The sequence below is a fragment of the Rhizobium sp. P32RR-XVIII genome, assembly GCF_012641395.1.
Taxonomy (GTDB): domain Bacteria; phylum Pseudomonadota; class Alphaproteobacteria; order Rhizobiales; family Rhizobiaceae; genus Rhizobium.
This window is the reverse complement of record NZ_JABAIH010000006.1, coordinates 115,076-230,418: the sequence shown is the minus strand read 5'-3', so window position 1 is coordinate 230,418 and position 115,343 is coordinate 115,076. Positions and strand designations below refer to the sequence as shown.

The 115,343-nt window shown below is 60.3% G+C and carries 102 protein-coding genes, 1 tRNA gene and 1 pseudogene (2 of these 104 running past the window's edge); 56 read left to right on the top strand and 48 right to left on the bottom strand.

Translation table 11 applies throughout. From position 1 onward, the window contains the following. Positions 1–665: the 5' portion of a LysR substrate-binding domain-containing protein gene (locus tag HGP14_RS19355; protein ID WP_168831642.1), read on the bottom strand. It extends 253 nt beyond the left edge of the window; 665 of the gene's 918 nt are visible here — the first part of the coding sequence; its start codon is at positions 663–665; the stop codon falls past the left edge of the window. 108 nt (positions 666–773) lie between these two features. Here HGP14_RS19355 and HGP14_RS19350 point away from each other — a divergent pair, with 108 nt between their 5' ends. Together HGP14_RS19350 and HGP14_RS19345 are read left to right on the top strand one after the other, a co-directional pair. After that, positions 774–1,202 carry a tautomerase family protein gene (locus HGP14_RS19350; protein WP_168831506.1) on the top strand — a complete coding sequence of 143 codons (429 nt, stop codon included), beginning with the start codon at positions 774–776 and terminating at the stop codon, positions 1,200–1,202. After that, positions 1,199–1,750 carry a DUF4865 family protein gene (locus HGP14_RS19345; protein WP_168831505.1) on the top strand — a complete coding sequence of 184 codons (552 nt, stop codon included), beginning with the start codon at positions 1,199–1,201 and terminating at the stop codon, positions 1,748–1,750. Before HGP14_RS19350 ends, HGP14_RS19345 begins: the two co-directional genes overlap by 4 nt. Before the next feature lie 54 nt (positions 1,751–1,804). Here HGP14_RS19345 and HGP14_RS19340 read toward each other — a convergent pair whose 3' ends face one another. Continuing rightward, positions 1,805–2,602 (bottom strand): SDR family NAD(P)-dependent oxidoreductase, encoded by a 798-nt coding sequence (locus tag HGP14_RS19340; protein ID WP_168831504.1) that lies wholly within the window; start codon positions 2,600–2,602, stop codon positions 1,805–1,807. Positions 2,603–2,722: 120 nt separating this feature from the next. Between HGP14_RS19340 and HGP14_RS19335 the strand changes: the two genes are divergently transcribed. Then, a complete protein-coding gene (locus HGP14_RS19335; protein ID WP_168831503.1) occupies positions 2,723–3,667 on the top strand; it encodes a GlxA family transcriptional regulator in 945 nt (314 codons plus the stop codon). Positions 3,668–3,713: 46 nt separating this feature from the next. Here HGP14_RS19335 and HGP14_RS19330 read toward each other — a convergent pair whose 3' ends face one another. The 3 genes from HGP14_RS19330 to HGP14_RS19320 all read right to left on the bottom strand — a co-directional run bounded on the left by HGP14_RS19330 (position 3,714) and on the right by HGP14_RS19320 (position 6,377). Continuing rightward, complete coding sequence (locus HGP14_RS19330; protein WP_168831502.1) at positions 3,714–4,349, bottom strand: LysE family translocator; 636 nt, start codon at positions 4,347–4,349, stop codon at positions 3,714–3,716. Between the two features lie 118 nt (positions 4,350–4,467). Continuing rightward, positions 4,468–5,907, bottom strand: coding sequence for a pyruvate kinase (pyk, locus tag HGP14_RS19325; RefSeq protein ID WP_168831501.1), 1,440 nt, complete (start codon positions 5,905–5,907; stop codon positions 4,468–4,470). After that, entirely contained in the window at positions 5,907–6,377 is a 471-nt protein-coding gene (locus HGP14_RS19320) for a DUF1036 domain-containing protein (protein ID WP_205927236.1), read from the bottom strand. Before HGP14_RS19320 ends, pyk begins: the two co-directional genes overlap by 1 nt. Before the next feature lie 214 nt (positions 6,378–6,591). Between HGP14_RS19320 and HGP14_RS19315 the strand changes: the two genes are divergently transcribed. The 3 genes from HGP14_RS19315 to HGP14_RS19305 all read left to right on the top strand — a co-directional run bounded on the left by HGP14_RS19315 (position 6,592) and on the right by HGP14_RS19305 (position 8,053). Further along, on the top strand, positions 6,592–7,383 hold the full coding sequence (locus HGP14_RS19315; protein ID WP_168831499.1) for an N-formylglutamate amidohydrolase: 792 nt from the start codon (positions 6,592–6,594) through the stop codon (positions 7,381–7,383). An 11-nt stretch (positions 7,384–7,394) separates the two neighbouring features. After that, positions 7,395–7,700: a DUF1244 domain-containing protein gene (locus HGP14_RS19310; RefSeq protein ID WP_168831498.1), complete on the top strand. Its 306-nt coding sequence runs from the start codon at positions 7,395–7,397 to the stop codon at positions 7,698–7,700. A gap of 89 nt (positions 7,701–7,789) precedes the next feature. Continuing rightward, entirely contained in the window at positions 7,790–8,053 is a 264-nt protein-coding gene (locus tag HGP14_RS19305) for a DUF2312 domain-containing protein (RefSeq protein ID WP_168831497.1), read from the top strand. Between the two features lie 99 nt (positions 8,054–8,152). On the opposite strand, the gene HGP14_RS19300 is transcribed toward HGP14_RS19305, so the two are convergent. Next, entirely contained in the window at positions 8,153–8,584 is a 432-nt protein-coding gene (locus tag HGP14_RS19300; protein WP_168831496.1) for a MarR family winged helix-turn-helix transcriptional regulator, read from the bottom strand. A gap of 219 nt (positions 8,585–8,803) precedes the next feature. On the opposite strand from HGP14_RS19300, the gene HGP14_RS19295 reads away from it, so the two are divergent. Beyond that, complete coding sequence (locus HGP14_RS19295) at positions 8,804–10,621, top strand: chloride channel protein (protein WP_168831495.1); 1,818 nt, start codon at positions 8,804–8,806, stop codon at positions 10,619–10,621. Between the two features lie 96 nt (positions 10,622–10,717). Here the strand turns inward: HGP14_RS19295 and HGP14_RS19290 are convergent, their stop codons facing one another. Further along, entirely contained in the window at positions 10,718–12,505 is a 1,788-nt protein-coding gene (locus HGP14_RS19290; RefSeq protein WP_168831494.1) for a DUF882 domain-containing protein, read from the bottom strand. Positions 12,506–12,685: 180 nt separating this feature from the next. Further along, positions 12,686–14,242 (bottom strand): sigma-54 dependent transcriptional regulator, encoded by a 1,557-nt coding sequence (locus HGP14_RS19285; protein WP_168831493.1) that lies wholly within the window; start codon positions 14,240–14,242, stop codon positions 12,686–12,688. A gap of 209 nt (positions 14,243–14,451) precedes the next feature. On the opposite strand from HGP14_RS19285, the gene HGP14_RS19280 reads away from it, so the two are divergent. From HGP14_RS19280 to HGP14_RS19270, 3 genes are read left to right on the top strand one after another with little or no spacing between them, the layout of a single operon-like run. Next, complete coding sequence (locus tag HGP14_RS19280; RefSeq protein ID WP_168831492.1) at positions 14,452–16,305, top strand: M3 family oligoendopeptidase; 1,854 nt, start codon at positions 14,452–14,454, stop codon at positions 16,303–16,305. A gap of 21 nt (positions 16,306–16,326) precedes the next feature. After that, a complete protein-coding gene (locus HGP14_RS19275; RefSeq protein WP_168831491.1) occupies positions 16,327–17,487 on the top strand; it encodes an aminodeoxychorismate synthase component I in 1,161 nt (386 codons plus the stop codon). Next, complete coding sequence (locus HGP14_RS19270; RefSeq protein ID WP_168831490.1) at positions 17,484–18,110, top strand: aminotransferase class IV family protein; 627 nt, start codon at positions 17,484–17,486, stop codon at positions 18,108–18,110. Before HGP14_RS19275 ends, HGP14_RS19270 begins: the two co-directional genes overlap by 4 nt. Here HGP14_RS19270 and HGP14_RS19265 read toward each other — a convergent pair. Further along, entirely contained in the window at positions 18,107–19,012 is a 906-nt protein-coding gene (locus tag HGP14_RS19265) for a sensor domain-containing diguanylate cyclase (RefSeq protein ID WP_168831489.1), read from the bottom strand. The two genes, HGP14_RS19270 and HGP14_RS19265, sit on opposite strands and share 4 nt — an antisense overlap. Positions 19,013–19,140: 128 nt before the next feature. Here HGP14_RS19265 and HGP14_RS19260 point away from each other — a divergent pair, with 128 nt between their 5' ends. From HGP14_RS19260 to HGP14_RS19225, 8 genes are all read left to right on the top strand, one after another. Beyond that, on the top strand, positions 19,141–19,443 hold the full coding sequence (locus tag HGP14_RS19260) for a YciI family protein (protein ID WP_168831488.1): 303 nt from the start codon (positions 19,141–19,143) through the stop codon (positions 19,441–19,443). A 17-nt stretch (positions 19,444–19,460) separates the two neighbouring features. Next, on the top strand, positions 19,461–20,366 hold the full coding sequence (locus tag HGP14_RS19255; protein ID WP_168831487.1) for a heme-dependent oxidative N-demethylase family protein: 906 nt from the start codon (positions 19,461–19,463) through the stop codon (positions 20,364–20,366). Between the two features lie 130 nt (positions 20,367–20,496). Further along, positions 20,497–21,951: a homospermidine synthase gene (locus HGP14_RS19250; RefSeq protein ID WP_168831486.1), complete on the top strand. Its 1,455-nt coding sequence runs from the start codon at positions 20,497–20,499 to the stop codon at positions 21,949–21,951. A 167-nt stretch (positions 21,952–22,118) separates the two neighbouring features. Further along, entirely contained in the window at positions 22,119–22,487 is a 369-nt protein-coding gene (locus HGP14_RS19245; RefSeq protein ID WP_168831485.1) for a hypothetical protein, read from the top strand. A 205-nt stretch (positions 22,488–22,692) separates the two neighbouring features. Continuing rightward, positions 22,693–24,588 carry a 5'-nucleotidase C-terminal domain-containing protein gene (locus HGP14_RS19240; RefSeq protein WP_168831484.1) on the top strand — a complete coding sequence of 632 codons (1,896 nt, stop codon included), beginning with the start codon at positions 22,693–22,695 and terminating at the stop codon, positions 24,586–24,588. A 129-nt stretch (positions 24,589–24,717) separates the two neighbouring features. Then, entirely contained in the window at positions 24,718–25,752 is a 1,035-nt protein-coding gene (gene hemH, locus HGP14_RS19235) for a ferrochelatase (RefSeq protein ID WP_168831483.1), read from the top strand. 83 nt (positions 25,753–25,835) lie between these two features. Continuing rightward, entirely contained in the window at positions 25,836–26,843 is a 1,008-nt protein-coding gene (locus tag HGP14_RS19230; protein ID WP_168831482.1) for an SPFH domain-containing protein, read from the top strand. Positions 26,844–26,846: 3 nt separating this feature from the next. Further along, positions 26,847–27,302 (top strand): NfeD family protein, encoded by a 456-nt coding sequence (locus HGP14_RS19225; protein ID WP_168831481.1) that lies wholly within the window; start codon positions 26,847–26,849, stop codon positions 27,300–27,302. Here HGP14_RS19225 and HGP14_RS19220 read toward each other — a convergent pair whose 3' ends face one another. Next, a complete protein-coding gene (locus HGP14_RS19220; protein WP_168831480.1) occupies positions 27,303–28,298 on the bottom strand; it encodes an SIS domain-containing protein in 996 nt (331 codons plus the stop codon). Between the two features lie 140 nt (positions 28,299–28,438). Between HGP14_RS19220 and HGP14_RS19215 the strand changes: the two genes are divergently transcribed. Next, positions 28,439–30,007, top strand: a complete 1,569-nt coding sequence (locus HGP14_RS19215) for an outer membrane beta-barrel protein (protein ID WP_168831479.1) — start codon at positions 28,439–28,441, stop codon at positions 30,005–30,007. A 2-nt stretch (positions 30,008–30,009) separates the two neighbouring features. On the opposite strand, the gene galU is transcribed toward HGP14_RS19215, so the two are convergent. After that, positions 30,010–30,897: a UTP--glucose-1-phosphate uridylyltransferase GalU gene (gene galU / locus HGP14_RS19210; RefSeq protein WP_168831478.1), complete on the bottom strand. Its 888-nt coding sequence runs from the start codon at positions 30,895–30,897 to the stop codon at positions 30,010–30,012. 201 nt (positions 30,898–31,098) lie between these two features. Here galU and HGP14_RS19205 point away from each other — a divergent pair, with 201 nt between their 5' ends. Further along, entirely contained in the window at positions 31,099–32,322 is a 1,224-nt protein-coding gene (locus HGP14_RS19205; protein ID WP_168831477.1) for a lytic murein transglycosylase, read from the top strand. Between the two features lie 80 nt (positions 32,323–32,402). After that, the gene (locus HGP14_RS19200; protein ID WP_168831476.1) at positions 32,403–33,614 is read left to right on the top strand and encodes a DUF459 domain-containing protein; all 1,212 of its coding nucleotides are present in this window, start codon (positions 32,403–32,405) and stop codon (positions 33,612–33,614) included. A gap of 48 nt (positions 33,615–33,662) precedes the next feature. Here HGP14_RS19200 and HGP14_RS19195 read toward each other — a convergent pair whose 3' ends face one another. Further along, entirely contained in the window at positions 33,663–35,117 is a 1,455-nt protein-coding gene (locus tag HGP14_RS19195) for a glutamate synthase subunit beta (protein WP_168831475.1), read from the bottom strand. A 223-nt stretch (positions 35,118–35,340) separates the two neighbouring features. Further along, positions 35,341–40,062, bottom strand: coding sequence for a glutamate synthase large subunit (gene gltB, locus HGP14_RS19190; RefSeq protein WP_168831474.1), 4,722 nt, complete (start codon positions 40,060–40,062; stop codon positions 35,341–35,343). Between the two features lie 519 nt (positions 40,063–40,581). On the opposite strand from gltB, the gene HGP14_RS19185 reads away from it, so the two are divergent. Next, positions 40,582–41,634, top strand: a complete 1,053-nt coding sequence (locus HGP14_RS19185; protein ID WP_168831473.1) for a low specificity L-threonine aldolase — start codon at positions 40,582–40,584, stop codon at positions 41,632–41,634. Between the two features lie 275 nt (positions 41,635–41,909). Here the strand turns inward: HGP14_RS19185 and HGP14_RS19180 are convergent. Next, a pseudogene (locus HGP14_RS19180) lies at positions 41,910–44,393 on the bottom strand (arylsulfatase). A 418-nt stretch (positions 44,394–44,811) separates the two neighbouring features. Here HGP14_RS19180 and HGP14_RS19175 point away from each other — a divergent pair. Beyond that, the gene (locus HGP14_RS19175; RefSeq protein WP_168831472.1) at positions 44,812–45,318 is read left to right on the top strand and encodes a BA14K family protein; all 507 of its coding nucleotides are present in this window, start codon (positions 44,812–44,814) and stop codon (positions 45,316–45,318) included. A 33-nt stretch (positions 45,319–45,351) separates the two neighbouring features. Here HGP14_RS19175 and HGP14_RS19170 read toward each other — a convergent pair whose 3' ends face one another. Then, positions 45,352–46,215, bottom strand: a complete 864-nt coding sequence (locus HGP14_RS19170; RefSeq protein WP_168831471.1) for a LysR family transcriptional regulator — start codon at positions 46,213–46,215, stop codon at positions 45,352–45,354. Positions 46,216–46,307: 92 nt separating this feature from the next. Between HGP14_RS19170 and HGP14_RS19165 the strand changes: the two genes are divergently transcribed. Then, positions 46,308–47,312, top strand: a complete 1,005-nt coding sequence (locus tag HGP14_RS19165; protein WP_168831470.1) for a bile acid:sodium symporter family protein — start codon at positions 46,308–46,310, stop codon at positions 47,310–47,312. 31 nt (positions 47,313–47,343) lie between these two features. On the opposite strand, the gene HGP14_RS19160 is transcribed toward HGP14_RS19165, so the two are convergent. Beyond that, positions 47,344–48,555, bottom strand: a complete 1,212-nt coding sequence (locus HGP14_RS19160) for an MFS transporter (RefSeq protein WP_246704510.1) — start codon at positions 48,553–48,555, stop codon at positions 47,344–47,346. 106 nt (positions 48,556–48,661) lie between these two features. Here HGP14_RS19160 and HGP14_RS19155 point away from each other — a divergent pair, with 106 nt between their 5' ends. Further along, the gene (locus tag HGP14_RS19155) at positions 48,662–49,033 is read left to right on the top strand and encodes a helix-turn-helix transcriptional regulator (protein ID WP_168831469.1); all 372 of its coding nucleotides are present in this window, start codon (positions 48,662–48,664) and stop codon (positions 49,031–49,033) included. A 123-nt stretch (positions 49,034–49,156) separates the two neighbouring features. Here the strand turns inward: HGP14_RS19155 and HGP14_RS19150 are convergent, their stop codons facing one another. Next, positions 49,157–49,624 carry an Hsp20 family protein gene (locus tag HGP14_RS19150; RefSeq protein ID WP_168831468.1) on the bottom strand — a complete coding sequence of 156 codons (468 nt, stop codon included), beginning with the start codon at positions 49,622–49,624 and terminating at the stop codon, positions 49,157–49,159. Between the two features lie 398 nt (positions 49,625–50,022). On the opposite strand from HGP14_RS19150, the gene HGP14_RS19145 reads away from it, so the two are divergent. After that, on the top strand, positions 50,023–50,997 hold the full coding sequence (locus tag HGP14_RS19145) for an alpha/beta fold hydrolase (RefSeq protein ID WP_168831467.1): 975 nt from the start codon (positions 50,023–50,025) through the stop codon (positions 50,995–50,997). A 12-nt stretch (positions 50,998–51,009) separates the two neighbouring features. Here the strand turns inward: HGP14_RS19145 and hisN are convergent, their stop codons facing one another. After that, the gene (gene hisN / locus HGP14_RS19140) at positions 51,010–51,783 is read right to left on the bottom strand and encodes a histidinol-phosphatase (RefSeq protein ID WP_168831466.1); all 774 of its coding nucleotides are present in this window, start codon (positions 51,781–51,783) and stop codon (positions 51,010–51,012) included. A gap of 245 nt (positions 51,784–52,028) precedes the next feature. Continuing rightward, a complete protein-coding gene (locus HGP14_RS19135; RefSeq protein ID WP_168831465.1) occupies positions 52,029–52,910 on the bottom strand; it encodes an N-formylglutamate amidohydrolase in 882 nt (293 codons plus the stop codon). A gap of 188 nt (positions 52,911–53,098) precedes the next feature. Here HGP14_RS19135 and cpdR1 point away from each other — a divergent pair, with 188 nt between their 5' ends. The 3 genes from cpdR1 to HGP14_RS19120 all read left to right on the top strand — a co-directional run bounded on the left by cpdR1 (position 53,099) and on the right by HGP14_RS19120 (position 54,270). Then, positions 53,099–53,461: a response regulator CpdR1 gene (gene cpdR1 / locus HGP14_RS19130; protein ID WP_007527565.1), complete on the top strand. Its 363-nt coding sequence runs from the start codon at positions 53,099–53,101 to the stop codon at positions 53,459–53,461. An 84-nt stretch (positions 53,462–53,545) separates the two neighbouring features. Continuing rightward, positions 53,546–53,620: transfer RNA gene (locus tag HGP14_RS19125), tRNA-Val, on the top strand. A 431-nt stretch (positions 53,621–54,051) separates the two neighbouring features. Beyond that, positions 54,052–54,270, top strand: a complete 219-nt coding sequence (locus HGP14_RS19120) for a hypothetical protein (RefSeq protein ID WP_168831464.1) — start codon at positions 54,052–54,054, stop codon at positions 54,268–54,270. A 194-nt stretch (positions 54,271–54,464) separates the two neighbouring features. Here the strand turns inward: HGP14_RS19120 and HGP14_RS19115 are convergent, their stop codons facing one another. Both HGP14_RS19115 and HGP14_RS36250 read right to left on the bottom strand, forming a co-directional pair. Continuing rightward, on the bottom strand, positions 54,465–54,665 hold the full coding sequence (locus HGP14_RS19115; RefSeq protein ID WP_168831315.1) for a hypothetical protein: 201 nt from the start codon (positions 54,663–54,665) through the stop codon (positions 54,465–54,467). Positions 54,666–55,094: 429 nt separating this feature from the next. After that, on the bottom strand, positions 55,095–55,229 hold the full coding sequence (locus HGP14_RS36250; protein ID WP_281408103.1) for a hypothetical protein: 135 nt from the start codon (positions 55,227–55,229) through the stop codon (positions 55,095–55,097). Positions 55,230–55,517: 288 nt separating this feature from the next. On the opposite strand from HGP14_RS36250, the gene HGP14_RS19110 reads away from it, so the two are divergent. Together HGP14_RS19110 and HGP14_RS19105 are read left to right on the top strand one after the other, a co-directional pair. After that, positions 55,518–55,715 (top strand): CrpP-related protein, encoded by a 198-nt coding sequence (locus tag HGP14_RS19110; RefSeq protein WP_168831463.1) that lies wholly within the window; start codon positions 55,518–55,520, stop codon positions 55,713–55,715. A gap of 198 nt (positions 55,716–55,913) precedes the next feature. Continuing rightward, positions 55,914–56,390 (top strand): hypothetical protein, encoded by a 477-nt coding sequence (locus HGP14_RS19105; protein WP_168831462.1) that lies wholly within the window; start codon positions 55,914–55,916, stop codon positions 56,388–56,390. 19 nt (positions 56,391–56,409) lie between these two features. Here the strand turns inward: HGP14_RS19105 and HGP14_RS19100 are convergent, their stop codons facing one another. Next, positions 56,410–57,111, bottom strand: a complete 702-nt coding sequence (locus HGP14_RS19100) for a hypothetical protein (RefSeq protein ID WP_168831461.1) — start codon at positions 57,109–57,111, stop codon at positions 56,410–56,412. 204 nt (positions 57,112–57,315) lie between these two features. On the opposite strand from HGP14_RS19100, the gene HGP14_RS19095 reads away from it, so the two are divergent. After that, entirely contained in the window at positions 57,316–57,828 is a 513-nt protein-coding gene (locus HGP14_RS19095) for an MgtC/SapB family protein (RefSeq protein WP_168831460.1), read from the top strand. Between the two features lie 281 nt (positions 57,829–58,109). Here HGP14_RS19095 and HGP14_RS19090 read toward each other — a convergent pair whose 3' ends face one another. Then, entirely contained in the window at positions 58,110–58,337 is a 228-nt protein-coding gene (locus HGP14_RS19090; RefSeq protein WP_168831459.1) for a hypothetical protein, read from the bottom strand. 409 nt (positions 58,338–58,746) lie between these two features. Between HGP14_RS19090 and HGP14_RS19085 the strand changes: the two genes are divergently transcribed. Then, on the top strand, positions 58,747–59,856 hold the full coding sequence (locus HGP14_RS19085; RefSeq protein ID WP_168831458.1) for a DUF475 domain-containing protein: 1,110 nt from the start codon (positions 58,747–58,749) through the stop codon (positions 59,854–59,856). Between the two features lie 106 nt (positions 59,857–59,962). Here the strand turns inward: HGP14_RS19085 and HGP14_RS19080 are convergent, their stop codons facing one another. The 5 genes from HGP14_RS19080 to HGP14_RS19060 all read right to left on the bottom strand — a co-directional run bounded on the left by HGP14_RS19080 (position 59,963) and on the right by HGP14_RS19060 (position 64,538). After that, a complete protein-coding gene (locus tag HGP14_RS19080; protein ID WP_168831457.1) occupies positions 59,963–60,133 on the bottom strand; it encodes a hypothetical protein in 171 nt (56 codons plus the stop codon). Between the two features lie 154 nt (positions 60,134–60,287). Further along, positions 60,288–61,805: a tripartite tricarboxylate transporter permease gene (locus tag HGP14_RS19075; protein WP_168831456.1), complete on the bottom strand. Its 1,518-nt coding sequence runs from the start codon at positions 61,803–61,805 to the stop codon at positions 60,288–60,290. 11 nt (positions 61,806–61,816) lie between these two features. Next, the gene (locus HGP14_RS19070) at positions 61,817–62,308 is read right to left on the bottom strand and encodes a tripartite tricarboxylate transporter TctB family protein (protein WP_168831455.1); all 492 of its coding nucleotides are present in this window, start codon (positions 62,306–62,308) and stop codon (positions 61,817–61,819) included. After that, positions 62,305–63,249, bottom strand: a complete 945-nt coding sequence (locus tag HGP14_RS19065) for a tripartite tricarboxylate transporter substrate binding protein (protein ID WP_168831454.1) — start codon at positions 63,247–63,249, stop codon at positions 62,305–62,307. The genes HGP14_RS19070 and HGP14_RS19065 overlap by 4 nt, the downstream gene beginning before the upstream one ends. A 242-nt stretch (positions 63,250–63,491) precedes the next feature. Then, positions 63,492–64,538 carry an ABC transporter substrate-binding protein gene (locus HGP14_RS19060; protein WP_168831640.1) on the bottom strand — a complete coding sequence of 349 codons (1,047 nt, stop codon included), beginning with the start codon at positions 64,536–64,538 and terminating at the stop codon, positions 63,492–63,494. Between the two features lie 206 nt (positions 64,539–64,744). Here HGP14_RS19060 and HGP14_RS19055 point away from each other — a divergent pair, with 206 nt between their 5' ends. From HGP14_RS19055 to HGP14_RS19000, 12 genes are all read left to right on the top strand, one after another. Then, on the top strand, positions 64,745–65,422 hold the full coding sequence (locus HGP14_RS19055; protein WP_168831453.1) for a response regulator transcription factor: 678 nt from the start codon (positions 64,745–64,747) through the stop codon (positions 65,420–65,422). Then, complete coding sequence (locus HGP14_RS19050; protein WP_168831452.1) at positions 65,419–66,801, top strand: sensor histidine kinase; 1,383 nt, start codon at positions 65,419–65,421, stop codon at positions 66,799–66,801. Before HGP14_RS19055 ends, HGP14_RS19050 begins: the two co-directional genes overlap by 4 nt. Before the next feature lie 88 nt (positions 66,802–66,889). Next, positions 66,890–69,310, top strand: coding sequence for a circularly permuted type 2 ATP-grasp protein (locus HGP14_RS19045; RefSeq protein ID WP_168831451.1), 2,421 nt, complete (start codon positions 66,890–66,892; stop codon positions 69,308–69,310). Continuing rightward, complete coding sequence (locus HGP14_RS19040; RefSeq protein WP_168831450.1) at positions 69,307–70,194, top strand: transglutaminase family protein; 888 nt, start codon at positions 69,307–69,309, stop codon at positions 70,192–70,194. The genes HGP14_RS19045 and HGP14_RS19040 overlap by 4 nt, the downstream gene beginning before the upstream one ends. A gap of 269 nt (positions 70,195–70,463) precedes the next feature. Next, entirely contained in the window at positions 70,464–71,618 is a 1,155-nt protein-coding gene (locus HGP14_RS19035; protein WP_246704509.1) for a VWA domain-containing protein, read from the top strand. Between the two features lie 277 nt (positions 71,619–71,895). Continuing rightward, positions 71,896–74,358 (top strand): glycogen/starch/alpha-glucan phosphorylase, encoded by a 2,463-nt coding sequence (locus HGP14_RS19030; RefSeq protein ID WP_168831448.1) that lies wholly within the window; start codon positions 71,896–71,898, stop codon positions 74,356–74,358. Further along, a complete protein-coding gene (gene glgB / locus HGP14_RS19025; protein ID WP_168831447.1) occupies positions 74,355–76,562 on the top strand; it encodes a 1,4-alpha-glucan branching protein GlgB in 2,208 nt (735 codons plus the stop codon). The genes HGP14_RS19030 and glgB overlap by 4 nt, the downstream gene beginning before the upstream one ends. A 22-nt stretch (positions 76,563–76,584) precedes the next feature. Further along, positions 76,585–77,847, top strand: a complete 1,263-nt coding sequence (gene glgC / locus HGP14_RS19020; RefSeq protein WP_168831446.1) for a glucose-1-phosphate adenylyltransferase — start codon at positions 76,585–76,587, stop codon at positions 77,845–77,847. 4 nt (positions 77,848–77,851) lie between these two features. Then, positions 77,852–79,294: a glycogen synthase GlgA gene (gene glgA, locus HGP14_RS19015; RefSeq protein ID WP_168831445.1), complete on the top strand. Its 1,443-nt coding sequence runs from the start codon at positions 77,852–77,854 to the stop codon at positions 79,292–79,294. Positions 79,295–79,299: 5 nt separating this feature from the next. After that, on the top strand, positions 79,300–80,931 hold the full coding sequence (locus tag HGP14_RS19010; protein WP_168831444.1) for an alpha-D-glucose phosphate-specific phosphoglucomutase: 1,632 nt from the start codon (positions 79,300–79,302) through the stop codon (positions 80,929–80,931). A 5-nt stretch (positions 80,932–80,936) separates the two neighbouring features. Further along, the gene (gene glgX, locus HGP14_RS19005; RefSeq protein WP_168831443.1) at positions 80,937–82,907 is read left to right on the top strand and encodes a glycogen debranching protein GlgX; all 1,971 of its coding nucleotides are present in this window, start codon (positions 80,937–80,939) and stop codon (positions 82,905–82,907) included. Positions 82,908–82,994: 87 nt separating this feature from the next. Next, positions 82,995–83,480 (top strand): MaoC family dehydratase, encoded by a 486-nt coding sequence (locus HGP14_RS19000; protein ID WP_168831442.1) that lies wholly within the window; start codon positions 82,995–82,997, stop codon positions 83,478–83,480. A gap of 3 nt (positions 83,481–83,483) precedes the next feature. On the opposite strand, the gene HGP14_RS18995 is transcribed toward HGP14_RS19000, so the two are convergent. The 5 genes from HGP14_RS18995 to HGP14_RS18975 all read right to left on the bottom strand — a co-directional run bounded on the left by HGP14_RS18995 (position 83,484) and on the right by HGP14_RS18975 (position 89,814). Further along, on the bottom strand, positions 83,484–84,611 hold the full coding sequence (locus tag HGP14_RS18995) for a zinc-dependent alcohol dehydrogenase family protein (protein ID WP_168831441.1): 1,128 nt from the start codon (positions 84,609–84,611) through the stop codon (positions 83,484–83,486). Between the two features lie 63 nt (positions 84,612–84,674). Next, entirely contained in the window at positions 84,675–85,223 is a 549-nt protein-coding gene (locus HGP14_RS18990; protein WP_168831440.1) for a sarcosine oxidase subunit gamma, read from the bottom strand. Continuing rightward, positions 85,216–88,209, bottom strand: a complete 2,994-nt coding sequence (locus HGP14_RS18985) for a sarcosine oxidase subunit alpha (RefSeq protein WP_168831439.1) — start codon at positions 88,207–88,209, stop codon at positions 85,216–85,218. The genes HGP14_RS18990 and HGP14_RS18985 overlap by 8 nt, the downstream gene beginning before the upstream one ends. Continuing rightward, complete coding sequence (locus HGP14_RS18980) at positions 88,206–88,547, bottom strand: sarcosine oxidase subunit delta (protein ID WP_168831438.1); 342 nt, start codon at positions 88,545–88,547, stop codon at positions 88,206–88,208. Before HGP14_RS18980 ends, HGP14_RS18985 begins: the two co-directional genes overlap by 4 nt. A 13-nt stretch (positions 88,548–88,560) precedes the next feature. Continuing rightward, positions 88,561–89,814 (bottom strand): sarcosine oxidase subunit beta family protein, encoded by a 1,254-nt coding sequence (locus HGP14_RS18975; RefSeq protein WP_168831437.1) that lies wholly within the window; start codon positions 89,812–89,814, stop codon positions 88,561–88,563. A 239-nt stretch (positions 89,815–90,053) separates the two neighbouring features. Between HGP14_RS18975 and HGP14_RS18970 the strand changes: the two genes are divergently transcribed. Then, complete coding sequence (locus HGP14_RS18970; protein ID WP_168831436.1) at positions 90,054–90,992, top strand: FecR domain-containing protein; 939 nt, start codon at positions 90,054–90,056, stop codon at positions 90,990–90,992. 4 nt (positions 90,993–90,996) lie between these two features. Here the strand turns inward: HGP14_RS18970 and HGP14_RS18965 are convergent, their stop codons facing one another. From HGP14_RS18965 to HGP14_RS18945, 5 genes are all read right to left on the bottom strand, one after another. Next, positions 90,997–93,168, bottom strand: coding sequence for a CHASE2 domain-containing protein (locus HGP14_RS18965; protein WP_168831435.1), 2,172 nt, complete (start codon positions 93,166–93,168; stop codon positions 90,997–90,999). 193 nt (positions 93,169–93,361) lie between these two features. Continuing rightward, entirely contained in the window at positions 93,362–93,592 is a 231-nt protein-coding gene (locus tag HGP14_RS18960; RefSeq protein WP_168831434.1) for a hypothetical protein, read from the bottom strand. Between the two features lie 55 nt (positions 93,593–93,647). After that, positions 93,648–93,884, bottom strand: a complete 237-nt coding sequence (rpsU, locus tag HGP14_RS18955; protein ID WP_168831433.1) for a 30S ribosomal protein S21 — start codon at positions 93,882–93,884, stop codon at positions 93,648–93,650. 51 nt (positions 93,885–93,935) lie between these two features. Further along, positions 93,936–94,220: a cold-shock protein gene (locus HGP14_RS35555; protein ID WP_409527090.1), complete on the bottom strand. Its 285-nt coding sequence runs from the start codon at positions 94,218–94,220 to the stop codon at positions 93,936–93,938. Positions 94,221–94,347: 127 nt separating this feature from the next. Continuing rightward, complete coding sequence (locus tag HGP14_RS18945; protein WP_168831432.1) at positions 94,348–94,557, bottom strand: cold-shock protein; 210 nt, start codon at positions 94,555–94,557, stop codon at positions 94,348–94,350. A 372-nt stretch (positions 94,558–94,929) separates the two neighbouring features. Here HGP14_RS18945 and rpsU (HGP14_RS18940) point away from each other — a divergent pair, with 372 nt between their 5' ends. The 4 genes from rpsU (HGP14_RS18940) (at position 94,930) to HGP14_RS18925 (ending at position 99,124) form a co-directional block, all read left to right on the top strand. Next, a complete protein-coding gene (gene rpsU, locus HGP14_RS18940) occupies positions 94,930–95,142 on the top strand; it encodes a 30S ribosomal protein S21 (RefSeq protein WP_003585885.1) in 213 nt (70 codons plus the stop codon). A 138-nt stretch (positions 95,143–95,280) separates the two neighbouring features. Then, a complete protein-coding gene (locus HGP14_RS18935) occupies positions 95,281–96,150 on the top strand; it encodes a tetratricopeptide repeat protein (protein ID WP_168831431.1) in 870 nt (289 codons plus the stop codon). Between the two features lie 27 nt (positions 96,151–96,177). After that, positions 96,178–97,242 carry an FAD-binding oxidoreductase gene (locus tag HGP14_RS18930; RefSeq protein WP_168831430.1) on the top strand — a complete coding sequence of 355 codons (1,065 nt, stop codon included), beginning with the start codon at positions 96,178–96,180 and terminating at the stop codon, positions 97,240–97,242. 223 nt (positions 97,243–97,465) lie between these two features. Continuing rightward, positions 97,466–99,124, top strand: coding sequence for a sensor histidine kinase (locus tag HGP14_RS18925; RefSeq protein ID WP_168831429.1), 1,659 nt, complete (start codon positions 97,466–97,468; stop codon positions 99,122–99,124). Positions 99,125–99,254: 130 nt separating this feature from the next. Here HGP14_RS18925 and HGP14_RS18920 read toward each other — a convergent pair whose 3' ends face one another. The 6 genes from HGP14_RS18920 to HGP14_RS18895 all read right to left on the bottom strand — a co-directional run bounded on the left by HGP14_RS18920 (position 99,255) and on the right by HGP14_RS18895 (position 105,921). Beyond that, a complete protein-coding gene (locus HGP14_RS18920; RefSeq protein ID WP_168831428.1) occupies positions 99,255–100,649 on the bottom strand; it encodes an NAD(P)(+) transhydrogenase (Re/Si-specific) subunit beta in 1,395 nt (464 codons plus the stop codon). Between the two features lie 10 nt (positions 100,650–100,659). Further along, positions 100,660–101,058, bottom strand: coding sequence for a proton-translocating transhydrogenase family protein (locus HGP14_RS18915; protein WP_168831427.1), 399 nt, complete (start codon positions 101,056–101,058; stop codon positions 100,660–100,662). Continuing rightward, complete coding sequence (locus tag HGP14_RS18910) at positions 101,058–102,206, bottom strand: Re/Si-specific NAD(P)(+) transhydrogenase subunit alpha (protein ID WP_168831426.1); 1,149 nt, start codon at positions 102,204–102,206, stop codon at positions 101,058–101,060. The genes HGP14_RS18915 and HGP14_RS18910 overlap by 1 nt, the downstream gene beginning before the upstream one ends. A 91-nt stretch (positions 102,207–102,297) precedes the next feature. Then, complete coding sequence (locus tag HGP14_RS18905; protein ID WP_168831425.1) at positions 102,298–102,522, bottom strand: aa3-type cytochrome c oxidase subunit IV; 225 nt, start codon at positions 102,520–102,522, stop codon at positions 102,298–102,300. Positions 102,523–102,716: 194 nt separating this feature from the next. Then, complete coding sequence (locus HGP14_RS18900; protein ID WP_168831424.1) at positions 102,717–103,466, bottom strand: N-acyl amino acid synthase FeeM domain-containing protein; 750 nt, start codon at positions 103,464–103,466, stop codon at positions 102,717–102,719. A gap of 145 nt (positions 103,467–103,611) precedes the next feature. Continuing rightward, the gene (locus tag HGP14_RS18895) at positions 103,612–105,921 is read right to left on the bottom strand and encodes a bifunctional diguanylate cyclase/phosphodiesterase (RefSeq protein WP_168831423.1); all 2,310 of its coding nucleotides are present in this window, start codon (positions 105,919–105,921) and stop codon (positions 103,612–103,614) included. A 286-nt stretch (positions 105,922–106,207) separates the two neighbouring features. On the opposite strand from HGP14_RS18895, the gene HGP14_RS18890 reads away from it, so the two are divergent. Both HGP14_RS18890 and HGP14_RS18885 read left to right on the top strand, forming a co-directional pair. Next, positions 106,208–106,747, top strand: a complete 540-nt coding sequence (locus HGP14_RS18890) for a TRAP transporter small permease subunit (RefSeq protein WP_168831639.1) — start codon at positions 106,208–106,210, stop codon at positions 106,745–106,747. Between the two features lie 21 nt (positions 106,748–106,768). Continuing rightward, positions 106,769–108,337, top strand: a complete 1,569-nt coding sequence (locus HGP14_RS18885) for a TRAP transporter large permease subunit (protein ID WP_168831422.1) — start codon at positions 106,769–106,771, stop codon at positions 108,335–108,337. A gap of 93 nt (positions 108,338–108,430) precedes the next feature. On the opposite strand, the gene HGP14_RS18880 is transcribed toward HGP14_RS18885, so the two are convergent. Next, entirely contained in the window at positions 108,431–109,537 is a 1,107-nt protein-coding gene (locus HGP14_RS18880; RefSeq protein ID WP_168831421.1) for a TRAP transporter substrate-binding protein, read from the bottom strand. Between the two features lie 291 nt (positions 109,538–109,828). Here HGP14_RS18880 and HGP14_RS18875 point away from each other — a divergent pair, with 291 nt between their 5' ends. Further along, positions 109,829–110,614 (top strand): gamma-glutamyl-gamma-aminobutyrate hydrolase family protein, encoded by a 786-nt coding sequence (locus HGP14_RS18875; RefSeq protein ID WP_168831420.1) that lies wholly within the window; start codon positions 109,829–109,831, stop codon positions 110,612–110,614. Here HGP14_RS18875 and HGP14_RS18870 read toward each other — a convergent pair. The 3 genes from HGP14_RS18870 to HGP14_RS18860 all read right to left on the bottom strand — a co-directional run bounded on the left by HGP14_RS18870 (position 110,603) and on the right by HGP14_RS18860 (position 113,297). Next, positions 110,603–111,559 (bottom strand): 2-hydroxyacid dehydrogenase, encoded by a 957-nt coding sequence (locus tag HGP14_RS18870; RefSeq protein WP_168831419.1) that lies wholly within the window; start codon positions 111,557–111,559, stop codon positions 110,603–110,605. The two genes, HGP14_RS18875 and HGP14_RS18870, sit on opposite strands and share 12 nt — an antisense overlap. A gap of 15 nt (positions 111,560–111,574) precedes the next feature. Then, positions 111,575–112,597 (bottom strand): LacI family DNA-binding transcriptional regulator, encoded by a 1,023-nt coding sequence (locus HGP14_RS18865; protein WP_168831418.1) that lies wholly within the window; start codon positions 112,595–112,597, stop codon positions 111,575–111,577. 109 nt (positions 112,598–112,706) lie between these two features. Next, positions 112,707–113,297: a MarR family winged helix-turn-helix transcriptional regulator gene (locus HGP14_RS18860; RefSeq protein WP_168831417.1), complete on the bottom strand. Its 591-nt coding sequence runs from the start codon at positions 113,295–113,297 to the stop codon at positions 112,707–112,709. Positions 113,298–113,306: 9 nt separating this feature from the next. On the opposite strand from HGP14_RS18860, the gene HGP14_RS18855 reads away from it, so the two are divergent. The 3 genes from HGP14_RS18855 to HGP14_RS18845 form a co-directional block, all read left to right on the top strand. Next, the gene (locus HGP14_RS18855) at positions 113,307–114,098 is read left to right on the top strand and encodes a creatininase family protein (RefSeq protein ID WP_168831416.1); all 792 of its coding nucleotides are present in this window, start codon (positions 113,307–113,309) and stop codon (positions 114,096–114,098) included. A gap of 124 nt (positions 114,099–114,222) precedes the next feature. Next, the gene (locus HGP14_RS18850) at positions 114,223–115,323 is read left to right on the top strand and encodes a GTP-binding protein (protein ID WP_168831415.1); all 1,101 of its coding nucleotides are present in this window, start codon (positions 114,223–114,225) and stop codon (positions 115,321–115,323) included. Then, positions 115,323–115,343: the 5' portion of a WD40 repeat domain-containing protein gene (locus tag HGP14_RS18845; protein WP_168831414.1), read on the top strand. The gene runs 972 nt beyond the window's last position; only the first 21 of its 993 coding nucleotides appear in the window; its start codon is at positions 115,323–115,325; its stop codon lies beyond the right edge, outside the window. The genes HGP14_RS18850 and HGP14_RS18845 overlap by 1 nt, the downstream gene beginning before the upstream one ends.

The window sequence follows — 115,343 nt, the reverse complement described above, 5'->3', positions numbered from 1 at the left end:
AGACTGGGACTGACAAAGGCAAGCCGCCAGGGAATATGGGCCTTGTCCAATGCGTTCGTGGCAGCGGTTCGCAGGAGGCAAGGTGCCTCGAGTGCGGCAAGTGGCAGGGGTTCTTCGCTTGCGGCATGCCAGTCCAGCTTCCCTGAAGCAGACCCGATCCAGCGCAGGGGAAGATCGCCAATGCGCTCGCAATGCGCCGTCACAGTCCCATCACTCCAGGCCAGCGCCAGGTCGAGCTTCCCGCTCGTCACCCGCTCGAGCAGCTCCGTGTTGCGAGCAACGCGTGCCTCGATCCGCACCTTCGGATGTGCGCGAGCGAATCGGCCGAGAACATCCGGAAGCAGGTTTTCACCAAAATCCTCCTGCAGACCAAGCCGTACCCAGCCTTCCAGCTCGACGCCGTGGACCGCCGCGGCCGCTTCGTCATTGAGTTCGAGCAGCCTCCGTGCATAGGCGAGCATCGTCTCGCCGGCTTCCGTCAGCGCCAGGCCGCGACCAGCCTTGCGGAAAATCGGCGTGCCCGCCTGTTCTTCCAGCTTCTTGAGCTGCGCGCTGACTGCCGATGTAGAGCGCCCAAGCCGATCGGCCGCCTTGGCGAAATTGCCAAGTTCCATTCCGGTCGAGAAGGTTCGCAGCACGTCGAGATCGAAGATCGTTTTAGGCACCGCCATAATCCCGTTTTTCTGGATGGTTAGTTCATAAAATTCTGATTTTATGCACAATCGTGTCGTGCGATGCTCCTCCTGTCAAGAACTTGCGACTAGGAGGCAGCCATGCCCTTCGTTCGAATCTCACTCCTGAAAGGCAAATCGCCGGATTATCTCCGTGCGCTTTCCGACAGCATCCATCGCGCCATGGTCGAAACGTTCAATGTTCCGCCCAATGACCGTTTTCAGATCATTCATCAGCATGAGCCGGGTGAGTTGATCTTCGACCGACATTATCTCACCGGCCCTCGCTCGGATGATTTTACGCTCATCGCCATCACTGCGGGAAAGCCGCGTTCGACGGAAACCCGGCAGGCCTTCTTCAAACGCGCGGTGGATCTGCTTGAACAGTCGCCGGGACTCAGGCCCGAAGACGTCATGATCGTCGTGACGACCACGTCACCGGACGAATGGTCGTTCGGCGACGGCGAGGCGCAGATGACCGTACCGGGCTGGGAACGTCGCGCCTTCCAGTCTTTGGAGACGTCCCGATGATCGCGATGCAATACAGTTTCACGCTGCCCTTAGACTACGACATGGCGATCATCGATCGCCGGATTCGTGACAAGGGGCCAATGCTCGACGGCTTCCCGAACTTGCGGTTCAAGGCTTATCTCAGCGCCCGCAAGGGCGAGTTCGGCAGCCGGGAAAACCTCTATGCACCATTCTATGTTTGGGAGCAGCCGGACGGTGCCAGCGATTTCCTGACTGGCCCCGGCTTCGAGGCTCTGGCGCAGACGTTCGGCTGGCCCCAGGTAAGACACTGGATCGTGTGGAGTGCCGCAGTGACGGACATAAAGGCCGCGAGGTTTGCGAGCCGTAACGTCCTACCGATCCCGCCCTATGCACCGCTTGCCGAGATCCGCAAGGACGAAGTCGCGCGATCAAATGCAGAAGCAGCAGCCCGAGGCGGCGCGCTGGCGTCGATATCCGCCTTCGAGCCGTTCGGCTGGAGCCTTGTACGCTTCGCGCTCTATCGCGACATGCCGCTGATCGCCAACGACGATCAGATCTATCGCGTCGGCCACGTGTCCCTGCCATAGATCGGGAAGAGGCGCGCTTTCGCACACCTCGCCTTTCTAAGCTCGGGTCAGGACCTACGCAGCCTTGTAACGTGCCGCAGGTGCGGACCGTGACAGGTTCGGCATCAGCGCCTGGCGCGTATCCTCGTGGGCCTTCAGCAGCCCGGCGTCTTCGAGTGCCGGGATCGTTGCAAACTCGCCCTGGTCGAAACCGGCAAGAGCCGCGTCCACCATGTCTTCCGCCGGCATGACGATTTCGTTCGGCAGATGCTCGACCGGCGTGCCGGCAATACCCCAGAATTCGGTCGCGGTCGCTCCCGGCAGCACCGCCTGGACACGGATGTTCTTGTCCGCCAGTTCGTGCTTCAGCGATTGGCTGAAGGCGAAAACGAAGGCCTTGCTGGCTCCATAGACACCGTTCAGGACCTCCGGCGCGATCGCGACGATCGAAGCGATGTTGATGATCGCGCCGCCACCGCGCGCCACAAACCCGGGCACAGCGGCATAGGTCAGCCGCATCAGCGCCGTGACATTGAGATCGACCATCGCCTGCATCTTGTCGACATCGGAGGCAAGCAGCGGCGCGGTGCCACCGAAGCCTGCATTGTTGACGAGCATTGTAATGCTCTGGTCCGACTTCAGCACTTGCTCGACGCGTGCAAGATCGGCCTTGCTGCCGAGATCGGCGGGGAGCGTTTCGACCGTCCTGCCCGTTTCCCTGGTCAGTTTCGTCGCGAGTTCCGAAAGCCGTTCAGCGTTGCGGGCAACAAGAATGAGGTCGTAGCCACGCTTTGCGAGCCGATGGGCATAGATCGCGCCGATACCCGACGATGCGCCTGTAACGAGGGCCGTGCCCTTGTGCTGATCGGTCATTGTCTTTCTCCATGTTGAGCAACAGCACCCGCTGTTCGCTTGAAAGGAGTCATACGCTCGATTGCCAATGTCTTGAATGTCATATAAACCACCTTTTAGGACAAACGGAGTTTCGAAGCCATGCAGCGTATTGCCGCCCTGCTCTTCCCCGGCTTCCAGATGATGAGCCTGGCCGCGATCTCGGCCTTCGAGTTCACCAACCTTGAACTCGACGAACAGGTTTACGACATCGCCTACCTCTCGGAGACCGGAGGACCGGTGCAGGGCTCCTTTGGCGTCACGATCGAGACCAGCCGCTTCGGCGACCCGGCCTTCGATACGCTGCTGGTGTCCGGAGCCGTCGGCATCCAACTGCCGAGCCCAAAGGAAAGTGACTTCATCCGCAACGCCCTTGCCGCCTCCCGGCGCGTCGCCTCGATCTGCACCGGCGCGTTCCTGCTTGCCGAGGCAGGCGTTCTGGATGGTCGCCGCGCGACGACGCATTGGCTTCTCGCCCGCGAGCTGCAATCGCGCTACCCGAAGATCAAAATCGAAGAAGACCGCATCTTCATCATCGACGGTTCCGTGTGGAGTTCCGCAGGCATGACGGCCGGCGTCGATCTGGCGCTTGCCATGGTCGAGAAGGATCACGGCGCAGATGTCGCCCGCGCCGTTGCCCGCAAACTCGTCGTTTATCATCGCCGCGCCGGCGGCCAATCGCAGTTCTCAGCGCTGTTGGAGCTGGAGCCGAAATCGGACCGCATCCAGAAGGCGCTCGCCCATGCGCGCAGCAACCTGAAGAACACGCTTTCCGTCGAGGAGCTGGCCGAAGCGGCACATCTGAGCCCGCGCCAGTTCAGCCGGACGTTTCGGGCCGAGACGGGACAGTCGCCGGCAAAGGCGGTGGAGAACCTGCGCCTTGAGGCTGCGCGGCTGATGATGGAACAGGGGCGGCATCCGATCGATGTCGTCGCCGCCGAAACGGGCTTCGCCGACCGCGAGCGCATGCGCCGCGCCTTCCTGCGCGCCTTCGGCCAGCCACCGCAGGCAATCCGCCGCAATGCGCTACGGGAGCTCACCGCCTAACGCACACACTATTACCCCCGTTGCGGCATAAAATCCGCACCCTGGGTCAGGTGGCCGCGCGCCGATAGAGCGCCAGCGATCCGGCAAGGGCGAGCATCGCACCGCCGCTTATCCGGTCGAGCCACAGGGCGCCGGAACTCTTGAGCAGGCGGACGGCCTGAGACCCGAAAACCGCATATCCGAACATGATCACGAAATCGAGCGAGGCGAAGACGGCTGCGAGTACTGCATATTGCGTCGGCTGCGGCAGCGTTGGATCGATGAACTGCGGCAGGAAAGCCGAGAAGAAGAGATAACCCTTGGGGTTCGTCACCGCGACCATGAAACTTCTCGTCGCAATCGCGAGGGCAGAGGCAGTGCCGACGGCGCTCTCCGCTTGTTCCACCGTATCTACGCTTCCCTTCGAGCGCAGCATCATGATGCCCAGAAAGGCAAGATAGGCCGCACCCGCATATTTCAGCACGGAAAACCAGAATTCGGAGGCTGCGAGCAACGCGCCAAGACCGATCGCTACAGCGCCGATCAGCACGAAATCCGAAAGCACGGCGCCCGCCATGCCGGCGGTAGCCCGGCGCGTACCATAGCGGGAGCCATTGGTCAGCGCGAGAAGCACGGTCGGGCCCGGCGTCGCGATACCGACGAAGGAAACGGCAGCGAAAGCCAGAAGAGTAATGATATCCATGAGTGCATCCCAACGCTCGGATACCGAAGCTTGCATTTGCCGCGGCCGCGAGCAAGCGGAAAACAAAAGCCCGCCGCCTTCCCAGGCAGCGGGCCCTTGTTCACTCAATGGAGCCGGATCAGATGCCGCTGCGGCCATCCGAGCCGATATAGGCGATGCGGAGCATGTTCGTCGCACCCGGCGTTCCGAGCGGCACGCCGGCGGAAATGATGATGCGGTCGCCCGGCTTGCCGAAATCCTCGTCGGCAACGATGCGGCAGGCCCGGTTGACCATGTCGTCGAGATCCGTCGCGTCATGCGTGACGACGCAGTGCAGGCCCCAGACGATCGCCAGACGGCGAGCCGTCTTGATGATCGGCGAAAGGGCAAGGACCGGCACCTGCGGACGCTCGCGCGAGGCGCGCAGGCCGGTGGTACCAGACGAGGTGTAGCAAACGATCGCGGACAGCTTCAGCGTCTCGGCGATCTGGCGGGCGGCGAGCGAAATCGCATCGGCGCCGGTTGCCTCCGGCTGGGCGCGCTGGGCGTAGATGATGCCGGGATAATGCGGCTCGCGCTCAATGGCGCTGGCGATCGACGCCATCGTCGAAACGGCTTCGACCGGATAGTCGCCGGAGGCGGACTCAGCCGAAAGCATGACCGCGTCCGCACCTTCGAAGACGGCGGTCGCGACATCCGACACTTCGGCGCGTGTCGGCACCGGAGAAGAGATCATCGATTCCAGCATCTGGGTTGCGACGACGACCGGCTTGCCGGAACGGCGGCAGGCGCGGATCAACTGCTTCTGGATACCCGGAACGGACTCGAGCGGCATTTCGACGCCGAGATCGCCACGAGCGACCATCAATGCGTCTGAGAGTTCGATGATCTCTTCGATGCGCTCGATGGCCTGCGGCTTCTCGATCTTCGACATCAGGCCGACGCGGCCCCTGGCGATCTTGCGGACTTCCGCGAGGTCTTCCGGGCGCTGGACGAAGGAAAGCGCGACCCAGTCGACATCATCGGTCGCCAGAACGGCATCGAGATCGACGCGATCCTTATCCGTAAGAACACCGACGCCAAGCAGCGTGTCGGGAAGGCTGATGCCCTTGCGGTCCGAAATCTTGGTGCCGGAAATAACCGTCGTGACGATGCTCTTGCCGTCGCACTTTTCGGCGCGCAATGCGAGCTTGCCGTCGTCGATCAGCAGGCGATCGCCGGGCTTGACCGCTTCGAGGATTTCCGGATGCGGCAGAAAGACGCGGGTTGCGTCGCCGGGGGCGTCACTGTTGTCGAGGGTGAAGGTCTGGCCGGGCTTCAGATCGACCTTGGTATCGGCGAATTTGCCGACGCGAAGCTTCGGGCCCTGCAGGTCGGCCAGGATGCCGATCGGGCGGCCGGAGCGGGCCTCGACGGCGCGGATACGGCTGATCAGCATTCGCATCACATCATGGCTTGCATGGCTCATGTTGATGCGGAATACGTCAGCACCGGCCTGGTGGAGCTTTTCGATCACCGCTTCTTCACTGGACGCCGGGCCGAGCGTCGCCAGGATTTTTACTTTTCGATTACGCTTCATTAATTTGCGCTTTCCTGCGTACCGGGAGTGTCGGAGAGTTGGACCATCCAGCTGCCTTGGCGGCCGGTGTCATACTCCTTGAATCCCATCTTCTGATAACCGCGGGCATAGCAGTCCTGCACGCCCGTGATCTTAAACTCGTTCTCCGCTACGCACATCTGCACGTCGCCCGTCCATCGGCCTCCCCGGGCGGCGTCCTCTGCATAGAGATAGTAATAGCGTGACTGCAATTCTCCTTCGATCAGCGTCGCGCAAGTCGTTGCCGGGACCTGCCACCAGCCTTCCGTGACCCACCCGTCCTTGCCACGGTATCCGATCGCGACGCCCACCAGGTTCTGCGTGCCGTTGCATACGCGGAAGTCCGCGTGCGCACTATCGGCAAGGAAGAATGGCGAGAAGGCAGCGAGTGCAAACAAGGCGAAACGGGCAAGCGGCCCGGACCGGGTGAGGAAACTTGGTGCGGCTTGCATCAACACGGCTTCCGAATGGCTCCCAGGTTATTCGTTGTCCGTGCCTTCTTGCGCCGCCATGGAACGAATGTCAACGCGATGCTAATCGATTATATTCCTTCATAACCTGCTCGTGAACGGTGACTTGCCCAGGCTGCCGCGCATCCCGCTTGAACCTGCCGCGGGCGCGTGCGATCAGTGGCGCGAGCGCCACATGACGATCGGCAATTCACGAATGAATCACTTCAATGCTTTTGAAATACTACCTAGGGATCATGACAGCGGCATGGTGATCCTCGGTGATCACGCAATGAATCGCCTGCCTGAACGTTACGGCAGCCTCGGGCTTCCCGAAGCCGCCTTTTCCCGCCATATCGCCTATGACATCGGCATAGAAGGCCTGGTGCGAAAGCTTTCCGCCAAACTCGGCGTTCCGGCCGTTCTCAGCGGCTTTTCGCGGCTTCTGATCGACCCAAATCGCGGTGAAGATGATCCGACGCTGATCATGAAGATTTCCGACGGCGCGATTATTCCAGGCAATCATCCCATCACCAGCGAGGAATGGAACTACCGCGTCGAGACGTTCCACCGGCCCTATCACGATGCGGTGTCCAAAACGATCGACAAGGTTGCCAATGCCACCAGCCGGGCGCCGCTCGTGCTGTCGCTGCATTCCTATACGAATGCCTGGAAAGGCATTCCGCGGCCTTGGCATGCCGCCGTCCTGTGGGATACCGATCACCGCGCCGTCGCCCCGCTGCTTGACATGCTGAGGCGCGATCCCGATCTGGTTGTTGGCGACAACGAACCTTATGACGGGGCACTGAAGGGCGACACGATGTACCGGCATTGCATGCTGACTGGCATACCGCATGCCCTGCTTGAGGTTCGTCAGGATCTGATTGGAAGCGAGGCCGGCATTTCCGAGTGGGCCGAACGCCTGGCGCCGATCTTCGAGGCCATGAATGCCGATCCGGCGCTGCACGCCTATAATGTGCATGTGTCGCGCACCGGCCCCTACGAATGAAGGAGAGCGAAATGACCGCACTCAGCAAGGAACAGCAGACAGAATTCGAGGCAGCCGCCTTCCGCCGGCTTGTGCAGCATCTGCGCGAGCGTACCGACGTTCAGAACATCGACCTGATGAATCTCGGCGGCTTCTGCCGCAACTGCCTTTCGAACTGGTATCGTGAAGCCGCCGAGGCCGAGGGCGTGCCGCTGACCAAGGACGAATCGCGCGAGATCGTCTACGGCATGCCGTACGAAGATTGGAAGAACCTCCACCAGAACGAGGCTTCGCCTGTGCAAAAGGCCGCTTTTGAGCTGAACAATCCGCACAAATAGGCCTGCGAACAGCAAAGCGGCTTGACCATGACGCTGCTTCGCGGCAGTCACGTGCATCCCAATCGATCATCCGAAATCAGGAGAACACGATGTCTGATGCACATGGCGTCGCCCGCGACCAGCTTCGCGCGTTTGTCGAGCGTATTGAACGCTTGGAAGAAGAAAAGAAGACCATCGCCGACGACATCAAGGACGTCTATGGCGAAGCCAAGGGCATGGGCTTCGATACGAAAATCCTGAAGAAGGTTGTTGCTCTTCGCAAAAAGGACGAGCAGGAGCGCATGGAGGAGGATGCGATCCTCGATACCTACCTGCACGCACTCGGCATGATCGAGTCCCCGCCGGAAGCCTGAGCACCGGCCGTATCCCAGCCTTTCGAAAGCCGCCGATTTCCGGCGGCTTTTCTTTTGGAAGGGCGCCCTTTCACCGGCCCACGCAGGTTCGCGGCGCAACTACCGTCCGTCATCTCGCAGGCGCGACAGGATTTCGATCAGTCGCGGCGCCATTTCCCGCACCTCGTGCAGATGGATCGCGCTGAGCCGCAGCAGGATGTCCTCGGCCTTTCCCGTAAGCTTCAGCGTCTGCCGCCGCCTGTCTTCGGAATCCGTCTCGCGCTGCACGTAGGCAGAGGCAATGAGGCGACCGACGAGTTCGGTCGCCGTATGCGGGGCGATAAGTAGCCGCTCTGCCAGCATGCCGACGGTCATGACCTCGCCCTCGGGCAGGCCCTTGATCGCCAGCAGCGCCTGATGCTGCTGCGGTGGCAGCCCCTCCTCCTGCGCGGCCGAGGTACTGAAATCCGTGAACTTGCGGAGTGCGTATCGCAAGGCCGCGAGGGCTTCGTAGTCGGCTTGAGTGAGTTGGACTTTCGGTCGCTTCGTCATTCCCCGGCTTTCGTCTTCGGTCGGTGTATGCATCTATCTGCGCCATCTCGCATTGATCCTGCAAGATGCGACGGAATCGAGCGCGGCCGAAGCCGCACCGATCGACGACCGCCTCCTCCCTGCGACGGTCTCCGATATTCTTCTCCGTCGTTGTTGATTTATATCGTGATACGATATATCGACTGCCGCCGCTGACACTTTTTTTGCAGGTGGACTACCATGATCGAACTCAACCGACCGTCAAAAGCTCGCGACTTCACCGGAGGCCTGTCCCGCCGGGAGGCCGGCGATTTCACCACGGACCGCCGCGTCCTGCTTCTGGTAGGCATGGCAGTCATCGTTGGAACGGGCGGCGCTTTCGCAGCATGGGTATTGGTCAGCCTCATTGCCCTCGTGACGAATGTCGTCTGGTTCGGCCATATGAGCATTGTGGCGCCGAGTTTCGTCGACTTGCCGCGCTCGGCCTGGATGGTCGCGGCACCCGTCCTCGGCGGTCTTGTCATCGGCTTGATGGCGCGCTTCGGTTCGGAAAAGATCAGGGGACACGGCATTCCGGAGGCGATCGAAGCGATTCTGATCGGCGGAAGCCGAATGTCGCCCAAGGTTGCGGTCTTAAAGCCGCTGTCGTCGGCGATTTCCATCGGCACCGGCGGCCCCTTCGGTGCGGAAGGTCCCATTATCATGACAGGCGGCGCGATCGGATCGCTCTTCGCGCAGTTCTTCCACATGAGTTCCGCCGAACGCAAGACGCTGCTCGTTGCCGGCGCCGCCGCGGGCATGACGGCGATCTTCGGCTCTCCCATTGCCGCCGTCATGCTGGCCGTCGAGCTGCTGCTGTTCGAGTGGAAGCCGCGTAGCTTCATTCCCGTTGCTGTCGCGGCCTGCGTCTCCATTTCCTGGCGTCCGTTCCTTTTTGGCGCCGGCCCTCTGTTCCCGACGCATTTCCAAGTGGCTTTGCCCTGGTGGGGAATCTTTCTATGTGCGGCAATGGGGATCGTCTCCGGCCTGCAATCCGGATTGCTGACGACACTGCTCTACAAGATCGAGGACGCCTTCGAGAAACTGCCCATCCATTGGATGTGGTGGCCCGCTCTGGGTGGTCTCGTCGTCGGGTTGGGCGGTCTGATCGAGCCCCGCGCGCTCGGAGTCGGCTACGACATCATCTCGGATCTTCTGGCAAGCCACATCGTGGCAAAGGCCGTCATCGCGATCCTCCTGGTAAAGGCGGGCATCTGGCTGGTAGCCCTGTCTTCCGGAACATCCGGAGGCGTGCTCGCGCCGCTCCTCATTCTGGGCGGCGCGCTCGGCTGGCTGGTGGGTCTCGCCTTTCCGGGCGAACCGGGCTTCTGGGCATTGCTCGGCATGGCGGCAATGATGGGTGGAACGATGCGCGCCCCGCTGACCGGAACATTCTTTGCCGTGGAGATCACCGGTGATGTCAGCACCCTCATTCCCCTGCTCGCGGCGACCGTCGTTGCCTATGCCGTCACTGTCCTGCTCCTTCGTCGCTCCATCCTGACCGAGAAGATCGCAAGACGCGGCCAGCACATCACCCGTGAATACGGGATCGATCCGTTCGAGCTCACCCGCGCTGGCGACATCATGATCCAGGAGGTCGATAGCCTTCCGGCATCCCTGACCGTCGGCGAGGCCTGCTATTTCTTTTCATCCGACGCGAAGACCCATCGCATCTACCCGGTCGTGGAAGTGGACGGAACCTTGGTCGGCATGGTCTCGCGTGCGGACGCCCTGACTTGGGAGCGTGACGGAACGCTCGGCAAGGAGACCTTGTCCGAGCGGATTTCCGACGCTTCGCTTCCCGTCGGGCATATCGACGACACTGTCGGTTTCATCGCGGATCTGATGCTGGCGAGCGATGCGGGCCGGATTCCGATTGTCGAGAGGGAAACGGGCAAGCTCATCGGTTTGATTGCGCGCAAGGATCTCCTGCGGCTGAGAAGCGCGCTGCGCTCCGACGAATCCGAGAGGCGCCCTTACTTGGGGCCTAGGCCGATGAAAGCCGGTCAAACCCGGTAACAGGAGATGACGAGAAACCGCTGAAGGTCACAGCCTGTGTAAACGAAAACCGCCGGATCACTCCGGCGGTTTTGTAGTTCGTTCTGGGTGATCCGCTCAGTTCGTCTCGAACTTGCGCACTTCCATGAAGTTGACGGCGGAGCCGCTGAAGCGAGCCGGATCGACGGAAGCAGTATTGACGGTGAAGCCTTCAGCATAGACCGCCGTCGGCTGGGCCCGGAGCGTCTGGCTGACGAAGCGAGGCGCCTTGACCGGCTTCGTGACCATTTCCATACGTGAATTGGTCAGCGCCCACTGCGAAATGATCTTCTGAGTGAGCTTCGGCTCGGTACGGACCGTCGCCCGGCTTGCCTCGGCAGCGGCAGCGGCAGCCTTCGTCGGGCGTCCGCCCTTGGTCGCAATGCCGGCGGCATCGCCATTCTGCGAGACATGCGGGGGATCGAAGATGTCGCCGAAGCTTGCGGATTTGACAGGAGCAAGAGCCGCAAGCTGAACCGGCGCCTTCTCGGCCGGCTTGGCCGCCGGCATTGCTGCCTTGATCGCCTGCTCGATGGTTGCCGGCGCAAGGGCAGCAACCTGCTTGGCTGCAACATTCTCCTGATCAAGCGCCTGCGCGACGGCCGGAGAGAGCTGACCGGCTACGGCTGCATTCGCATCCGATTCGGCAAGGGCAGGACGGTCGCTCGGGATAGCAACCGCCGGATCGTTGGAGGCCACCTCCGCATCGCCCGGGGCGTTGCGGGGACCAAGCAGTGATGGAACCGGAATGTGATAGCTGCTGAGATCGGCAAATTGCTGCGGCTCGCCTTGCTGCTCCGTCGCCGCCGCAAGGGCCTGCTCGGCGCTATTGCCGGAATTCGGCGGAACAAGAGCATTTGCAACTTCGCCACCGGCAAGCTGACCGGCAAAGGCAGGACGAACCTGCGGCACCGGCGCATTCACAGCGGCAACCTCAGTGGGCTGGGCTTCAGCCTCGGCAGCAGGCGCCTCCGCCTTCGGCGGCGTTGCCCTAGCCACAGCGACCGGAGCTGAATCCTCCGCGCTATCCTCTTCATCGTCTGCGCCACCGCCAAAGAGTGCGGCGAACAATGTCTTCGGCTTCCGCGTTTCCGTATCGCCGCCGACGGCTGCAACGAGCTGATCGGTGCTCACGCGGCGCTTGTAGTCGGCCATCGCCTGCTGGTAGCCCGGCAGGGGCTTACCGTCAGCCGGGATGTGGATGGTGTTGCCATTGGGAAAAAGCTGAACCAGCTCTTGCCGGGTCATGCGCGGCCAGGCGCGAACGCCGCCGACATCCATATGCACGAAGGGCGAACCGGACTTCGGATAGAAGCCAACGCCGCCAACCTGCATTTTCATGCCGATCGCGCGCAACTTGGCAAGCTTCACGTCCGGAATGAAGAAGTCCATCGCCTTGCCGAGCATATGCTGGCTCTTCTCGGCGACACCGGAATTGCGCGAACGCGCCTTGAGCATCGCATTTGTCCCGGGTGAACGGAAACCGCAGACGACGTTGATATAGTCCCTGGAACCGCTCTGGCGGTAAACTTCCCAGATGAGATCAAAAAGGCGGGGGTCCATCTTCGTCGGCTGGTTCTTTCGCCAGTCGCGGAGAAACCGGTTCAGCTGCTCAAGACCCTTCGGGTCGAACCTGCCGTTGCGCTTGTAGGTAATGACGGCCTTTTCGCCGGTGTGGATGAAATAGAGTTTCAGGCTGCGGGTTTCGCCCGCTGCCTCAGATGGTGTGCCAACGAATACCGGTGAGGAAACCGCAAGTGCGAGAAGGGCAGCCATTGCCGTCCTAACCGCCTTTCCGCCAATGTCGGCGTACAGCGTACGCCAGCTCAAGCGCCAAGGCTTGGAATTCTCATTCAAATCCGGCAAACCAAATCCTCGTCAGACTGCCCCAGTGCCCCGGCTGTCCCAATGTCTTTCAAATGCGGTCACACCATGGCAAAAATGCCACACGCGTTCAACCTTTTCTTTACATAGTCAACAATGGACTAACAAGAGGTTTATGACAGGTAACAAGACATGCTTGCCGGATTATTAATCAAGCGCCTGCTATGCCGCATCTTTTTGCGGATTGTCGGGGTCGATCCCGTAATCCTTGAGTTTTCTGTAAAGCGTTGACCGTCCGATACCGAGTTTTCTGGCCACTTGACTCATCTGGCCCCGGTAGAATTTAAGGGCGAATCGAATCAATTCCTCCTCGACATCGGCAAGCTTGCGCACGTCGCCGGCGGCACTGACGCTTGCAATCGCGTTTTCCGGCACCTCGTTGTGACGCGCGGGCGGCGACTCACCGCCATACAGCGGCGGAACGTGATATTCGCCTGCCGCAAACTCCGCTTCATGCTCGCGGTGCGAATTGTCCGCGACCAGCGCCAGATGATCCACCACGTCATATTGCGGCAGCTGCGCGGCAATTTGCGGAAAGTCCGCTTCGGTGAGTTCATGCCCCTCGGCAAGCACGACGGCGCGAAAGATCGCATTTTCGAGCTGGCGGATGTTGCCCGGCCAGTCATAGGCCGTCAGCAGTGCCAGAGCACCGGGACTGACCGTCATCCGCTGCCCGTTCTTCTGCTCGGACGAGAAGCGGTCGGCAAAGACGCGCACCAGATGCGGGATGTCTTCCTTGCGCTTGCGCAGCGCCGGAATGGTGATCGGGAAGACGTTCAGGCGGTAATAGAGGTCTTCGCGGAAGTGGCCGTTTTTCACTTCCTCGATCAGATCCTTGTTCGTCGCCGAAATGAGGCGGACGTTGACCTTGTGCGCCGTGCGGGCGCCGACCGTCTCGATTTCGCCCTGCTGCACGGCACGCAACAGCTTGACCTGCACCTCGAGCGGCAGATCGCCGATCTCGTCGAGGAAGATCGTGCCGCCATCGGCCTCCATGAACTTGCCGATGTGGCGCTCGGTGGCACCTGTGAACGCACCTTTTTCGTGGCCGAAGAGGATGCTTTCGACGAGATTGTGCGGAATGGCACCGCAATTCACCGTCACAAAAGGCTTGTTTGAACGGTCACCGCCGGACTGGATGGCGCGCGCCACGAGCTCCTTGCCGACGCCCGACTCACCTTCGAGCACGACCGGAATGTTCGATTGCGCGGCACGCTGCGCCAGATCGATGACCCGGATCATCGCCGGGCTCGCCGAAACGATGTCGTCGAAGCCGACGGCGCCGGAGCGTGAACGGCGACCCGAACGGGCTTTCACTTCGCGCTGGTCGAGCTTCATTGCGTTGGCAATGCAATTCGCGATCCGCTCGGGCGAAACCGGTTTGACCACGAAATCGAAAGCGCCGGCACGCATGGCCTGCACCACCGTCTCGATGCCGCCTTGCCCGGTCTGCACGACCACCGGAATATGCGTGCCGAGTTCATTGAGGGCTTCGAGGAATTCCAGCCCGGTCATTTCCGGCATCATGAGGTCGAGAATGATGACGTTGAAGAGACCGCCGTCCCGCTTCACCATCTCAAGGCCGATGCGGCCGTTTTCAGCCTGATGGACGACATGCCCGTGGCGCTCGACTGCATTTTTTAGCAGGCGGCGTTGCACCGGGTCGTCTTCGACCAACAGAATCTGCCCTGCACCCTTGAGCTCATTATGACCGGTCATTGTCGCCTCACTTCATGCGAAACCTGTGAGGCACTCTGGCAGAAAGGCTTGAACATCCAGTTTTGAGAAATAATTGCATTTTAACGATTGTGGCGACGCCGAATCCGTATCGAAGCGGGGCCTTCTGCCCCCCGAAAGCCCCTTGAAGCGAAGCCTTCCGGAGCTTAGACAGTCAGACCTGTTCGAAATGAGGAAGAGGAACCAAGCCCATGAATCTCATGCTCCCCGGTGCCGGTCTTAATTTTTCGGCAACAGCTGGCTCGGCCGCGGCAGATCCAGCGCTTGGCGACCTTCCCGTCTGGAAACTGCAGGATCTCTACCCCTCCGCCACCTCTACCGCTTTCACCAGCGACATGGAAAAGGCAGGCAAACACGCAATCGCCTTCGAGGAAAAATGGAAGGGCAAGCTGGCGGATGCAGCGAGTAAAAAAGGCGCAGAAGGCATTGGCCAGGCGCTGAAGGAATATGAGCAGCTGGATGACCTTATCGGCCGCCTCGGCTCGTTCGCGGGCCTCACCTATTTCTCCGACACAACCAATCCGGTGAACGGTAAGCTCTATGGCGACGTCCAGGCGAAAATCACCGAATTCTCCGGCCATCTTCTCTTCTTCGCGCTGGAACTGAACCGGATCGACGACGCGGTGATGGATGCCTGCATGGCGAACGACCCGGATGCCGGCCACTACCGTCCCTGGCTGATCGACCTGCGCAAGGACAAGCCCTACCAACTGGAAGACAAGCTCGAACAGCTCTTCCTCGAAAAGTCGATGACGAGTGCGGCTGCGTTCAATCGCCTCTTTGACGAAACGATGGCGGAGCTTCGCTACGACATCGACGGCGAAAAGGTGCCGCTCGAAGTCGCCCTCAATTTGCTGCAGGACAAGGATCCGGAAGCCCGCCGCAAGGCCGCGATGGCGCTCGCCGAAACTTTCAAGGCGAATATCCGCACGTTTACGCTGATCACCAATACGCTCGCCAAGGACAAGGATATCTCCGATCGCTGGCGCGGCTTCGAGGATATCGCCGACAGCCGTCATCTGGCGAACCGCGTCGAACGCGAGGTGGTGGATGCGCTGGCGGCTGCCGTCAAGCAGGCCTATCCCCGCCTTTCGCACCGCTATTACAAGATGAAGGCAAAGTGGCTCGGGATGGACCAGATGAATTTCTGGGACCGCAATGCGCCGTTGCCGGAAACCTCCAACGCGATAATTTCCTGGACTGAGGCGAAGGAGACCGTGCTCTCGGCCTACGGCAATTTCGCGCCGGAGATGGCTGCGATCGCCAGCCGCTTCTTCGACGAACAGTGGATCGACGCGCCGGTCCGTCCTGGCAAGGCGCCCGGCGCCTTCGCGCACCCGACGGTTCCGTCGGCGCATCCCTACGTGCTCGTCAACTATCTCGGCAAGCCACGCGACGTGATGACGCTCGCCCACGAACTCGGCCACGGCGTGCATCAGGTGCTTGCCGGGGAACAGGGCGCGCTCATGTGCCAGACGCCGCTGACGCTCGCCGAAACCGCCTCCGTCTTCGGCGAGATGCTGACTTTCCGTGCACTGCTCGACAAGACGACCGACAAGCGTGAGCGCAAGGCGATGCTCGCCCAGAAGGTCGAAGACATGATCAACACGGTCGTGCGCCAGATCGCCTTCTACGAATTCGAGCGCGAGGTTCATACGGCACGCAAGGCAGGCGAGCTGACCGCAGAAGACATCGGCGAACTGTGGCTCTCCGTCCAGTCGGAAAGTCTCGGGCCCGCGATCAGGATCTCGGAAGGGTATGAGACCTACTGGGCCTATATCCCCCACTTCATCCACTCGCCGTTCTATGTCTACGCCTATGCTTTCGGCGACTGCCTGGTGAACTCGCTCTATGCCGTTTATCAAAAGGCCGATAAGGGCTTCCAGGAGAAGTATTTCGAGATGCTGAGGGCCGGCGGGACGAAGCACCACTCCGAACTCCTGAAGCCTTTCGGCCTGGACGCCACCGATCCGTCGTTCTGGAGCAAGGGGCTGTCGATGATCGAAGGGCTGATCGACGAATTGGAAGCGCTTGATAGAGCCTGAGCTTCCAATCAAAAGGCACCGATGGCCGAAACTGAACGCTTTGTCCTTTTCCGGGATGATACGACCGGACAAGTGATGCTTTTCGCCGATCCGGCGGAGATCATCATCGCACGCAGCCGCGCCGAGTTCTTCCCGGCTCTGGCGCAGATGGAAGCGGCGAGAGCGCAGGGAAAGTGGCTGGCAGGCTACATGTCCTACGAGGCCGGCTATCTCTTCGAGGAGAAGCTGGCCGGCTTTGCGGAAGACGGCCGCCAGACGCCGCTGCTCTGCTTCGGCATCTTCGACGCCCCGCAGGCGGATGGCCATCCGCTTGCGCAGCCCAAACAGCGCCTCGAAAACAAGGAATTCCTGGCTGCGCCGAAAGCCGGGTGGGCGTTCCCTGTATATAAAGAGCGCTTCGACCGCCTGCATTGGCATCTGCGCCAGGGCGACTGCTATCAGGCAAACCTGACAATGCCGGTCGAAGCCAGTTGGAACGGCGATCCGTGCGCGGCTTTCTGGTCGCTGATCGAACGCCAGCCCGTAAAATACGGAGCGTTCGTCGATCTCGGCGGTCCTATCATCCTGTCCCGCTCTCCCGAGCTCTTCTTCCGGACGGACGAGCAAGGCTGGATCGAGACGCATCCGATGAAGGGCACCGCCAAACGCGGCGCCGACGCAGCCGAAGATGCAGCCATCATCGCGGCGATGCGGGCGGATATGAAGACCCAGGCGGAAAACCGGATGATCGTCGACCTGCTTCGGAACGACATCTCGCGCATCACCGAAGTCGGTACGCTCGATGTCCCGAAGCTCTTCGACATCGAGACCTATCCGACCGTGCACCAAATGGTGAGCCATGTGCAGGCGAAGCTCCTGCCTGGGCTTTCCATCCGCGACATCTTCGCCGCCCTCTTTCCCTGCGGCTCGATCACAGGCGCGCCGAAGATGAGCGCAATGCAGATCCTGCACGAACTCGAGGACGCGCCGCGCGATGCTTATTGCGGGGCGATCGGCATGATTTCCCCTACGGGCGCCATGCGCTTTTCCGTTGCGATCCGCACCATCAGCCTCTTTGAAGGCGGCAAGGCAATCTTCAATGTCGGGGGCGGCATCGTCTTCGATTCCACCGCCGAAGCAGAATATGAGGAGTGCCTGCTCAAGGCGCGCTTCGCGATCGGCGATCAGGAGATCGCCCGATGAGCGACTTCTCGTTGATCGAGACACTGCGATGGGAACCCGACACCGGCTTTGTCCGCCTCCGGTTGCACCTTGCCCGATTGAACCGCTCCGCCCGCCGCATCGGCTTTCCTGCGCCGCGACATGCGCTCGACGAGCTCAATGAAGCAATCGAGGGCGCAACCGGCGCTTTGCGCGTCCGGCTAACCTTCGATGCTCGTGGCCGGATCGAGGTCACGTCCGCCCCCTTCACGCGGCTCGCACCTGGTACGGTGTGGACCGTGCGCATTGCCTCAACCCGCCTCGACAGCACCGACAAGCTGCTGCGGATCAAGACGACCCGACGCGCCGTCTACGATGACGCGCGCGCCGAACACACGCCGGTGCAGGCCGACGAAGTGCTGATGTTGAACGAACGCGGCGAAGTCTGCGAAGGCACGATCACATCGGTCTTCCTCGACGACGGTTCCGGGATGCTTCGCACACCGCCGATCTCCTGTGGCCTGCTCGCCGGCGTGCTGCGTACGGAGCTGATCTGCCAGCGCAAAGCCCGCGTCGGCCGCATCGCCGTGAGCGATCTGCTGCACGGCCGGATCTATGTCGGAAACTCGCTCCGAGGCCTCATTCCCGCAAAGCTCGAGCCTTAAGCCGCGATCTTCAGCCGATCCCTGCCGCTGACCTTCGCGAGGTAAAGCGCTTCATCAGCGCGGGCGTAGAGTTCCTCCGCTGTATCGCCCGGCCGCAACTCGGCAAGCCCGGCAGAGCAGGTGTAGCAGAAATCCGGCGTTGCCTGGATGGGACGAGCGACGCGCACCATCTCGAGGATGCGGTCGATGATCGCCTTGCCCTGCTCCAATGTCGTATCCGGTAGAACCAGCATGAACTCCTCGCCGCCGATGCGGCCGAAACTATCCCTCCGGCGCACAAGCGGATGGACCCGACGCGCAAAATCGATCAGCACCTGGTCGCCCACCTGATGGCCGTAACTGTCGTTGATCCGCTTGAAAAAATCGAGATCGATGATGCAGACGCAGCCGCTGACGGAAGCGATCGACCCAAGGCGACAAACCATGTTCTCAAGCGCCGCCATCATGAAGCGGCGGTTGGAAATACCGGTCAATTCGTCGGTCTGCGAGGCGCGCAGCGCAAAATCGCGATCTTGCCTGAGGTCGCGCTCGCTTGTTTTCATGTCTGTGATGTCGCTTGCGATGCAGAGCATCCAGCCGTCCCGCTGCACCGTTTCCGTCATCCAGAACCAGCGGCCGTCGACGACGTCGGTCTCGAAAGCGCGAAACGGCAGTTTTCCTCGCCGCGACTGCGCGGAAACAAGCCACATCTCGAAGTCGGCGGCACGTATGATCGTGCCCCGTCCTGCCTTGGTGTTGCGGCGCATAAGGTCTGCCCACAAAGGGGTCTCATTCGGCTCAAGCGCGAAGGTCGAACGAAAGGCCGCGTTCGCATACCGCAAACGGTCATCCTGATCGTACAGTGCGATCAGAACGGCACTCTCCTCCTGCAACTCCGCGAGCCGCTCCGTTATCTGGGTCATCCGATGGTTCCGGGCGTGCTGGGTAACTACGTGTGGGACTCTGCTGCAAAATTATAAAAAGAAGATGGATGGCAGCGTTCCGATTGAATATTTCAAAGGGCTCGAAACGATACATCGGAGGTTTTGCAATGTTCATCCTCTCGCTAATTTACGTGAAGCCTAATGAAGAGGCCGACAAGCACATGGAACAGCATATGGCCTGGGTCAAGGCGGGCTATGCAAAAGGCTGGTTCCTTGCCTCGGGGCGTAAGGTCCCGCGAACCGGCGGCGTGATCCTCGCGATCGGCGATCGTGCCGAGATCGAGGCCTATGTCGCCGCCGATCCGTTCACGGTGCACGGCGTTGCGAATTACGACATCACGGAAGTCGCGGTGACAACGGTGGCTGATGGGCTGGATATCCTGAAGAGTTCTTCCATCAAGGCACAGTGATGCGTTAGACCTTTGCTATGACGCTTCCGACCTACACACCCTACGACGGCTCCTCTCAGCCCTTCACCATCGGCCTCTTGCCGCTCGACATCGGCCGCTGGATCGAGCCGGACGGCGATCTGCCGCGCTATCTCGGCGAAAAGCAGCTCCTGCTTGAAACACGCCGGCATGAAATTTTCGTCGCTGAAGAAGGCACCGACGCCGCTCAGCAGGAATGTCTCGACCTGCTTCTGAGTTACCTCTGCGAGGCGCATCCCGATCTCTACCAGCGGAACGGCAGTCTCGTCGAGGTCGTCGGCAAAGGCGTCGATCTTTCGAACCCGTCCCTGCCCCCGTTGCTGAAGGCCGGCTCGCTCGTCGCCGACGATCTCGTCATCATACGCCGCAAGGACAACGGCTGGCATCTTGTTGCCGCCCATGTGTCCTTCCCTTCCTCCTGGTCTCTGCATGAGAAATTTGGAAAACCGATGCAGGCGATCCATGCGGACGTGCCGGGTTTCGGTGAGGGAACCCGCAACGCAGCGCTGATCACCCGCATCTTCGACAATCTGCAGGTCGCTCAACCCGTCGAGCGCATGAACTGGTCCGTGAACGCCACCAGCGATCTCTTCCTGCCCTTGTCCAAGCATCGCCGCCCGCCGCAGGCCGAGGCCTTTACGCTCGCCGAGCGCTTCGCCCGCGTCGAGCGCCAGACTTTGCGGAAGCTGCCGGTTTCCGGCGATATCGTCTTCACCATCCGTGTCTATGTCGATCCGATCGCTGCGATCGTACATCACCCCAAGGCCGGCGAACTCGCCGCAAGCTTTGCGGCACAGCTGGAGGCGCTTGACGAACAGCAGACCGCCTATAAAGGCCTGACACTGCAGAAGGCCGAACTCGTTGCAAAGCTGCGCATGCTCGCGCGGGAGCTTTCGCCTGCCTGATAAGTTGACCTTTCCGGCTCTGGCGCTCTTTATTGTGACGGCATTTTATGATTAGAGCCGGTTACTTTTAAGTTTTTGCGCGCCTCCAAAATAATTCTTGAGGCTTGCCGCTTCCACACAGGAGAAAAGAATGACGGAACAGAACCATCCGGTATATGCCGAAATTACCGGCCCGATCGTCATGATCGGCTTTGGCTCCATCGGCCGCGGTACGCTGCCGCTGATCGAGCGCCACTTCAAATTCGACAAGAGCCGGATGGTAGTCATCGACCCGCGTGACGACGCAGATCACACCGAAATCATGGCAAAGCACGGCGTGAGGCACATCAAGTCGCATGTCACCAAGGAAAACTACAAGGATCTGCTGAAGCCGCTTCTGACCGAAGGCGGTGGCCAGGGTTTCTGCGTCAATCTTTCCGTCGATACCGGATCGGTCGACCTGATGAAGCTCTGCCGCAAGCTCGGTGCTCTCTACATCGACACCGTCGTCGAACCGTGGCTCGGCTTCTATTTCGACAAGGACCTGAAGAACGCCGACCGCACGAATTATGCGCTGCGCGAAACCCTTCTTAAGGAGAAGGCCAAGAATCCCGGCGGCCCGACCGCCGTCTCCACCTGCGGCGCGAACCCCGGCATGGTTTCCTGGTTCGTCAAGCAGGCACTCGTCACCCTCGCTAACGATATCGGCCTCAAGTTCGAACAGCCGGATCAGCACGATCGCGAAGGCTGGGCGAAGCTGATGAAGAAGGTCGGCGTCAAGGGCATTCACATCGCCGAGCGCGACACCCAGCGCACCAAGCATCCGAAGCCGCTGAACGTCTTCTGGAACACTTGGTCCGTCGAAGGCTTCATCTCCGAAGGCCTGCAGCCCGCCGAACTCGGCTGGGGCACCCATGAGAACTGGATGCCGAAGAACGCCAAGAAGCACAAGAAGGGCTGCCAAGCCGCAATCTACCTGGAGCAGCCGGGTGCAAATACCCGCGTTCGCACCTGGTGCCCGACGCCTGGCCCGCAGTACGGCTTCCTCGTCACGCATAACGAGTCGATCTCGATCGCCGACTTTTTCACGGTTCGCGACAAGGATGGCGAGGTCACCTTCCGCCCGACCTGCCATTACGCCTACCATCCGGCAAACGATGCCGTTCTTTCCCTGCACGAGATGTTCGGCAACGGCGGCACGCCGCAGCCGGTTCACCACGTTCTCGACGAGGACGAGCTGGAGGACGGGATCGATGAACTCGGCGTCCTGCTCTACGGTCATGAAAAGAATGCCTTCTGGTACGGCTCGCGCCTGTCCGTCGAAGAGACCCGCCGCATCGCTCCTTACCAGAACGCGACCGGCATGCAGGTGACCTCCGCCGTTTTGGCCGGCATGGTCTGGGCTCTCGAGCACCCGACGGCTGGCATCGTCGAAGCCGACGAGATGGACTACAAGCGCTGCCTTGAAGTGCAGCTTCCCTATCTCGGCCCGGTTGAAGGCCACTACACCGACTGGACTCCGCTCGATGGCCGCCCGGGCCTTTTCCCGGAAGACATCGACACCAAGGATCCGTGGCAGTTCAGGAACATCCTGGTTCGCTCGTAACCGAATTCAGACCAGCATCGATGCCCGCCGAAAGGCGGGCATTTTTGTAACGCCTGCAGTGTAATTTCGCTTTCCCGTTGCAGCAGGCTTGCCATGGCGGCGGCCTCGCGCCATGTTTTTCGGGACTTTCGCGGCTATAGTCCGCTTCGAATCGCCTGGAGAAACCTATGACGGTCAGAAACATTCTCGTTCTTGCGGGTGCAGCAGCAGCGCTTGCCGCCTGTGTCTCGAACCCGCGCCCCATGCCGGTCGCGACACGCGCCGCGCCGACCGGGGTCGAGGGCTCCTGGACTGATCCGAACGGCCTGAATTCTACCTTCACAAACGGTCAATTCGTCACAAGGACGACCGATGGCACTAACACGCAGATGGCCTCAGGAACTTATACGACCGATCCAAATGGCATCGTCCAGATTAATCTCTTTTCTAACATCAAACGCACGACGTCCAAGGTCAATTGCGCGCTGGTCAGTCAGAGCCAGCTGAACTGCACCTCGGATGCAGGTTCGCAATTCACGCTGACGCGCCAGATGTAATTTCCCGATCAGCTTTCAGCACACAAAGCTCCCCTCGCGGGAGCTTTTTTGTTCTTGCCTCATGGAAAGCGTCCCGGCGGTCATCGCTTTTTCGCTTGCGATTACGCAGGCTTGGTGAAAACATCCGCTCGCCGGGCAACCGACGAGATGAGGGACGAGCGAAGTCGGGGGTAAGGACTTTCGCCATTAAAATCAGGAGAGAGGAATGACCAAGTCTTTTAGCTTCGGTCTGCTGACCGCATCGATGCTGGCGCTCAGCACCAGCGCCGCGTTCGCGGACTACCAGCTCAATATTCTTCATATCAACGATTTCCATTCACGCGTCGAACCGATCAACAAGTTCGATTCCACCTGTTCGGCAGAAGAAGAAGGCAAGAAGGAATGCTTCGGCGGCGCTGCCCGTTTAAAAACCGCCATCGACCAGCGACGTCAGGCGCTTTCCGGCCAGGACGTCCTATTGCTGAACGCCGGCGACAATTTTCAGGGCTCGCTCTTCTACACGACCTATAAAGGTGCCGTGGAAGCCGAGATGCTGAACGCCATGAAGTTCGATGTCATGACTGTCGGCAACCATGAGTTCGACGACAGCGAGGATGGCTTGGCGACCTTCCTCGACAAAGTCCAGTTCCCGGTTATTTCCGCCAACGTGCTTGCCGGCGACAGCTCGAAGCTCCGCGATCGGATCAAGCCGTCGGTGGTGCTCGACGTCGGTGGCCAGAAGATCGGCATCGTCGGTGCCGTAACCAATGATACCGAAGAGCTTTCCTCTCCCGGCCCGAACGTGATCATTGCCGATGACGTCCAGACCATTACCGCAGCCGTTCAGGAATTGAAGGCGCAGGGCGTCGACAAGATCATCGCGCTGACCCATGTCGGCTACCCGCGCGATCTCTCGGCTATCGCCAAGATTCCGGATGTCGATGTCGTTGTCGGCGGCCATTCGCACAGCCTTCTCTCCAACACCGATCCTAAGGCCGAAGGCCCCTACCCGACGATGGTCGACAATCCGGGCGGCTACAAGGTTCCGGTCGTTCAGGCCGCGTCCTATAGCAAGTATCTCGGCGATCTCGTCGTCGACTTCGATGACAACGGCGTGGTCAAGAGCGCCAAGGGCGAACCGATCCTGATCGATTCCTCGTTCACGCCGGACCCGGCGCTGACCACGCGCATTGCGGAGCTGGCCAAGCCGATCGAGGAACTGCGCAAGAAGGTTATAGGCTCGTCCGAAGGTCCGATCGAGGGGGATCGCACGGTTTGCCGCGTCAAGGAATGCTCGATGGGCAACCTCGTCGCTGACGCCATGCTCGACCGCACGAGGAACCAGGGCATGCAGATCGCCATCCAGAACGGCGGCGGCCTGCGCGCCTCGATCGACGGCGGCGAGATCACCCAGGGCGAAGTCATCAGCGTGCTGCCTTTCCAGAACACGGTCGCCACCTTCCAGCTGACGGGAGAAGATGTGGTCAAGGCGCTTGAAAACGGTGTCAGCCAGATCGACCAGGGCGCCGGCCGCTTTGCGCAGGTCGCCGGTCTCAAATACAGCTTCGACAAGTCCAAGCCTGCCGGCAGCCGCATCAGCGACGTTCGGGTTGAAGAGAGCAACACCTTCGTGCCGATCGATCCTGCCAAAACCTACGGCGTCGTCACCAACAACTTCATGCGCGGCGGCGGCGACGGCTATTCGGTCTTCGAGACGGCCGGCAAGAATGCCTATGACTTCGGCCCCGATCTTGCCGACGTGACAGTCGACTATCTGGCGGCGCACAACCCCTACAAGCCCTACACCGACGGGCGCGTAACGGAGGTCTCCGGCGCCATGGCCCAGGCTCCGGCCGCGCCGGCACCCGCTTCGCCCGCCCCGGCGGCTCCGGCACCCACGCAGGAACCCGCGCCTGCCCCGGCCGCGCCCGCCCCTGCAGAGCCGGCACCCGCTGCCGCAACGCCTTCGACCCATGTCATCGCCAGCGGCGATACGCTCTGGGATCTTGCAGAGCAATTCTACGGAGACGGCGCGCTCTGGAAGAAGATTTCTGAAGCCAACGGCAATCCCAATCCTCACCGCCTGTTTGTCGGCAAGGAACTTCAGGTCCCCGCTAAGTAAGACGATTTGTCTCGATCATGAAAGCCGGTCCGGGGTTTCCTGGGCCGGCTTTCCTACATATAGGGATGAAATCAGGCTGGCACGGCTGCGGATGAGCCGGCAAAGACTATCTAGCGTTGGGGGACTAAGATGACCGTTGAAACTTCACACCGTCCGGCGGAGCATCCACCCGTTAAATCCGGCAAGATCGGGGTCCTCCTCGTCAATCTCGGCACTCCTGACGGCACCGACTATGCCTCGATGCGCCGCTATCTGCGGGAATTCCTCTCAGACCGCCGCGTCATCGAGGAGCCGCGCTGGAAATGGTATCCCATCCTCTTCGGCATCATCCTCAATACCCGCCCGCAAAAGGTCGGCAAGGCCTACGAGACGATCTGGAACAAGGAAAAGAACGAGAGCTATCTGCGCACCTATACGCGCAACCAGTCCGATCTGATGGCCGAGCGCTTGAAGGACCTGCCGAACGTCAAGGTTGACTGGGCCATGCGCTACGGCACGCCCTCGATCGCCTCGCGTATCGACGCGCTGAAGGACGCAGGCTGCGACCGTATCGTTCTTTTCCCGCTCTATCCGCAATATGCGGCAGCAACGACCGCGACCGTCAACGACAAGGCGTTCCAGCATCTGCTGACGATGCGGTGGCAGCCGGCGCTGCGCACCGTACCGGACTATCACGACGACGAAACCTATATCGAGGCGCTGGCCAACTCGGTAACGCAGCATCTCTCGACGCTCGACTGGGAACCGGAGATGATCCTCGCCTCCTTCCACGGCATCCCTCTGTCCTACTTCGAACGGGGCGATCCGTACTACTACCAGTGTCAGAAGACCGGCCGGCTGCTGCGCGAAAGGCTTGGCTTGCCGGAGGAAAAATTCATGGTCACCTTCCAGTCCCGTTTCGGGCCGGAAGAATGGCTGCAGCCCTATACCGACAAGACCGTCGAAAAGCTGGCGCAGGACGGCGTCAAGCGTCTCGCCGTCATCAATCCCGGCTTCGTCTCCGACTGTCTTGAGACATTGGAAGAAATCGCCGAGCAGGCGGCCCATTCCTTCCATCAGAACGGTGGCGAACGATTTGCCCACATCCCCTGTCTCAACGACAGCGAGGACGGCATGCGCGTGTTGGAAAAAGTTGTACGCCGCGAGCTGCTTGGCTGGGTCTGAGGCTGTCATTTCCGAATTGCAAAGAACATGTTAACTCACCACATCTGATGATGCGGCGCGTCTAGCGCCGAGGGAGGGTTTTCATGCTCTTGGGCGGTTTCGATATCGTCGTTATTGCACTCGTGGTCTTCGTGATCCTGGTGCTGTTTGCAGGCATCAAGACCGTGCCGCAGGGGTACCGCTATACGATCGAACGCTTCGGCCGCTACACGCGGACGCTGGAACCCGGGCTTAACCTCATCGTGCCCTTCATCGAGCGCATCGGCGCGCGGATGAACGTGATGGAGCAGGTGCTTGATGTGCCGACGCAGGAAGTCATCACCAAGGACAACGCTTCGGTCTCCGCCGATGCCGTTGCCTTCTATCAGGTGTTGAACGCCGCGCAGGCCGCCTATCAGGTCTCCAATCTCGAAAACGCCATCCTCAACCTCACCATGACCAATATCCGTTCGGTCATGGGCTCGATGGATCTCGACGAGCTTCTTTCCAATCGCGATGCGATCAACGACCGGCTGCTCCGCGTCGTTGATGACGCCGTGCAGCCGTGGGGCATCAAGGTGACCCGAATCGAGATCAAGGACATCCGTCCGCCGTCCGATCTCGTCGATGCTATGGCGCGGCAGATGAAGGCTGAACGCGAGAAGCGGGCGCAAATCCTGGAAGCCGAAGGTTCGCGCAATGCCCAGATTCTTCGCGCCGAGGGTGCCAAGCAATCGGCCATTCTCGAGGCCGAGGGCCAACGCGAAGCAGCGTTCCGGGAGGCGGAAGCCCGCGAGCGTCTGGCCGAAGCCGAAGCCAAGGCGACGAGAATGGTCTCCGACGCCATCGCCGCGGGTGATGTGCAGGCGATCAACTACTTCGTCGCTCAGAAGTATACCGAAGCCCTTGCGTCGATCGGCTCCGCCTCCAACGCCAAGATTGTGCTGATGCCGATGGAGGCCTCTTCCATTCTCGGCTCTCTGAGCGGCATTGGAGCGATTGCCAAGGAAGTCTTCGGCGACGACTCCAATCCGCCTTCACCGCGTCCACGCCAGGTACCGTCGCGCACCACGCCGCCGGTCAATCCCTTCAATCAAACCCCGGAGCGCTGACGAATGCTCGCCCGCATCGTTGCAGAACTCGGACCATGGAGCTGGTGGATTGCGGGCTTCGTGCTGCTTGCGGCCGAAATGATGGTGCCGGGCGTCTTTCTCGTCTGGATCGGGCTTGCGGCTCTCGCCGTCGGCATTCTTTCGCTGCTTCTGTGGGACGCAGCCTTCTGGGTCTGGCAAACACAGCTCATTCTCTTCGCGCTCCTTGCCGTTGCGGCCACATTCCTCGGCCGCCGGCTGACGCTGAGCCACGATGCGACCGACGAGCCCTTCCTCAACCAGCGGGGCGCAAGCCTCGTCGGCCGGACGGCGACGCTCGCCGAGCCGATTGCGGAAGGCCGCGGCCGCATCCGCCTCGACGATACGATCTGGCGGGTGATAGGCCCGAACCTTCCGGCGGGAACACAGGTGAAAGTCGTGGCGAGCAATGGGCGCGACTTGGTGGTCGAGCCGCTCTGATCAGGCAACGCCGATCCGCAGCAGGTCGTGGAAGTGCACGAGCCCAATCGGGCGATTGTCATCGTCGACGACGATCAGGGCACCGATATGGTGCTGGTTCAGGAGCGCGAGTGCTGCTGTTGCGAGCATGGTGGGCTTCGCGATCTTCGGCGTGTGCGTCATGATGTCGTCAACCATCAGTTCCGCCAGATTGCGCGTCAGGTTGCGCGCCATGTCACCTTCCGTGACGATGCCGCAGAGCCGTCCGTCTTCATCCAGAATGCCAACGCAGCCGAAATGCTTTCGTGACAGAACCTGGATCGCCTCCGGCATCGGCGTACCCTTGCCGACGAGCGGCACGCGGTCGCCTGTATGCATGACATCGCCGACATGCATGAGGCTCGCACCCAGCTTGCCGCCCGGATGGAAGACGTGGAAATCCCGCGCCGTAAAGCCCCGCCCTTCAAGCAACGCGATTGCCAGCGCATCGCCTATCGCAAGCTGCATCAAGGTCGACGTCGTCGGTGCAAGACCGTTCGGGCAGGCTTCCTGCTCATTCGGAATGAGCAGTACGACATCCGAGGCCGCCGCCAGCGACGAGCTCTCGCTGCAGGTGATCGAGATCAGCGGGATGGAGAATCGGCGCGTGTAGGAAATGATGCTGCGCAGTTCCGCGCTTTCGCCGCCTTTGGATATGGCAAGGACGAGATCGTCCTTCGCAATCATTCCCAGATCGCCGTGATTAGCCTCAGCAGCATGAACAAAAAACGCAGGCGTGCCGGTCGAAGCAAAGGTGGCCGCCAGCTTTGCGCCGATGTGCCCGCTCTTGCCGACGCCGGTTACAATGACGCGGCCGCTGATGCCGCCGATCGTTTCCACGGCCTGTGAAAAGGGTCCGGCAAGACCGTCGCTCAAGGCGCGTTCCAGCGCCTCCAGCCCCCGTCTCTCCGTCTCGATCGTACGCCTTGCGGACTGGAGGACACCGTCTTCAACGAGATTGAGTGCTTTCCTCATCATGATCTTGCGTTAGCGCGTTTCGTTCGGGGTGTCCACCCGCGTCGCTTCACAACCTGTGAACGACGTACACGCAACGAATGATTAACCACAAGGCTTTACGTTCGGGTAACGAATTGAAGCATGCCGCACGCGGAATTCTGATGACCAAGGAAAGAGACACGAGCAGTTTGACGCCGCTCCGGGCGACGCGTTTTGCCGTGTCCTCTGTGGCTCTTGTCGCGGTGCTTTTCGTGCCGAGCCTTGGCCTTGCGCAATCGGCACAGAGCAGGAGCGGCAATGGCACGCTTTCGTCTGCATCGACTTCGCAGTCTTCCTCTTACGGTTCCTCAAACGTGCAACGGTCGTTGCCGGCAGGCGATAACGCGCTCAGCGACGACGGCCTAGCGAGCTCTTCCCCCGTTGCGGCAACCAGCGGGACCCAGCCCGATGCCAACCAGCAGCCGACCACGGCCACGACGAATGCAGATCCATCGGACGAAACGACCGGCTCCATCCTCGATGAGGACATACGGCGCCTGAACATCCGCGAACCCGCAATCGATGATAGAAGGACGCCACGTAAGCCGGACGAAACCCTCTTGGATCAGCAGACGGAAGGCATCCGCATTGGCACCTTCGTGCTGCGCCCCTCCGTGACGCAGACGATCAACTCGGAAACGACGAAAGACAGCGGCACGAAAGACACGCGTGCCTTCCTGCAAACCGATGCCAACGCAACGTTGACTTCCGATTGGGCGCTGCATCAGCTCACGATCACGGGCCTGGGCACATGGCAGCAGAATGTTAGCGGAAGCGGCGAGGAACAGCCTGCCTTCAACATCGACGGTGATCTTCGGCTCGACCTGCCGGACGATACGGTTGCGCATATCAGAGGCGGCTATCGCTTCTATCGCGAGGATGTCGACGATCCGAATGCCATCGCCAATGCCGATCAGCAATCGGATGTGCAGGAATTTTCGGCCGGCGCATCCATTCAGCGCGATTTCGGCATCCTGCGCGGCACTGCCGGGCTCGACTTGACCCGAACGATCTACTCCGACGCCGTGCTTTCGAACGGCACCAGGATCTCGCAGGCAGACCGCGACCAGACGGCCGGCACGTTGCGAACGCGCGTCGGCTACGAACTTTCGCCCGCACTTATTCCCTTCATCGAAGTTTCTGTCGGCAAGACGGTCTATGACGAACGCGAGGATTCGGCAGGATTCGCACGCTCCGGCAATACCTACGGCGGCAAGGCCGGCGTCGAGGTCGATCTCGGAGAAAAGCTGAGGGGCGAGGCTGGCCTTGGCTATGAAACCGCGACCTATGACGATAGCCGGCTGGACTCGATCGGCACCGCGACCGTCGACGCAAGCCTGCTCTGGTCGCCTCTTCGCGGAACAGACGTGAGTTTCGATCTGGCGACCAGCATCGAGCCTTCGACGACGGCGGGCCAGAGCGGTTATGTGCAGCACGCACTGACGACGGCGGTCACACACCAGCTGCGGGACAACCTTCAGGCAACGGCATTGGGCGGGGTGATCTTGCGGGACTACCCCTCAGGCGGCAGCAGCGATGAAACGGTCTATACCACCAGTGCCGGACTGAGCTGGGCCATCAACCGCTATCTCGATTTCACCAGCACGCTGGGATACGAGCTGACGCAACGGGACGAGGGCGCCGACTCGCAGCAATGGCGAGCCGGCGTCGGTCTCAGGCTGAAGCGCTAGCCTCAGAGACGCTTCAGCAGCGCCTTGAAGCCTTCTTCGACAGCGGGACGGATGTCCGCGCGTTCGAGCGCGAATGCGACGTTGGCCAGGATGAAGCCATCCTTTGCTCCGCAATCATATGTCGTGCCGCGGAAGTGGTAGCCTGCGAAATCCTGCGTCTGGAGCAGTTTCAGCATGCCATCGGTCAGCTGGATTTCATTTCCGGCACCGCGTTCCTGCGTCTCGAGGATCTTGAAGACCTCGGGCTGCAGGATGTAGCGGCCGTTGATGAAAAAGTTGGAAGGCGCCGTACCCTTAGCAGGCTTTTCCACCATGCCGGTGATGCGGAAGCCATCCCCTCGCGCTTCGCCTACGCCGACGATACCGTACTTGTGTGCCTGATCGGGGGCACATTCCTCGACAGCGATGATGTTGCCGCCGGTCTGGCCATAGAGGTCGATCATGCCCTTCATGCAACCCTTGCCTTCGGCCTTCATGATCATGTCCGGCAGCAGGAGAGCGAAAGGTTCATCGCCAACGATCTCTCGGGCGCACCACACGGCATGCCCAAGGCCAAGCGGCTCCTGCTGACGAGTGAAGCTGACCGAGCCTGCCTTTGGCAGCTGATCGGCAAGCAGCGTGATTTCCGCCTCCTTGCTCCGCTCGCGCAGCGTCTGCTCGAGTTCGAAATGGATATCGAAATAGTCTTCGATGATGTGCTTGTTGCGACCGGTGACGAACACGAAGTGTTCAATGCCAGCTTCGAGCGCTTCGTCGACCACATATTGGATGATCGGCTTATCGACGACGGTCAGCATTTCCTTCGGCACGGCTTTCGTGGCTGGGAGGAAGCGAGTCCCCAAACCTGCAACCGGAAACACCGCCTTACGAACTTTCTTCTGCTGTCCCACGTAGACCTCCTAGGGGGCTATATCACTATAAACTCAGGCTATTTAGGGTGAACTAGATAGAAAAGGCTACCGTTTTACGAAGGATGACGGCGCAAACAGGTCATGGTAAAGAATTTGTTGACTCCGTTCCGGTAGTGTCGCGTTTGGACGGAAACTGTAGCTCCGCCGTACTTGCAACGAAGATGACGGATACGACCGCCAATGACCCTGGTTCACAAATACTCCTTTCGTGGTCTTGCTCTCGCATTCTTGGTGACCGCCTCCGCAGGTTTGGCCCCGCACAACGCGGCTGCCGACCAGCGGTTCCAGAACTGGATCGCGGACTTTTACCAAACAGCCGCGCAAAATGGCATCAGCAAGGCAACCTACCGGAAAGCTTTCGCCGGAGTGACCGAGCCGGACCCAACCGTCCTCGAAAAAGCGACCTTTCAGCCTGAGTTCACAACCAAGATTTGGGACTATGTGGACTCCCGCGTAAACCCCTACACGGTCGAGATCGGCCGTAAAATGGCTGCAAAGCATGCTGCGACGTTGAAGGCGATCGAACGCCAGTTCGGCGTCGACAAGAACATCATACTCGCGATCTGGTCGATGGAATCGAACTACGGCGAAGTCCTCACGAAGGACGACCGGCTGCACTATGTGCCGCGTGCGCTTGCGACCCTTGCCTACGCGGATGACCGCCGAGCGAAATATGCCAAGAAGCAGCTCGTTGCCGCGCTGAAAATCCTGCAGAACGGCGATATTTCCGCCGACGGCATGACCGGATCGTGGGCCGGTGCGATGGGCCATACGCAGTTCATCCCGACAAGCTATCTGCTCTACGCCGTCGATGCCGACCGAAATGGCCACCGCGACATCTGGAACTCCATTCCGGATGCACTTGCAACCACCGCCAATCTTCTCGCCAAGAACGGCTGGGATACAGGCAGAACGTGGGGCTATGAAGTCGCGGTTCCGGCGAATGCCGCAAAGCAGGCCGGCAAAACGCACACGATTGCCCAATGGGCGGCGATGGGTGTCACCCGTGCAAACGGCAAAGCCTTCCGCGACGGTTCGACGCGAGCCGTGTTGAAGATGCCGGCGGGTGCCGGCGGTCCCGGTTTCCTGATGACCGCCAACTTCTTTACCATCAAGAGGTACAATGCGTCCGACAGCTATGCGCTTGCCGTCGGTTTGCTTGCCGACGAGATCGCCGGCTACGGCGGTATGAAGCAAGCTTGGCCGCGCCCGGACGGCACGCTGGACATCAAGGAAAAATTCGAGCTGCAAACGCGCTTGAAGACACTTGGCTATTACGATGGCAAGGTCGATGGCAACTTTGGTTCGGGTTCTAAAGCCGCCATCTCGGCCGTCCAGGAACGTCTCGGCATGCAGGCCGATGGCCAACCCTCCAAGCCCCTCCTGAACGCTCTTCGGCGCTAGAAGGAAGAAATCCGCGACATCGTTCCATGGGGAGTGGACGCGTGTGCCACCGCCGTGCGAAAATGTCGTGAGAGGCGGGCATGACCATGCGTATATCGGGCAACAAGCGGAAATTTGGCTGGCGGGCGCTGCTTTCCGCAACTTTAGTGCTTTCCTTCAGCGCGCCAGCGGATTTTGCCGGTGCCCAGGAGCGCTATTACTACCGTCGCTCGTTTTGGGATGTTTTGCTAGGCCGCCGTTACATCGACCAGCGCTATTCGCAGCCGCCCGAAGTTCGCCGCGCACCGCCACAGCGTCAGTTGCGCAGGCGGCCGGCACCGCTTTCGCCTACCAGAGCCGCCGCTCCCGTGCGGCCCGCCGCGCCGATCCAGCAGGAACCGCCGGTCCAGAAACTGCAGAACGCGCAGAAGATTCTGATTGTCGGCGACTTCCTCGCAAGCGGTCTCGGCGACGGTATGACCGAAGCCTTCAAGACATCGCCGGGCGTCGTCGTCGAAGCCCGTGGCAATGTCTCCTCCGGCCTTGTGCGCGACGACTACTATGACTGGCCCTCGCAGCTCCTGAAGATGATGGACGAGGTAAAGCCGGCGATGGTCGTCGTCATGCTCGGCGCCAACGACCGGCAACAGATGGTAACCGACGCCGGCAAGGAAAAATTCAAGACCGACGGATGGTATGCCGAATATCAGCGTCGCGTCGTCGCATTCGGCAAGGATGTAACCGCCCGCAAGATACCGCTGCTCTGGGTCGGGTTGCCCGCCTTCGAATCGCCCTCCGCGACAGCCGATGCCGTTCAGATGAACCAGCTTTATCGCAAGCAGGTCGAAGGCGTCGGCGGCGAGTTCGTCGACATCTGGGATGGTTTCGTCGACGAGAACGGGCAATTCGTCGTTACGGGTTCCGACATCAACGGCCAGCAGGTGCGCCTGCGCACTTCGGACGGCATCAACCTGACGCAAGCCGGGCGGCGCAAAATCGCCTTCTATGTGGAAAAGCCGGCCCGCCGCCTTCTCGGCATGCAGGCAAGTCCCGACCTTGTGCGTCTCGATACGAGTAACGCACCTCATCTTGGACAGCCGTCGAGCCCGCTTGGGCTGCCGATCAGCCTTTCGGATCCCAATCTTGACGGCGGAAAGGAGCTTCTCGGCGGCATGCAGCTTCCTGTCAGCCAGACGAAGTCGCCTCGGGATATGCTGGTGGAGGAAGGCAAGATGGAACCTGCGCCGGCAGGACGTATAGACGACTACCGGCTACCGTCAGGCAAGGAGCCGAAGCAGGTCTCAACGAAATAAAAGAAGCCGCTAAATGCGGCTTCTTCCTTGTCGCTCTTGCCTGCAGTTTCAGCGCGGCAGGACCGTCGAACCCATCAGCGCTTCATCGATCGCGCGAGCTGCCTGGCGGCCTTCGCGAATCGCCCAGACGACCAGCGACTGGCCGCGGCGAACGTCGCCTGCCGTCCAGAACTTGTCGATTGAGGTTTTGTAGTCCGTGTCGTTCGCAACGACATTCGTCGAGCCGCGGCGGTCGGTATTGAGCGCCAGCTTGCCGTCGAGTTCCTTGAGCACGCTACCGGTGAACGGTCCTCGGAAGCCGATGGCGATGAAGGCGAGATCCGCCTTGATGACGAACTCCGTGCCAGCAATCGGCTTGCGGCGCTCATCGACTTCGCAGCACTTGACGCCGGTGAGTTGACCGTCTTCGCCAATGAATTCGAGCGTGGCAACCTGGAACTCGCGGACCGCGCCTTCGGCTTGCGAGGAGGAGGTGCGCATCTTCGTTGCCCAGAATGGCCAAACGGCGAGCTTGTCTTCCTTTTCCGGCGGCTGCGGGCGGATGTCGAGCTGGGTGACCTTCACCGCACCCTGACGGAACGCCGTGCCGACACAGTCCGACGCGGTATCGCCACCGCCGACGACGACGACATGCTTGGCGCCCGCCAGAATCGGGTCCGACGCCCAGCCGACGCTGTCGATGTTTTCGCGGCCGAGGCGCTTGTTCTGCTGCACGAGGTACGGCATCGCATCATGGACGCCGGCCAGATCGGTGCCCGGGATTCCCGCCTCGCGTGGCGTTTCGGAGCCGCCGCAATAGAGCACCGCGTCGTAGTCGGCGAGGAGTTGCTCAACCTTGATGTCCACGCCCACGTTGGCGCCGCAATGGAAGGTAACACCTTCGCCTTTCATCTGCTCGACGCGGCGGTCGATGAAGTTTTTCTCCATCTTGAAGTCGGGAATGCCGTAACGAAGCAGGCCGCCTGGGCGGCTTTCGCGTTCGTAAACATGCACGTCATGACCGGAACGGCCGAGTTGCTGCGCCGCGGCCATCCCTGCAGGACCTGAACCGATGATCGCGACTTTCTTCCCGGTATGAACAGTCGCCGGCTGCGGGCGGATGAAGCCGAGTTCGTAAGCCTTGTCGGCGATTGCCTGCTCGATCGTCTTGATCGCGACCGGCGTATCTTCGAGGTTCAGCGTGCAAGCCTCCTCGCACGGCGCCGGGCAGACGCGTCCGGTGAACTCCGGGAAGTTGTTGGTCGAATGCAGGTTCTGGATCGCCGCTTCCCAGTTGTTGTTATAGACGAGGTCGTTCCAGTCCGGAATCTGGTTGTGCACCGGGCAGCCGGTCGGCCCATGGCAATAGGGGATGCCACAGTCCATGCAGCGTGCTGCCTGTTTCTGAACTTCCTGGTCCGACATCGGGATCGTGAATTCGCGGAAATGCCGGATGCGATCCGAGGCAGGCTGATACTTCGCTACCTGCCGGTCGATTTCCAGAAACCCTGTGACCTTACCCATATTTTCGTCCCTTACACTCATGACCGCCTCGCCTGCGGCCAGTTGTCCATCGTCAGCCTCGACAGCGGAGGCAGGTTGCTTCTTTCGACCGTCATCAAAGATATCCCTTGAGTGCTATCCACACGTCTGCGCTGCCTGAGGCTGCTGCCGATCTGTGGGCCATTGAGATATTTTGGTCATCCGCCGCGCCGGTCTGTGCCGGCGCCGCGGATCATCAGCGCAATTATTCGGCCGCAGTTCCCATGCGGCTTCGCTCCATTTCCTCGAGTGCACGGCGGTACTCGACCGGCATGACCTTGCGGAATTTCGGGCGGTAGTCGGCCCAGTTGTCCAGTATCTGCTTGGCGCGGGTGGAACCCGTGTAATGCAGGTGGTTGGAGATCAACTGATAGAGGCGCTCCTCGTCATGACGCGTCATGTCACCGGAGACGTCGACGCGCCCCTTGTGCATCAGGTCGCCGCCGTGATGATGCAGCTTCTCCAGCATGTCGTCCTCTTCCGGAACCGGCTCGAGCTCGACCATGGCCATGTTGCAGCGTTTCGCGAAGTCACCCTGCTCGTCGAGAACATAGGCCACGCCGCCGGACATACCTGCCGCGAAGTTGCGGCCGGTTCCGCCGAGCACGACAACGACGCCACCCGTCATATATTCGCAGCCGTGGTCACCCACGCCTTCGACGACAGCGATCGCGCCGGAGTTACGCACCGCGAAGCGCTCGCCCGCGACACCACGGAAGTAGCATTCGCCTTCGGTCGCGCCGTAGAGCACGGTGTTGCCGACGATGATCGACTCTTCCGCAACGATCTTGGAGTTCTCCGGAGGACGGACGATGATCTTGCCACCCGAAAGCCCCTTGCCGACATAGTCGTTTCCGTCGCCGATGAGGTTGAAGGTGATGCCACGCGCCAGGAACGCGCCGAACGACTGACCGGCAGTACCCTTGAGCGTCACCTTGATCGTATCGTCTTTCAGCCCGCGGTGATTATAGCGCTTGGCAACTTCACCGGACAGCATCGCGCCCGCCGAACGATCGACGTTCTTGATGTCTACTTCGAAGGCGACCGGCGTCTTTGAGGAGAGCGCAGGTTCGGCCTTCTCGATCAGCTTGCGGTCGAGAATGTCGTCGATCGGATGCTTCTGACGGGTCGTCCAGAAAGTCTCTTCCTTGGCGGCATCGACCTTGTGGAAGATCCGGCTGAAGTCGAGGCCCTTGGCTTTCCAATGCGCCAGCATCTCGTCCTTTTCGAGCAGCTCCGAGGCACCAATGATGTCATCGAGCTTGGTGAAGCCGAGCGAGGCTAGGATTTCGCGCACTTCATTGGCGACGAAGAAGAAGTAGTTGATGACGTGCTCAGGCGTTCCCCTGAAGCGCTTGCGCAGAACCGGATCCTGCGTCGCAACCCCTACCGGACAGGTGTTGAGGTGGCACTTGCGCATCATGATGCAGCCGGCGGCGATCAGCGGCGCGGTCGCAAAGCCGAACTCGTCGGCGCCGAGAAGCGCACCGATAATGACGTCGCGGCCGGTCTTCAGGCCACCGTCGACCTGCAGGGCAATGCGCGAGCGGAGGCCGTTCAGCACCAGCGTCTGCTGGGTTTCGGCAAGGCCGATTTCCCAGGGCGAACCCGCATGCTTCAGAGAGGTGAGCGGCGAGGCACCCGTGCCGCCGTCGAAGCCTGCGACCGTAATGTGGTCTGCGCGCGCCTTGGCGACGCCGGCGGCAACCGTGCCGACGCCGACTTCCGAGACGAGCTTGACCGAGACATCCGACGTCGGGTTGACGTTCTTCAGGTCGTAGATCAGCTGCGCCAGATCCTCGATCGAATAGATGTCGTGGTGCGGCGGCGGCGAAATCAGGCCGACGCCCGGCGTCGAGTGGCGGGTCTTGGCGACCGTGGCATCGACCTTGTGGCCAGGCAGCTGACCGCCCTCGCCGGGCTTGGCACCCTGCGCCACCTTGATCTGCAATACGTCCGCGTTGACCAGATATTCGGTGGTGACACCGAAGCGCCCCGACGCGATCTGCTTGATCGCCGAGCGTTCCGGGTTCATCGAGCCGTCGGAGAGCGGCATATAGCGGTCGGACTCTTCGCCGCCCTCGCCGGTGTTCGACTTGCCGCCGATCTTGTTCATGGCGATCGCGAGCGTCGTATGCGCCTCACGGCTGATCGAGCCGAAGGACATCGCACCCGTCGAGAAGCGCTTGACGATTTCGGCGGCCGTCTCGACCTCATCGACCGAGACGGGCTTGCGTCCGAGCTGTTCGGCGCTCTTGACCTTGAACAGGCCGCGAATGGTGTTCATGCGCAGCGCCGAGGTGTTCACCATTTCAGAGAATTCGCGGTAGCGATCCTCGGCATTGCCGCGGACAGCATGCTGGAGGGCGGCGACCGCATCCGGCGTCCATGCGTGGCTCTCCCCGCGCATGCGGTAGGCGTACTCGCCGCCGATATCGAGCGTGCTCGCCAAGAGCGGATCACGACCGAAGGCCGCGTTGTGGCGTGCAACGGTTTCGGCAGCGATTTCTTCGAGACCGACACCTTCGATCATCGTTGCCGTGCCGAAGAAATACTTGCTGACGAATTCCGACTGCAGGCCGATTGCGTCGAAGATCTGCGCTCCGCAATAGGACTGGTAGGTCGAAATACCCATCTTCGACATGACCTTGAGGATGCCCTTGCCGACCGCCTTGATGTAGCGGTAGACGATTTCGCTGGCGTCCACCTCCTTGGGGAATTCACCCTTCGCATGCATGTCGAGCAGCGTGTCGAAGGCGAGATAGGGGTTGATCGCTTCCGCGCCATAGCCTGCGAGCAGGCAGAAATGGTGCACTTCGCGCGGCTCGCCGGTTTCGACGACAAGGCCGACCGAGGTACGAAGCCCCTTGCGGATCAGGTGATGGTGCACGGCAGCCGTTGCGAGCAGGGCCGGGATCGCGATCCGGTCCGGGCCGACCTGACGGTCGGAGAGCACGATGATGTTGTAGCCGCCCTTGACGGCCGCTTCGGCGCGCTCGCACAGACGGTCGAGCATCTCAGGCATGCCTTCGGCGCCGCGTTCGACGTCATAGGTGAAGTCGAGCGTCTTGGTGTCGAAGCGGTCTTCCGTGTGCCCGATGGAGCGGATCTTTTCCAGATCGCCGTTCGTCAGGATCGGCTGGCGCACTTCGAGGCGCTTGGCGTTTGCCATGCCCGTATGGTCGAGAATGTTCGGGCGCGGGCCGATGAACGAGACGAGGCTCATGACAAGCTCCTCGCGGATCGGATCGATCGGCGGGTTCGTCACCTGCGCGAAGTTCTGCTTGAAATAGGTATAGAGCAGCTTCGACTTGTCGGACATGGCCGAGATCGGCGTATCCGTGCCCATCGAGCCGATCGCCTCCTGACCCGTCGTCGCCATCGGCGACATCAGGATCTTGGTGTCTTCCGTCGTGTAGCCGAAGGCCTGCTGGCGGTTGAGCAGCGAAACGTCACGGCGCAACGCCCGCGGCTCGACGGGCTTCAGGTCCTCGAGAATGAGCTGCGTGCGATCGAGCCAACTGCGGTAAGGATGCTTGGTCGCGAGTTGCGACTTCACCTCGTCATCCGAGATGATGCGACCTTCCTCTATGTCGATCAGCAGCATCTTGCCGGGCTGCAGGCGCCATTTCTGGATGATGTTTTCCTCCGCGACCGGCAGCGTACCGGCTTCCGAGGCGAGGATGACGCGATCGTCGTTGGTGACGAGATAACGGGCGGGTCGCAGGCCGTTGCGGTCCAGCGTAGCGCCGATCTGTTTTCCGTCGGTGAACGCAACGGCGGCCGGACCATCCCACGGCTCCATAAGCGCAGCGTGGTATTCGTAGAATGCCTTGCGCTCGGCCGCCATCGACTGGTTGCCAGCCCAGGCTTCCGGGATCAACATCATCACCGCATGGGCGAGCGAATAACCGCCGCGCTGCAGGAATTCGAGCGCGTTGTCGAAGCAGGCGGTGTCCGACTGTCCCTCATAGGAGATCGGCCACAGCTTGGAGATATCGTCGCCGAAGAGCGGCGAGGACACGGATGCCTGGCGCGCCGCCATCCAGTTGACGTTGCCGCGCAGCGTGTTGATTTCGCCATTATGGGCGACCATGCGGTAGGGGTGCGCCAGCTTCCACGACGGGAAAGTGTTGGTGGAGAAGCGCTGGTGCACGAGCGCCACCGCGCTTTCGAAACGCGGGTCCGACAGGTCCTTGTAGTAAGCGCCGACCTGGTAAGCCAGGAACATGCCCTTATAAACGACCGTCGCCGACGACAGCGACACCGGGTAGAAGTTGCTCTCCTCGCCGTCGAATTCGTCGTAGATGCGGTTAGAGATCACCTTGCGCAATGTGAAGAGACGGCGCTCGAACTCGTCGTTCGTCGCGGCATCCTTGCCGGCGCCGATGAAGACCTGCACGTGATGCGGCTCGGTTGCGGCGATCTCAGGCGCCTTGGAGAGCGACGAGTTGTCGACCGGAACGTCACGCAAGCCGAGGAAAACCTGGCCTTCCTCGGCGATGACGTCCTTGATCACCTTCTTGAAGTGTTCGATCTGCTGCTCGTCTCGCGGCATGAAGATATGGCCCATGCCATATTCGCCCACCTTCGGCAGGATGACGCCCTGCTTCGCCATTTCCTCGCGGAAGAAGCGGTCGGGGATCTGCACGAGAATGCCCGCGCCGTCACCCATCAACGGATCAGCGCCGACGGCACCGCGATGGGTCAGGTTTTCGAGAATGAAGAGACCGTCCTTGACGATCTGGTGCGACTTCTGACCCTTCATATGCGCGACGAAGCCGACACCGCAGGCGTCGTGCTCGTTGCGCGGATCGTAGAGCCCCTGTTTTCGCGGCAGGCCGGAGGCGGGTTTACGCGTGTTGGCCGTTGCGCGCACGTCTGCTGCTGCGAACCGGTCAAAACCCGTGGATGGCGTCTTCGTCATCTTTCCCTCCTGTCAGAGCCCGCGATCGGGCGGCTTTTCGTCGTGCACCGTCCCTGTCTGGTTCGGCACGCGACAGCGCTGTTGCATTGTGAAGATCCGGTCGCGTAAGTCCGCTCAAAAGCGATCTATCGCTCCGCGCCTGCCAGTCGCCTTGCGCTGCCAAGGCTGCGCTCGGGTGGACTATAGCGTGAAACCCCACGAAGGTCAGGGGTTTCGGCGCCTCTTCGGCCGTAAAGGCCAAAATAGGACAGCAACCCTGTCCTAATTCATCAGTTCTATGCCAGAAACCTGTCCACTTCGCAAGAGCGTTCGATTAAAAAATCGTCAATCTGCGACGGAAGATTGCCAGGCACCGCGGAATCGCGAAATAAAATTACCGTGCATCGCCGTATTTTGTTTATTGATTGCGGAATTCAATTTTTGTGATGCATTGCGAGGCAGATGCTTGATCGCGTGAAGCTTTGGCGTAATGTCCTTTGCCGAACGTGCCCTTACCCCATCTTTTCCCCACGGTTTTCCATGTTTTTTGCTTCTGATAACTGGGCTGGCGCCCATGAATCCATTTCCAAACGTCTACTCACCGCTTCTGCCGGTTTCGCTTCGGCATACGGAACCAGCGATCTCGATAAAAAGGTCGAGAATCGCTTTTCCGAAGTCTTCGAGCGTGACGTCGCTGTCTTTTTTGTCGCAACCGGCACGGCTGCAAATTCTCTTTCCCTGGCGAGCGTCCAGCGCCCCGGTGGAATCACGTTCTGCCACTCGGAAGCCCACGTCATCGAGGACGAATGCGGAGCACCGGAATTTTTCTCCGACTCGGCCCGCCTGGTTGCCGTGCCGGGAGAGTCCGGCAAAATCGATCCGGCAAAACTCTCGGCAAGAATCGCAAGTTTCCCTGAAGATGCCGTGCACCATGGCCGCGCCAGCGCGGTAACCATCACCCAGGCGACCGAAATCGGTACGGTCTACTCTCTGCCTGAAATCGGAGAGATTTCCGCCATCGCAAAGAAGCGCAGTCTGCCGCTCCATATGGACGGCGCGCGCTTCGCCAATGCGCTCGTTGCACTTGGCGCAACGCCCGCCGAGATGACATGGAAACGCGGCGTGGACATGCTTTCCTTCGGCGGCACAAAGAACGGCTGCTGGTGCGCGGAGGCGATCGTCTTCTTTAACCCGGAACAGGCGAAGGAAATGCCCTTCATCCGCAAACGCGCCGCACAGCTCTTCTCCAAGTCACGCTTCATCGCCGCCCAGTTCGACGCCTATTTCGAGAACAATCTCTGGCTCGATCTAGCCCGCCACTCGAACGGCATGGCCGACAGGCTTCGTTCCGGCATCGGCGCCAGCAATTCTGCCCGGCTTGCCTGGCCGACCGCTTCCAACGAGGTCTTTGCTGTTATTAGCAGGAGTGCGGCCAAAACCGCCGAGGAAAAGGGCGCGAAGTTCTACGAATGGCCAGTCCCGGCTGCAACTCCGGAACTCGTCGGCAATAATGAGACGCTGGTCCGCCTCGTCACCAGCTTCGCCACGACAGAAGCCGACGTCGACGGCTTCCTGAAATGCCTGGCGGCATAAAGCCGGCAAGGCTAGTTTTGATGACCATACATGGCGGATTGCGGCGCACCGTGATCCGCCTTTTCCGCTTCGTGCCCGATCAAAACGATCACCATTACACAGGCCACCAGGCCTGAAATGAATAGTGCTCCATACATCATCGGTCCGTCCTCCCTCGCCCCGAGCGACGACCATTGCAAGCTTCTAATGTACGAGCCGGAATCTAACCAAACAGCTAAGTGACAGGGTTGAGAGGGGCTTAAAACCGCAAGCGGCCGGTTAACCTCTAACAGCGACTACTGCGGTCCAGCCTGCATGTGATGGATCGGTTTGCCGTCCACAGCGATAGCTTCTGAAGCCTGCAGTTTCTTGATGTCCTCCTCGGAAAGTGTCGGTCGGTCTACCTTGAGCGTGAGCTTGTTGAGCTTGGCCGTCAATGCAAACGGCGGTTGGTAATCGGCGTCGTTGACGCCGGTCAGCGTGTCGGAGCCGATGTCGAAACTCTCATCCCACTGCAGAATCATGGGCAGTGTGCGCTGCATTTCCTGGGTGGCCACGACTTTGCCATCCACCTTGAGGGTGCCGGTTCCAGGTCGGCCGAGGCCGCTCATATTGTTGTACGCAAGCGTCCCGGTTCCAAGGCCGTCATACTTGAAATCGAATTCTATGGTATGCCGGCCGGGCGTCAGCGCGTCCGGGCCTTCCCACTTGACGCGCTTGAGGTCGACCAGGTTCCAAAGGAAGACCGGCTTGCCCTTCAACAGGTAGAAGCCGTAACCGGCGAAGCGCCCGCCCGAGGTCAGGATCATGCCCTCCGCGCCGCCTTGGGGCACATCGATGTCCGCGGTGATGGCGTACGAGCTATTGAGGATGGAGGGAGAGTCGCCTTGCGGCAGGCCGACCATCGGGACGGTGTAGGTGAACTCCATCCGCCCGGCGGTGATGTTCGGGCGCGGCGCGACGATGCGGGCTGCCACCGAGGCATCCATGGGGAAGACCTGATGCTTCCTCGCCTCCGCGATGAACAGTTCCTTAAGTTCCTTGACCTTGTCGGGATTCTGGTCGGCAAGGTTCTGCGACTGGCTGAAGTCCTTGCTCAGATCGTAAAGTTCCAGCACCTGGTTGTTCAGCGGGTCGGGATTGGCGGCGCCGAAGGCTTCCCACGGCGCGCGGTTCACCTTCGTGCTGAGCAACCAGCCATCATTGTAGAGCGCCCACTGGCCCATCATTTCGAAATACTGGGTCTTGTGCCGTGACGGCGCCTTGGCGTTTTTCTCATCGAATGTATAGGCGAAGCTGGTGCCCTCGATCGGCGCTTGCTTGATCCCGTCGACCATTTCTGGGGCGGGTATCCCCGTTACTTCGAGGATCGTCGGCACCACGTCGATGACGTGCGTGAACTGCTGGCGCAGCCCGCCCTTGTCGCTGATGCGCGCCGGCCAGGAGACCGCCATGTTCTGCCCGATGCCGCCGAGCCTGGAGGCGTTCTGTTTGAACCATGTGAAGGGCGTATCGAAAGCCCAGGACTAACCCGCGGACATGTGGTTGTAGGTCTGTTCGGTGCCCCAGACATCGTACCACTTCATCTGGACGTCTGTTGGCATCTCGTTGATGCCGTTGAAGAACGCGACCTCGTTGGGTGTGCCGAGGGGACCACCCTCCGCACTCGTGCCGTTGTCGCCGTTGATATAGATGACGAGCGTATTGTCGAGCTTGCCCATGTCGTCGATGGTCTGGATGACACGCCCGATTTCGTGATCGCTGTAGCCGACATAGGCAGCGAAGACGTCGGCCTGTCTGATGAAGAGCTTCTGGTCCTGCGGCGTCAGGTCATCCCAGTTCTTGATGATCTGCGTTGGCCAAGCCTCCAGCTTCGTATCCTGGGGGATCACTCCCAGCCTCTTCTGGTTCTCGAATATCTGCTCGCGCAGCTTGTTCCAGCCCTGGTCGAAGAGATGCATGCTGCCGATCTTGTCCACCCACTCCTTTGTCGGATGATGCGGTGCGTGCGTCGCGCCCGGCGCGTACTTCATGAAGAAAGGTCTGTCGGGCGACGTCTGGTTTAAGCGGCTCAGGTATTCGATCGCGTCATCCGCCATTCCCGTAACCAGGTTCCATCCCGGCTTGCCCTCGAAGGGGTAGATCTGGGTGGTGTTGCGGAACAGGTTCGGCTGCCACTGGTTGGCGTCGCCACCGACGAAGCCATAGAAGTATTCGAAGCCCATGCCGGTCGGCCACCTATCGAAGGGGCCGATCGAGCTGGCGGCAAAGGCCGGGGTATTGTGGTCCTTGCCGAACCAGGAAGTGGCGTAGCCGTTGTCGCGGAGGATCCGGCCGATGGTCGCTTTGTCCTCGGGGATGATGCTGTTATAGCCCGGGAAACCCGTGGATTGCTCGGAGATTACGCCGAAGCCGACCGAATGGTGGTTGCGCCCGGTAATCAGGGCGGCCCGCGTCGGCGAGCACAGTGCGGTGGAGTGAATGTTGTTATAGCGCAGCCCGTCGTTGGCGATGCGATCCATGGTAGGTGTCGGAATCACGCCACCAAAGGTGCTCGGCACACCAAATCCCGCATCATCCGTGATGATCAGCAAGATGTTGGGCGCCCCCTTCGGAGGCACGATACGCGGCGCCCACCATGGCTTTGACTGCAAGGCATCATCCGTGATCACGCCGCCGAATTTCGGATCCGGCGCTGGCAGTTGTTTTCCGTCGATCGCCGTCGTGGCGCCCGGTGAGCCGAGCGTGCCGGTACTTTGGACTTCTGCGGCATTCGCCATGCCGCCCAATGCGGTTACTGTCGTTAAGCCAAGCGCACACGCGAGACGCCTATACAGCTTCGGGCACATTGTTGATCTCCCCTCTTGAGAGGTATCCGCGACGGCGGTTCAGGAGTTTTGCTCAATGACTGCATATATCGAGGCCATATCTGGACGCGCTTGCGCACAGATTCCCGAACGGTCTACGGGGCTCCCCTAGTTCCCAAATTGGCGGCGCAAGTCTACATCACTGCCCGAGTGGTTCAATTAGATAATTCTAATAAAAGGGGCCACTGACTGTTTGTGGAGTGCTGGTAGCGGCTCCTGCGGACCAAATGGGTCAGTAGTGGCACCTATTGCTGCCTCAGTTCCTTTAAATTCCTCACCTGCGGGAACTTTTCGGGAACAATTTCATTGATAACTAAAAAGGTGAAAAGCGATGAAAAAGTTAGCTGTCGTGTTCATCTCAGGTGTGACTGCCTTTACCAGCGTACTGCCTGCCGAGGCATTTCCTGCGATCAACCTCGCCAAGCCGAAAGTCGTATCGAACATAGAGCAGGTTCGGGATGGCGATTGGAGCGGATGGAGCAACTTCGCTAGGCGCCGCTATCTTAAGAGCTGGCGCGGCAATCGCGGCTCATATTATGGCAGTAACCGTGGGTATCGTGGCTACCGCTATAACAACTATTATGGGCACCGGTACCATCATCATAATGACGATAACGACGCCGCCGCCATCATCGGCGGACTGGCGCTGGGTGCGATCGTCGGTGGGGCGTTAGCTCAGCCCTACTATTCTGCCCCCTACTATGGCCCACCGTCCTCTGCGTATGGCGGGAATTCTCATACAAGCTGGTGCTACAGCCGATATCGCTCCTATAGGGCCTGGGACAACACGTTCCAGCCGTACTATGGCCCGCGCCGGCAGTGTATTTCGCCTTTCTAATCAGCAGAAACAAACCCGCCACCCGGCGGGTTTTTATTCCTGTGGAGTCGATCGCAACCGCCGCACCTTGCCGAGGATGTCGTCCGACAGCGCCGCGACAAGCGCCTGATCGGCGCCCTTGCGCGGCACCAGCACGAATTCCACATCTTCCAGTGCCGGCAGCCTCGCCGTGCTGATTTCTTTCAATCCCGATGGGGCCATGCTGCGTGGCTGCACCAGTAGGCCCATTCCGGCCCGTGCGGCCGCCGTCAGGCCGCTCAGGCTGCCACAGGTACAGACGATCCGCCAAGGCACCTGCTTTTGGCTGAGGGCTTCCAGGGCAATGCTCCGCGTGACGCTGGGCGCCGGAAAGGCGATGAGCGGCAGCGGCGTCTGTGCCAACACATATTCGGGATCGCGGGCCAGCCAGACCAGCGGCTCGCGATAGATAAGCCGCCCGCGCGCATCGCCGAGACGGCGTTTGGCAAGCACCAGATCGATCTCGCCGTTGTCCTGCATCTCATAAAGCGCGCCCGACAATGCTACCGTAAGCTCGAGGTCCACCGACGGATGCGACCGCACGAAGTCCTCCAGGACCGCCGAAAGCTGGCTCGTTACAAAATCTTCCGAGACGCCGAGGCGAAGCCGGCCGCGCAGACGAGTGCTCTTGAACAGTGCCTGCACCTCGCCTTCGATGGAAAGCATCGTTCGGGCGTGTGAGAGCAAGGCTTCGCCATCTGCCGTGAGAACGACCCTATGAGTGTCGCGCGCCAGGAGCTTGCGACCGAGCGCGGTCTCAAGCCGCTGGATATGCTGGCTGACTGTCGATTGCCCGAGGCCGAGACGCTCGGCCGCGAGCGTGAAGCTGCCCATTTGTTCGACGGCAACAAAGCTGCGCAGCTGCGTAAGATCAAGCATGACAATCTCGATTCACGATAACTGTTATTCCTTGCATCCTGAATCATAATTTGAGACAAGGCAATGAACTTCTGGAGTACAGAGATAACTTCATGCGCCGCTTTTTGCCCGACACATTTACAATCCTGCTCGTTTGCACCGTCATCCTTGCCTCGCTCCTTCCGGCAAGCGGCACCTTTGCCAACTACTTCGGCGACGCCACGACGCTGGCCATCGCGCTGCTCTTCTTTCTGCATGGCGCGCGCCTCTCCCGCGAAGTCGTCATCGCAGGCCTCCTGCACTGGCGGCTGCACATCGTCATTCTTCTGACGACATTCGCCGTGTTCCCGCTGCTCGGCATGGCGCTCGGCTTCATTCCGGAGTCAATCCTGCCGAAGCCGCTTTACCTCGGCATCCTCTTTCTTTGCGTCCTGCCGTCCACGGTTCAGTCTTCGATCGCCTTTACCTCTATGGCAGGCGGCAACGTGCCCGCGGCGATCTGCTCCGCATCGGCTTCGAACATCTTCGGCATGTTCCTCACGCCGCTGCTCGTCGGCCTGCTCTTTTCGGTCAGCGGCCATGGCGGCTTCTCTTGGGACGCTTTGCAACAGATCCTGCTGCGGCTCCTCGCTCCATTCATCGTCGGCCAGGTTCTGGAGCCTTGGATCGGCGGCTGGATCCGTTCGAAGAAGAAAATCCTGATGCCTGTCGACCGAGGCTCGATCCTGATGGTCGTTTACCTGGCCTTCAGCACGGCAGTCGTCGAGGGTCTGTGGCACACCTTCTCGCCGCGAGACATCGCCGTCGTCATTGTTCTCGACACGCTGCTGCTCGCTTTCGTACTCGCCTTCACCATGCACGGCAGCCGCCTTCTCGGCTTCAACAAGGCCGACGAGATCACCATCACTTTCTGCGGCTCGAAAAAGAGCCTGGCAAGCGGTGTACCGATGGCAAGCGTGATTTTCGCCGGCCAGTCGATCGGCGCTATCGTTCTGCCGCTGATGCTCTTCCACCAGATCCAGTTGATGGTCGGCGCCGTGATCGCCCAGAAGTACGCGGCTGCGGCAGCACGACGGATAACCGAAGATAAGGTCGCCGCGGCAACCGAAGCCGCGTAGGCAACCTCCAGCGAACAGTGCGCCAAGCTCCCTACTCCTTCGTCAAGCGGGCGGCGACAAACGCCGCGCCGCCAACCGCGACTGCGGCGAGAAGGGTCGCGAACGCCGTGGCGCCCGCAGCAAAGCCTGTCAGATCGATGAGATAGCCTGTCGCGACGGGCAGCAATCCGGCCGGGATGTATCCGCCGAAATTGAGAACCGCATTGGCCTCGGCGCGACGATGGGCCGGCACATGCAGGCCGATCAGCGTCAGCCCGCCCAATTGTCCGAGCCCCTGCCCGGCACCCGCCAGTAGCGCGGCGGCGACCAATATAGTTGCGATCGAGCCGTTCACTGCAACCACAATGCCCAACATGGAAAGGACGGTCGCCGCCGATCCTATTATGAAGATCGTTCTGACCGAGAGGCGGCGGACGGCGAACTGAACGCCTGTCGCCGTCAGGAACATGGCGCAGGCCATGCCTCCGGCTACAAGCGGGCTGGTTACATCGAGCAGCCGCGAAAGGAGTGACGGACCGAGCGACAGCACAAAAGATGTTGCCGTAATACCGGGACCGAACACTGCTATTCCGAAGGCAAGGTGCTTGCGGTTTGGCTGTGGCACGCCCGGCAGACGCAGCCGCCAGCCGTCACTCGGCGCTGAACGCTTCAGCGGCAGGATTGCGATTGCGATGAATGCGCTGACGAGTATGAGGAACTCCGCCGCAAAAATCGGCAATACGGGCTGCGAAAGTACCTGTGCCGAGGCACCAGCGAGCAGCGGACCGAGGCCAGCCCCCAGAACCATTGCCACGGACGCCGCAAGAGATGCGGATTTTCGGCGCTCCGGGCCGCCCAGATCGACGACCGACGCCATCCCGGCCGACACAATCACGCCAATGGCAATGCCTGACAACAGGCGTGCGATCACCAGCATTGCCACGGATTCTGCCGCGGCGAACAGGAGACAGGCCGCCATCGCCGCGAGGAGACCCGGGATCAGAACCGGTTTGCGCCCATACCGGTCGGAAAGCTGTCCGGCGACGAGCAACGCAAGCAATAGGCCGAAGATATAAGCCGCGAAGATAACAGTGAGGGTTGCTGACGAAAAACCAATCTCACCCTGCCAATGGACATAGAGGGGCGTCGCAGAGTTCGAGAGGATGAAAACCGCCGTTACGATCCAGGCCGCGGCCCACATGCGCCATGGGGGCGCCTCTGCGGCAGATAAGGGATCGGCATCTGATTGGGATTGGACTGTCATGATGAAAACGACTCCGATTGTACGATCTTTTTCGTACTATAATAGTTCGAGATAATTCGTACAATATGGTTCGACAAAAGTCGTACATGGTGCTATAGATGCCTGCATGTCCAAACAGCACATCGCCATCGAAGATCCCGCGCACCATCGGCCCCCGGCCTTGCCGGAACCAGCAATTGATGAATTGCGATTGGAAACGGTCATGGGGGCGCTCGCCGACCCTCTGCGCCTCACCATCATTCGTAGGCTGCTGTTGGAGTCGGAAGACTACGACCATACCTGCGGGTGGTTCAGTTTCGACCGGCCGAAATCCTCTTTGACACACCACTTCAAGGCGCTGCGCGAGGCTGGTCTCATCCGCCAGCGGCAATATGGCCTTGAGCGTCGCAGCCGCATCCGCGCCGAAGACCTGAACGAACGCTTTCCGGGCCTGCTTGATCTCGTGGCGGAATGGACGCCCGCCGCGCCAGTCAAATAGCCGCATCCGAGATGGCGGCGGGTACAGGGATAGGGGAACCGGTCCATCCGGCCTGACCGCCCGGCAATAAAAAAACGGCGCTCAAACGAGCGCCGCTGCTTATCCTGTCCTCAGAGGGATCGGTTAGTTCGCGACCTGAGCCTCGATAGCCTTCGGCGCGCTTACCGGCTCTGCAGCAATCGCGATCTTGCGAGGCTTCATGGTTTCCGGAATGCTGCGAAGAAGGTCGATGTGAAGCAGGCCATTCTTCAGCGAAGCCGCCGTCACCTCAACATGGTCGGCAAGCTGGAAGCGGCGCTCGAAGGCGCGCTTGGCGATGCCGCGATAGAGGAATTCGCTGCCTTCCGCATTTTCTTCGCTCTTTTCACCCTTGACGGTCAGAGCGTGAGCCTGAGCTTCGATCGAGATTTCGCTTTCATCGAAACCAGCAACGGCCATGGTGATGCGGTAGGTGTTTTCGCCGGTGCGCTCGATGTTGTAGGGCGGATAGGTCTGCCCCTGATCCGGCTGAGCAAGGCTGTCGAGCATCGTGAAAAGACGATCGAAACCGACGGTGGAACGATAAAGGGGAGAGAAGTCTACGTGACGCATTGTGTCCTCCTGGGAAGCGACGTGTTGCGATAAATATGCCCCGAAACCCCATATTCGGCAGCTTCAGGACGGTTCCGCGGACCCGTTTGGCGCCCGCAAAATTGAGATGGTGATGGTCTTTCCGAAGTTCAAGACCTCTTCAAAGCAGGGTGAACGGGGCATGAACGCAAGGTTCGGCGTCTGTTCAGCAGTGCATCTGTAAATTCCACATTGTCGGGTATTAAAACTGGCCCGATGGCTGAAGTGCATCGTCCCTTCTTCTTCAGTCCGCCTTATGGCCGGCGCCGGGTACTCCTCAATTGCCCCGCCGGTCTCTTTTTATCCGTACTGTCCCTTAGCAGTTGATTTTCAGTGGCCGTTGATTATGCCTACGATCAGGCGGCATCGAAAGCAGGCTCATGGACAGCGTCCTCATCTCGACACCTGATAACCCGGTCCTGGAAAACTGCACCGAAGGCTACTTCGAGACGCATGACGGATGGAAGCTGCGCTACGCAGTGTTTCGGTCCGACGCTTCGGTCGCGAAGGGTACCGTCGTCATCCTTCAGGGGCGCAACGAGTACATAGAGAAGTATTTTGAGACGATCCGCGATCTGACGGCAAGAGGCCTCTGGGTTGCGACCTTCGATCTTCGCGGCCAGGGCGGCTCGCCGCGGCTCATCAAGAAGCGCCAGCATGGCCACGTGCGGCGCTTTTCCGACTATGAGCGCGACCTCGACACCTTTCTGGAAAAGGTGGTACTGCCCGACACCCGCCTACCGTTCTATTTGCTCGGCCATTCGACCGGGGGCCTGATTGCGCTTTCGGCTGCGCCTTATCTTGGAACACGCATCGAGCGCATGGTGCTGTCCGCGCCGTTCCTTGGCCTGATCGGCCAGGTCGCGTCCACTGCAACCATCCGCCGTCTCGCCGCCACGGCCTGCTCGCTCGGCCTTGGATCGCTGCCGTTGGCCCGCAAAATGCCGGAGCTGCCGTTCCGCGACAATCCGCTTACCTCCGACGAGGTGCGTTTCGAGCGGAACATCACGATGATGAAGGAGCATCCGGAACTGATGCTCGGTCCGCCGACTGCGCGCTGGCTGCGTGAATGCTTCACGACGATCGACAAGGTCCTGACGCCGAACCACCTTTTCTCGATCAACATCCCGACGGTCGTCATTGCCCCGACCCGCGACGGCGTCGTGCCCTACATCGCGCAGGAGCGGCTCTCCCGCTATTTCCGTGCGGGTCAGCTCGTGCCCGTCAACGGCGCCCGGCATGAGATTTTTCAGGAGCGCGACGTCTATCGCGCAGCCGCACTGGCAGCGTTCAACGCCTTTATTCCGGGCAGCGATGCCGAGGCCGTTGAAAAGGTCGAGGGGATCGGCGTTTGAGCGGGTAGAGGCCTAGCGCTGCAGGAGCGCAAGCGCCTGCTCGTAAACGGCACGACTGCCGGCGGCAATGATCGAGCCGCCGTTTTCCGGCCGCCCGCCGTCCCATGTGGTCACGATGCCGCCGGCATTCTCGATCACCGGAATGATCCCGCCGACATCGTAGGGCTTGAGACCGTTTTCGATCACGAGATCGACATGGCCGGCCGCAAGCAGTGCATAGGCATAGCAATCGATGCCGTAGCGGAAGAGCCGGACTTGGCTTTCGACCTTGCGATAGCTGTCCATTTCTTCGCCGGTAAAGAGATGCGGCGAGGTGGTGAAAAGGATCGCGTTGGAAAGCGTGCCGCAATCGCGCGTCGTCAACCGCCGTTCGCCCTCCGGCCCTGAATAGATGGAGCCATTTTGATCGGCAAAATAGCGTTCACCGGTGAACGGCTGTTCGATCATGCCCATGATGGCCCGGCCGTTCTTCTGCAGCCCGATCAGCGTTCCCCAGACCGGCAGGCCGGAAATGAAGGCGCGCGTTCCATCGATGGGGTCGATCACCCAGACATATTCGCGATCGAGGCCCATATTGCCGTGTTCCTCGCCAAGAATGCCATGGTCCGGAAAATGCTCTTCGATCAGTTTTCGGATTGCGGCTTCCGCCGCCTGGTCCCCCTCGGTGACGGGGTCGAAGCCGCTTGAAAGCTTGTTCGTGACGTCAAGGCCGGAGCGGAACCGTGGCAGGGTTTCCGCCTTCGCGGCTTCCGCCAGGCGATTGAAGAACGAGCGGTCGGGAAGCATGAGACATCCGTTTTCTGGCGATAGTGCCGCTTTTCATAGCGGAACTGCCTTCGAATGCAACTGCACTAAGCAAGGCGCCAATAGCTGCCCAATTTTTTTGCAGTGCAAAATGATGATTGACAATTGTGCAACGCAGCAATACTCTCCTCATGCAGTCTCTCGACTGTAAATACCCTCCTTGGGTGTTTCCTCCCTAGACTCGCCGCGCTGCACAGCGCGGCTCTTTTTTGACCGCTGTTGGCAGCTCACTCGGCCGCAAGTGCCGTGTCGGACGCGAATTGCTGCACATAGCTCGCCATCTGCTGCATGAAACCCGTAACGGCATTAACGATCAGCGGGAAGTCGGCGCGCTTTTCCAATGTGACTTCATCGACGTAGATGGCCCGGTTCACTTCGATCTGCAGCGCATGCAAACCCCGCGAGGGGCGGCCGTAGTGCTCGGTAATGAAGCCCCCGGCATAGGGTTTGTTGCGGATCGCCGTAAAGCCCATTTCCTCGAGGATACTGATCGCCGTCCGCGACAGCTCCGCCGAGGCACTGGTGCCGTACCGGTCGCCGATGATGAAGTCCGGCCGCGCATTGCTGCCTGCGACACGCACATTGCCGGGCATCGAATGGCAATCTATCAACACGCCAAAGCCGAACTGCACATGGGTACGCGCGATCAAGCGGCGCAACGCGGCGTGATAAGGCTTGTAGACGCTCTCGACGCGGTCGAGCCCCTCCTCCACCCTGAGCCGCCGTGCATAGATTTCCATATTCTCGGCAACGATCCGCGGAATCGTCCCCAGCCCGCCTGCGACACGCAGCGAATTGATGTTCGCATAGGGCGGCAAGAGCCCCTCGAACATGCGCGGATCGAGCTCATAAGGCTCGCGGTTTACATCGAGATAGGCGCGCGGGAAGTTGGCGAGAAGCAGAGGCGCGCCGAGCAGACTGGCTGCTGCAAAGAGCTCGTCGACATAGTGATCCTCCGATCGGCGGATGGAAATGCCTTCGAGCCGCGACTGGGCGATAAATTCCGGTGGATAAATACGGCCACTATGTGGAGAGTTATAAACGAATGGAATGGTCTGCGACACGGGCTCACGGATCTCAAAAAGCTCGTATTCGCGGATTTCCGGCACCTTTTTCCCTCTTAACCATGTGATCGGACGGCTGCTTCGCCCATGTTGCCAGTTGCGTTAGCTCAAGTCCATACTATGGATAGGGGATGACAGCCACGGCTAGCCAATTCACCGGTTGTTTACCGGGCAAAGTCTAGTGTAAATGGCTGGAACCTCCCACCAAAACCTATTCACCATCGGTCTGGATAATGACTCAGAAGATACTGCTCGCCGAAGACGACAACGACATGCGCCGCTTCCTCGTAAAGGCGCTTGAAAAGGCTGGTTACAAGGTTCTTTCCTACGATAACGGCGCAAGCGCTTACGACAGGCTTCGCGAAGAGCCCTTTTCGCTGCTGCTGACCGATATCGTCATGCCGGAAATGGACGGCATCGAACTCGCCCGCCGTGCGACGGAACTCGATCCGGACCTCAAGGTGATGTTCATCACCGGGTTTGCCGCCGTCGCCCTGAACCCTGATTCGAAGGCGCCGAAGGATGCAAAGGTGCTTTCCAAGCCCTTCCACCTTCGCGATCTCGTTGAAGAAGTAAACAAAATGCTTGCCGCATAAGGCATTCCGTTGGCGCGTCACAAAACTTCAAAAAAGCCTATTGACGGTTCCCAAGGTTTTGTGATCTATGCGCCGCCATCGGATGGGCGTGTAGCTCAGCGGGAGAGCACTACGTTGACATCGTAGGGGTCACAGGTTCAATCCCTGTCACGCCCACCATCCAATTACTTGATACTCAAGATGTTTTGGGCTCCTTCGGGAGCCTTTTACATATTCCCGGCGGGTTCAGCGAACCTAGGGCAAAACGATGATAGAGCACGGGCAGTGCGAGCAAGCTTTAGTCACGCTCTCGACACGATCGGCGGTTACATAGATCCCACCCGCCATTGACCACGGATGGACTGGCACTGGCATAGAGGTGATGGGGAAGGTCGGGTTTGCCCGGCCTTTTTTATTGCGACCGTTTGCCACGGGAACATTTTTGGAACTCCGTCTGTTGAAGCAGCGGACCAAACGGAGTGTAGTCCCCTATATGCTTCCCCGCCAGGTCCAGAACCGGCGCTGTTCCGAAAGGACAGCACTACGATGTCCTGTCGCATGCCATGACTCATAGCAGCCAGTGCTGCGGACGTATGAGAGGAGAATGGCAAATGATGAAAGCACTATCGCTAGCCGCTTTCGCGGCACTTATGGCCTCGTCGGCTTTCGCGGCGAATAGCTTCTACGTTGGTCACCCGGCGAAAAGCAAGAACTGCATGGTCACCGAGGTGAAACCAGACGGGAAGATGATGATGCAGGTCGGCAAGGCTCACTCGAGCAGGGCTCTTGCAGAATCTGCAATCAAATCAAGCTCTGCCTGCACGCACTAATGGGATCGGGCGCCGTCTCGCCGCAGCTGGGCAAGGCGGCGCCGCCTCGTCGACGCTCATCCTCTCCAGGTTATCCCTGTTCTGGTTCCTTCGGGAGCTCGTCCATCGTTCGCTTTACGTCCGCTGAACCTGAAAGCGAATTGGCGCTGAACACAGCATCCTGCCAGAGAACCGAGATCGACTAGATTCCAGGCTCAGGAAGAAACACTTAGCTCCAGACGAGAAGACTTCTGTTGATGCTCCCAGTTCAGCCATCCGGCCAGCTCGCGAGCCTCCTCGTCGGAAAGCATGTCCATAACCATTCCACCGACCACGGTCGCCTTGCCGGTGACCACATCGAGCACCGTCCGGTAGATATTAAGGTTGTTTTGAACGATGTACCTCTGGGTTGCCATCGGAAATACCTCTGATCGTAAAAGGGATATCATCGACCACGTGCACAAAATCCGGCGCGGCATCGTCTGGCGTGACGGGACTCGCCTTGGGAGTGAGCAAGCCGCTGCACCAGATCAGGTCACACGGTGCGATTGCCTTTGCAGGCATCTATAGAAGACCATTTTTGCAGCTTCAAATAAAGAGATGCATTCGCATCAGCCACGTTATCCAATCGTATAAAGCCTTCCTTACACAACCCTTTTAGGAATTATCCGAACGGCGTTCCGCAAACGTCCAATCCGAATCCGTGGGGAAGCGTCGCGCTGCGACAATGACGTTCATTTTCGGAGATCGGCCCAATTGGCCTTGGGCACCGAGCGGTCGCGTCTTGCTGCGCAAATCAGCGCCGCCGGCACGGCTCACACGAGGTTAAAACACCATCAAGTACTTTATTTGGTAAGCGTGGCGTCTACCGATAAAGTTGCTGCGGTCTGCAGGTCCGGCGCCTCAGGAATGGCTACGATGAAAAACATCGTGAATGCATAGACTGAGAACAGCGTCAGCACCGCGGTCAATCGAATCATTCAGTATCTCCTTATTCACAAGGAGCAGATTGACCCATCTGACCGATTTCCCAAAATGTTTTCTGAACGGGAGATGAACAAAAACTTGTTACAGGCCATTTTAACGATATTTTTACAACATATTTGGGGAGCTTGGCCGGGGGTTATAACCTGCAGGAAGGAGCTTGAATCGGGCTGTGCTCCCTTCGAGCTAATCTCGTGAATCGCAGAAACGGCGACTAACCGCTGGACATTAGCAGCAAGAAATGTTTGCCTAGGGGTCGGCTAGGTCAGCGGTTGGGTGACGCGATGGAAATCGAAGAACTGCTCGACATGCAGGAGTGCGGAATACGCGATCGGCGCCTTGGTCGCCGACTGAGCGACAATCCGATGTCGCGGCCGGAATTGATGCCGATCCGCGATGCTGCCGAGTTTGAGGCTTGGTATGCCCGCTACGAGGCTTGGCGGTTTGGCTGGTCCGTCGAGGATGCGAGCCGCCGTCACTGACGAACGTTTGATAGGCGAGATCCGTTCATCCAGCTCGAGCGGGCCGAGAGATTAAGAGGGCGACCGTCATTGACGGTCCCGCTTCCAAGAACGGGCCGCTATCCCTGCAGCGGCCCGTTTTCTTTGCACCGGCAAATTTCGGACACAGAAAGATGGCAATCCGATTCGACAAGCCAGCACGACGGGATTCCTGAAAAGATGAGACTGACAGTGATTGCAGTTGCGGCCCTTTCCGCCGTAGCTTTCGCCTCCGGCGCCAGCGCCGCCTCCCAAAACTTTCCAAGCGCCGGCGTGACGACGCTTGCAGGCAAATGCGCGAAGCTCGTCGTCGGCAAGGTCGATGCGTCGAAGGGCTGCAAGGGCGAACTCGCGAGCGTCGGACTGCCGAACGGTCAGGTGACCTTCATCTTTACCTCAGGCGGCAAGATGCTCGGCTTTCAAGGCGATGGCACCGCGATCAAGGCAGCCTCCAACGGCAATGCCCGCATTCCGCTCAATCTGGTGACGACGGGTGTCGGCGAGAAGATGACCGGGCAGGTGAAGGTGGCAGGCACCTGCACCTTCGGCAATCCCTATAGCGGCAAGCCGATCGCGATCGAATGCACCGCGGAAAGCAAGGACACGACCTTTACGGGCAGTTTCAGCACCAGCGGCAAAGCCCCGAAGCAGAAATAAGGGCCTTCAAGGCGCTATATCAGGCGCACCACCCGCCTGGGTTGGCGGCTGGTTTGCGGGCAAGCCCCTCGGCCATCAGCTGGGAGCCAAACGAAAGGCCGTTGCGCGAAATGACGCGCGGCGCACCGGCCCCGCCAGCCTTGCCTGCCGCGTTCATGACGAAGGGGCCGGCATTCAGAAGCTTCAGCAGCCTCGATTTTGCGGCAAAGCCTGCCGTCCTCTCATCGGCGCAACGGGCAGCGCCGACGTCCGGTATCACCACATCCGCAATCAGGATCTTCTCTCCCTTGTACCAGAAGGTACCGCCGTCTCCGACGCAATTGACGTGCTGGCCCTGCCCGCAATAACCGAAAGCTCCGCTGGCATTTTCCGAGAGTGCCGGTGAGCCGGCAGCAGGGGCCAGCTTCACGGGTTGAGCAGCAGGAACCGGAACGGCGGCCGGCGGCAGGACGCGCTGCGACTGCGAAGCAGGCTGTTGCCGCGACGCACTGTTGCCGACAGTAGCTTTCGGCACGTCCGGCTTGATTGCAGCAGTTATCACCGACGCATCTGGCACGCGGGAGGCAAGCATAGGCCGCACGCTCTTCCAGTTGTCGTAAAGCGCAATGCCGCCCACGGCAACGGCACCAACGAGGAGCCAGGCCAAGGGACCACCCTGGCCGCCGCGTCTTGATTTTGCCGATGATTTGCGGCGCCGGCCGCGGGTCGCTATCTTAGCCATCTGTTCCGAATCCCGTGAGGGCCGGATTATCGCCTCCCAATCCTTTCCGAAAGGTTGGCATGCAGACGCAACGTTGAAGCGTATCCGTCGCTCACGAGCTGCCCGCCTGGGCGCCAGCATTCTCGTTTTTGAGACGTCGATGAACAAATAGCGGCACAACACGTTAGCCAGCGAAGAATTTCTTCACAAGAAAGCACTCCCTCCATGGATCTGGTCTTCGCGGACATGTTTCCTCCATCCCGTATCCAGTACCCTGTAATCTTCGCGCGGCTCATCGGCGCCATTATTCTCGGCGGCATCATCGGCTTCGAGCGTGAAGCGCGCGATCACCCGGCGGGCTTGCGCACGCATATTCTGGTGAGCCTTGCAGCAGCTCTTTTCGGGATCATTGCCATTGAATCGGTCAACATACCGGGCTTCGCGAATGACCAGCAGGTTCGGATCGATCCGCTGCGCGTCATCGAAGCAGTTACGGCCGGCGTCGCCTTCCTAGCGGCTGGAATGATCGTTTTTTCCAGAGGCAGAGTGAAAGGCCTAACGACCGGCGCGGGCATGTGGCTCGCCGGCGCGATCGGCCTTGCCATGGGCTTCGGCTACTGGCCCATCGCCTTCTTCGCGACGGCAGCCGCAGTTAGCGTCCTGTTCGCCCTGGGGGTAATTGAGCGGCGGCTGGAGCATGGAAAGCAAGAGCAATTGCCACCGAAGGAAGACACATAAGAGAACCGCCCGCTTGTAGCGGGCGGTTACGTTGGCGATGAGATCAGGCGGGCTGTGCCTCCGAGCTGTGCCGCCTCGAGGCTTTCTTACTGTCGGAAGCAATATTCCAGGATGGCGTCTCTGGCTTCTTGATATCGATTCGGCTCTCCAAAGCGTCCTTGAGAGCCAGCCATTCGCTTTCGTGTTTCTTATAGATGTGCTCGGGCACGAGATTCACCGTCATAAAAACCTCACCGTTTTCATTGGTCTAGAGAAGAAAAACTGTTCCGCCGCCTTGGGATCTAGCGGCGCCGCTTGCCTGCCGCACCAACGTCAGGACCGCCCTTCGAAAGGTCGGCGCCGGAGCAATGCGCCGGGACATGGATATCGTCCATCGGCGTTTGTGGCAGTGTCAGGTCCACGTGATGCGGCGGTAGCACCTGCACCCTCTGCATGCGGTTTGGCTTTGCACGCTTCATGCGGTCTGCCGCTTCGGTGCGTTTGTCGGGAGAGTGAGTTGACGTATGCATTGCCGCCTCCGCTGGTTGCGCCGGGATCACTTTTTGCGCCGCAGATTTTTCCTGAACGTAGTCCTAACGGGTGAACGACCATAAGGTTCCCCATAAAATCTCCGCGCGCTTCACTGCGTCTTGACTGAGCCTGAAAGCTCACTACCTAGAGGCTTATCCGCGGCCAAAACGATGCGCATGGTTGCCCCCCATGCAAATGCATCGGCTTCGGATAAACACTGGTGCCGGGCCCCTCTGGCGAGAGTTTTTACGGCGCTCTCGTGATGTCGGTACCGCCTGCAGACAGCCGGCGGGATTTTCATTCCATGAAAAAGCTCACAATGCCTTGCGCGCATGTCCCTTGCGATGTGCGGCACTTCTCGACCATACTCTCATTCAAGATCGACGTCCGCACCAAAGAGGTGCGGCCATGAAGCAGTCCATCCGCAACAAATCCATGCTCGGCTATTTTCGCTGGGCCTTCATCGTAACGGCTCTCGGGCTTGCGCTGGGCGCTTTGTTGGGCTGGCAGTCCACCGGCACGATCGGCGGCATGGCGAGCGTCTTCTTCATCTGCACGGTGCTGGCCGTGCTGGAGATTTCCCTCTCCTTCGACAACGCCATCGTCAACGCCAACAAGCTCAAGGAAATGACGCCGGTCTGGCAGCATCGGTTCCTGACCTGGGGTATCGTTATTGCCGTCTTCGGCATGCGCATCATCTTCCCGCTGGCAATCGTCGCGATTGCTGCAAAAATCGGCCCGATCGATGCGCTCGTCCTTGCAGCGCGGCAGCCGGGTGAATATGCGCGCATCATGCACGAGGCCCATCTGCCGATCGCAGCCTTCGGCGGAACCTTTCTTCTGATGGTCGGCCTTTCGTACTTCTTCAATCACGAGAAGGACGTCCATTGGATTGCCTCGCTTGAGAAGCTGATGTCCCGCGGCGCGACAATCAAGGGTATCGAGATCGCCTTCGTTCTCCTGCTGATCATCGTCTTCGCCTCGCTGCTCGAAGGCGATCAGGCGACGACGTTTGTCTATAGCGCGATGTACGGTCTTCTGACATTCCTTGCGGTCGAGGTGATCGGCGGACTGCTGGATGCTTCACAGAAGGCGATGACCGAGGCAGCGCGCGGTGGTCTCGGAGCGTTCATCTATCTGGAGGTGCTGGATGCGAGCTTCTCATTCGATGGCGTCATCGGCGCCTTCGCTCTGACGCAGAACCTCTTCATCATCGCCATTGGTCTCGGCATCGGCGCCATGTACGTGCGCTCGATGACGATCATGCTCGTCGAAAAGAGAACGCTGACGCATTACCGATACCTGGAGCACGGCGCGTTCTACGCGATCCTGATCCTTGCGATCATCATGTACGTCCAGACCCTCTTCCACATTCCAGAGGTCATCACCGGTCTCGGCGGCGCAGCCCTGATCGGCATATCGCTCTGGTCTTCGATCCGCCATAACAAGCGGCATGGCCGCGACGACCATGCAGAAGCGGAAGCACGTGTTCCGGCCAGAAAGCGGGTGGAAGCCTGAGACACATAAACCCGCAGCGTTTCGTGCGCTGCGGCCCGCCCAAGCAAAAATAAAGCCCGCGACCAACCGGTTGCGGGCTGTTTCATGTGTGATTGGATCCGAGTTGTTAGCGGCCGATATGGCCGAAGATCTTCGGATCGATACCAAGGACGTTGAGGTCCTGAGCCTTCGGACGGCGGCCAGATTCACATGCGGCGCTTACAGCAGTTGCTGCGCCAATGACTGCGAACGCGCGGCCGAAGAAACCTTCACGAACGGACTTACGGTAGGAGGACATTTGTCTTTCTCGCTTTAGCTTCGTTGTTGACACGTGGTATATGGTGCACCGCAACATTTTCCACAAGTCGCGGAAATTCAGGCCAGCCATGCAAAAACAAGCGGCCGGTCCGTGTTTCAGGGCCGGCCGCAAGACAGAGTCGTCGGGTTGCTTCTTAGTCTTCGCTTGCCGCAAGCTGCGAGAGAACCTCACCCCTGCCGCGCAACCGCAGGATCAGCGGAACAAGGAATGCGGCAGCCGCGAGGATCAACAAGCCCGCGGCGATCGGCGACATGACAAGCGCCGTCACATCGCCCTGGCTGATGGCCAGCGCGCGGCGCAGCTGCTGTTCGGCAAGCGGCCCCAGGATCAGGCCGACGATGGCCGGCGCGATCGGATAGCCGAATACCCGCATGATGTAACCGAGCACGCCGAAGGCGAGCAGCATCCCAAGTTCGAAGACCGAGGGGTTAGCGCCGATCGTACCGAGCGTCGCAAACAGCAGGATGCCGGCGTAGAGCCACGGCTTCGGAATGGTCAGCAGGCGGACCCAAAGCCCGATCAGCGGCAGGTTCAGCACCAGCAGCATCGCGTTGGCAATCAAAAGGCTGGCGATCAGGCCCCAGACAATTTGCGGATTATTGGCAAACAGAAGCGGCCCGGGCTGCAAGCCATATTGCTGGAAGCCGGCGAGCATAATCGCGGCTGTGGCAGTTGTCGGCAAGCCAAGGGTCAGAAGCGGAACCAGCGTCCCGGCGGCTGACGCGTTGTTGGCGGCCTCTGGACCCGCCACGCCTTCAATGGCGCCGTTGCCGAACTCTTCGGGGTGCTTGGTCAGGCGCTTTTCGGCGGCATAGGAAAGGAAGGTGCCGATTTCCGCGCCCCCGGCCGGCATGGCGCCGATCGGAAAGCCGATCAGGGTGCCGCGCAGCCAGGCTTTCCAGGAGCGTGCCCAATCCTGCGCACTCATCCACAACGAACCCTTGACGGCCTCGACTGTGTCTTCGCCGTGGTTGCCCTGCGCGGCAATATAGAGCGCCTCCCCAATCGCGAACATCGCAACGGCGAGCGTCGTCACCTCGACGCCGTCGAGCAGATCGGGAATGCCGAAGGTCAGGCGCGCCTGGCCGGTCTGCAGATCGATGCCGATCATCGCAAGCGTAAAGCCGACGAACAGCGAAGTGAGACCCCTGAGAGCCGAATCCCCAAAGGCCGAAGAAACGGTGACGAAGGCGAGAACCATCAGCGCGAAATATTCCCGCGGACCGAAAACCAGCGCGAGCTTGACGATATAGGGCGCGATGAAGGCAAGCCCGAGCGTGGCAATGAGACCGGCCACGAAGGAGCCTATGGCGGCGGTTGCGAGCGCCGGACCGCCCCTGCCCGCGCGGGCCATCTTGTTACCTTCGAGAGCGGTGACGATCGAGGCGCTCTCGCCCGGCGTATTCAGCAGAATCGAGGTCGTCGAGCCGCCATACATGCCGCCGTAGTAGATGCCGGCGAACATGATGAGCGATCCGCCCGGATCGAGCTTGTAGGTAACCGGCAGCAGAAGCGCCACCGTCAATGCCGGACCAATGCCCGGCAGGACGCCAACGGCGGTGCCCAGCGTAACGCCGATCAATGCGTAAAGCAGATTCATCGGCTGCATAGCGACCAGGATACCCTGGAAGAGGAATTCGAAAGTGCTCATGATGAATGCACCTAGAAGAACAGATGTTCGAGCGGACCTGCGGGCAGCGTCAGTTTCAGCAGCTGCGAGAAGATCGTCCAGACGATGAAGCTGATGACGATGCCGACGGGAATCGAAACCCAGAGCTGCCGTTTGCCGAAGCCACGCGCCGTCAGGGCGAAGAGAAGGCCGGTCGCGATCGAGAAGCCGGCGATCCGCAAGAAGATCATCTGACAGGCAAGACCCGCGACAATCCACACGACCGGCGGCAGTTCCTGCTTCTCGCGCTCCGGAAAATCGCCCCGCCAGGCCTCGAGCGCCGTCCAGATTGCGAGTCCGATCAGCCCGAGTGCTACGACCGTTGGAGCGGTTGCCGGCCCCATGCGCGCATATTGGGCGATCGCCCTCATATGCGAGACGTCCCAGAGGATGACCCCGGCCACCACTAAAAGACAGAGAGCGATGACCAGCGCCGCCCAGTCAGGGCGGCGCTTCGTGACCACAGTGGACTTACCCACGCTCATTGAACCAGTCCGATGTCTTTGAGAATGCCTTCGGTGGCCGCAACGTCCTTCTCAAGCTGCGCCTTGAAGGCGTCGCCGGAGAGATAGCTGTCCTGCCAGCCCTTGGTCTTAAGGACCTCCTGCCAGGCTGGCGACTTGGAAAGCTTATCGAAATCGGCGGTGATAGCAGCTGTCTGATCAGCCGAGAGGCCCGGAGCAGCCGCAACCATGCGCCAGTTTTCCACGGATACGTCGACCCCGGCTTCCTTCAGCGTCGGCGCGTCGATCCCTTCGATACGCTTGTCGCTCGATACGGCGAGCAGGCGCAACTGGCCGGCCTTGATCTGCGATTCGAATTCGCCGTAGCCGGAAATGCCCGCCGTCACCTGGCCGCCAAGGATGGCCGCAAGCGCTTCGCCACCGCCCGAGAAGGCGACGTAGTTGATCTTCGTCGGATCGACGCCGGCCGCCTTGGCGATCAGACCAACAGCGATATGGTCGGTACCGCCTGCCGAACCGCCGCCCCAGGAGACCGCACCCGGTTCCGCTTTCAGCTTGGCGACAAGATCGCCCAACGTCTTGATGTCCGACGCTGCCGGTACGACGATTGCCTCATATTCGCCGGTCAGGCGTGCGATCGGCGTGACGTCCTTCAGTGTGATGGGCGACTTGTTGGTCAGGATTGCGCCGACCATGACATAGCCGCCGACGATCAGTGCATTCGGATTGCCGCTGTTCTGGCTGGTGAACTGAGCAAGTCCGATGGTGCCGCCAGCGCCCGGAATGTTCTGAACCTGAACATTGCCGGAAATGCCCTCCTGCTGCAGGACTGTCTGCAGGGAACGGGCCGTCTGGTCCCAGCCGCCGCCAGGAGCGGCCGGCGCCATTATGGTGTAGTCGGCCGAATAGGCCGGCAGCGCGATGGCGGCTGCGAAAAGCGTGGCAAGGAAAGTATGCTTCACGATGTGTCCTCCATGATCGCGGTGAGTGCCGCGTAATGTCTTCAAGGGAATCGGGAAGCGTTGCCTGCGAAGAACATGCTTGTCCGCAATAGCGACGGAAACTCCTCCCGAAACTTCAACTCTCCGCCTCCACGGAGAAGAAGTGCCGAAAACGCACCACAACAAGCTGTCATTTAGCTGACATCGGCGGCATATCCACCGCCACGGGCACTTTTTTGCCGCAATTGTTCAGTGTGCGGCCCCTATTGTGTCCGCAGCACCTCGTTCCAATGCGCGATGAGCCGCGCGCGCTTGACCTGGTCGAGATAGACCATCAAGCCCGGACTGACCGGAACGGGCCGGAGCTGTGACCCGAGAAGCTCCTGCAGCGTGTTCGCCGTATTCTCGCCGGCGACCTCAGGACTGACGGCGGGAATCTGCAGTTCGCGGGCCATGATCGTCTGCCCCTCCTTGGACATGAAGAAGGAGAGATATAGACGCCCGAGCTCCGGTTCGGCCGCCGCCTGCGGTACCAGGCCGATCCTCGACATCACGACGGTATAATCTTTCGGCAGCACGATGCCGACGTTGGGGTCGCGAGATGCCCAGTCCGCGGCATACGAGCCGAGGATGTTGTAACCAAGCACGAAGCGGCCATCGGCGACCCGTTCCAGGATTGCCGAACTCGTCGAATAAAGCTTGACGCCTGTGGCCCCCATCGCCCTGATGACCGACCAGATATCCCCGAACTGCTCCTGATCGCGGGCCATGAAGAGAAAACCGACGCCAGAGCGCTCGATGTCGTAGGTGCCGATCCGCCCGTAGACCGCATTGCCTTTGCGCTTCAGATAGTCGACGAATTCCGCCCGCGAACTCGGCACCGGCTCATGCGCGAAGCTCGGCTTGTGATAGACGAAGACCGCCGGCTCGAAGGTCAGCGCATAAGCCGTGTTCCGCCAGTTCGCCCATTTCGGCCACAGCCCGCTCATCGGCAGATTACTGACCTGCGCATATCCATCGTTGGAAAGCTTCACCTGGAGGTCCATCGCCGAGGAAAAGGCGAAATCCGCCGTCTTCTTTCCGGCATCCGTCTCCCGCACGATCCTGTCATAGATCTCGCCGGTCAGCATGTCTTCATAGCGGACCGCTACGTCAGGATTTGCGTCCTGAAAGCCGTGGATCATCGGCTGGGCCAGCGGTTCGTCGAGCGACGAATAGACCGTCAGCACCCGCGCATCGGTCTTGCCGGATTTCGCAGCGTAAAAGGTCTGGTCCGCCGCCGCTAAACCGGGACAGAGCAGAAGTAGCAGAACAAGAAGGCTCCTCATGCCCGGAGAATGCATCACAGCGCCTCGCCGGGCAAGCACGACGGATGCGGCCGGGTCGTTTGCGTCTGCAGCAACATTGTCAAATATGAATCCTCTGATGCGCTGATGATTTCATCCGTCGGGTCTTGCTGCTGATGACATCGCCCTCCACGGGGGTTAATCTCTGCTAGATAATCAGGAATCCGTCCGTGCGCATTCTCCTCACCGAAGACAATATCGCCCTGGCCGATGGCCTGTCTGCGATCTTGCGTGGTACGGGACATGCCGTGGATGTCGTCCATGACGGCGCATCTGCCAATGCGGTCATTGCAGCCGAACATTTCGATCTCGTGATCCTTGACCTCAACCTGCCGGAAATGGACGGGCTGGAAGTGTTGCGCAACATGCGCGCACGCCAGAACCAGGCTGCAGTCTTGATCCTGACCGCGCGGGGAGCGCCGGAGGAGCGGGTCAAGGGGCTCGATCTCGGCGCCGACGATTACCTCATCAAGCCCTTCGACATTGGTGAATTCGAGGCACGTGTTCGCGTGCTGCTCCGACGCCAGGCCGGTTTGCATTCGGCGACGGTGATGTACGGCTGCGTTTCATTCGACCTCAAGTCCCGCACCTTCTCCGTTGGCAGCACGCAGCTTGACATACCCGCCCGCGAAGTCGGATTGCTGGAAATCCTCTTCATGCGTGCCGGCAAGGTCGTTGCGAAGGAGGCGATCATGCAGTCGCTGACCGCCTTCGACGACGACATTTCCACCAATGCGATCGAGCAATATGTCAGCCGGCTCCGCAAGCGCCTTGCGCCGCATGGACTGACCGTGAAAACCGCGCGCGGCATCGGCTACTACCTCGACAAGCTGACCGAGGCCTCATGAGAGCCGCCTACTCGCTCAGGCGCCGGCTGCTCTTCTGGCTGCTCATCTCCACCGCCATCATCGGCATGCTGGCCCTTGCCGATACATACCGCGAGGCGGTCGATACCTCGAACATCGTTTCGGACCGTGTCCTCGCCGGTTCGGCACTTGCCATTGCCGAACGCGTGGTCGTGGCGGAAGACGGCTCGCTGGAGGTGGATATTCCCTATGTCGCGCTGGAAATGCTGACGTCCGCCGCTCAGGACCGGGTGTTCTACCGCGTCGACGGTCCGCCGGGCAGGTTCATCACCGGCTATCAGTTGCTTCCGGTTATCAAGGAAGCCAAAGGCGAAGGCGCTGTCTTCGCCGACGATAAGTTCCAAGGCGAGCCGATCCGTGTCGCGACGCTGCAGCGCTCGGCCTCGACCGGCATCCGCTCGGTTCCCTTCGCCGTCACCGTAGCGGAAACGACCCTTGCCCGCCGGCATCTGGCGCAGGCGATTCTCTTTCGCTCGGCGCTTCGTCTTGGCTTCATGATTGCCGGAGCGGCTGTGATCGTCTGGATCTCGGTCACGGTGGCGCTCCGCCCGCTCTACAATCTGCGGGACGCGATCGGCGAGCGCAGCCCGGATGACCTGCATCCCATCGAGCAATCGGTGCCGAGCGAGGTTCAGCCGCTGGTGGATACGGTAAACAGCTTCATGGTGCGCCTGCAGTCGGCCCTTGAGGCGCTGCGGAATTTCACCGGCAATGCGAGCCACCAGTTGCGTACGCCGCTTGCAATCATCCGAACCCAGCTTGCGCTCTCCGCCCGTGCGGGAACGCTGGCTGAAGCGCAAGATTCGGCGTTAAAGGGCGATCAGGCAGTTGCGCATGCCGAGCGCATCCTCGCGCAGCTTCTGCTGATGGCAAAGATCGATGCCGCAACGGCCAAGGAGGCCCTGGCCACCTCTGCCATGGATGTTGCCGCAATCGCTCAGGAGATCACGGGCGAGCTGATCCCCGCCGCCGCCGAGGCCGGTATCGACCTGGGTTTTGAGGGCGATGGACCAGCAATGATCCGCGCCGAACCCCTCCTGATCGGCGAGCTATTGCGCAATCTTGCGGGCAACGCCATCGCCTATGCCGGCAAAGGCGCCGAGGTTACCGTGCGAATTGCGCAGGACGGCGAGACCGTGCGCCTCGAGGTCGAAGACAATGGTCCCGGAATCGCATCGGAGAAGCTTGAAGCGGTGCGCCGCCGCTTCTCGCGCGGCAACGAGTCGGGCACGCCCGGCGCCGGTCTCGGCCTGCCGATCGTTGACGAAATAGCCAACCTTTTCAATGCAAAGCTCACGCTTTTGCCGGGTGCGGGCGGCCGTGGGCTCAAAGCCGCGGTGGCTTTCGCAAGAGTGTCGTAACGGCTTCGCTGCGTTAGCCGTTTCGCCTTGCTTTCCATCGCTGCATTGCACACTATTCCCTCGGCGGGCATTTGAAGAGCTAGGGTGAATGGGCAAGAAACCGGCAACGGAAAAACGCAAGAGCGAGATTCGCGATCGTGCCGGCAACGAGGCGGTCTTCGGCTACGCGCCGCTCCCTAGCGCTGCCGATGAGATGGTCGATAACAACGGCGCCATTCGCCCTGTCTGGCAGCGCTTCCTTGCAAACTTTGGGGAAATTCCTGCAAACGAGCTGACCGAGCGCTTCGCCCGGGCCGACCGCTATCTCCGCGATGCCGGTGTGTTCTACCGCGCTTACGGCAGCAAGGGCACCGGCGAGCGCTCCTGGCCGCTGTCGCACATTCCGGTATTGATCGACGAGCGTGAATGGCAGGCACTTTCCGCCGGCCTCGTGCAGCGCGCCGATCTGCTTGAAGCGATCATCGCCGATATCTATAGCGACAACAAACTGGTGGAAGAGGGATACCTGCCGCCCGGGCTGATCGCCTCCAATCCGGAATTCCAGCGCCCGCTTGCGGGCATAAAGCCGGCGTCCGGTCATTACCTGCATTTCTGTGCCTTCGAGATCGGGCGTGGGCCGGATGGAGATTGGTGGGTTCTCGCCGATCGCACGCAGGCGCCCTCAGGGGCAGGTTTCGCGCTCGAAAACCGGGTTGCCACCACGCGTGCCTTCTCTGATATCTATGCCGAGACCCCTGTTCACCGTCTCGCCTCGTTCTTCGGCGCCTTCCGCGATGCGTTGCAGACCATGAAGCACTCCGGCGACGATCGCATCGGCGTTCTGACCCCCGGCCCGGCAAACGAGACCTATTACGAACACGCCTATATCGCCCGCTATCTCGGCTTCATGCTGCTCGAAGGCGAGGATCTCGCGGTGGTCAATGGCCGTGTCATGGTGCGTACGGTCGCCGGCCTGAAGCCGATCGGCGTGCTCTGGCGCCGCCTCGATTCCGCCTATGCCGATCCGCTGGAACTCGACCAGAATTCGCGCATCGGCACTCCGGGCCTGGTCGAGGCGCTTCGCGCAGAATCGGTGACGATCGTCAACGCGCTCGGGACCGGCATTCTCGAGACCCGCGCACTGCCCGCCTTCATGCCGACGGTCTGCCACCGGTTATTTGGAGAGAAGCTAAAGCTGCCATCGATCGCTACGTGGTGGTGCGGCCAGAAAGAAGAACGCGAACACGTCGCAAGAAATATCGAGAAGATGGTGATCGGACCCGCCTATTCGCGCGCCCCCTTCTTCGATGATCGCGGTGAGTCCGTTCTGGGCTCCTCACTCCGCTCGACGGCAAAGGATTCGATTACCGACTGGCTGAATTCCGATGGCCCGAAACTCGTCGGCCAGGAAGTCGTCACACTCTCCACCACACCGGCTTGGGTCGACGGCAAGCTGACGCCGCGGCCGATGTCGCTGCGCGTCTTCGCCGCCCGCACCGCCCGCGGCTGGCAGATCATGCCGGGCGGCTTTGCCCGCATTGGCTCCGGCGATGACGTAGCCGCGATCGCAATGCAGGCGGGCGGAGCGGCGGCGGACGTCTGGATTGTCAGCGACAAGCCGGTCGAGCGCTATACCTTGCTCCCCGCAGAAGGAAGCTTCACCCGCAACATGCCGGGCAGCCTGCCAAGCCGGGCGGCCGACAATCTCTTCTGGCTCGGCCGCTATATCGAGCGCGCCGAGGGCGCGCTTCGCATCCTTCGCGCCTGGCATGCCCGCTACGCCGAGGCCGCCGATCCGAGCCAGCCACTGCTGGCCGACGTTTCGAAATACCTTGTCGCCGTCGACATCGACACCGATGAGCCGGTGCCGGAAACGCTGCTGCGCAACATCGAGAGCGCCGTCTATTCCGCCAGCAACATACGCGATCGTTTCTCGCCCGACGGCTGGCTGGCGCTCAACGATCTTGCCAAGACCGCGCGCCGCTTTCACGCCACCGTCACAGCCGGCGACGACGCCAGCCATGCGATGACCATCCTGTTGCGCAAGCTTGCGGGCTTCGCCGGTCTCGTGCACGAAAACATGTACCGCTTCACCGGCTGGCGGTTTCTTTCGCTCGGACGCTACATCGAGCGCGGGCTGCACATGACGCGCCTTCTCGGCTACATGTCGGGACCCGATGCCCCGGATGGCGCACTGGATATGCTGCTCGAAATCGGCGACAGCGTGATGACCCACCGGCGCCGGTACAACGTCAATACGGCCCGCCTGACCGTCACCGACCTTCTGGCGCTCGATCCGCTCAACCCGCGTTCGGTTCTCTTCCAGATGAACGAAATCCACCGAGAGGCCGAGCAACTGCCGAACGCCTTCGTCAACGGGCAGATGTCGCCATTTTACCGCGAAACCATGCGCCTGCATTCCGGCCTTGCCGTCATGACGCCGGAGGCGATGACGAGCGAGATCTACAAAAAGATGGAACGTGAGCTGAAGCAGCTATCCGACCTTCTTGCCCAGACCTACCTAGGGTGACCGCGGTGCTCTACGATCTAACCCTGCACATGGGATACACCTACGACACACCCGCCTCGGGAGCGCGTCATATCATGCGGCTGATGCCGCTTTCGCTGCCTGACCGCCAGCGCCTGGTTGCAGGCTCGATCACCATTTCTCCCACGCCGGACGAGCAATCGCACTTCACCGACTTCTTCCGCCACCCTGCAACCTCCTTCCGGCTGCGGTTGCCGCACGATAGCCTGGACATCCGTATGCAGGCCCGTGTCCAAGTCGACAGCCATTCCATTGCCGCCGACTTCTCGCCGGCTCTTCCGGACCTGCCGCAAGAAATCGCCGGCGTCTGGTCGCTCCAGCCCGAGTCACCACACCACTTCCTTGGCAACAGTCCACGCCTCATCGACACCCGCGCCATCTCCGACTACGCCAGAAGCTGCGCTCGGCCCGGCCTCACCGTTCTCCAGATCGCCAATGCATTATGCACCGGTATCAACAGGGATTTCACCTACGATCCGGAAGCAACGACGGTGGATTCCACCCCGCTCGAGGCGTTCGAACTTAGACGCGGGGTCTGCCAGGATTTCACCCATGTGATGATCGTGGCGCTCCGCAGCCTCGGCATCCCGGCAGGCTATGTCTCCGGTTTCCTGCGAACCATCCCGCCACCCGGCAAGGAGCGGCTCGAAGGCGCGGACGCGATGCATGCCTGGGTTCGCGTCTGGTGCGGCGCGACGCTGGGCTGGATCGAACTGGACCCGACAAACGACATGCCCGCTGGCACTGACCACATCGTCGTCGCCTACGGTCGCGACTATTCCGACGTCGCCCCCGTCATCGGCGTGTTGAAGAGCTCCGGCAATCATCGCTCCGTCCAGGCGGTCGACGTTATTCCGATCCAGTGATCGCCTGCATCAATCCACCATAGTGTTAATGCACGAAACCACCGAAGATGTGTTTCGCAAGAAGGCCATCCCGCAAAAACAATAGATCATGTATCGAAATCGTCCGTTCCCTCTAATTTTAGCGACTGTTTTAAAACCCTCGGTAACAACCATCCTGTAAGCATTGAGACACAATGTTCCTCTTGCTTTCGGGTGACATGATGTCCGCCTTATCTTCGCTTCTCGCCAGCGGTCGCCACATACTGCGTGATCGTTCCGGAAATTTCGCCATGATGACGGCGATTCTCATGCCGGTTCTCATCGGCGCCGCAGGGCTAGCCGTCGACATCACGAACGCAGCGCTGTCGCAGCAACAATTACAGGAAGCGTCCGATGCTGCGGCGCTCGCTACCGCATCGGCTCTTGCCGATGGAAAGATCACGACCGCCAATGCGCAGGACTTCGCCAAGGACTTCCTGGCGGGTGAGATGGCCAACTTCCTCGACTCGACGGCAGCAGCAGCCATGAAGGACGGCATAACGGTCAATGCCCAGCAAACGACCTCCGGCAAATCGACGCTCTACAATGTCAGCGTATCCAGCACCTACGCGCTGCAACTCAGCGGCCTTGCCAGCGTGCTTGGCTACAAGACGACGAATGTCGGCGCGTCGAGCAGCGCCCAAGGCGGCTCCGGTCCCGACCAGAATGCCCACAATGCGCTGTCGATGATCCTGGCGCTCGATGAATCGGGCTCAATGGCCTACAATACCGACACAGTCGCGAGCCAGAAATGCATCAAGTACAATAGCTCCGGCACGAAGTGCAAGGAGTACGATACGACCTATGTGAAGAAGATCGCAGCGCTCAAGACGGCTGCCGGCGCTCTTTTCGACGCGCTCGACAATGCCGATCCGACAGGCGATCTCGTACGCACCGGCGCTGTCTCCTATACACACGTCGTGAAAGGTCAGACCTCTCCCACCATGGCCTGGGGAACCACGGCTGCACGCAAGTATGTGAACGACATGCCTGCCAACCCGCAGGGCGGCACCGATGCAACGGGCGCGATGACGATCGCCGATACGGCCGTCAAGAAGGCGCCCGACGGAGGCGATGCCGAAGCAGCTGCCCAGGCCGCGAAGAATAATACGAACGTCGAGCGTTACATCGTGTTGATGAGCGACGGCGAGATGACCGGCAACAGCAACCAGTGGAACTCGGCGCTCGACCAAACCGTCCGCCAGAAGTGCGCGACCGCCAAGACCGACGGCATCACAATCTTCACCGTTGCCTTCATGGCGCCGGACAAAGGGAAGAGCTTGCTGCAATACTGCGCCTCCTCGCCCGCCAACTACTACGAGCCGAACACGATGGAAGGGCTCGTGAAAGACTTCGAGAGCATCGCGCAGGCGGCCACGAAGACGACGACGCGCCTGACCAACTGACCGCTCTTTTCGCACTCCAACAAAAAAGCCGCTCCGGAACAAACCGGAGCGGCTTTTCGTTTAGCGCTGATCCCGCATCTGAGCGGGAAAACCAATTGAAATCAACTCCCTCATGCCAGCAAATGTGAAGGTTCTGCAAATTTTTCCGCCGTCTAAATCTCTTTGTTGCAAGTGCGTCGTAACGGTGCATAAACTGCCCTGACCGGCGTGCGTAGATAAATCGATAGTATCGGGCGTAACGTCCTGAATTGAAATGACAAATTGGCGAGATATGACGATGAACACCGTTACCAAGCCGACCATCCCCTCCCCCGCTCCACGCAGTTCACGGCCGGAAATCCTCGCCGAAGAGATCATCGAACGCCTGACGTACCGCATCGGCAAGGATGCAAAAGTCGCCAAGCCGCACGATTGGCTGACGGCCACTATTCTCGTCGTTCGCGACCGCATCATCGACAAATGGATGGAATCGACCCGCAACGTCTACGCGACAGGTGCCAAGCGCGTTTACTATCTGTCGCTCGAGTTCTTGATCGGCCGCCTGATGCGCGATGCCGTCACGAACATGGGCTTGATGGAGGAGGTTCGCGATGCGCTGGCCTCGTTGGGCGTCGATATCAACGTCATCGCCGGGCTTGAGCCGGATGCCGCGCTTGGCAATGGCGGTCTCGGCCGTCTCGCTGCCTGTTTCATGGAAAGCATGGCGACGGTTGACGTGCCGGCCTATGGCTATGGCATCCGCTATGTGCACGGCCTCTTCCGCCAGCAGCTTGCCGACGGCTGGCAGGTGGAACTGCCCGAAAACTGGCTTGCCCACGGCAATCCCTGGGAGTTCGAACGCCGCGAAAGCTCTTATGAAATCGGCTTCGGCGGCACCGTCGACGTCGCCACCAGCACGGAAGGCGAGCCGCGCTATGTGTGGAAGCCGGCAGAGCGCGTCATCGCCGCCGCCTTCGATACGCCGGCCGTCGGCTGGCGGGGCAAGCGCGTCAATACGCTGCGTCTCTGGTCGGCGCAGCCGATCGACCCGATTCTGCTGGACGCCTTCAATGCCGGCGACCATATCGGCGCCCTGCGCGAGAGCAACAAGGCGGAAAGCCTGACCCGCGTGCTCTATCCGGCAGACGCCACGCCGGCCGGTCAGGAACTGCGCCTTCGCCAGGAATTTTTCTTCTCCTCCGCTTCGCTTCAGGACATCCTGCGCCGCCATCTGCAGCAATATGACGATTTCACCTCGCTGCCGGATAAGGTGGCGATCCAGCTCAACGACACGCATCCCGCCGTCTCGGTCGCCGAGCTGACGCGCCTGCTCTGCGACGTCCATGGCATGGACTTCGAGCAGGCCTTTGACATCGTCCGCCGCACGATCTCCTACACCAACCACACGCTGCTGCCGGAAGCTCTCGAGACGTGGCCCATTCCGCTCTTTGAGCGGCTGCTGCCGCGTCATATGCAGCTGATCTACGCGATCAATGCCAAGATTCTTCTGGAAGCCCGCAAAGAGAGAAAGTTTTCCGATACCGAAATCCGCGCGATCTCACTGGTCGACGAAAGCGGCGAGCGCCGCGTGCGCATGGGCAATCTCGCCTTTGTCGGATCCCATTCGGTCAATGGCGTTTCCGCTTTGCATACCGAACTCATGAAGGTCACGGTCTTTGCCGACCTGCACAAGCTTTATCCCGACCGCATCAACAACAAGACGAACGGCATTACGCCGCGCCGCTGGCTGCAGCAATGCAACCCCGGACTGACCAGCCTTATCCGCGAAACAATCGGCGACGAATTCCTCGACGACGCCGAGAAGCTCAAGCCTCTCGAAAAATTCGCCACGGATCCAAGCTTCCAGGAAAAATTCGCTGCTGTAAAACGCGCGAACAAGGTGGCGCTCTCCAATCTTGTCGCAAGCCGCATGGGCGTGAAGCTCGATCCTTCGGCAATGTTCGACATTCAGATCAAGCGCATTCACGAGTATAAGCGCCAGCTGCTGAACGTTGTCGAGGCGGTGGCCCTCTACGATCAGATCCGCTCGCATCCTGAACTGGACTGGGTGCCGCGGGTAAAGCTTTTCGCCGGCAAGGCGGCACCGAGCTATCACAACGCCAAACTCATCATCAAACTCATCAACGACGTAGCCCGCACAATCAACAACGACCCGGCGGTCCGCGGCCTCCTGAAGGTGGTCTTCGTGCCCAACTACAACGTCTCGCTTGCCGAGGTCATGGTTCCGGCTGCTGATCTGTCGGAACAGATTTCGACGGCCGGCATGGAAGCTTCGGGCACCGGCAACATGAAGTTTGCTCTGAACGGGGCGCTGACGATCGGCACCTTGGACGGCGCGAACGTCGAAATGCGCGACCATGTCGGCGCGGAGAACATCATCATCTTTGGCCTGCGTGCCGATGAAGTCGCCAAGATCCGCAGCGACGGACACAATCCGCGTGCGATCATTGACAGCTCGCGTGAGCTGTCGCAGGCGCTGGCCGCAATCGCGGGAGGCGTCTTCTCGCCGGATGACCGCAACCGCTACGCCCAGCTGATCGATGGTATTTATTCGCACGACTGGTTCATGGTCGCAGCCGACTTCGATGCCTATGCCGCCGCCCAGCGAGAGGTGGATCAGCTCTGGACCGAGCCGTCCTCCTGGTATGCCAAGACCATCAACAATACCGCGCGCATGGGCTGGTTCTCCTCCGACCGCGCGATCCGGCAGTATGCCAAGGAAATCTGGAGAGCTGGATGAAGACGCCGAAATCCGCCCGTGAGGCAAAGCGTCCCTGGGAAATTTCGGCAGACGAGATAGCGGCAATCCTTGCAGGCTCGCACGCAAACCCGTTTGCTGTGCTGGGTATCCACGAGGCAGGCGAGAGCTATGCCGCGCGCTGCTTCATTCCGGGTGCCGAAGAAGTCACCGCCTTGACGCTCGACGGCAGCATCATCGGCGAACTGACGCAACTCCACCCCGAAGGCTTTTTTGCGGGTCCCGTATCGCTGACGAAACTACAACCGGTGCGCTACCGCGCCAGGCGCGGCGATGCGGAATGGGCTGTCACCGACCCCTACAGCTTCGGCCCTGTCCTTGGTCCGATGGACGACTACTACGTTCGCGAGGGCTCGCATCTTCGGCTTTTCGACAAGTTGGGGGCGCACTGGATCAAGCATGAAGGAGCGCAGGGCATTCATTTCGCCGTCTGGGCGCCGAATGCCCAACGCGTATCCGTGGTCGGCGATTTCAACAATTGGGACGGCCGCCGCCATGTGATGCGCTTCCGCGCCGGCGCCGGAATTTGGGAAATCTTCGCACCCGATGTGCCGACAGGCGTTGCTTACAAGTTCGAGATACGCGGTCACGATGGCGTTCTGCTGCCACTGAAGGCCGATCCATTTGCCCGGCGCAGCGAATTGCGCCCGAAGACGGCCTCCGTCGCAGCTCCCGAACTGCTGCAGGAATGGCAGGACGATGCCCACCTCAAGCATTGGAGTGAGACCGACAAGCGCCGTCAGCCGATCTCGATCTATGAGGTGCATGCCGGCTCATGGCAGCGCCGGCAGGATGGCTCGTTCCTCTCCTGGGATGAGCTCGCCAACAGCCTCATCCCCTATTGCGTCGACATGGGCTTCACTCATATCGAGTTCCTTCCGATCACCGAACATCCCTACGATCCGTCCTGGGGATACCAGACCACCGGCCTTTACGCGCCGACCGCCCGTTTCGGTGAGCCGGAAGGTTTTGCCCGTTTCGTCAACGGCTGCCACAAAGTCGGTATCGGCGTCATCCTCGACTGGGTGCCGGCGCACTTTCCGACCGACGAACATGGACTCGGCTGGTTCGACGGTACTGCGCTTTACGAGCATGAGGACCCGCGCAAGGGTTTCCATCCCGACTGGAACACAGCAATCTACAACTTCGGCCGCACCGAGGTTCAATCCTATCTCGTCAACAATGCGCTTTACTGGGCCGAGAAATTTCATCTCGACGGCCTGCGCGTCGATGCCGTCGCCTCGATGCTCTACCTCGATTATTCGCGAAACCATGGCGAGTGGATCCCGAACGAGTATGGCGGCAACGAGAACCTGGAGGCCGTCCGTTTCCTTCAGGACATGAATACCCGCATCTACGCGGAGCATCCGGGTGTCATGACCATTGCTGAAGAATCGACCTCCTGGCCGAAAGTCTCGCAGCCTGTACATGAAGGGGGCCTCGGCTTCGGCTTCAAATGGAACATGGGCTTCATGCACGACACGCTGAGCTACATGAAGCGCGATCCGGTGCACCGCAGGCATCATCACAACGAACTGACCTTCGGCCTGCTTTACGCCTATTCGGAGAACTTTGTTCTGCCGCTCTCCCACGACGAAGTGGTGCACGGCAAAGGCTCGCTGATTGCCAAGATGCCCGGCGACGACTGGCAGAAATTCGCAAACCTGCGCGCCTATTATGCCTTCATGTGGGGCTATCCGGGTAAGAAGCTGCTCTTCATGGGGCAGGAATTCGCCCAATGGAGCGAATGGAGCGAGGCAACCTCGCTCGATTGGAACCTGCTGCAATACCGCATGCATGAAGGCATGCGCCGCTTGGTGCGCGATCTCAACCTCACCTACCGCTCCAAACCAGCGCTGCACGCCCGCGACTGCGAGGGCGATGGCTTCGAATGGCTGGTTGCCGACGATCACGAGAACTCCGTCTTTGCATGGCTACGCAAGGCGCCGGACCAGAAGCCGATTGCCGTCATCACCAATTTCACGCCGATCTACCGCGAGAACTATTCCATCCGCCTGCCCTTCGATGGCCGCTGGCGGGAAATCCTGAACACCGATGCCGACATTTACGGCGGCAGCGGCAAGGGCAATGGGGGGCGCGTGCAGGCCGTAAATGCAGGCGGCAACGTAAGCGCCGTGATCACCCTGCCGCCGCTGGCAACGATCATGCTTGAACCTGAGATTTGAGAACTGGTGGGAGGAGCAGACAATGGTAGAAAAACGCGTTCAGCCACTTGCCCGCGACGCAATGGCTTATGTTCTGGCAGGTGGCAGGGGGAGCCGCCTGAAGGAACTCACTGATCGGCGTGCGAAGCCGGCCGTTTATTTCGGGGGCAAGACACGCATCATCGACTTCGCGCTGTCGAACGCGCTGAATTCCGGCATTCGCCGCATCGGAGTCGCAACCCAATACAAGGCGCACTCTCTGATCCGCCACATGCAGCGCGGCTGGAACTTCTTCCGCCCTGAGCGGAACGAGAGCTTCGACATCCTTCCGGCCAGCCAGCGCGTCTCGGAGACGCAATGGTACGAAGGCACGGCCGACGCGGTTTACCAGAATATCGATATCATCCAGGACTACGGGGTCGAGTACATGGTCATCCTGGCCGGCGACCACGTCTACAAGATGGACTACGAGTGGATGCTGCAGCAGCACGTCGATTCCGGCGCGGACGTGACGATCGGCTGCCTGGAAGTGCCGCGCATGGAAGCCGTGGGCTTCGGCGTCATGCATGTCGACCAGACAGACCGGATCATCGATTTCGTCGAAAAGCCTGCAGACCCGCCCGGCATTCCGGACAAACCAGACTTTGCGCTCGCCTCGATGGGGATCTACGTCTTCCACACGAAGTTCCTGATCGACGCGCTTCAGCGCGATGCCGCCGATCCCAACTCCAGCAAGGATTTCGGCAAGGACATCATTCCCTACATCGTCAAGAACGGTAAGGCGGTCGCCCACCGCTTCGGGCAGTCCTGTGTTCGCTCCGATTTCGAACGCGAGCCCTATTGGCGTGACGTCGGGACGATCGAAGCGTACTGGCAGGCGAATATCGATCTGACCGCGATCGTTCCCGAGCTCGATATCTACGACAAGTCCTGGCCGATCTGGACCTACGCGGAAATCTCGCCGCCGGCAAAGTTCGTGCATGACGATGAAGATCGCCGCGGCTCGGCCACCTCGTCGGTCATCGCCGGCGATTGCATCATTTCCGGCGCCACGCTTCACAAGAGCCTTCTTTTCACCGGCGTTCGCGCTAACTCCTATTCCAAACTGGAGGGAGCCGTCGTCCTGCCGAGCGTGAAGATCGGTCGGCGCGCCCAGCTGAAAAACGTCGTGATCGACCATGGAGTCGTCATTCCGGAAGGCCTTGTCGTGGGCGAGGACCCCAAACTCGATGCCAAACGCTTCCGGCGGACTGAAAGCGGTATTTGCCTGATAACGCAGCCTATGATCGATAAATTGGATCTCTAGACATATGAAAGTTCTTTCGGTTTCGTCCGAAGTCTTCCCTTTGATCAAGACAGGGGGCCTTGCCGATGTGGCCGGCGCCCTGCCAATCGCACTCAAGCAGTTCGGCATTGAATCGAAAACCCTCATGCCCGGCTACCCGGCCGTCATGAAAGCTGTTCAAGATCCCGTCGTTCGCCTGCAGTTCACTGACCTGCTCGGCGAACCTGCGAGGGTGCTGGAATTTTACTACGAGGGCCTCAACATCCTCGTGCTCGATGCTCCTGCCTATTACGACCGTCCGGGAGGTCCCTATCTCGACCACACGGGCAAGGATTACCCTGACAACTGGCGTCGCTTCGCAGCGCTGTCGCTGGCGGCGGCCGAAATCGCCGCCGGCCTGATGCCGGACTGGCGCCCGGACCTCGTCCATGCCCATGATTGGCAAGCCGCCATGACGCCGCTCTACATGCGTTACTATCCGACGCCCGAGCTGCCGAGCGTTCTGACAGTCCACAACATGGCCTTCCAAGGCCAGTTCGCCGCTGAGATCTTCCCGAGCCTGCGCTTGCCGCCGCATGCCTTTTCGACCGACACTATCGAATATTACGGCCATCTCAGCTTCCTGAAGGGGGGGCTTCAGACCGCGCATGCGATCACCACCGTCAGTCCCACCTATGCGGAAGAGATCCTGACAAACCAGTTCGGCATGGGTCTTGAAGGCGTCATCTCCGGCCGCCGCGACGTTCTGCACGGGATCGTCAACGGCATCGATGCCGATGTGTGGAACCCGGCGACCGATCCCGTTGTCCACACGCACTACGGCAGCACGACGCTGAAGAATCGCAGCGAGAACCGCAAGTCGGTCGCCGAATTCTTTCACCTGCATGATGATGGGGCACCGATCTTCTGCATCATCAGCCGCCTCACCTGGCAAAAGGGCATGGACATGGTCGCCGCCACAGCCGATGAGATCGTCGCCCTCGGCGGCAAGCTCGCGATTTTGGGGTCCGGCGATCCTGCGCTGGAGGGCTCGCTTCTTGCCGCGGCCAGCCGCCATCCCGGCCGTATCGGCGTCTCGATCGGTTACAACGAACCGATGTCGCACCTGATGCAGGCCGGTTGCGACGCGATCGTCATTCCTTCGCGCTTCGAGCCTTGCGGACTCACCCAGCTATACGGTCTGCGCTACGGTTGCGTGCCCATCGTGGCCCGTACCGGCGGTCTCAATGATACCGTGATCGATGCCAATCATGCGGCACTCGCGGCGAAAGTCGCAACGGGAATTCAGTTTTCTCCAGTCACCGCAGAGGGTATGGTGCAGGCAATCCGGCGTGCGCTGCATCTTTTCGCGGACCAAAAAGTCTGGACCCAGCTGCAAAAGCAGGGCATGAAATCGGATGTCTCGTGGGAGAAAAGCGCCGAGCGCTACGCTGCCCTCTATTCAAGTCTCGCCTCGAAAGGCAAGTGACAGAAATGATCAAATCTGTATCCACCACGCCCTATCAGGACCAGAAACCCGGCACATCCGGTCTCAGGAAGAAGGTCCCCGTCTTCCAGCAGCCGAATTATGCCGAGAACTTCATTCAGTCGATCTTCGACTCGCTGGAAGGCTACCAGGGCAAGTGCCTCGTCATCGGCGGCGACGGACGCTATTACAACCGCGAAGTTATCCAGAAGGCTATCAAGATGGCCGCTGCCAACGGCTTCGGAAAGGTGATGGTCGGCAAGGGCGGCATCCTGTCTACTCCGGCGGCCTCGCACATCATCCGCAAATACAAGGCCTTCGGCGGCATCATCCTCTCCGCCAGCCACAATCCTGGCGGCCCGACAGAAGATTTCGGCATCAAATACAACGTCAACAACGGCGGTCCCGCACCGGAAAAGATCACCGACGCGATCTATGCCCGCACCAAGGCGATCAATAGCTACAAGATCGCTGATTTCCCGGACGTGAACCTCGATCGCATTGGCAAGGAAGAGTTGCCGGGTGGCATGATACTTTCGGTCATCGATTCCGTCGAAGACTACACGGCGCTGATGGAAGAACTCTTCGATTTCGGCGCCATCCGCAATTTGATCAACCTCGGCTTCCGCATCGCCTTCGATGCAATGAGTGCCGTGACCGGCCCCTATGCCAAGGAGATCTTCGAAAACCGCCTCGGAGCGCCGCTCGGCTCGGTGCGCAACTTCATGCCGCTGCCGGATTTCGGGGGCCATCACCCTGATCCGAACCCCGTCCACTGCAAGGAACTCTATGATGAGATGATGGGCGACGATGCGCCCGATTTCGGCGCCGCATCGGACGGCGACGGCGACCGCAACCTCATCATTGGCCGCGACATCTTCGTCACGCCATCCGACAGCCTCGCGATCCTCGCGGCCAATGCCAATCTCGCACCTGGATATTCCGGCGGCCTCGCAGGCATCGCCCGCTCGATGCCGACGAGTGGCGCTGCCGACCGCGTTGCGGAAAAACGTGGCATCGGAATGTACGAAACGCCGACCGGCTGGAAATTCTTCGGCAACCTGCTCGATGCCGGCATGGCAACGATCTGCGGTGAGGAAAGCGCCGGTACCGGCTCCAATCATGTCCGCGAGAAGGACGGCCTCTGGGCCGTGCTCCTCTGGTTGAACATCCTTGCGGTGCGCGGCGAAAGCGTCCAGGACGTCGTTACGCAGCATTGGCAGACCTACGGCCGCAACTACTATTCGCGCCATGACTACGAAGGCCTCGACACTGACGCGGCAAACGGCCTGATCCAGAACCTGCGCGACCAGCTCGCCTCGCTCCCCGGCAAGACGTTCGGCGGCCTGACCATCGAGAAGGCTGACGATTTCGCCTATCACGATCCGGTCGACGGGTCGGTCAGCGAACATCAAGGCATCCGCATCCTCTTCGGTGGCGGCTCGCGCGTTGTGTTCCGCCTCTCCGGCACCGGAACGACAGGCGCGACGTTGCGCGTTTATCTCGAGCGCTACGAGCCGGATTCGGCACAGCACAATATCGAGACACAAGAGGCGCTCGCCGACCTGATCGCCGCAGCGGAAAGCATCGCAGACATCCGCCGGCGCACCGGCCGCGATGCGCCTTCCGTGATCACCTGACACGTATGCGGGCAGTCACCGGGATCCAGGGCGGCGCGATCACATTCGAAAGCGGCGTCGAATTCACCGTCTGGTCGCGAAACGCCGCCGAGATCCAGCTCTGCCTCTTCGATGAAAGCGGTGACAAGGAACTCGCACGGCTGCCGATGGCGCGTGAAGACGGTCCTGTACACCGTCTCTTCGTCGACGGTTTGAAAGAAGGTGCCCGTTACGGCCTTCGGGCCGATGGCATCTATGATCCGGACAATGGCCTCTGGTTCGATCGGTCCAAGCTCCTGGTGGACCCATATGCCAAGAAGCTGGACCGCCCTTTCCTCCACGATCCGCGTCTCGGGGCCTTCGGCGAAGACACGCGGAGCCTGGTGCCCAAGGCGATCGTCACCCGCGACAAGACAGTGACGCCGGAGGCGCCGCTCTTCAAGCCGGGCGGCTTTATCTATGAAGTCGGCGTCAGGCCGTTCACGATCCTCCATCCGGACGTGCCCGAGGCGCAGCGTGGCACGGTCGCCGCGCTTGCCCATCCCTCGGTGATCGCCCACCTCAAGCGCATCGGCGTCGACGCCGTCGAACTGATGCCGATCGTCGCCTGGATCGACGAGCGTCACCTGCCGCAGCTCGGGCTGACGAACAGCTGGGGCTACAATCCCGTTGCGTTCATGGCGCTCGATCCGCGCGTCGTCCCGGGCGGCATGGCTGAACTGCGGGACACGGTGGCTGCGCTTCGTGCTGCAGGCATCGGCGTCATCCTCGACCTCGTCTTCAACCACACTGGAGAGAGCGATCGCTACGGCGCGACGCTCTCGCTGCGCGGCCTCGACAATCTCTCGTTCTACCGCCACCTCCCCGGCCGCTCGGGCGAACTCGTCAACGACACCGGGACGGGCAACACGGTCGCCTGCGATCATCCCTATATCCGCCAGCTCATCATCGACAGCCTGCGCCATTTTGTGCTTGGGGCCGGAGTGGACGGCTTCCGCTTTGATCTGGCGACGGTTCTCGGCCGCACGGGAAATGGCTTCGAGCCCCATGGCGAGACGCTTGCAGCGATGCTGAAAGATGAGGTACTCGCCGACCGCGTCATGATCGCAGAACCCTGGGATATAGGCCCGGGCGGCTATCAGCTCGGCAACTTTCCCGGACCCTTCCTGGAATGGAATGACCGTGTGCGCGACGATGTGCGCTGCTATTGGCGCGGGGACGATTGGAAGACCGGCCCGCTTGCCACCGCGCTTGCCGGCTCTTCCGACATCTTCTCCCGCAACGGCGGAGTGGCGACCCGCAGCGTCAACTTCCTCGCCGCTCACGACGGTTTCACTCTAAAGGATCTCGTCTCATACAGTGGCAAACACAACGAGGCGAATGGCGAGGAAAACCGGGACGGCCACAACGAAAACCACTCGTGGAACAACAGCGTCGAGGGTGAAACCCGCTACCCCGATATCATCCGCAGGCGCCGCGACGACTTGAAGGCGCTGCTTTCCACGCTCTTTGCCAGCCGAGGCAGTATCATGCTGACGGCGGGCGACGAAGCCGCCCGCACCCAGCGAGGCAACAACAACGCTTACTGCCAGGACAATGAGATTACCTGGGTCGACTGGGCGGCGCTCGATGACGAACTCATCGCCCACACCGCATTCATTTCCGGCCTGCGCAAGCGCTTCTCCGTCTTCACCGAGTTGGACTTCCTCTCCGGCAACGGCGATGTCGAGTGGATATCGCCCTCCGGCCAGCCGATGAGCGTCCAGGAGTGGGAGACGCCGAACTTTTCCACGCTCGGAATGGTGCTTTCGACACGCGACGGTCAAAGCAGCAATGCCGCACGGCTGGCCGTTCTTTTCAATCGCTCGGGTGGCGAGGAAATCTTTGCGTTGCCCGGTCCGTCCTCATGGCGGCTTCTCGCCCCCGATGCGCCGAAGAAGTCCGCGCGCTCGGCCATCGTGCCGCGCCGCTCGGTCGCTTTCTATCTCGAAAGTTGATTCGCCGGGCTCCAGCCCGCAATTCCTTGTCGCAATCGTCACAATCCCATTGTAAGGCTTGCGCAGCCGCTTTCTCATGAGGAATCAATGGTCAGGGAACTTTCACTCGCGGAAATCCGTGGGTTCATTGGCACGAAGACGGGACTTTCGGATTGGATTCTTGTCGACCAGGCAATGATCGACGCCTTTGCTCATGCCACCAACGACCACCAGTTCATCCATACCGACCCCGTCCGCGCCGCTGCCGAAAGCTCCTTCGGCGGTACGATCGCCCATGGATTCCTGACGCTCTCGCTGCTTTCGGCGATGAATTACAATGCCCTTCCCAAAATTCGCGAGCAGACGATGGGCATCAATTACGGGTTCGATAAGGTCCGCTTCATGACGCCAGTCAAATCCGGCACCCGCGTCCGTGGCCATTTCGTACTGGCCGACGCCCGCTTCCGTGGCGCCAACATGCTGATGACCACCTACGAGGTCTCGATCGAAATCGAGAACGAGAAGAAGCCCGCGCTCACCGCGAACTGGATCACAATCGCGCAATTCGATCCCAAGGACCGGCCGGACGTCTGAACCTCAGCCGAAATCGATGACATGCCGGATGACCTTGCCTTCATGCAGCAGGTCGAAGGCGTCGTTGATCTCTTCCAGTGGACCTGTCGAGGAAAGCAGTCTGTCCACCGGCAGCCGGCCGCGCCGGTATAGTCCTATGTATCGCGGAATATCGCGGCTCGGCACACATCCGCCGAGGTAGCTTCCGAGCACGCGGCGCTCTTCGGCGACCAGGCTGACCGCCGGTATGGAAATCTGGCTGGACGGATTGGCGAGACCGGCCGTTGCCGTGGTTCCACCCCGCCGTGTGATCCGGTAGGCGAGCTCGAACGCCTTGACGGAGCCTGCCATCTCCAGCGCATGGTCGACGCCGCCACCGGTTGCCTCGCGAATCTGCTCCACGATATCCGCATCGCCAGCAAGGAATGCATCCGTCGCGCCAAGCGCGAGTGCCGTTTGCAACTTGCCCGGCGCGAGATCGACGGCGACAACGCGCTCGGCACCGGCCGCCAGCGCACCGAGCACGGCGGCAAGCCCGATGCCACCAAGACCGACAACGGCAACGGTCTGTCCCGCTTGCACCTTGCAGGTATTGACGACAGCGCCCACTCCGGTCAGCACGGCGCATCCAAAAAGCGCAGCCTCGGTCAGCGGCAGGCCAGCGTCGATCTTGATCGCCGAATGGCGGGAAACGACCGCATGCGTGGCGAAGCCGGAGACGCCGAGATGATGATTGACCGGCACCTCCTCGCATGCGAGCCGCCGCGCGCCGGAAAGAAGCGTTCCCCTGCCGTTGGCCTCCGCGCCCGGAACACAAAGCGCAGGACGACCCTCCGCACACGGAAGGCAGTGGCCGCAGCTCGGCATGAAACTCATGACCACCCGGTCACCCGGAACAAGATCAGCGACACCGTCACCGACAGCCTCGACGGTACCGGCAGCTTCATGCCCGAGCGCCATCGGCACCGGCCGCGGCCGGTCGCCATTGATGACGGAGAGATCGGAATGGCAGAGCCCCGCGGCGCCGATGCGGACGAGAATCTCCTCGCGTCCGGGCGGCTGCAGATCCAGTTCTTCTATAGAAAGCGGTCGGCTGGCGGCAAATGGCGCCGAAACCGGTGATTGCCGCAGCACTGCCGCACGTATCTTCATTCGCTCCTCCCAAAGCCTATCGGAAGAGCTTAGCCGCCGGCGCAAGCCGGCGGCAATAACACTTTAGTGCGCCGCGTCTTCCGCCGCCTCGGCCAGCAGGCCGAAGACGTAGTCGGAAAACGATCGCCAGCATTCGACCCGGAACAGATCATCATCGGTACGGAAGATCACGACTTCCGCCTTGCCGAACAGCGTGCGCGAGCATGCGCCGACTGGAAAGGCGTTTATCGACAGGTCCTGAGGGCAGCCCGCAGAAAGCGTCGCCTCGGCGCCCGGGCCTGAAACATTGATGGCGACGTTGCGATGCGAGACATCCGTGGCAGAATGCAGCACGCCTGCGTTGGCGAGGCTCGCCATCAGGTCTGCACCGCTTTCGTCAATCACCAGCCATTCATCCGGACCAAGCCAGAGGGCCGAGCGCCACTCCTTGCGGCCGGATGTCTTCGGCGCATTGGGAATGGTGACGCCGAGTGCGGAGGAAAGTCCGGCAAGCGACTCCTGCGGTGCCCGAAGCGCAACGCGCGTCGCCGCGGCCGCTGGTCTCAGGCGAACGGTTGCCGAACCGCCCTGGCGACTGGAAAGAGCGGACTTGCGAATTGCCATATCAACCATTGATCCGGCCTCCTTCCTTGTCAAAGAACACCATGTCCGTCACCTCGACGGCGATCGTCTGGTCCGGCATCGGCACATAGAGGGTCTCGCCCATGCGCGCGCGACCGCCGGCGACCAGCGCAAACGCGATCGACTTGCCGAGGTTTTCCGACCAATAGGACGAGGTCACATGGCCGAGCATCGTCATCGGCTTCGGTTCGTTCGGATTGGCGACGATCTGTGCGCCTTCTTCCAGAACCAGCTTCGGATCCTTGGTGACGAGGCCGACGAGCTGCTTGCGGCCTTCCTTCACGAGGTCCGGCCGCTTCAGCCCGCGAATGCCGACGAAATCCGCCTTTTTCTTGGAGACAGCCCAGGAAAGACCGGCATCATCCGGCATCACGGTACCGTCCGTATCCTGTCCGACGATGATATAGCCCTTCTCGGCGCGAAGCACGTGCATCGTCTCCGTACCGTAGGCGCAGGCGCCGAGTGGCTCTGCATTCGCCCAGACGGCTTCCAGGACCGACTGGCCGTAGTCCGCCGGAACGTTGATTTCAAAGCCGACTTCGCCGGTAAACGACACGCGGAAGAGACGGGCCGGCACGCCCATGACCTTGCACTCGGCAACGCTCATATGCGGGAAAGCCTCGTTCGAAATATCGAGCCCTTCGACCAGCGGTGCAACGATCTCACGCGCCTTCGGGCCTTGGACGGCGATGACCGCCCATTGCTCAGTGGCCGATGTCAGCCACACCTTGAGATGCGGGAATTCCGTTTGGAGGTAGTCTTCCATGTGGTTGAGAACGCGCGGCGCACCGCCCGTTGTCGTCGTCACATGGAACCGATCGTCGGCGAGCCGCCCGACGACGCCGTCGTCATAGATGAAGCCATCTTCGCGCGTCATGATGCCGTAGCGGCACTTGCCCGGCTTCAGCGTGTCCCAGGCATTGGTGTACATCAGGTTCATGAACTCGGCCGCATCCGGACCGACGACCTCGATCTTGCCGAGCGTCGAGGCATCGAAGACGCCCGCGACTTCGCGAGCCGTCTTGCATTCGCGGGCGACGGCCTGATGCATCGTCTCGCCAGCGCGCGGATAGAACCATGCGCGCTTCCAGTTGCCGACATCCTCGAACACGGCGCCGTGCTCTTCTTCCCACTGGTGCATCGGCGTCTTGCGGGCAGGATCGAAGAGTTCGCCGCGCGAATGGCTGATCAGCGTGCCGTAGGTGACGGGGGTATAGGGCGCACGGAAGGTCGTGAGGCCAACCTGCGGGATTTCCTTGCCAAGCATCTCCGCAGCGATCGCAAGACCGTGCATGTTGGAAAGCTTGCCCTGGTCGGAGGCCATGCCGTTGGTCGTGAAGCGCTTGATGTGCTCGATCGAATGCATGCCTTCGCGGACCGCAAGACGGATATCCTTGGCGCAGACATCGTGCTGGAAGTCGATGAATGCCTTGGCGCTTGTTTCCGGTCCGGCTCCTTCGGCAGCACCGATCATGCCGCCCGTCCAGTCGTAGGTCTGCTCAGCCGAGATGCTGATCTTGCCGCCGCCCGATTTGCCGACGGCCTGCGCCATCAGTTCACCGGCTGCCAGGGACTCTTCAATGGTCTGCTGCAGATCGTCCGTGCCATTGCAGGCACCCACGGAGAGGCAATCCTGCGCGTAGGTTCCGGGCAGGAAGCGCTGCGTTTCCGGCTCGAATTTCACCTTGCCGCGCGACTGCGAGAACAGATGCACCGACGGCGTCCAGCCGGCCGAAACCAGCAGCGCGTCGATTGCGATCTTGCGCGGTGAGCCGCCGCCATTGCGCGCGACAGTCATCGAGGAGACGCGCAGTTTGCCCGAGGTGTTGATGACGGATTGTCCGGTCAGCACGTCGATGCCGAGTGAGCGCGCTTCGGCCAGAACCGCAGCACCCGGAGTCTGGCGGCAATCGACGATCGCAGCAATTGCCACGCCGGCACGCTTCAGATCGAAGGCAGCCTCGTAGGCCGAGTCATGGGCGGTATAAACACCGACCTTGGTCCCAACGGCGACGCCGTAATGGTTCAGATACATGCGGGCCGCCGAAGCAAGCATGATACCCGGACGGTCATTGTTCGGGAACACCATGTGCCGCTCGATCGCGCCGCCTGCGAGGACCACCCGCTTGGCGCGGACCTGCCACAGACGCTCGCGCGGGAGATCGCGGGCGGGCCGGGCGATGTGGTCGGTCACGCGCTCGGCAAGACCGATGAAATTGTGGTTGTAGTAGCCGAAAGCGGTCGTGCGGGTCAGAAGCTGCACATTCTTCATCGCCTTCAGCTTCGCCGCTGTCCGCTGCGCCCAGGCATAGCCATCCATGCCGTCGATCTTCACACCGCTGTCGAATCGCAGCGCTCCACCGACTTCTGCCTGCTCTTCGCAGATAATGACCTTGGCACCCGCCTCAGCTGCAGCAAGGGCGGCGGAAAGACCGGCAACGCCCGCACCGGCCACAAGCACGTCGCAATGCGCAAACCGGCTTGCATAATGATCCGGATCGTCTTCCGTTGGTGCGACGCCAAGGCCGGCTGCCCGGCGGATCATCGGCTCGTAAAGACGCATCCAGGCGCCCTTCGGCCACATGAAGGTCTTGTAGTAGAAGCCGGCCGCGAAGAACGGCGAGAACGCATCGTTGATGCCGCCGATATCGAAGGCGAGCGACGGGAAACGGTTCTGCGATTTGACGGTCATGCCGTCGAAGACTTCCTGAACCGTGGCGCGTACGTTCGGCTGCTTGCGGGCACTGTCGCGCGCGACGTCGATCAGAGCGTTCGGCTCTTCTGCGCCCGCCGAAAGGATGCCGCGCGGCCGGTGATACTTGAAGGAACGACCGACAAGATGCACGCCGTTCGCAATCAGCGCCGAGGCGACGGTATCGCCTTCGAGCGCCGTGTAGCTCTTGCCGTCGAAGGTGAAGCGGGCGGTTCTGGCGGGCGTCAGGCGCCCCTTGCCCGCAATTCGGTTCGCGCCGCTCATTTCGCCTCTCCTTCCAGCGCTTCGTAGGTTTCGACGGGAATGTGCGGAACGCTGGCTGCTCCTATATGAGGTTTCGGCTCGCCGGCTTTGTACGTCATGATGAACTTGTCGCTGACGGTGTCGCGCGCTGCATTGAAGAAGCGCCCACAGCCGTGCATGTGCCGCCAGCGTTCGAAGATGAGTCCCTTCGGATTGTCGCGCAGGAAGAAATACTCTTCGAACTCCTCGTCGGAAATCGAGGCGATATTCTGGGGTCGCGCTATGTGCGCGTCGCCGGCGCCACGGAATTCGAGCTCGGAGCGCTCTTCCTGACAGTATGGGCAGTAGATGAGTAGCATGGATGTCCTCGTGTCAGTGCGCGACGGCAGCGGCGGCGGCTTCGTCGATCAGGCGACCGGTGCGGAAGCGTTCCAGTGTCAGCCCGGCATTGAACTTGTGCGGCTCATCGCGGGCGATCAGATGCGCAAACAGATTGGCCGACCCCGGCGTCGCCTTGAAGCCGCCCGTACCCCAGCCGCAGTTGACGTAAAGCCCCGGAACCGGCGTCTTCGATTGGATCGCCGAGCGGTCCGGCGTGTTATCGACGATGCCGCCCCAGGAGCGCATCATCTTCACGCGGCGGAACATCGGGAAGAGCTCGCAGATGGCGTCGAGCGTATGCGTGATAATCTGCAGGCCTCCGGTCTGGGAGTAGGAATTATACTGGTCAGTGCCCGCGCCGATGACGAGTTCACCCTTGTCGGACTGCGAGATATAGGCGTGCACGGTGTTGGACATGACCACACAGGGAAAGATCGGCTTCAGAGGTTCGGAAACCAGTGCCTGCAGCGGGCTCGATTGCAGCGGCACGCGCACGTCCGCCATCTTCATGACCGTCGTCGTGTGGCCCGCGGCGGAAACGCCGATCTTCTTCGCGCCGATATAGCCGCGTGTCGTCTCTACCCCCACGACGCGCCCATCCGGACCGCGGCGGATGCCGGTGACTTCGCAATTCTGGATGATGTGCACGCCGCGATCCGAGGCCGCACGCGCGTAGCCCCAGGCAACCGCATCGTGACGCGCCGTACCGCCGCGACGCTGGAGCGCCGCACCATTGATCGGGTAACGCGCCGTTGCCGAGATGTCGAGCGGCGGGCAATAAGCCTTGGCCTGCTCCGGCGTCAGCCATTCGTTGTCGATGCCGTAGAGACGGTTGGCATGGATATGCCGCTTGAACGACTGCTGATCGTGGATGTTGTGCGAGAGCATCATCACGCCGCGCGGTGAATACATCACATTGTAGTTGAGATCCTGCGACAGGTTCTCCCAGAGCTTCATCGAATGCTCGTAGATGTGCATGCTCTCTTCATAGAGGTAATTCGAGCGGATGATGGTCGTGTTGCGGCCGGTGTTGCCGCCGCCGAGCCAACCTTTTTCCAGCACCGCCACATTGGTGATGCCGTGCTCCTTGGCAAGGTAATAGGCAGCTCCCAGGCCATGCCCGCCGCCGCCGATGATGACGACATCGTATTCCGCGCGCGGCTCCGGCGAAGTCCACTGCTTCTCCCAGCCCTTGTGGGCTCTGAGCGCTTCCCGTGCCACGGCAAAAACCGAGTATTTCCGCATCCGCCTTCATCTCCTTCAGGGAAAGGCATTTCTTCCGTGGCCATACAAATCGCAAATCGAAATGCGGCACAACGTTTCTTTTGCGACGCGAACGGGCTTTTGTTTGACATGCGTGAAACAAGTGGCGTGGCAGCTGGTCCCGCTCCAGTCTCGCCGGGGATTAGTCCCTCTAACCCATGCGGGTAAGCAGACGACCAACAGAAGCGTATGCTAATATTCCTAGGTTTCGGGGGTGTTCCATGTCGTATCTGCGTTCTGCCACAGCCACGCTCCTCTGCGCGGCGCTTATAAGCCCAATGCCGGCTACAGCGGCCGAGCCGGTCGGCCAGGCGGTTAAGATCAAGACTGAAGTGACCGGTCAATCGGGACCGCTGGTCGTCAATTCTGCTGTCCACCGCGACGAGCGCATCCGAACGTCGCCATCCGGCCTCGGGCAGTTTGTTTTCCGCGACGGTTCGAAGCTTGCCGTCGGCTGGGGCTCGTCGGTCGTCATCGACAAATACATCTTCGACGATTCGCAAACAGTCAAACAACTGAGCATCAAGGCTGCGAAAGGGACGTTCCGCTGGATCAGCGGAAGCTCGAAATCGTCCGCCTACTCGATTCTTACACCCGCAGGCACGATCGGCGTGCGCGGCACCGCTTTCGACTTCTATGTCGGACCCAACGGCACGACGGCCATCGTGATGCTGAATGGCGCCGCGCAGCTTTGCGGCCCGGGCGGCTGCCGGCAGCTCACACGGCGCTGCGACTGTGTCATTGCCACGCCCAGAGGTTCCATGACGGATGTGCGGCCCGTCAACCAGGCCGTCCTCCAGTCGCTCGGAACGGAGCGAGCGCTTCCCTTCCTTTCGGGCATTCAGGCCCTTTCAGGGATGATGGGCGGGGGCTGCGGAATGACCGCCGCCTTGCAGCGTCGCCCCGACACCCGTCAGCAGCAGGCACCCAGGATCCGCGCCCCGGAACCGCCCCCACCGGAAAAGCCGCGTCCGGGGGAAAAGCCGCGCGAACACGTCGACAAGCCGCATGACCATGCCGACAGACCGCATGATCCCGATGGACCTAAAAAGTCAAATGATCATCATCGGGATCATCACGACAAAGGTCGCGATAAAGCCGATCGATCCGAGGGCAAGGATGGCGACAGGGATCGCGGCGAACGGAACCGCCATCGTTGAAATCTCATTCGGCCGGACGCGCTTCCTCAGAAATCGGCTCATCACGGAAATGATCTGCCCGGCGGGAAATCCGCCGGTAGAATTCCGCAAGAGCAGGGGCCATCGTTACGAACTTGTGCCTGATGGCACCGATGATCCTGCGGGTCTGCTGGGGTGAGTGCAATCGCAATGCCTCAACGAGTTGCCTGTGGAACTGGTCTAGTTCGGCAAAGTCAGGCGATTTCGCCAAGCGCTCATCCCCGACCACGGCGAATAGCCGCGTACGGCCGCTTTTCCCCTTCAGGCCGATGGTGCCCGCATCAAGTAAGGCTGAGCCCAATTGCTTCGCCGTATTCTCCGAGATCAGAATATCGAAGCCGACTTCCTTGCAGGACGATTCGATGCGCGCAGCGACGTTTACAGCATCGCCCACGGCCGAATAGTTGAAGCGCGTTTCAGCGCCCATGTTCCCGACGCAAGCAAGCCCGGTATGGATGCCGATGCCGATCCCAACCGGCTGATCCTTGCCAAAGCCGAAGGCATCGGCGGCATTCAGCCCGGCAAGGGTCTCGCGCATCGCAAGTGCGGCGCGCACCGCCTTGGTCTCGTGATCGGCAACGTCGACCGGCGCATTCCAGAAGGCCATGATCGAGTCGCCGATGAACTTGTCGAGCGTACCCTCATTGGCAACGACATGGCGGCTCAGTGCATCGAGCAGCGTGTTCAGGAATCCGACGACGGCCGTCGGGGGCAGGCGCTCGCTGATTTCGGTAAAATGGCGCACATCGACGAACATGACCGTCAATTCCCGGTCATCGCCGCCGAGCCGCAGCGCACCCGGTGTGTGCTCGATACGATAAAGGAGTGACGGTGAGAGATATTGCCCGAAGGCGCGGCGCACCTCGCGCCGCTCCCGGTCGATCACAAGGATGCGAAACGAGGTCGCTGCGAAATGCGCGATCGAACCACTCACAATTGGCGCCAGCGGATCGAAAAGAAGTCCTGCGTAGGAGAAGCAAAGCCATGAGGCGACGAAAGCAAGCGCCGTAATCGTCAGCCCGCAGGCCAGCGCCACCGCCGGGCTGACGAAGGTCGTCAATACGACCAGAAGGCTACCCAGCGCCGCGACGGCAAATATCTCCAGGCCATCTGCCCAATCCGGCCGCGACAGATAGCGGCCGTTCAAGATCTGCTCGACGGTCTGCGCGTGCAGTGAAACGCCCGGCACGTTCTCTCCAAGCGCGGTGACACGGATATCCTGCAACCCGGCAGCCGACGTGCCGACAAAGACGATACTGCCATTGATCGCGGCGCTGACCTCCGGAGAGACGCCGTTTGCCGCAAGCACATCCCGCGCGGAGATATATCTCTCCGCCCGATCGGGGCTGACGTAGAGCCAGAGTTCACCCGCAGCAGTCACGGGAACGACAAGGTCGCCGATCTTGGCCGATGTCATGATTCCGGGCACATCCGGTGCGCCCGCCACGACATACGTCGACGCGCCTTGGGCGACGCGCAACGCTTCGAGGGCGAGGTTCGGATAAAACTGCTCGCCGTCAGTCAGAAAGAGGGGAACCGCACGCACGACCGGGGAAGGATTGCCGGGATTGAGACTGATATGGCCAAGTCCTGTAGCATTCGCTTCAAAACGTGGCCGCAACGGCGTTGCGGCCTTGAGATATGGAGGCGCCGTAATAGGGCTTTCGCCGGTAAAGGCAAAGCCCGCCTTGACGGGTGGACGATATGTTCCCTCGTTGGACAAGCCGAAGCCGAGCACGACAGGCTTGCCGGCCATCGCATCAGCGAAAATCTCGTCGTTATCCGGCAGTTGTGCCAGCAGCCCGGGATCAACGCCGCTTACCGTGCCGACGACGGCGCGCGGCGAAAGCCGGTCAGGCTCGGCAAAGAGGATGTCAAAGGCGATCGCCGCCGCGCCCATTTCAGACAGTCTGTTGACGAGCAGAGCCAGTCTGTCCCTCGGCCACGGCCATTGACCGAATTCGCGCAGCGATGCCTCATCGATATCGATCACGCGAACCGGGAGGTTTTCGAAAGGGCGCGGTGATATGCGCTGATATTCATCGAAGCTCACATCGCGGATCGAACGCAGGAACTGCGGATCGCCGGCGCGGAGGAACGTGAGCAGCGCGACGATCGCCAAACCGATGATGACGCCGATTTGCTGCGTGCGTGTCATGCCTAGATGACGTCCCCCGATGCTGCAAGCCTTTCAGCAAGGAAGAACGCTACCCCGCTTTCGAAGCGAAAGCCATCGAATGATGAGACTGGTGCGCATCATTAGAGCGAGATAGTCGTTGATCAGGAACGTGGAAATACGGCTAGGTGGACGGTGCGGGCAGACAACAGGATCAGCGCTACCGCATCGAACCTTATTGCGCGGAAGATCTGGCGGAAGCCTTGCGCTTCCTTTTGGGTGCTGGCGGCTCGGGCTTGGCTTCCGCCTCCCGCTGCAGCCGAAGTGCTTTCAGCTTCTCCGTCTTTTTTTCACGCAGCTTTGCTTCATCTGCAATAATGGCCCGCGCCGTATGGTCCGTCGCTTCGGCCTTGTCGCGGGCCGACATCTTCGTGGCGTTGAAGAATTGGTCCTTGCTTGCTGTCATTCGCTCCTCCCTTGAATGGTTTTGAGCAATTGGAAGCTGCGCCCCCAAGTTGGCCTCAACGCTTGTGGGCGGCCTTTTTTGGCATCGGCAGCAAGCCTTCGCGCTGCATTTGCTTGCGCGCGAGCTTCCGCTGGCGGCGAATAGCTTCGCTCTTTTCGCGGGCGCGTTTCTCGGACGGCTTTTCATAGGCGCTGCGCGCCTTCATTTCACGAAACAGACCTTCACGTTGCATCTTCTTCTTGAGAACGCGAAGAGCCTGATCAACGTTGTTATCCCTGACGAGAACTTGCAAAATCTTATCCTTTCGCTGGCAATGACGCCGCACTGTGAATGGCTGGAGACGTTACTTTCGCATCTTAGTGCTGAAAGTCTTCAGCCAAGGCCCCGTTTCGGACGTTTGAATTGGCTGAGCGTCGGCAACACCCGGCGGAGATTCGGAGGCATCGATATCAAGCGCGGTTATTCTGCGCTCGAAGTTTTCGGCTTCAAACCGGACGCGGTACTGCGCCTGGCCATGATCATTTGGCAAAATTCCGACGACCTCACATCGCCGGTCGGCAGCCGCAGTTCGGGTAAGGCCCGACTTCAGCACCACAAAATCACCGACTTTATAGTTCGGCTTTGAAATCACGTCACCCCTTCTAACTTCAGATGGCCGCATCGCCGAAACAAAAAGGCCGGGCGTTTCACCCGACCTCTTCCCGTCATTCAGCCTGCTGCCAGTACATCCGTGGTCAGCGGAGGCAAATGACAAATCATGCGGCCTGAAGGTTGTCCGCGGCGTTCTTGCCTGATTTTTTGTCCCGGACGAGATCGTAGCGGATCTTCTGACCGTCGGACAGCGTGCTCATGCCGGCGCGCTCTACGGCGGAAATGTGAACGAAGACGTCCGTCGAACCATCATCCGGCTGAATAAAACCAAAACCCTTGGCGCTATTGAACCACTTGACTGTGCCTGAATTCATGAACGATCTCCTTTCAATCGTTGCTTTGCCCGGAGAGACATTCGCCCGGTTCTTATCGATGTTGAGAGGAAATCTGACTGAACGCTTCAGCGCGTGGACAAAGGTCACAAGCAATATTCGACGTGCTACATATAGGTGCATTTTCGGATACGGCAATAGCCCATGCAGTCGCCGCCCTCCACGACAGGGCGATGGCGTGAGTCGCAACCGGCCTTTTTTCGCGGTCGAAAACCATATCTGTCTGGACTTCCTGCCATCGATCTGTTATCCCGCATCACCAATCGCAAGGCTCCGGCCGCGCGAACAATATTTTTTTGCCTCTGGCGCTGTGCCGCCGCTGGCGTCAACCAAAACCAAAGGAACGTGATTCTCGTGCAGGTACTCGTCCGCGATAACAATGTCGATCAGGCTCTCCGCGCTCTCAAGAAGAAGATGCAGCGCGAAGGCATTTTCCGCGAAATGAAGATGCGCGATTACTACGAAAAGCCGTCGCAGAAGCGCGCTCGCGAGAAGGCCGAAGCCGTTCGCCGCGTTCGCAAGCTGGCTCGCAAGCGGGCACAGCGCGAAGGTCTGGTCGCACGCTAAGCGGTACCGTCGTTATTTCGACGTTTTCAGATGCATGTTGGCGGGGGCGATTACGTGTCGCCGCCGCCTTTTTAATTTGCCGCTGAGAGATCGCATATCCGATTGCCCCCGGATATGACGCATGGGGAAAGCGCACAAATGATTGATTCCTTGCTCACCTCGCCTCGGTCCTTGACTGCACCGAAGGCGGCGTTGCTGCCGGTGTTCGCGGTTTTCGCCGCAATCGCACTTGCCGGCTGCCAGACCGATAACGCTTCCGATGCCGTGATCCGCATCGACAAGGCTCAGGGCTCCCAAGAGAACATCGCCTCGCTGACCTCGGTGATCAACGCCAATCCCAAGGATCCGGAAGGCTACAATGTTCGAGGTTCAGCCTATGGTCGCGCCGGCCAGTTCAAGGCCGCACTGAACGATTTCAATACGGCTCTGCAGATCAATCCACGCTTCTTTCAGGCCTATGCCAACCGCGCGCTCGTCTATCGCAACATGGGGCAGCAGCAGCAGGCGATCGCCGACTACAACACGGCGCTTCAGATCAACCCGAGCTACGACGTCGCCTATATCGGCCGGGGCAATGTTTACCGCCAGGCCGGCCAGGATGATGCCGCATTCAACGATTTCGGCCGCGCCATCCAGCTCGGCACGACCGATGGCCGCGCCTATCACAATCGCGGCCTGATTTACCAGAAGCGCAATGAACAGGACAAGGCGATCGACGACTTCTCGAAGGCGATCTCGCTCGCTCCGAATTCACCCGAGCCCTACAATGGTCGCGGCATCTCCTATATCGCGCTGAATGACGACGACAACGCCTTCGCCGATTTCAATCACGCGATCGAGCTCAACGGCAACATTGCCGAGTCCTGGGCCAACCAAGCGCTCGTCTATGAGCGCCGCGGCGACAAAGCCAAGGCCGCTCGCTCTTATCGTCACGCAGTCGCTCTCGATCCTAAATACCAGCCGGCCCGCGACGGCCTTGGCCGCGTCGGGGCGGCCACCAGCGGCTAATACCGCCGGTTGATGGAGAACACGGCGATGGGGACGAAACAGCATGTAATCGTCGTCGGCGCTGGTATCATTGGCGCGTCGATCGCCTGGCATCTCACGAAAGCCGGTGCCGATGTGACTGTCGTCGCAGAGGAAACAGGCGGCGTCGCGACCCCCAATTCCTTCGCCTGGATCAATGCAAGCTGGGGCAATCCGGAGTTCTACTTTCACTTCCGGCGCCGATCGATGGGTGAATGGAAGCGGCTCGCCGCCGAGCTTCCCGGCCTGCCGCTCTCCTGGTGCGGCAGCATCTGTTGGGACCTGCCGCCAGATCGACTCGAGGCGTACGCGAAGGAGCATGGTGGCTGGGGTTACGGAATCGAGCGCCTCGGCAGCGGCGAGATCTCCGCCCGCGAGCCCTATCTTCGCAATCCGCCCGATTTTGCCGTTGCCGTTGCTGAGGAAGGCGCGGTCGAGCCGGTCGAGGCTGCACGTATGATGCTGGCAGATGCCCAGGTGCGGGGTGCAAAGTTCGTCAGCGCCGTAGTTCGAGGGCTGATCCGCAGCGGCGAGCGCATCACCGGCGTCGTCACTTCGGCAGGGATGATCGAAGCGGATCACGTCGCGCTCGCGTCAGGGGCCGGAGCCGTTCCGATCGCCGCGTCAGCGGGGATCGGACTGCCGATCGAGGCGCCGCCCGGCCTGATCGTGCATTCCCGCCCCCTCGAAAAGCGGCTCAATGGCCTCGTGATCGCGATGGAGCTTCATATGCGCCAAACGGCCGAAGGACGCATCATCGCGGGCAGCGATTTCGGCGGCAGCGATCCAGGCGAAGACCGTCGCGAAACAGCCGCTGCCCTCTTCACCCAGGTCAAGGCCAGCCTTTTGGACAGCGATTCGCTGACAATGGATTTCTTCACCGTCGGCTATCGTCCTATCCCACAAGACGGTTTCCCGATTATCGGCAGCTGCGGCTTTGGCGGCCTCTATGTCGCGGTCATGCATTCTGGCGTAACGCTCGCGCCGCTGGTTGGCACGCTTGCAGCAAACGAGATTCTGTCAGGCGAGATCGACGCCAGCCTTGCCCCGTTCCGGCTCTCCCGGTTCGCCTGACGGAGCATTTGTACGATAGATTACAATTGCCTAGCTCGGCAGTTTTAGTGTGTTGCAACCAGCGCTCGCTCCCCCTAACATGGCCGTTCTCCGATAGTAGGCTATCGGAAAATGCGACCATGTTTAGGGCACCGGGGGCGGCGATGCAGTTTTTTGCTATCGTACCTGTTTGCGAAAAGCGTAACGAGCAACTCGCTTTCGGAAGCTTGCAAAGATTGCGCCGATGAATCTGCACGGGCGGTTGTTTCCCAAGGCGTCGATCGGCACCTACCTCATCGCAATGGCGGTCTCGATCGCCGTGCCTATCTTCGCGTTCGTCGCCCTCTTGCTTCTGCAGCTCGAGGACAATCAACGCACGACGCTCAGACGCGAAACTGCGCAGGACGCGTTGACCCTCTCCCGCTCGATCGACCGGCAGCTGCAGGATATGGCAACGACCCTTCGGCTGCTGTCGACCTCCCCTGAGCTCGAGAACAACGACTTCGCGTCGTTTCATCAACGCACCGAAACAGCCCTGCGCGGCGACACGGTCTACGTGATCGCCGTCGATAGAAGCGGTCAGCAACTTCTGAACACGCGCCGCGACTTCGGCATGCCGCTCAACAAGATCGCAAACATGCCTGCGCTGGAATCGGCCCTTAAATCAGGCCGCATCGAGGCATCCGATGTCTTCAAGGGAGCGACGAGCGGTGAATGGGTTTACAACGTCACGATGCCCCTCGACGCTGGTAAGGCTGCGGCGCTGATCGTCACGCAAAATGCCAAGGATCTCGCCAAACTTGTCACGACTCAGGAGCTTGCCTCCGGCTGGTCCGCAGCGGTCATCGATCAGGCCGGTCACGTCGTGGCCTCAAGCGGCCTTGCAAGCATCGCTCCTGGGACGCCCTTCGACCCACGCATCCTGCCATCGCTTACAGCCTCAAGCGGCGTCTTCGAGGACAAGACCATTCTGCCTGATCAGCTCCTGGGTTATGCACAAATTTTTGGTTGGTCCTGGAAAACGGTGGTCTGGGGACCTGTTTCTACGGCGCAGGCATCGATACTCACGACATGGCGCTTCCTGATCATCGGCGGCATTGCGCTGCTTTTGGTCGCCGTGCTTGCAGCCTATGCCGTAGCGCGGCAGGTGCGCACCACAATTCGCGACATTGCCGACATGGCAAACCGGATGGGCCAGGGCGATATCGTTGCGCCGATCGATACTGCGGTTATCGAGGCGAACCAGGTGGCCGTCGCGCTATCTAACGCCTCCTTCGATCGAAGCGAGACGGAAGACCGGCTGCATTTCATCATGCACGAGCTGATCCATCGCACCAAGAACCTGCTGTCTTTGGCGCAGGCAATGATGCGCCAGCTCGCCAAACAGGCTGACAGTGTCGAGAATTTCCAGACTGCCGTTTCCCATCGTCTCGATGGGCTCGCCCGCTCGATAGAGCTTTTGACGAGCGAGCAGTGGTCAGGGGCGTCGCTCCGTCGGGTCATCGATATTCATCTGCAGGCCTTCCCGCAAGCGGCCGAACAGATCGAGATTTGCGGCGAGGATTTTGTCGTCAAGCCTGAGGCAGTCCAGAATCTCGGCTTGGCGCTCCACGAACTGGCAACCAATTCTGTGAAATATGGCGCGCTTTCCGTTCCGCACGGCCGCGTCTCCTTTTCCTGGGCGGCGATCGGGGTCGAGGACCAGCCCGAGCCGATGCTGCGTTTCGTTTGGCAAGAGCGGAACGGTCCCGCCGTCATCGCGCCATCTCAGTCCGGATTCGGTACCACCGTGATCAAGATACATGCCGCTGCCGCCTTTCGCGGCACGGTTGAGGTAGACTACCTGCCGAAGGGCCTGATCTGGACGCTCACGGCTCTTCTCAGCGCGCTCGAGCGCGAATGACGCCGTCGGCGTGGTGCCAGCGGCAGCTACCCGGCCAGTCCCGGAGATCCAAAAGGCTGCGCGGGTGAAAACAAAGGGCGCGGCCTAAGCCGCGCCCTCATTCTGATCGAGCACTCTCAGCTGGGGGCGCTCAGTGATTGATCGCCTTGTTGATCTCCTCGGTGACCTTTTTCGCGTCGCCGAGCAGCATCATCGTGCCGTCCTTGTAGAACAGGGTGTTATCGATGCCGGCGTAACCGGAGCCCAGCGAACGCTTGACGAAGAGGCAGGTCTTGGCCTTGTCGACGTCAAGGATCGGCATGCCGTAGATCGGCGAGGTCTTGTCGTCGCGGGCAGCTGGATTGGTCACGTCGTTGGCGCCAATGACATAGGCGACATCGGCCTGCGCGAACTCCGAGTTGATATCTTCGAGTTCGAACACTTCATCGTAAGGCACGTTCGCCTCGGCCAGCAGCACGTTCATATGGCCGGGCATGCGGCCCGCGACCGGATGAATTGCGTATTTGACCTCGACACCGGCCTTCTTCAGGTTGTCGGCGAGTTCGCGAAGCGCGTGCTGTGCCTGGGCGACGGCCATGCCGTAACCCGGCACGATGATGACCTTGGAGGCATTCGCCATCAGATAAGCAGCATCTTCCGCCGAGCCGAGCTTGACCGTCTTGTCGGAATTGTCGGCACCGCCGGCTGCCGTCTCACCGCCAAAGCCGCCGAGGATGACGGAAATGAACGAGCGGTTCATACCCTTGCACATGATATAGGACAGGATGGCGCCCGAAGAGCCCACCAGCGCGCCGGTAATGATCAGTGCGAGGTTACCGAGTGTAAAGCCGATGCCGGCGGCGGCCCAGCCTGAATAAGAATTCAGCATTGAGACGACGACCGGCATGTCGGCGCCACCGATCGGGACGATCAGCAGCACGCCAAGTGCCAGCGAGAGCGCCACGACCGCCCAGAAATCGAAATGGCTTTCCGTCGCAGCGAGCCCGACAATAAAGAGCACGATCAACGCCAGCAGCGCGATGTTGATGATGTGCCGGAACGGCAGGAGGATCGGCTTGCCGGACATGCGCCCGTCAAGCTTCAGGAAGGCGATAATCGATCCGGTAAAGGTAAGGGCACCGATCGCAACGCCGATCGCCATTTCTATGCGCGCTTCGGTGTGGATTTCTCCGATGTTGCCGATCCCGAAGGAAGACGGCGTATAGAGCGCAGAAGCGGCCACCAGCACGGCGGCGAGGCCGACGAGAGAATGGAAGCCGGCGACCAGTTGCGGCATCGAGGTCATCGGGATGACGCGGGCGATATAGGCGCCTGCGCCGCCGCCAATCGCCAGACCGAGCACGATGAGCACGAAACCGATGAAGGATGGCGTCGCCAGCACCAGCGTCGTGAGGATCGCAATCCCCATGCCGATCATGCCGTAGAGATTGCCCTTGCGGCTCGTCGCCGGGTGAGAAAGGCCGCGGAGCGCCAGTATGAAAAGCACGCCGGAGACCAGATAGAGGAAAGCTGCGATATTGGTCATTCGTCCGGCCTCACTTGTCCTTCTTGCGGTACATCGCCAGCATGCGCTGCGTGACGAGGAAGCCACCGAAGATGTTGACCGAGACAAGAACCAACGCGACGAAGCCGAAGCCGGTCGCAAGCCCGCTTGCCGAAATACCGACCGCAAGCAGTGCGCCGACGACGATGACCGAGGAGATGGCGTTGGTCACCGCCATCAGCGGCGTGTGCAACGCCGGCGTCACAGACCAGACGACGTAATAGCCGACGAAGATCGCCAGCACGAAGATCGCCAACTGGAAAACGAAGGGATCAATCGCGCCCCCCGTTGCGGCACTTGCGGCCTCCGGGGCTTGCGCGGCGGCAGTGACGACCGCGGTGACCGCCTGATCGAGCTGCTCCAGCGCTTTGTCCATTGCTTCACTGGCCATCAGCTATCCTCCTTCTTCGCACCGCCGAATGCCGGATGCACCACGTCGCCCGCATAGGTCAGCATTGTCGCCTTGATGAGTTCATCGTCGAGGTTCAGGACAACGCTTTTCGTTTCCTTGTCGACCATGGTCTCGAGGAAGGTGACGAGGTTTCTGGCATAAAGCGCCGAAGCGCTTGACGCCACTCGGCCCGGCATATTGGCAAAGCCGATTACCTTGACGCCTCCGACATCGGTAATTTCGTCTGCAACCGCACCCTCGATATTGCCGCCGCGCTCGACCGCCAGGTCGACGGCAACCGCGCCCGGCTTCATCGACTTTAGCATCTCGCTCGAAACGAGCCTGGGCGCTGGACGCCCGGGGATAAGCGCAGTCGTGATGACGATGTCCTGCTTGGCGATGTGATCAGCAACGAGTGCCGCCTGCTTCGCCTGGTAGTCCTTGGACATTTCCTTGGCATAGCCCCCGGCGGTTTCGGCCGCCTTGAACTCGTCGTCCTCGACGGCGATGAACTTGGCGCCGAGCGAGGCCACCTGCTCCTTGGCAGCGGGGCGAACGTCGGTGGCGGAGACAGAAGCACCGAGACGCCGCGCGGTCGCGATCGCCTGAAGGCCGGCGACGCCAGCACCCATGACGAAGACCTTGGCCGCCGGGACAGTCCCTGCCGCCGTCATCATCATCGGCATGGCACGGTCATATGCCGCCGCCGCTTCGATGACCGCTTGATAACCTGCGAGATTGGCCTGCGAGGAAAGCACATCCATCGACTGCGCGCGGGTGATGCGCGGCATCAGCTCCATGGCGAAGGCGGAAAGGCGGGCTTTCGCCATGCCGGCGATCGCTTCCTCGTTTCCGTAGGGATCCATGATGGCGATAACGACTGCGCCGCTCTTGTAGCCTGTGATTTCTGCTTCGGTGGGACGGCGAACTTTCAGCACCACATCGGCAGAGGCCGCATCGCTTGCCAATCCGATCCGCGCGCCGGCAGCTTCGAATTCGCTATCCGGTATGCGCGATAGATCTCCAGCGCCTGCCTCGACGACAACGTCGAAGCCGAGATTTTTTATTTTCCTGACAGTTTCGACAGAGGCCGCAACACGCGCCTCGGAACCGGTCGATTCTCTTGCAATGAAAACAATATTGCCCAACTGCCCTCCTCCGGGTCAGCCAGACCGCCGCGCTGTCACGCTTAGGCCAAGCACCTATCAAGAATTTGGAAATGCCGCTTCTGCCGCGCGGTCAGCGCAGCAGAAAGACGCCAGCAATAAGAATGATGAGGAACACCAGGAGCCCGCCCAGAAGGCCGCCGCCGGTGAAAAAGCCGACCGTCATGCCAAGCAGCAGGGCAATGATAGCCAGGGAGCCGAACTTCGCGGCCGCAATGAACAGGTTATAGGTTGCCTCGTGTTCTTTGTAGTCCATCGGCGCGCCAACTTCGGCGGGTCCCGTGTGCTCTTCGGCCATCTATCTCATCTCCCTCCAATGCCCCTCGCATGCGTGATGCGTGCCAGCTGAATGCCATGATCCCCTAGCCATTGCGAGCGGGCTAATCCCATTCAGGCCTTACACAAAGCTTGGGAGAAGCGCAATGCATCGGAGTATCGCAGAATCCCGACTTTTTGCCTTTCCCCAGCGGAGAGGAGAGCATGAGACAACTCTCAAAGCGGCAGATCGGTGCCGAGCTCACCTTCCGGCACGTAACGCGCCGTGGGAATGATGTTGAGCGGCGGCAGCGTGGCCGCGGGATTGCGGGAGAACATCATTCGCTGTTCGCTGGCGCTCGACATGAAGAAAGGATAGCGTGTCAGAAGTTTGCGGCCGACCTCGATGACGTTGGTCGCCATAAGAGTTAGTTCGAAGCCGTACGTCTCCGTCATGCGGCTTTCCACTACGGTATCCGCATAGAAAACGCGCTTGTAAAAGGCGGCGTGGGCGGGGCGCACATGCTGCAGCACGCGACTGGCGCGAAAATGTGCCGCCGCTACGATGTTTGGTCGAAGGGTTAGGTACGGAATCCAAGGCATATCGGCCGCGACTTCCGGATCGGCTGCAAACCGTGCCGGGTCGATGAGAGTCATGCCTGCATCGAGGAAGGCGTCGATTTCGGCTGGAAAGACGCCGCTCGACTGCGAAATGCGATGATCCGGCGTCACATAGTGAATGCGGATCGTACTCACCAGCTCTTCATAATAATACAACCCGAAGACATAGGCGTGGCTATCGAAATCCACGTCATCGATCATGCTTTTCGCCGCTACCGGAAGTACTTCGCGGGCCTTGTAAGCCTTATAGCGCAGGCGTTCGACGGCTTCCATGTCCTCAGTGTTTTCGACACGCCGATATTCGACATGATCCAGGATTTCCAAAAGCTTTTGTGAAAAATCACTGACCTTGAGGCTGTCACCCATAATGATTAATTCCCTGTTAACGGGTTATTAATCATATGAAGCGGGTACATGCACAAGAGAAAGAGACAACTCGCGTTAAATTTGAGCCATTAAGGTTAACGGCGCCGGACCGACGGAAGGCAGGCGCGCCAACCGACTGATTGCGTCAGGCAACTTTTGCGCGGCGACGCTGCATGCTGCTGCGGCGGCTAGTGAGATTCTGGGACAGGATGACGATATCCTGCGAAGGCACCGGCGGAGAGAAGACATAGCCCTGCACGAGATCCGCGCTGCGATGCTTATTGAGAAGCGCAAGCTGCTCCTGCGTTTCGACGCCTTCGATGACGATCTTGAGGCCGAGTTCACGGGCTAGATTGACAGTTCCACGCAGAAGCTTCAGCCGGCGCGTGTCCTCGCCAATGTTGCGCACGAATGAGCGATCGATTTTCACGATATCGAGCGGTAGCGTGTCCAGATAGCTAAGGCTGGAGAAGCCGGTTCCGAAATCGTCGATGGCAATGGTGATGCCGTGCGCCCGCAGCTCCGCCAGGATCGCCCGCACGGCCGCCGGCTCGTCGATCAGGCAGCTCTCGGTGATTTCCAAATGCAGTCTTGACGCGGCAAGCCCCGAATGCGCGAGCGCTTCCGAAACGACGGTCAGAATGTCCGAGTCGCGCAGATCTCGGGCGGACAGGTTTACTGACACCGCGATATGCTCCGGCCACGTCATGCATTCACTGCAGGCCTTGAAGAGCACAAAGCGGGTAATCGCGGAAATGATCCCCATTTCTTCGGCAAGGCGGATAAAGGCGTCGGGCGGGATGGAACCCTTTTCCGGATGCACCCAGCGGGCCAGGGCCTCGGCAGATTCAATGCGCGTGCCATCTGCCTTGAACATCGGCTGGAAGACAAGGTGCAAGGCATCGGCAGCCACGGCCTCGCGCAGGTCGGCCTTGAGCTTCTGCTGCTCGATGTAGCGGCCATCCATCTCGCGCTCGAACCCGGTAATGCCGCCATTGAGCCGCGACTTGCTTTCGGACAGCGCAAGGTCGGCCTTGACACTCCATTCGTCCATGGCAAAGGCGTTGCTTTCCAGAATTGCATAGCCGGCGCTGAGCGACACGAGGAAAGTGACCTCGTCGGCCTCATACTGCCCCTGGATCGCCGAATGCAGCTTGCGGATCTCGATATCCAGGGTCTCCTCGTCATTCGCATGCGGGAAGAAGAGGATGAACTGATCGCCCATCAGACGACCGACAATTGCGTTGCCGGCCATCTCCTTGATCCGCGCGGCAATCGTGCAGAGCAGATGGTCCCCGGTGACGTGGCCGCGCATGTCGTTGACATGCTTGAACTCGTCGATGTCGAGGATCATGAAGCCGAGAGGGCCGGTCTTCTTGGAATGCTTCGCGAGATAGTCCTGCACCAGCTGGCCGAAATATTCGCGGTTCGGCAGGCCGGTCAGCGCATCGAAACGCACCATATGCAGAATCTTTTGCTCCGCCTTAACGCGGCTCGATACGTCCTCGAAGATCAACACAGCGCCGCCATCGGCACGGCGTTTCGCTGAGAATTCTAGCGAAAGGCTCTCAGGAAAATGGATCAGCGTGCGCGACAGGCTGCCTTCGGCAACCTGCGTCAGCTGCCGCAGAATCAATTCCGGCTGCGAGGCGTCCATGAAGCTGTAGCGGGCGCCGTAACGTAGAACGGCGCCAAGGTCGCGATCTTTCAGCCGGTCCGGATCCCCGATCTTCAACAGCTCGTGGGCTTTGCGGTTGATCACCTGGATGCGGTTCGACGCATCGACCATGACCAGGCCATGCGGCATATTATTGAGCGCAGTATCGAAGCGGTCTGCGATCTGCGAAATCTGCCGGTGGGCGATGACGTTTTCATAAAGGAACTCGCGCACCCCGTTTGCCATTGCGCGTGTCGTCAGGCCGAAAGGAATGAGAAAAGCTGAGAGAATGGCGCGATAGAAATCGAGCGCCATCAGACTGCAGACGATCATCGGCAGACAACAGGCAAGCGTCTGCAAATCAATCGCCTTCTGCGAGCCGTAGTTGCGGCCGACGACCGAAACCATCGAGGCCATCGTCACCGCAATGCAGGCGAGTTCGGCAAAAGGATCCCCTAGAATGAAGATCGCATAGCCACTGCCGATACCGAGTATGGCGGCCGTCGATGTCGCACCAGCGACATAGACCGTCTCCCACCATTCGATTTTCGCGCGTGTCAGTTCCTCTTTGTCAATCTTGTCGAAGATGCGGAAAGTGAGCATCCGTCCGGCGAAGGTGACCACAAAGGCCAGGGATAAGAGGACGTAGAGCACAGCACCTGTCTTGGCAGCGACTGCCATAAAGGCAATGACATGCACAAAGACGCCAGCAAGCAGCGTCAGCCGGTTCCCGAAAAGGGAACTCACAAACGACAGATACACATCCGTAGGAACCCGGTTCGGGTTATGTGGCTTCATCCATACTTTCCCTGTGCGTTCGGATTATACGGAAAACCCTTTAAGAATTGCTTGCCCGGACACTCCCAATTTGGTCGTTTTTTCTAAAATCTAAACGTGAATTGTATCGTATCACAATCACATATGGCCGTCTGACAAAGTTTTGGAAAAATTTGGCACAGGGTTGCACCCTTCTACGACTAAAATCCTAGAAGGGCTTTTATTCTTTCAATTTCCGGGACCGTGGTTTACACAAATTTTCAAAGACGAGAACTTGCCGCAAAGGCAATATAAGGGGAATGAAGGCATGCCGGCGTTTCTGGGCGTCAGCCGGCTGATCGACAGCATCAGCCAATTCATAGGCAAGATTGCCGACTATATGGTACTCCTCTGCTGCTTAATCAGCGCAGGAAACGCCATCGTCCGTTACCTCTTCAACTATAGCTCAAATGGGTGGCTGGAGATCCAGTGGTATCTGTTTGCCTATATCGTCGTGCTCGGGGCCGCCCATGCTCTCCGCAACAATGAGCATGTACGTGTCGACGTTATCTACGGATCGGTGTCCGAGAGAGCCAGAATCTGGATCGACATCATCGGCTTGGCCGTTTTTCTGATTCCGGCATGCTTTTTCCTGGCCTTCTTGTGCTGGCCCTTTTTCGTCATCGCCTACCAGCAGGGTGAGGTGTCATCCAATGCAGGCGGGCTCATCCGGTGGCCGGTCAAGCTTATGCTTTTCGCAGGCTTCGCGCTCCTGGTGCTTCAGGGCATTTCCGAACTGATCAAGAGGATCGCCGCGTTGAACGGCTTGATCCAACTCGACACAAAATACGAAAAGCCCCTGCAATAAGACTCTCCGGGAGGAACGGACGTGTTTGACTTCGGTATCATTCCGCCGGCGATGTTCTTGGGCATGATCATTTTCATGCTGTACGGCTTTCCGGTTGCCTTTTCGCTCGCTGCGGTGGGTCTTTTCTTCGGCATCATCGGCATAGCAACAGGCCATTTCAGCGAGGCATTCCTGCAGGCCCTGCCGCTTCGCATCTTCGGCATCGTCTCAAACGATCTGCTGCTCGCCATCCCCTTCTTCACGTTCATGGGAGCAATTCTGGAGCGATGCGGATTGGCGGAGGACCTTCTTGAAGGAACCGGCAAGCTGTTTGGCGCCGTTCCAGGCGGCCTTGCCTACGCTGTCATCGTCGTCGGCGCCATTCTCGGTGCCATCACCGGCACGGTCGCTGCATCGGTCATCACCATGGGTGTGATCTCCTTGCCGATCATGCTGCGCTACGGCTATAGCCCGCGGGTGGCAACCGGTGTCATCGCCGCGTCGGGCACAATCACCCAGGTCATTCCGCCCTCGCTCGTCCTCGTCGTTCTGGCGGACCAGCTTGGCAGGTCGGTCGGCGACATGTATCTCGGTGCTATCGGTCCTTCGATCCTCCAGATCGCAATCTTCCTAGGCTTCATCCTGCTCCTGTCGATCTTCCGGCCAGAAACGGTGCCGCCGCTGCCGAAAGAGGTCCGGGGCGACCTCAACTGGTCGCTCTTGATGAGAGTGCTCGCCGGCATGGTGCCCTCGATCGTCCTGATCTTCCTCGTCCTCGGCACGATCTTCATGGGTCTTGCGACACCGACGGAAGCCGGCGCCCTGGGCGTCGTCGGCGCGATGGCGCTTGCCGCTTTGCATGGCCGTCTGACCTGGCCGTTGATTCGCCAGGCAATGACATCGACGATGCACATCACGACGATGGTCGTCATGATCCTGATCGGCTCTACCTGCTTCAGCCTCGTCTTCCAGGGGATGGATGGCTCTCGCTGGATCGAGCACATGCTCTCCGGCATCCCCGGCGGCCCGGTCGGCTTCCTGATCTTCGTCAACATCTTCATCTTCATCCTTGCCTTCTTCCTCGATTTCTTCGAGATCGCCTTTATCGTCATCCCGATGCTGGCGCCCGTCGCCTCGGCTCTCGGCATTGATCTCATCTGGTTCGGTGTGCTGATCTGTGTGAACATGCAGACGAGCTTCATGCACCCGCCCTTCGGCTTTGCGCTCTTCTATCTGCGCTCCATCGCCAGCCGCGATGTAAAGACGCGCGATATCTACGTGGGCGCGATTCCGTGGGTGGTCATGCAGCTCATCCTCGTCGCGATCATTATATTCTGGCCGCAATCCGTTACCTACTGGCTGAACAAGGGTCCGGCCGTCGATCTCAACACGATCAAGATCGAGGTACCCGGTTTCGGCGGTAACCAGCTTTCGCTGCCGCCGATGGGCGAGCCTGGCAGTGGCAACGACTCGCCGCAGCTTCCCGGCCTTACCCTGCCGCCGCTGGGGGGCCTGCCCGGTCAGCAACCGGCACCTGCGACAGCTCCGCCGGCCAACCCGGCGCAACCGGCTCCGCCGCCCGACCTCAGCCAGCCGCCGACGATCAAGTAGAGGCAAAAAGAAAAACCCCGGATGAAAATCCGGAGTTCCTTGCCTGATAATGTGATGAAACGCGGGAAGAAAGGCTCGTTGGAGCGGGAGCCGTTAGAGCTTGCCCGACCGCTGCTGGATCATCATGAAGGTGTCGAAAGTGTATTCCGAGAGCTGCATCCACAGATAAGCGTCGCGCTTGAACGCGGTCTGGTCATCGTAGATCTTCTTGAAATACGGGTTCGAAGCGGAGATCTCCTTGTAGAGATCCATCGCGGACTGGAAGCAGGCTTCCAGGATCTCCTGGCTGAAAGGACGCAGCGTCGCTCCCTCGGCCACCAGCTGCTTCAGCGCTCCCGGGTTCTTCGTGTCGTATTTCGCCAGCATGTTGGTGTTGGCGAAGGCGCAGGCATCGTTCAGGGCGGCCTGATAGTGCTTCGGCAGGCTGCTCCATTTTTCGAGATTGAACATACCATGCACCGTCGGGCCGCCTTCCCACCACCCCGGATAGTAGTAGTACTTCGCTACCTTGTGGAAGCCGAGCTTCAGGTCGTCGTACGGGCCGACGAACTCCGCGGCATCGATCGTGCCCTTCTCAAGCGCCGGATAGATATCGCCGCCGCCGATCTGCTGCGGGATGACGCCGAGCTTGGACATGACCTGCCCGGCAATGCCCGCAATGCGCATCTTGACGCCCTTGAGATCGTCCAGCGTATTGATTTCCTTACGGAACCAGCCGCCCATCTGTGCGCCGGTATTACCGGCCGGGAGGCCGTATATCCCCTGCGTGGCAAAGAATTCGTTCATCAGCGTATTGCCGTTGCCCTGATAATACCATGCATTCGTCAGGCGGCTGTTGAGGCCGAACGGAATGGCCGTACCAATGGCATAGGTCGGATCCTTGCCAACGAAATAATAGGAGGTGGTGTGGGCTGCCTCTACCGTGCCGGAGGTCACCGCATCGACTGCCTGCAGTGCCGGGACGATCTCTCCAGCCGCGAAAGGCTGAATCGTGAAATTGCCGCCGGTGGAAGCAGAAACATGCTTGGCGATGTCTTCCGCGCCGCCATAGATCGTGTCCAGGCTCTTCGGGAACGAAGAGGTCATGCGCCACGAAATTTTCGGATTTTCCTGCGCGATAGCCGGTGCGGCCAGTGCGCTTGCCGCAACGACACCTGCGCCCGCAGTTCCAGCTTTCTTGATAAACGATCGACGATCCATCAAAACCTCCCGTATAGATGGTGCTGCGGTCATTCTTCCCTACCCCCGCGGCAATGGGCGCGAGCTAAGCATGTGACCGCCTGCGTTTCAAGCTTTAGTCTATGAGACTTTGGCATCACGGCAGCAATTTGGCAGTCGCGATGTTTGCCTCCAAAATCAGCGGTTTAGCTGGATTTTACCCATGAGTGCCACGATTTGCCGTAAATTGGCCCGCGGTTGCGCCGGGAAGTTGACTTTGGGGCGGACTTCGGCTCTCACAATAGACAAAGTGGATTGTTCAACGGACTGAAAATGACCAAGCCGATTGTCGCCGTTCCCGCTGATATCCGAACCTTTGACGCCACCGATTGGCATGCCGTCCAGCATCAGTATGTGCGTGCGGCGCTGAACGCGGCGGGCGTCATGGCTTTCATTATCCCTGCCTTTGAGACGGGATACGATGCGGACGCGATCCTCGACCGCGTCGACGGACTGCTCGTCTCCGGCTCCGCAAGCAATGTTCACCCATCGCTTTATGGCGCCGAAGCCCGCGAAAGCGACGGACCCTTCGATCCCGCGCGTGACGCAACCGCCCTGCCCCTCATCCGCCGCGCGATCGACCGCGCCGTGCCGATGCTGGCAATCTGCCGCGGCATACAGGAGCTGAACGTCGCACTCGGCGGTTCACTTGCCAGCGAAATCCACGAACAGGACGGCATCTGGGACCACCGCAAGCCGGCGGATGTCGATCGGGACGGCATGTATGCGATCCGCCAGAGCGTTTTCGTCAAGGAGGGCTCCTGCATCGCAGGCATCATCGGTCCCGGCGAAATCCAGGTAAACTCGCTGCACCGCCAGGCGATCGCCAAGACCGCGCCACGGCTGCAGGTGGAGGCAATCGCTGAAGACGGAACGATTGAGGCTGTATCCGTGATCGACGCCAAGGCCTTCGCCGTCGGCGTGCAATGGCATCCGGAATACTGGGCCGAGACCGACAAGGCCTCCAACCAGATTTTTGCGGCGTTCGGGGATGCTGTGCGGGACTATGCAGCCGGCAAGCAGCAGCAACCGGCCGCAACCAAGCAATCAGCGCTTTGACGGCGTCTCCGGCACCGGCGTCAGCGCCGCGCCTTTCTCGAACCACTCGATGAGGTTGTCTGCAACCAAGGCGGCCATGGCATTGCGCGTCGGGATCGAGGCCGAGGCGACGTGCGGCAGCAGCACAACATTCGGCATGCTCAGCAGCTCGGCTGGAACCACCGGCTCGTCGTAAAAGACGTCAAGGCCCGCCGCACCCAGCGCACCGCTTTTCAACGCCGAAACGAGCGCTGCCTCATCCACCGTCCAGCCACGGCCGATATTGATGAGAACGCCGCCAGCACCGAGCGCCGAAAGTATCTCCGCATCGATCGTCTTGTGGGTATGCGGCGTCTTCGGAACGATCGCGATCAATGTGTCGACGGCCTCCGCGAGGCCTTTCAGCGTCGGATGGTAATCGTAGGCGATGTCCGGATTTCTGTTGCGCGTGTGATAGCTGATCTTCACCTTGAAAGGCTCGAGCCGCTTGGCGATCTCCTGGCCGATGCGACCGAGACCGTAGAGGCCGACATGCCGGCCTTTCAAGGAAAAGCGAGACAGCGGGTAGGCCGCACCTGGCTTCCAATGGCCCTCGCGTAGCCAGTTTTCCGCCCGCGGCAGCTCGCGGATCGTGTTGAGCAGCAAACCGACCGCCGTATCGGCGACCTCGTCGTTCAGCACATCCGGCGTATTGGTGACGATGATGCCTTTTTCCGCGGCGTGCTTGACGTCCACGGCATCATAACCGACCCCGAAGCTTGCGATCACTTCGAGCTTGGTCAGTTGGTCCATCCACTTACCAGGGAACGCCCCACTGACGGCTGCCCCGCGAACACGGCTTGCGGTTTCCGCGTCCAGCTTGAGCGTCTCCTCGCTTTCGACGGCGACGAGGTCGAAACGGTCCCCCAAGGCCGAAAGCACGCGCTCGTGTATCTTCCCGGGAACGAGAATGGCAATGCGGGGCATAGCTTTTCCTCTGTCTTACTGGCGGGCTCTGTAAGGGCTGGTCGACTGGCGGATGCGCATTTCCGGCTTGATGAGATGAATGCCATCCGGTTCGTGGCTTCCGGCTAAGCGATCGAGAAGGGCCCGGGCGGCAAGCCGGCCGACTTCCGCCTGCCCGTTCCACACCGTCGTCAACGCCGGCGTCGAGAGGGAGGCTTCCTCAAGGTCGTCATAGCCTGTGACCGATATGTCCTTACCCGGCACAAGACCGGCGCGGGCGATACCGTTCATGAGACCGATGGCAACAAGATCGTTCCAGCAGACGGCGGCCGTCGGCTTCTGCGGCAGCGACAGAAAGTGGACCGCCGCCTCGAAGCCGCCCTGCATCGAGCGCGGACCGGGAATGCGCAGGTTAGGATCGACTTCGATCTCGGCCTTGCGCAATGCGTTGACATAACCCTGGTAACGGTCACGGCCAGTCGAGGTCTGATCCGTCCCGCCGATCATGGCAATCGTCCGGTGGCCGAGGCCGATCAGGTGATTGGTCGCGAGCGAAATGCCATAGCTGTCGTCACCGCGATAGGTCGGCAGGGCGGACCCTTCCATCGAACGGGCGACGAGGATGGCGGGCATGCCGTTGTCTTCAGCAAGCTGCATATCTTCGAGCGGTGTCCCGATCGCAGGCGACATGATGACGCCGTCACCGCCGAGCTGCAGCAGCGTCTCGATGAAGGTGCGTTGCTTCTCCACCGAGTCGTAGTGGTTGGACAGAATGAAGGTATGACGGCTGCGATCGAGCTCGCTTTCGATCGCCTTCAGGATTTCGCCGTAGAACGGGTTCATGATGTCGTGCACGACGACACCGACGATGCCCGAGCGAGAGGTGCGCAGACTGGCAGCACGACGGTTATAGATGTAACCCAGCGTGCGCGCCTGTTCCTTGATCTTTTCCCTTGTATTGCCAGCCACCAACGGACTATCGCGTAAGGCAAGCGATACAGTTGCCGTTGAAATACCAAGCGTTTCAGCAATCGTTGAAAGTTTGATCTTTTGAGCCACGCATCCTCCGCCTTGCGCCGCGCGAGATGTGGGGCGTCGCGAAAACGCCCCTTAAAATATTTAATTAAAAGATTAAACGCGGCGAGGCAAACCGAAATTCATTTGATTGTCAAATTTCCTCAGGCTCTTCGAAATGTGCAGCCTCGGCCTGAAGGTTGTTGTCGATTGCCTTCAGCAAGCGCACGAGGTTGCGGATCTCCTTGTCGGAAAAGTCCAGCGTGGCCAGGTGATCGCAGGCGGATGCTGCCTGCTCGATTGCTTTCACGCTGCCACGGCCCTGTTCAGTGAGAAAGACCTTCGTCAGCCGCGCGTCGTCGGCGTCCGGCTTGCGTTCCAGGAAGCCCTGGGCTTCCATGCGGCCGATCGTGCGCGTCATGGTCGGTGCTTTGACGCCGAGTTTCTGCGCAAGCCCGCCTGCCGTCATGCCGTCGGCTTCGGCAAGCGAGAGAATGACCCCGTCCTGGCCGGCATAAAGCCCGCTCTGGAAGAGATTGCGAGAGAGCACCGTGCGCATGGACCGCGCGGCCTGCGTCAAAGCCGGCGAAAGATCGGTGACCGTATATTCGGTATGATCCTTTTTCTTGGATTTCTGCTTCTTGCCGTCCTTGTTCTTCTTCCCCATCGCCATCCCTTGGATCTTTAAGACGTGACAACGCTGCGTTATGACATTGCGCAGGTTCACGTCATAAACAAGGGGCATCGAAACTGTATGACAGCACCTGCCCGGAACTTCGCCGACAACGATCCTTCAATTCCGGCTGAAGACCGCCGGAATTGGATCGCCGTATTGCCGCTTGGCGCGCATGAGCAGCATGGGCCTCACCTGCCGTTCGAAACCGACACGCTGATCGCCGAAGGGATCGTCGAGCGGTTGAAGGACGCCCTTCCTTCCGCTTTGCCTGTGACCTTCCTGCCGGCGGAGCCGATCGGCTATTCGATCGAGCACATGGAGGTCGACGGCACGAAGACGCTGACCTATGGGGAAGCGATCCATCGCTGGCTTGGAATAGCCGGAATGCTGCACAGCCTTGGCTTTCGCAAACTGGTGCTGCTGAACGCCCACGGTGGAAATTCTCCGCTGATGACGATCGTCGCAACCGAGGCGCGGGTGAAGTTCAACATGCTTGCCGTCGCGACCAGCTGGACCCGCTTCGGCGTACCGGAAGCGGTGATTTCCGCTGAGGACAAGGCAATCGACATCCATGGCGGCGACATCGAGACCTCGGTGATGCTGGCGCTGCATCCCGGGAAGGTCGCGATGTCAAAGGTCGAGAACTTTACTTCGCGGCAGGCGGAATTCGCGGCTCGCTTCAGGCATCTGCGAGCATATGGGCCGCACGCCTTCGGCTGGAAAATGTCCGATCTCAACGATAGGGGCGCGGCAGGGAACGCAGCCGCCGCCACGGCCGAAAAGGGTGAAGCGCTGATCGCGCATTCTGTAAAAGGGCTGGTCGAACTGCTACAGGACGTGGATGCGTTCGATGCGTCCGAGCTCCGATAGAGCAGTCAACCGCAATGTGATCTTATAACATTATAAAACCCTTTGAACTGCCGCCTCCAACTCCTTATATGTGACCGACCATTTTCGAGCCCCTACGGCGGCCAGCCCATTCTTCGAGGTTCCCATGACCGACGCAATTCCGACTCAGCAGAAGCCAATCCCCGTTACCGTTCTCACCGGCTACCTCGGCGCCGGCAAGACGACGTTGCTCAACCGCATCCTGTCGGAGAACCACGGCAAGAAATATGCGGTCATCGTCAACGAATTCGGCGAGATCGGCATCGACAACGACCTCATCGTCGAATCCGACGAAGAAATCTATGAAATGAACAACGGCTGCGTGTGCTGCACGGTGCGCGGCGACCTGATCCGCGTTGTCGAAGGCCTGATGCGCCGTCCGGGCCGTTTCGACGGCATCATCGTCGAAACCACGGGCCTTGCCGACCCGGTGCCGGTCGCCCAGACCTTCTTCATGGATGACGACGTGCGCGCCAAGACGGAACTTGATGCCGTCGTCGCCCTGGTCGATGCCAAACACCTGCCGCTCCGCCTGAAGGACAGCCGCGAGGCCGAAGACCAGATCGCCTTTGCCGACGTCGTCATCATCAACAAGACCGACCTCGTGACGCCCGAGGAACTGGCGCAGATCGAGGACATCGTCCGCGCCATCAACCCGAGCGCCCGCGTCTACAAGACGAGCCGCTCCGGCGTCGATCTGGCCCGCGTGCTCGACCAAGGCGCCTTCAATCTGGAACGCGCGCTGGAAAACGATCCGAACTTCCTGGAACACGATCACGACGACCACGCGTGCGGTCCGGATTGCGATCACGACCATCACCACCATGCGCACGATCACGACCATGATCACCACCATCATGATCATGACCATCACCATCATCACGGCGCCATGTCGGCAATCCATGACGTGACGGTTCAGTCCGTGTCGCTGCGCGGCGGCGAGATGAATGCCGAGCGCTTCTTCCCCTGGATCCAGAAAATCACCCAGACGCAAGGCCCGAATATCCTGCGCCTCAAGGGCATCATCGCCTTCAAGGACGATCCGGAGCGCTATGTCGTCCAGGGCGTACACATGATCATCGAGGGTGACCATCAGCGTCCGTGGAAGGATGGCGAGAAGCACGAGACGCGGCTCGTCTTCATCGGCCGCGAACTCGACCGCGAAAAGCTCGAAGCATCCTTCAAGGCGTGCGAGGCTGCCGCCTGATGCCCACAGTTGCACCGCTT

Coding starts and splice junctions, on each gene's coding strand:
- HGP14_RS19175 (WP_168831472.1), top strand. CDS start 44,812: ATGAAAAAGTTAGCTGTCGTGTTCATCTCAGGTGTGACTGCCTTTACC.
- HGP14_RS19350 (WP_168831506.1), top strand. CDS start 774: ATGCCCTTCGTTCGAATCTCACTCCTGAAAGGCAAATCGCCGGATTAT.
- HGP14_RS19155 (WP_168831469.1), top strand. CDS start 48,662: ATGTCCAAACAGCACATCGCCATCGAAGATCCCGCGCACCATCGGCCC.
- HGP14_RS19050 (WP_168831452.1), top strand. CDS start 65,419: ATGAGAGCCGCCTACTCGCTCAGGCGCCGGCTGCTCTTCTGGCTGCTC.
- HGP14_RS19045 (WP_168831451.1), top strand. CDS start 66,890: ATGGGCAAGAAACCGGCAACGGAAAAACGCAAGAGCGAGATTCGCGAT.
- glgA (WP_168831445.1), top strand. CDS start 77,852: ATGAAAGTTCTTTCGGTTTCGTCCGAAGTCTTCCCTTTGATCAAGACA.
- HGP14_RS18890 (WP_168831639.1), top strand. CDS start 106,208: ATGCCGGCGTTTCTGGGCGTCAGCCGGCTGATCGACAGCATCAGCCAA.
- HGP14_RS19010 (WP_168831444.1), top strand. CDS start 79,300: ATGATCAAATCTGTATCCACCACGCCCTATCAGGACCAGAAACCCGGC.
- HGP14_RS19120 (WP_168831464.1), top strand. CDS start 54,052: ATGATGAAAGCACTATCGCTAGCCGCTTTCGCGGCACTTATGGCCTCG.
- HGP14_RS18855 (WP_168831416.1), top strand. CDS start 113,307: ATGACAGCACCTGCCCGGAACTTCGCCGACAACGATCCTTCAATTCCG.
- HGP14_RS19090 (WP_168831459.1), bottom strand. CDS start 58,337: ATGCATACGTCAACTCACTCTCCCGACAAACGCACCGAAGCGGCAGAC.
- HGP14_RS18925 (WP_168831429.1), top strand. CDS start 97,466: ATGAATCTGCACGGGCGGTTGTTTCCCAAGGCGTCGATCGGCACCTAC.
- hisN (WP_168831466.1), bottom strand. CDS start 51,783: ATGCTTCCCGACCGCTCGTTCTTCAATCGCCTGGCGGAAGCCGCGAAG.
- HGP14_RS19315 (WP_168831499.1), top strand. CDS start 6,592: ATGAATCACTTCAATGCTTTTGAAATACTACCTAGGGATCATGACAGC.
- HGP14_RS19035 (WP_246704509.1), top strand. CDS start 70,464: ATGATGACGGCGATTCTCATGCCGGTTCTCATCGGCGCCGCAGGGCTA.
- HGP14_RS19280 (WP_168831492.1), top strand. CDS start 14,452: ATGAATCTCATGCTCCCCGGTGCCGGTCTTAATTTTTCGGCAACAGCT.
- HGP14_RS19310 (WP_168831498.1), top strand. CDS start 7,395: ATGACCGCACTCAGCAAGGAACAGCAGACAGAATTCGAGGCAGCCGCC.
- HGP14_RS19230 (WP_168831482.1), top strand. CDS start 25,836: ATGCTCTTGGGCGGTTTCGATATCGTCGTTATTGCACTCGTGGTCTTC.
- HGP14_RS19260 (WP_168831488.1), top strand. CDS start 19,141: ATGTTCATCCTCTCGCTAATTTACGTGAAGCCTAATGAAGAGGCCGAC.
- HGP14_RS19250 (WP_168831486.1), top strand. CDS start 20,497: ATGACGGAACAGAACCATCCGGTATATGCCGAAATTACCGGCCCGATC.
- HGP14_RS19225 (WP_168831481.1), top strand. CDS start 26,847: ATGCTCGCCCGCATCGTTGCAGAACTCGGACCATGGAGCTGGTGGATT.
- glgB (WP_168831447.1), top strand. CDS start 74,355: ATGAAGACGCCGAAATCCGCCCGTGAGGCAAAGCGTCCCTGGGAAATT.
- glgX (WP_168831443.1), top strand. CDS start 80,937: ATGCGGGCAGTCACCGGGATCCAGGGCGGCGCGATCACATTCGAAAGC.
- HGP14_RS19115 (WP_168831315.1), bottom strand. CDS start 54,665: ATGGCAACCCAGAGGTACATCGTTCAAAACAACCTTAATATCTACCGG.
- HGP14_RS18900 (WP_168831424.1), bottom strand. CDS start 103,466: ATGGGTGACAGCCTCAAGGTCAGTGATTTTTCACAAAAGCTTTTGGAA.
- HGP14_RS19255 (WP_168831487.1), top strand. CDS start 19,461: ATGACGCTTCCGACCTACACACCCTACGACGGCTCCTCTCAGCCCTTC.
- HGP14_RS19305 (WP_168831497.1), top strand. CDS start 7,790: ATGTCTGATGCACATGGCGTCGCCCGCGACCAGCTTCGCGCGTTTGTC.
- HGP14_RS18980 (WP_168831438.1), bottom strand. CDS start 88,547: ATGCTACTCATCTACTGCCCATACTGTCAGGAAGAGCGCTCCGAGCTC.
- HGP14_RS19110 (WP_168831463.1), top strand. CDS start 55,518: ATGGAAATCGAAGAACTGCTCGACATGCAGGAGTGCGGAATACGCGAT.
- HGP14_RS19265 (WP_168831489.1), bottom strand. CDS start 19,012: ATGACCCAGATAACGGAGCGGCTCGCGGAGTTGCAGGAGGAGAGTGCC.
- hemH (WP_168831483.1), top strand. CDS start 24,718: ATGACCGTTGAAACTTCACACCGTCCGGCGGAGCATCCACCCGTTAAA.
- glgC (WP_168831446.1), top strand. CDS start 76,585: ATGGTAGAAAAACGCGTTCAGCCACTTGCCCGCGACGCAATGGCTTAT.
- HGP14_RS19335 (WP_168831503.1), top strand. CDS start 2,723: ATGCAGCGTATTGCCGCCCTGCTCTTCCCCGGCTTCCAGATGATGAGC.
- HGP14_RS19275 (WP_168831491.1), top strand. CDS start 16,327: ATGGCCGAAACTGAACGCTTTGTCCTTTTCCGGGATGATACGACCGGA.
- pyk (WP_168831501.1), bottom strand. CDS start 5,907: ATGAAGCGTAATCGAAAAGTAAAAATCCTGGCGACGCTCGGCCCGGCG.
- HGP14_RS36250 (WP_281408103.1), bottom strand. CDS start 55,229: ATGATTCGATTGACCGCGGTGCTGACGCTGTTCTCAGTCTATGCATTC.
- HGP14_RS18945 (WP_168831432.1), bottom strand. CDS start 94,557: ATGAATTCAGGCACAGTCAAGTGGTTCAATAGCGCCAAGGGTTTTGGT.
- HGP14_RS19340 (WP_168831504.1), bottom strand. CDS start 2,602: ATGACCGATCAGCACAAGGGCACGGCCCTCGTTACAGGCGCATCGTCG.
- HGP14_RS19100 (WP_168831461.1), bottom strand. CDS start 57,111: ATGGCTAAGATAGCGACCCGCGGCCGGCGCCGCAAATCATCGGCAAAA.
- HGP14_RS19300 (WP_168831496.1), bottom strand. CDS start 8,584: ATGACGAAGCGACCGAAAGTCCAACTCACTCAAGCCGACTACGAAGCC.
- HGP14_RS18970 (WP_168831436.1), top strand. CDS start 90,054: ATGTCGTATCTGCGTTCTGCCACAGCCACGCTCCTCTGCGCGGCGCTT.
- HGP14_RS19320 (WP_205927236.1), bottom strand. CDS start 6,377: ATGCAAGCCGCACCAAGTTTCCTCACCCGGTCCGGGCCGCTTGCCCGT.
- HGP14_RS19200 (WP_168831476.1), top strand. CDS start 32,403: ATGACCATGCGTATATCGGGCAACAAGCGGAAATTTGGCTGGCGGGCG.
- HGP14_RS18985 (WP_168831439.1), bottom strand. CDS start 88,209: ATGAGCGGCGCGAACCGAATTGCGGGCAAGGGGCGCCTGACGCCCGCC.
- HGP14_RS19240 (WP_168831484.1), top strand. CDS start 22,693: ATGACCAAGTCTTTTAGCTTCGGTCTGCTGACCGCATCGATGCTGGCG.
- HGP14_RS19070 (WP_168831455.1), bottom strand. CDS start 62,308: ATGAGCGTGGGTAAGTCCACTGTGGTCACGAAGCGCCGCCCTGACTGG.
- HGP14_RS18965 (WP_168831435.1), bottom strand. CDS start 93,168: ATGACACGCACGCAGCAAATCGGCGTCATCATCGGTTTGGCGATCGTC.
- HGP14_RS19295 (WP_168831495.1), top strand. CDS start 8,804: ATGATCGAACTCAACCGACCGTCAAAAGCTCGCGACTTCACCGGAGGC.
- HGP14_RS19165 (WP_168831470.1), top strand. CDS start 46,308: ATGCGCCGCTTTTTGCCCGACACATTTACAATCCTGCTCGTTTGCACC.
- HGP14_RS18860 (WP_168831417.1), bottom strand. CDS start 113,297: ATGCCCCTTGTTTATGACGTGAACCTGCGCAATGTCATAACGCAGCGT.
- HGP14_RS19285 (WP_168831493.1), bottom strand. CDS start 14,242: ATGACCGGTCATAATGAGCTCAAGGGTGCAGGGCAGATTCTGTTGGTC.
- HGP14_RS18975 (WP_168831437.1), bottom strand. CDS start 89,814: ATGCGGAAATACTCGGTTTTTGCCGTGGCACGGGAAGCGCTCAGAGCC.
- HGP14_RS19205 (WP_168831477.1), top strand. CDS start 31,099: ATGACCCTGGTTCACAAATACTCCTTTCGTGGTCTTGCTCTCGCATTC.
- HGP14_RS19030 (WP_168831448.1), top strand. CDS start 71,896: ATGAACACCGTTACCAAGCCGACCATCCCCTCCCCCGCTCCACGCAGT.
- HGP14_RS19085 (WP_168831458.1), top strand. CDS start 58,747: ATGAAGCAGTCCATCCGCAACAAATCCATGCTCGGCTATTTTCGCTGG.
- HGP14_RS19215 (WP_168831479.1), top strand. CDS start 28,439: ATGACCAAGGAAAGAGACACGAGCAGTTTGACGCCGCTCCGGGCGACG.
- HGP14_RS18905 (WP_168831425.1), bottom strand. CDS start 102,522: ATGGCCGAAGAGCACACGGGACCCGCCGAAGTTGGCGCGCCGATGGAC.
- HGP14_RS19105 (WP_168831462.1), top strand. CDS start 55,914: ATGAGACTGACAGTGATTGCAGTTGCGGCCCTTTCCGCCGTAGCTTTC.
- HGP14_RS19150 (WP_168831468.1), bottom strand. CDS start 49,624: ATGCGTCACGTAGACTTCTCTCCCCTTTATCGTTCCACCGTCGGTTTC.
- HGP14_RS18930 (WP_168831430.1), top strand. CDS start 96,178: ATGGGGACGAAACAGCATGTAATCGTCGTCGGCGCTGGTATCATTGGC.
- gltB (WP_168831474.1), bottom strand. CDS start 40,062: ATGACGAAGACGCCATCCACGGGTTTTGACCGGTTCGCAGCAGCAGAC.
- HGP14_RS19185 (WP_168831473.1), top strand. CDS start 40,582: ATGTTTTTTGCTTCTGATAACTGGGCTGGCGCCCATGAATCCATTTCC.
- HGP14_RS19095 (WP_168831460.1), top strand. CDS start 57,316: ATGGATCTGGTCTTCGCGGACATGTTTCCTCCATCCCGTATCCAGTAC.
- HGP14_RS19270 (WP_168831490.1), top strand. CDS start 17,484: ATGAGCGACTTCTCGTTGATCGAGACACTGCGATGGGAACCCGACACC.
- HGP14_RS18915 (WP_168831427.1), bottom strand. CDS start 101,058: ATGGCCAGTGAAGCAATGGACAAAGCGCTGGAGCAGCTCGATCAGGCG.
- HGP14_RS18850 (WP_168831415.1), top strand. CDS start 114,223: ATGACCGACGCAATTCCGACTCAGCAGAAGCCAATCCCCGTTACCGTT.
- cpdR1 (WP_007527565.1), top strand. CDS start 53,099: ATGACTCAGAAGATACTGCTCGCCGAAGACGACAACGACATGCGCCGC.
- HGP14_RS18870 (WP_168831419.1), bottom strand. CDS start 111,559: ATGCCCCGCATTGCCATTCTCGTTCCCGGGAAGATACACGAGCGCGTG.
- HGP14_RS18990 (WP_168831440.1), bottom strand. CDS start 85,223: ATGGTTGATATGGCAATTCGCAAGTCCGCTCTTTCCAGTCGCCAGGGC.
- HGP14_RS19075 (WP_168831456.1), bottom strand. CDS start 61,805: ATGAGCACTTTCGAATTCCTCTTCCAGGGTATCCTGGTCGCTATGCAG.
- HGP14_RS19080 (WP_168831457.1), bottom strand. CDS start 60,133: ATGTCCTCCTACCGTAAGTCCGTTCGTGAAGGTTTCTTCGGCCGCGCG.
- HGP14_RS19220 (WP_168831480.1), bottom strand. CDS start 28,298: ATGATGAGGAAAGCACTCAATCTCGTTGAAGACGGTGTCCTCCAGTCC.
- HGP14_RS19195 (WP_168831475.1), bottom strand. CDS start 35,117: ATGGGTAAGGTCACAGGGTTTCTGGAAATCGACCGGCAGGTAGCGAAG.
- HGP14_RS18920 (WP_168831428.1), bottom strand. CDS start 100,649: ATGACCAATATCGCAGCTTTCCTCTATCTGGTCTCCGGCGTGCTTTTC.
- HGP14_RS18875 (WP_168831420.1), top strand. CDS start 109,829: ATGACCAAGCCGATTGTCGCCGTTCCCGCTGATATCCGAACCTTTGAC.
- HGP14_RS19145 (WP_168831467.1), top strand. CDS start 50,023: ATGGACAGCGTCCTCATCTCGACACCTGATAACCCGGTCCTGGAAAAC.
- HGP14_RS18960 (WP_168831434.1), bottom strand. CDS start 93,592: ATGACAGCAAGCAAGGACCAATTCTTCAACGCCACGAAGATGTCGGCC.
- HGP14_RS19000 (WP_168831442.1), top strand. CDS start 82,995: ATGGTCAGGGAACTTTCACTCGCGGAAATCCGTGGGTTCATTGGCACG.
- HGP14_RS19160 (WP_246704510.1), bottom strand. CDS start 48,555: ATGACAGTCCAATCCCAATCAGATGCCGATCCCTTATCTGCCGCAGAG.
- HGP14_RS19345 (WP_168831505.1), top strand. CDS start 1,199: ATGATCGCGATGCAATACAGTTTCACGCTGCCCTTAGACTACGACATG.
- HGP14_RS19330 (WP_168831502.1), bottom strand. CDS start 4,349: ATGGATATCATTACTCTTCTGGCTTTCGCTGCCGTTTCCTTCGTCGGT.
- HGP14_RS18880 (WP_168831421.1), bottom strand. CDS start 109,537: ATGGATCGTCGATCGTTTATCAAGAAAGCTGGAACTGCGGGCGCAGGT.
- HGP14_RS18995 (WP_168831441.1), bottom strand. CDS start 84,611: ATGAAGATACGTGCGGCAGTGCTGCGGCAATCACCGGTTTCGGCGCCA.
- HGP14_RS19245 (WP_168831485.1), top strand. CDS start 22,119: ATGACGGTCAGAAACATTCTCGTTCTTGCGGGTGCAGCAGCAGCGCTT.
- HGP14_RS18935 (WP_168831431.1), top strand. CDS start 95,281: ATGATTGATTCCTTGCTCACCTCGCCTCGGTCCTTGACTGCACCGAAG.
- HGP14_RS18895 (WP_168831423.1), bottom strand. CDS start 105,921: ATGAAGCCACATAACCCGAACCGGGTTCCTACGGATGTGTATCTGTCG.
- HGP14_RS19170 (WP_168831471.1), bottom strand. CDS start 46,215: ATGCTTGATCTTACGCAGCTGCGCAGCTTTGTTGCCGTCGAACAAATG.